At 63.1% G+C, this 115343-nt stretch carries 96 protein-coding genes, 2 tRNA genes and 6 pseudogenes (1 of these 104 running past the window's edge); 50 read left to right on the top strand and 54 right to left on the bottom strand.

Annotation, left to right across the window (positions count from 1 at the left end; translation table 11 throughout):
• Together A7A09_RS14870 and A7A09_RS14865 are read right to left on the bottom strand one after the other, a co-directional pair.
• Positions 1-829: the 5' portion of a Ppx/GppA phosphatase family protein gene (locus A7A09_RS14870; RefSeq protein WP_106692129.1), read on the bottom strand. It extends 293 nt beyond the left edge of the window; 829 of the gene's 1122 nt are visible here — the first part of the coding sequence; the start codon lies at positions 827-829; its stop codon lies beyond the left edge, outside the window.
• 132 nt (positions 830-961) lie between these two features.
• On the bottom strand, positions 962-2344 hold the full coding sequence (locus A7A09_RS14865) for an aminotransferase-like domain-containing protein (RefSeq protein WP_106692128.1): 1383 nt from the start codon (positions 2342-2344) through the stop codon (positions 962-964).
• A gap of 121 nt (positions 2345-2465) precedes the next feature.
• On the opposite strand from A7A09_RS14865, the gene A7A09_RS14860 reads away from it, so the two are divergent.
• A complete protein-coding gene (locus tag A7A09_RS14860) occupies positions 2466-3326 on the top strand; it encodes a DMT family transporter (RefSeq protein WP_106692127.1) in 861 nt (286 codons plus the stop codon).
• 9 nt (positions 3327-3335) lie between these two features.
• Here A7A09_RS14860 and A7A09_RS14855 read toward each other — a convergent pair whose 3' ends face one another.
• Positions 3336-4220: an MBL fold metallo-hydrolase gene (locus A7A09_RS14855; protein WP_106692126.1), complete on the bottom strand. Its 885-nt coding sequence runs from the start codon at positions 4218-4220 to the stop codon at positions 3336-3338.
• Between the two features lie 158 nt (positions 4221-4378).
• Between A7A09_RS14855 and A7A09_RS14850 the strand changes: the two genes are divergently transcribed.
• Positions 4379-5830: a TrkH family potassium uptake protein gene (locus A7A09_RS14850; RefSeq protein WP_106692125.1), complete on the top strand. Its 1452-nt coding sequence runs from the start codon at positions 4379-4381 to the stop codon at positions 5828-5830.
• A 138-nt stretch (positions 5831-5968) separates the two neighbouring features.
• Here the strand turns inward: A7A09_RS14850 and A7A09_RS14845 are convergent, their stop codons facing one another.
• Positions 5969-7387 carry a peptidoglycan-binding domain-containing protein gene (locus A7A09_RS14845; RefSeq protein ID WP_148043692.1) on the bottom strand — a complete coding sequence of 473 codons (1419 nt, stop codon included), beginning with the start codon at positions 7385-7387 and terminating at the stop codon, positions 5969-5971.
• Positions 7388-7494: 107 nt separating this feature from the next.
• Between A7A09_RS14845 and A7A09_RS14840 the strand changes: the two are divergent.
• The 6 genes and pseudogenes from A7A09_RS14840 to A7A09_RS14815 all read left to right on the top strand — a co-directional run bounded on the left by A7A09_RS14840 (position 7495) and on the right by A7A09_RS14815 (position 15061).
• Positions 7495-8417: pseudogene (locus A7A09_RS14840) on the top strand (glycine--tRNA ligase subunit alpha).
• Positions 8414-8887 (top strand): DUF6446 family protein, encoded by a 474-nt coding sequence (locus A7A09_RS14835; RefSeq protein WP_106692123.1) that lies wholly within the window; start codon positions 8414-8416, stop codon positions 8885-8887. Before A7A09_RS14840 ends, A7A09_RS14835 begins: the two are co-directional and overlap by 4 nt.
• Positions 8887-11061: a glycine--tRNA ligase subunit beta gene (gene glyS / locus A7A09_RS14830; RefSeq protein WP_106692122.1), complete on the top strand. Its 2175-nt coding sequence runs from the start codon at positions 8887-8889 to the stop codon at positions 11059-11061. The genes A7A09_RS14835 and glyS overlap by 1 nt, the downstream gene beginning before the upstream one ends.
• A gap of 114 nt (positions 11062-11175) precedes the next feature.
• The gene (gene purQ, locus A7A09_RS14825) at positions 11176-11844 is read left to right on the top strand and encodes a phosphoribosylformylglycinamidine synthase subunit PurQ (RefSeq protein WP_106692121.1); all 669 of its coding nucleotides are present in this window, start codon (positions 11176-11178) and stop codon (positions 11842-11844) included.
• 161 nt (positions 11845-12005) lie between these two features.
• Entirely contained in the window at positions 12006-13715 is a 1710-nt protein-coding gene (locus tag A7A09_RS14820) for a sensor histidine kinase (RefSeq protein WP_106692120.1), read from the top strand.
• A 20-nt stretch (positions 13716-13735) separates the two neighbouring features.
• Positions 13736-15061 (top strand): sigma-54-dependent transcriptional regulator, encoded by a 1326-nt coding sequence (locus tag A7A09_RS14815; RefSeq protein WP_106692119.1) that lies wholly within the window; start codon positions 13736-13738, stop codon positions 15059-15061.
• A 70-nt stretch (positions 15062-15131) separates the two neighbouring features.
• Here A7A09_RS14815 and A7A09_RS14810 read toward each other — a convergent pair whose 3' ends face one another.
• Positions 15132-16040 (bottom strand): DMT family transporter, encoded by a 909-nt coding sequence (locus A7A09_RS14810; protein ID WP_245999380.1) that lies wholly within the window; start codon positions 16038-16040, stop codon positions 15132-15134.
• Positions 16041-16081: 41 nt separating this feature from the next.
• Positions 16082-16675 carry a LysE/ArgO family amino acid transporter gene (locus tag A7A09_RS14805; protein ID WP_106692118.1) on the bottom strand — a complete coding sequence of 198 codons (594 nt, stop codon included), beginning with the start codon at positions 16673-16675 and terminating at the stop codon, positions 16082-16084.
• 82 nt (positions 16676-16757) lie between these two features.
• On the opposite strand from A7A09_RS14805, the gene A7A09_RS14800 reads away from it, so the two are divergent.
• The 3 genes from A7A09_RS14800 to A7A09_RS14790 all read left to right on the top strand — a co-directional run bounded on the left by A7A09_RS14800 (position 16758) and on the right by A7A09_RS14790 (position 20484).
• Entirely contained in the window at positions 16758-17624 is an 867-nt protein-coding gene (locus A7A09_RS14800) for a LysR family transcriptional regulator ArgP (protein ID WP_106692117.1), read from the top strand.
• 445 nt (positions 17625-18069) lie between these two features.
• Positions 18070-19185, top strand: coding sequence for a hypothetical protein (locus A7A09_RS14795; protein ID WP_106692116.1), 1116 nt, complete (start codon positions 18070-18072; stop codon positions 19183-19185).
• A gap of 105 nt (positions 19186-19290) precedes the next feature.
• Positions 19291-20484, top strand: coding sequence for a polysaccharide pyruvyl transferase family protein (locus A7A09_RS14790; protein WP_106692115.1), 1194 nt, complete (start codon positions 19291-19293; stop codon positions 20482-20484).
• Positions 20485-20756: 272 nt separating this feature from the next.
• Here A7A09_RS14790 and A7A09_RS14785 read toward each other — a convergent pair.
• The 3 genes and pseudogenes from A7A09_RS14785 to tig form a co-directional block, all read right to left on the bottom strand.
• A tRNA-Gly gene (locus tag A7A09_RS14785) sits at positions 20757-20830 on the bottom strand.
• 46 nt (positions 20831-20876) lie between these two features.
• Positions 20877-21299 (bottom strand): DUF1489 family protein, encoded by a 423-nt coding sequence (locus A7A09_RS14780; protein WP_106692114.1) that lies wholly within the window; start codon positions 21297-21299, stop codon positions 20877-20879.
• Between the two features lie 128 nt (positions 21300-21427).
• Positions 21428-22761, bottom strand: a pseudogene (tig, locus tag A7A09_RS14775) (trigger factor).
• 251 nt (positions 22762-23012) lie between these two features.
• On the opposite strand from tig, the gene A7A09_RS14770 reads away from it, so the two are divergent.
• On the top strand, positions 23013-23768 hold the full coding sequence (locus tag A7A09_RS14770) for a sulfite exporter TauE/SafE family protein (RefSeq protein ID WP_106692213.1): 756 nt from the start codon (positions 23013-23015) through the stop codon (positions 23766-23768).
• A gap of 2 nt (positions 23769-23770) precedes the next feature.
• On the top strand, positions 23771-24118 hold the full coding sequence (locus A7A09_RS14765) for a RidA family protein (RefSeq protein WP_106692113.1): 348 nt from the start codon (positions 23771-23773) through the stop codon (positions 24116-24118).
• Here A7A09_RS14765 and lpxB read toward each other — a convergent pair.
• From lpxB to A7A09_RS14725, 8 genes and pseudogenes are all read right to left on the bottom strand, one after another.
• Entirely contained in the window at positions 24102-25256 is a 1155-nt protein-coding gene (lpxB, locus tag A7A09_RS14760) for a lipid-A-disaccharide synthase (protein WP_106692112.1), read from the bottom strand. The genes A7A09_RS14765 and lpxB overlap by 17 nt on opposite strands.
• A 73-nt stretch (positions 25257-25329) precedes the next feature.
• Positions 25330-26139, bottom strand: a complete 810-nt coding sequence (locus tag A7A09_RS14755) for an LpxI family protein (RefSeq protein ID WP_106692111.1) — start codon at positions 26137-26139, stop codon at positions 25330-25332.
• On the bottom strand, positions 26136-26921 hold the full coding sequence (gene lpxA / locus A7A09_RS14750) for an acyl-ACP--UDP-N-acetylglucosamine O-acyltransferase (protein WP_106692110.1): 786 nt from the start codon (positions 26919-26921) through the stop codon (positions 26136-26138). Before lpxA ends, A7A09_RS14755 begins: the two co-directional genes overlap by 4 nt.
• Entirely contained in the window at positions 26914-27393 is a 480-nt protein-coding gene (gene fabZ, locus A7A09_RS14745; RefSeq protein WP_106692109.1) for a 3-hydroxyacyl-ACP dehydratase FabZ, read from the bottom strand. Before fabZ ends, lpxA begins: the two co-directional genes overlap by 8 nt.
• Before the next feature lie 59 nt (positions 27394-27452).
• Positions 27453-29578: pseudogene (locus tag A7A09_RS14740) on the bottom strand (hypothetical protein).
• Positions 29575-32329 (bottom strand): annotated as a pseudogene (locus A7A09_RS14735) (DUF4159 domain-containing protein). Before A7A09_RS14735 ends, A7A09_RS14740 begins: the two co-directional pseudogenes overlap by 4 nt.
• Complete coding sequence (locus tag A7A09_RS14730; RefSeq protein WP_245999379.1) at positions 32329-33198, bottom strand: DUF58 domain-containing protein; 870 nt, start codon at positions 33196-33198, stop codon at positions 32329-32331. The pseudogene A7A09_RS14735 and the gene A7A09_RS14730 overlap by 1 nt, the downstream one beginning before the upstream one ends.
• Before the next feature lie 7 nt (positions 33199-33205).
• Positions 33206-34213, bottom strand: a complete 1008-nt coding sequence (locus tag A7A09_RS14725) for an AAA family ATPase (protein ID WP_106692108.1) — start codon at positions 34211-34213, stop codon at positions 33206-33208.
• Positions 34214-34277: 64 nt separating this feature from the next.
• On the opposite strand from A7A09_RS14725, the gene A7A09_RS14720 reads away from it, so the two are divergent.
• Both A7A09_RS14720 and A7A09_RS14715 read left to right on the top strand, forming a co-directional pair.
• The gene (locus tag A7A09_RS14720) at positions 34278-34826 is read left to right on the top strand and encodes a DUF1285 domain-containing protein (protein WP_106692107.1); all 549 of its coding nucleotides are present in this window, start codon (positions 34278-34280) and stop codon (positions 34824-34826) included.
• 6 nt (positions 34827-34832) lie between these two features.
• Positions 34833-35588 (top strand): hydroxypyruvate isomerase family protein, encoded by a 756-nt coding sequence (locus tag A7A09_RS14715; protein WP_106692106.1) that lies wholly within the window; start codon positions 34833-34835, stop codon positions 35586-35588.
• Between the two features lie 444 nt (positions 35589-36032).
• On the opposite strand, the gene A7A09_RS20580 is transcribed toward A7A09_RS14715, so the two are convergent.
• Positions 36033-36686 (bottom strand): hypothetical protein, encoded by a 654-nt coding sequence (locus tag A7A09_RS20580; protein ID WP_148043691.1) that lies wholly within the window; start codon positions 36684-36686, stop codon positions 36033-36035.
• Positions 36687-36924: 238 nt separating this feature from the next.
• Between A7A09_RS20580 and A7A09_RS14705 the strand changes: the two genes are divergently transcribed.
• The 4 genes from A7A09_RS14705 to metK all read left to right on the top strand — a co-directional run bounded on the left by A7A09_RS14705 (position 36925) and on the right by metK (position 41968).
• A complete protein-coding gene (locus A7A09_RS14705) occupies positions 36925-37164 on the top strand; it encodes a PA2433 domain-containing protein (RefSeq protein WP_106692104.1) in 240 nt (79 codons plus the stop codon).
• 261 nt (positions 37165-37425) lie between these two features.
• The gene (typA, locus tag A7A09_RS14700) at positions 37426-39246 is read left to right on the top strand and encodes a translational GTPase TypA (RefSeq protein WP_106692103.1); all 1821 of its coding nucleotides are present in this window, start codon (positions 37426-37428) and stop codon (positions 39244-39246) included.
• Positions 39247-39379: 133 nt separating this feature from the next.
• Positions 39380-40786: an adenosylhomocysteinase gene (ahcY, locus tag A7A09_RS14695; protein ID WP_106692102.1), complete on the top strand. Its 1407-nt coding sequence runs from the start codon at positions 39380-39382 to the stop codon at positions 40784-40786.
• A gap of 3 nt (positions 40787-40789) precedes the next feature.
• Positions 40790-41968 (top strand): methionine adenosyltransferase, encoded by a 1179-nt coding sequence (gene metK, locus A7A09_RS14690; RefSeq protein ID WP_106692101.1) that lies wholly within the window; start codon positions 40790-40792, stop codon positions 41966-41968.
• Between the two features lie 113 nt (positions 41969-42081).
• Here the strand turns inward: metK and A7A09_RS14685 are convergent, their stop codons facing one another.
• On the bottom strand, positions 42082-42546 hold the full coding sequence (locus A7A09_RS14685; protein ID WP_106692100.1) for a type II toxin-antitoxin system RatA family toxin: 465 nt from the start codon (positions 42544-42546) through the stop codon (positions 42082-42084).
• 69 nt (positions 42547-42615) lie between these two features.
• Between A7A09_RS14685 and A7A09_RS14680 the strand changes: the two genes are divergently transcribed.
• Positions 42616-42801, top strand: coding sequence for a hypothetical protein (locus A7A09_RS14680; RefSeq protein ID WP_106692099.1), 186 nt, complete (start codon positions 42616-42618; stop codon positions 42799-42801).
• Positions 42802-42822: 21 nt separating this feature from the next.
• On the opposite strand, the gene ypfJ is transcribed toward A7A09_RS14680, so the two are convergent.
• A complete protein-coding gene (ypfJ, locus tag A7A09_RS14675; protein ID WP_106692098.1) occupies positions 42823-43674 on the bottom strand; it encodes a KPN_02809 family neutral zinc metallopeptidase in 852 nt (283 codons plus the stop codon).
• A gap of 121 nt (positions 43675-43795) precedes the next feature.
• On the opposite strand from ypfJ, the gene A7A09_RS14670 reads away from it, so the two are divergent.
• From A7A09_RS14670 to A7A09_RS14655, 4 genes are all read left to right on the top strand, one after another.
• Positions 43796-44374 (top strand): YqaA family protein, encoded by a 579-nt coding sequence (locus A7A09_RS14670; protein ID WP_106692097.1) that lies wholly within the window; start codon positions 43796-43798, stop codon positions 44372-44374.
• Entirely contained in the window at positions 44371-44838 is a 468-nt protein-coding gene (locus tag A7A09_RS14665) for a disulfide bond formation protein B (protein ID WP_106692096.1), read from the top strand. Before A7A09_RS14670 ends, A7A09_RS14665 begins: the two co-directional genes overlap by 4 nt.
• Positions 44839-45052: 214 nt before the next feature.
• The gene (gene gyrA / locus A7A09_RS14660; protein ID WP_106692211.1) at positions 45053-47749 is read left to right on the top strand and encodes a DNA gyrase subunit A; all 2697 of its coding nucleotides are present in this window, start codon (positions 45053-45055) and stop codon (positions 47747-47749) included.
• Positions 47750-47812: 63 nt separating this feature from the next.
• On the top strand, positions 47813-48910 hold the full coding sequence (locus tag A7A09_RS14655) for an AI-2E family transporter (RefSeq protein WP_245999378.1): 1098 nt from the start codon (positions 47813-47815) through the stop codon (positions 48908-48910).
• Positions 48911-49018: 108 nt separating this feature from the next.
• On the opposite strand, the gene A7A09_RS14650 is transcribed toward A7A09_RS14655, so the two are convergent.
• Positions 49019-49447, bottom strand: coding sequence for a MerR family transcriptional regulator (locus A7A09_RS14650; protein ID WP_106692095.1), 429 nt, complete (start codon positions 49445-49447; stop codon positions 49019-49021).
• Between the two features lie 205 nt (positions 49448-49652).
• Here A7A09_RS14650 and A7A09_RS14645 point away from each other — a divergent pair, with 205 nt between their 5' ends.
• Positions 49653-51896 (top strand): heavy metal translocating P-type ATPase, encoded by a 2244-nt coding sequence (locus tag A7A09_RS14645; protein ID WP_245999377.1) that lies wholly within the window; start codon positions 49653-49655, stop codon positions 51894-51896.
• Between the two features lie 374 nt (positions 51897-52270).
• Positions 52271-53422: a Hint domain-containing protein gene (locus A7A09_RS14640; protein ID WP_245999376.1), complete on the top strand. Its 1152-nt coding sequence runs from the start codon at positions 52271-52273 to the stop codon at positions 53420-53422.
• Between the two features lie 108 nt (positions 53423-53530).
• Here the strand turns inward: A7A09_RS14640 and A7A09_RS14635 are convergent, their stop codons facing one another.
• A complete protein-coding gene (locus A7A09_RS14635; protein ID WP_106692207.1) occupies positions 53531-55018 on the bottom strand; it encodes an MORN repeat-containing protein in 1488 nt (495 codons plus the stop codon).
• Between the two features lie 122 nt (positions 55019-55140).
• On the opposite strand from A7A09_RS14635, the gene A7A09_RS14630 reads away from it, so the two are divergent.
• Positions 55141-56799, top strand: a complete 1659-nt coding sequence (locus tag A7A09_RS14630; protein WP_106692206.1) for an NAD+ synthase — start codon at positions 55141-55143, stop codon at positions 56797-56799.
• A gap of 286 nt (positions 56800-57085) precedes the next feature.
• On the opposite strand, the gene A7A09_RS14625 is transcribed toward A7A09_RS14630, so the two are convergent.
• Genes A7A09_RS14625 through A7A09_RS14600 form a run of 6 tightly spaced genes read right to left on the bottom strand, consistent with a single transcriptional unit; the run spans position 57086 to position 61416 of the window.
• Entirely contained in the window at positions 57086-57274 is a 189-nt protein-coding gene (locus A7A09_RS14625) for a hypothetical protein (RefSeq protein WP_106692094.1), read from the bottom strand.
• A gap of 12 nt (positions 57275-57286) precedes the next feature.
• Complete coding sequence (locus A7A09_RS14620; protein ID WP_106692093.1) at positions 57287-57613, bottom strand: DUF2190 family protein; 327 nt, start codon at positions 57611-57613, stop codon at positions 57287-57289.
• Positions 57610-57831, bottom strand: a complete 222-nt coding sequence (locus A7A09_RS14615) for a phage head-tail joining protein (RefSeq protein WP_106692092.1) — start codon at positions 57829-57831, stop codon at positions 57610-57612. The genes A7A09_RS14620 and A7A09_RS14615 overlap by 4 nt, the downstream gene beginning before the upstream one ends.
• Positions 57831-59534: a phage major capsid protein gene (locus A7A09_RS14610; protein ID WP_106692091.1), complete on the bottom strand. Its 1704-nt coding sequence runs from the start codon at positions 59532-59534 to the stop codon at positions 57831-57833. The genes A7A09_RS14615 and A7A09_RS14610 overlap by 1 nt, the downstream gene beginning before the upstream one ends.
• The gene (locus A7A09_RS14605) at positions 59531-60850 is read right to left on the bottom strand and encodes a phage portal protein (protein ID WP_106692090.1); all 1320 of its coding nucleotides are present in this window, start codon (positions 60848-60850) and stop codon (positions 59531-59533) included. Before A7A09_RS14605 ends, A7A09_RS14610 begins: the two co-directional genes overlap by 4 nt.
• A gap of 5 nt (positions 60851-60855) precedes the next feature.
• Positions 60856-61416: a hypothetical protein gene (locus A7A09_RS14600; protein WP_106692089.1), complete on the bottom strand. Its 561-nt coding sequence runs from the start codon at positions 61414-61416 to the stop codon at positions 60856-60858.
• Positions 61417-62116: 700 nt separating this feature from the next.
• Between A7A09_RS14600 and A7A09_RS20575 the strand changes: the two genes are divergently transcribed.
• Positions 62117-62587, top strand: a complete 471-nt coding sequence (locus tag A7A09_RS20575) for a hypothetical protein (RefSeq protein ID WP_148043690.1) — start codon at positions 62117-62119, stop codon at positions 62585-62587.
• A gap of 64 nt (positions 62588-62651) precedes the next feature.
• Here the strand turns inward: A7A09_RS20575 and A7A09_RS14590 are convergent, their stop codons facing one another.
• The 6 genes from A7A09_RS14590 to A7A09_RS14565 form a co-directional block, all read right to left on the bottom strand.
• Positions 62652-64439, bottom strand: a complete 1788-nt coding sequence (locus A7A09_RS14590) for a phage terminase large subunit family protein (protein ID WP_106692087.1) — start codon at positions 64437-64439, stop codon at positions 62652-62654.
• A complete protein-coding gene (locus A7A09_RS14585; protein ID WP_148043689.1) occupies positions 64429-65013 on the bottom strand; it encodes a hypothetical protein in 585 nt (194 codons plus the stop codon). Before A7A09_RS14585 ends, A7A09_RS14590 begins: the two co-directional genes overlap by 11 nt.
• 4 nt (positions 65014-65017) lie before the next feature.
• Positions 65018-65341 (bottom strand): hypothetical protein, encoded by a 324-nt coding sequence (locus tag A7A09_RS14580; RefSeq protein ID WP_106692085.1) that lies wholly within the window; start codon positions 65339-65341, stop codon positions 65018-65020.
• Positions 65338-67644 carry a bifunctional DNA primase/polymerase gene (locus tag A7A09_RS14575; protein WP_106692084.1) on the bottom strand — a complete coding sequence of 769 codons (2307 nt, stop codon included), beginning with the start codon at positions 67642-67644 and terminating at the stop codon, positions 65338-65340. The genes A7A09_RS14580 and A7A09_RS14575 overlap by 4 nt, the downstream gene beginning before the upstream one ends.
• A gap of 189 nt (positions 67645-67833) precedes the next feature.
• Positions 67834-69033, bottom strand: coding sequence for a tyrosine-type recombinase/integrase (locus A7A09_RS14570; protein WP_106692083.1), 1200 nt, complete (start codon positions 69031-69033; stop codon positions 67834-67836).
• Positions 69034-69218: 185 nt separating this feature from the next.
• Positions 69219-69303 (bottom strand) — tRNA-Leu (locus A7A09_RS14565).
• A 235-nt stretch (positions 69304-69538) separates the two neighbouring features.
• On the opposite strand from A7A09_RS14565, the gene A7A09_RS14560 reads away from it, so the two are divergent.
• The 14 genes from A7A09_RS14560 (at position 69539) to uxuA (ending at position 87196) form a co-directional block, all read left to right on the top strand.
• Positions 69539-70525, top strand: coding sequence for a complex I NDUFA9 subunit family protein (locus A7A09_RS14560; RefSeq protein ID WP_106692205.1), 987 nt, complete (start codon positions 69539-69541; stop codon positions 70523-70525).
• Positions 70525-71328 (top strand): undecaprenyl-diphosphate phosphatase, encoded by an 804-nt coding sequence (locus A7A09_RS14555; protein WP_106692082.1) that lies wholly within the window; start codon positions 70525-70527, stop codon positions 71326-71328. Before A7A09_RS14560 ends, A7A09_RS14555 begins: the two co-directional genes overlap by 1 nt.
• A 153-nt stretch (positions 71329-71481) precedes the next feature.
• The gene (locus A7A09_RS14550; RefSeq protein WP_106692081.1) at positions 71482-72966 is read left to right on the top strand and encodes an NAD(P)-dependent oxidoreductase; all 1485 of its coding nucleotides are present in this window, start codon (positions 71482-71484) and stop codon (positions 72964-72966) included.
• A gap of 10 nt (positions 72967-72976) precedes the next feature.
• Positions 72977-73741: a hypothetical protein gene (locus tag A7A09_RS14545; RefSeq protein ID WP_148043688.1), complete on the top strand. Its 765-nt coding sequence runs from the start codon at positions 72977-72979 to the stop codon at positions 73739-73741.
• Entirely contained in the window at positions 73738-78276 is a 4539-nt protein-coding gene (gltB, locus tag A7A09_RS14540) for a glutamate synthase large subunit (protein ID WP_106692079.1), read from the top strand. The genes A7A09_RS14545 and gltB overlap by 4 nt, the downstream gene beginning before the upstream one ends.
• 104 nt (positions 78277-78380) lie before the next feature.
• Complete coding sequence (gene mtgA, locus A7A09_RS14535; protein WP_106692078.1) at positions 78381-79106, top strand: monofunctional biosynthetic peptidoglycan transglycosylase; 726 nt, start codon at positions 78381-78383, stop codon at positions 79104-79106.
• A gap of 82 nt (positions 79107-79188) precedes the next feature.
• Positions 79189-79875 carry an FtsZ-binding protein FzlA gene (gene fzlA, locus A7A09_RS14530; RefSeq protein ID WP_106692077.1) on the top strand — a complete coding sequence of 229 codons (687 nt, stop codon included), beginning with the start codon at positions 79189-79191 and terminating at the stop codon, positions 79873-79875.
• A gap of 79 nt (positions 79876-79954) precedes the next feature.
• The gene (gene queG / locus A7A09_RS14525; RefSeq protein ID WP_436277802.1) at positions 79955-80980 is read left to right on the top strand and encodes a tRNA epoxyqueuosine(34) reductase QueG; all 1026 of its coding nucleotides are present in this window, start codon (positions 79955-79957) and stop codon (positions 80978-80980) included.
• A gap of 282 nt (positions 80981-81262) precedes the next feature.
• A complete protein-coding gene (locus tag A7A09_RS14515; protein WP_211341142.1) occupies positions 81263-81943 on the top strand; it encodes a GntR family transcriptional regulator in 681 nt (226 codons plus the stop codon).
• Between the two features lie 14 nt (positions 81944-81957).
• Entirely contained in the window at positions 81958-82944 is a 987-nt protein-coding gene (locus A7A09_RS14510) for a TRAP transporter substrate-binding protein (protein WP_245999385.1), read from the top strand.
• Positions 82945-83031: 87 nt separating this feature from the next.
• Complete coding sequence (locus A7A09_RS14505) at positions 83032-83535, top strand: TRAP transporter small permease (RefSeq protein WP_106692073.1); 504 nt, start codon at positions 83032-83034, stop codon at positions 83533-83535.
• Positions 83532-84806 (top strand): TRAP transporter large permease, encoded by a 1275-nt coding sequence (locus A7A09_RS14500; RefSeq protein WP_106692072.1) that lies wholly within the window; start codon positions 83532-83534, stop codon positions 84804-84806. Before A7A09_RS14505 ends, A7A09_RS14500 begins: the two co-directional genes overlap by 4 nt.
• Positions 84807-84810: 4 nt before the next feature.
• Positions 84811-85851, top strand: coding sequence for an L-idonate 5-dehydrogenase (locus A7A09_RS14495; RefSeq protein WP_106692071.1), 1041 nt, complete (start codon positions 84811-84813; stop codon positions 85849-85851).
• Between the two features lie 136 nt (positions 85852-85987).
• Entirely contained in the window at positions 85988-87196 is a 1209-nt protein-coding gene (gene uxuA, locus A7A09_RS14490; RefSeq protein WP_106692070.1) for a mannonate dehydratase, read from the top strand.
• Positions 87197-87221: 25 nt separating this feature from the next.
• Here the strand turns inward: uxuA and A7A09_RS14485 are convergent, their stop codons facing one another.
• The 6 genes from A7A09_RS14485 to A7A09_RS14465 all read right to left on the bottom strand — a co-directional run bounded on the left by A7A09_RS14485 (position 87222) and on the right by A7A09_RS14465 (position 92493).
• A complete protein-coding gene (locus A7A09_RS14485; protein ID WP_106692069.1) occupies positions 87222-88070 on the bottom strand; it encodes a DeoR/GlpR family DNA-binding transcription regulator in 849 nt (282 codons plus the stop codon).
• Positions 88071-88168: 98 nt separating this feature from the next.
• On the bottom strand, positions 88169-89116 hold the full coding sequence (locus tag A7A09_RS14480) for a D-ribose ABC transporter substrate-binding protein (RefSeq protein WP_106692068.1): 948 nt from the start codon (positions 89114-89116) through the stop codon (positions 88169-88171).
• A gap of 95 nt (positions 89117-89211) precedes the next feature.
• On the bottom strand, positions 89212-89970 hold the full coding sequence (locus tag A7A09_RS14475) for an ABC transporter permease (RefSeq protein ID WP_245999374.1): 759 nt from the start codon (positions 89968-89970) through the stop codon (positions 89212-89214).
• Entirely contained in the window at positions 89967-90254 is a 288-nt protein-coding gene (locus A7A09_RS21600; RefSeq protein ID WP_245999373.1) for an ABC transporter permease, read from the bottom strand. Before A7A09_RS21600 ends, A7A09_RS14475 begins: the two co-directional genes overlap by 4 nt.
• Positions 90255-90280: 26 nt before the next feature.
• Positions 90281-91825 carry a sugar ABC transporter ATP-binding protein gene (locus tag A7A09_RS14470; RefSeq protein ID WP_106692067.1) on the bottom strand — a complete coding sequence of 515 codons (1545 nt, stop codon included), beginning with the start codon at positions 91823-91825 and terminating at the stop codon, positions 90281-90283.
• Complete coding sequence (locus tag A7A09_RS14465; protein ID WP_106692066.1) at positions 91822-92493, bottom strand: DUF2291 family protein; 672 nt, start codon at positions 92491-92493, stop codon at positions 91822-91824. The genes A7A09_RS14470 and A7A09_RS14465 overlap by 4 nt, the downstream gene beginning before the upstream one ends.
• A gap of 512 nt (positions 92494-93005) precedes the next feature.
• On the opposite strand from A7A09_RS14465, the gene A7A09_RS14460 reads away from it, so the two are divergent.
• The 4 genes from A7A09_RS14460 (at position 93006) to A7A09_RS14445 (ending at position 98219) form a co-directional block, all read left to right on the top strand.
• The gene (locus tag A7A09_RS14460) at positions 93006-94568 is read left to right on the top strand and encodes an FGGY-family carbohydrate kinase (protein ID WP_245999372.1); all 1563 of its coding nucleotides are present in this window, start codon (positions 93006-93008) and stop codon (positions 94566-94568) included.
• A gap of 13 nt (positions 94569-94581) precedes the next feature.
• Positions 94582-96099 (top strand): glycerol-3-phosphate dehydrogenase, encoded by a 1518-nt coding sequence (locus A7A09_RS14455; RefSeq protein ID WP_106692065.1) that lies wholly within the window; start codon positions 94582-94584, stop codon positions 96097-96099.
• Between the two features lie 225 nt (positions 96100-96324).
• Positions 96325-97257 (top strand): sugar phosphate isomerase/epimerase family protein, encoded by a 933-nt coding sequence (locus A7A09_RS14450; protein WP_106692064.1) that lies wholly within the window; start codon positions 96325-96327, stop codon positions 97255-97257.
• Between the two features lie 20 nt (positions 97258-97277).
• On the top strand, positions 97278-98219 hold the full coding sequence (locus A7A09_RS14445) for a sugar-binding transcriptional regulator (protein WP_106692063.1): 942 nt from the start codon (positions 97278-97280) through the stop codon (positions 98217-98219).
• A gap of 387 nt (positions 98220-98606) precedes the next feature.
• On the opposite strand, the gene fba is transcribed toward A7A09_RS14445, so the two are convergent.
• From fba to A7A09_RS14400, 10 genes and pseudogenes are all read right to left on the bottom strand, one after another.
• Positions 98607-99641 carry a class II fructose-bisphosphate aldolase gene (gene fba / locus A7A09_RS14440; protein ID WP_106692062.1) on the bottom strand — a complete coding sequence of 345 codons (1035 nt, stop codon included), beginning with the start codon at positions 99639-99641 and terminating at the stop codon, positions 98607-98609.
• A 178-nt stretch (positions 99642-99819) separates the two neighbouring features.
• Entirely contained in the window at positions 99820-100791 is a 972-nt protein-coding gene (locus tag A7A09_RS14435; RefSeq protein ID WP_245999370.1) for a class 1 fructose-bisphosphatase, read from the bottom strand.
• Between the two features lie 12 nt (positions 100792-100803).
• Positions 100804-101265 carry a D-erythrulose-4-phosphate isomerase gene (derI, locus tag A7A09_RS14430; protein WP_106692202.1) on the bottom strand — a complete coding sequence of 154 codons (462 nt, stop codon included), beginning with the start codon at positions 101263-101265 and terminating at the stop codon, positions 100804-100806.
• 11 nt (positions 101266-101276) lie between these two features.
• Entirely contained in the window at positions 101277-102038 is a 762-nt protein-coding gene (locus A7A09_RS14425; RefSeq protein WP_106692061.1) for a triose-phosphate isomerase, read from the bottom strand.
• Between the two features lie 21 nt (positions 102039-102059).
• Positions 102060-102806 (bottom strand): DeoR/GlpR family DNA-binding transcription regulator, encoded by a 747-nt coding sequence (locus A7A09_RS14420; protein WP_106692201.1) that lies wholly within the window; start codon positions 102804-102806, stop codon positions 102060-102062.
• Between the two features lie 233 nt (positions 102807-103039).
• Positions 103040-106125, bottom strand: a pseudogene (locus tag A7A09_RS14415) (efflux RND transporter permease subunit).
• Positions 106122-106421 (bottom strand): permuted SH3 domain-containing protein, encoded by a 300-nt coding sequence (locus A7A09_RS22255; RefSeq protein WP_494546228.1) that lies wholly within the window; start codon positions 106419-106421, stop codon positions 106122-106124. Before A7A09_RS22255 ends, A7A09_RS14415 begins: the two are co-directional and overlap by 4 nt.
• Before the next feature lie 25 nt (positions 106422-106446).
• Positions 106447-107226: pseudogene (locus A7A09_RS14410) on the bottom strand (efflux RND transporter periplasmic adaptor subunit); the annotation flags it as partial.
• 176 nt (positions 107227-107402) lie between these two features.
• On the bottom strand, positions 107403-108233 hold the full coding sequence (locus A7A09_RS14405) for a 2-dehydro-3-deoxygalactonokinase (RefSeq protein ID WP_106692059.1): 831 nt from the start codon (positions 108231-108233) through the stop codon (positions 107403-107405).
• A gap of 51 nt (positions 108234-108284) precedes the next feature.
• The gene (locus A7A09_RS14400) at positions 108285-108575 is read right to left on the bottom strand and encodes a DUF2218 domain-containing protein (protein ID WP_106692058.1); all 291 of its coding nucleotides are present in this window, start codon (positions 108573-108575) and stop codon (positions 108285-108287) included.
• 233 nt (positions 108576-108808) lie between these two features.
• Here A7A09_RS14400 and A7A09_RS14395 point away from each other — a divergent pair, with 233 nt between their 5' ends.
• Together A7A09_RS14395 and dtd are read left to right on the top strand one after the other, a co-directional pair.
• The gene (locus tag A7A09_RS14395) at positions 108809-109033 is read left to right on the top strand and encodes a hypothetical protein (protein WP_211341141.1); all 225 of its coding nucleotides are present in this window, start codon (positions 108809-108811) and stop codon (positions 109031-109033) included.
• Positions 109030-109479, top strand: a complete 450-nt coding sequence (dtd, locus tag A7A09_RS14390) for a D-aminoacyl-tRNA deacylase (protein ID WP_106692057.1) — start codon at positions 109030-109032, stop codon at positions 109477-109479. Before A7A09_RS14395 ends, dtd begins: the two co-directional genes overlap by 4 nt.
• 22 nt (positions 109480-109501) lie before the next feature.
• Here dtd and A7A09_RS14385 read toward each other — a convergent pair whose 3' ends face one another.
• The 4 genes from A7A09_RS14385 to A7A09_RS14370 are packed head-to-tail and all read right to left on the bottom strand — an operon-like array spanning position 109502 to position 111922.
• Positions 109502-110443 (bottom strand): energy transducer TonB family protein, encoded by a 942-nt coding sequence (locus tag A7A09_RS14385; protein WP_106692056.1) that lies wholly within the window; start codon positions 110441-110443, stop codon positions 109502-109504.
• Position 110444: 1 nt separating this feature from the next.
• Complete coding sequence (locus tag A7A09_RS14380) at positions 110445-110843, bottom strand: biopolymer transporter ExbD (RefSeq protein ID WP_106692055.1); 399 nt, start codon at positions 110841-110843, stop codon at positions 110445-110447.
• A gap of 3 nt (positions 110844-110846) precedes the next feature.
• Positions 110847-111242, bottom strand: coding sequence for an ExbD/TolR family protein (locus A7A09_RS14375; protein WP_106692054.1), 396 nt, complete (start codon positions 111240-111242; stop codon positions 110847-110849).
• Complete coding sequence (locus A7A09_RS14370) at positions 111239-111922, bottom strand: MotA/TolQ/ExbB proton channel family protein (protein ID WP_245999369.1); 684 nt, start codon at positions 111920-111922, stop codon at positions 111239-111241. The genes A7A09_RS14375 and A7A09_RS14370 overlap by 4 nt, the downstream gene beginning before the upstream one ends.
• A gap of 363 nt (positions 111923-112285) precedes the next feature.
• On the opposite strand from A7A09_RS14370, the gene cobA reads away from it, so the two are divergent.
• Both cobA and A7A09_RS14360 read left to right on the top strand, forming a co-directional pair.
• A complete protein-coding gene (gene cobA, locus A7A09_RS14365) occupies positions 112286-113062 on the top strand; it encodes a uroporphyrinogen-III C-methyltransferase (protein WP_106692053.1) in 777 nt (258 codons plus the stop codon).
• A gap of 121 nt (positions 113063-113183) precedes the next feature.
• The coding region (locus A7A09_RS14360; RefSeq protein ID WP_106692052.1) for a calcium-binding protein at positions 113184-115343 on the top strand (2160 nt) is incomplete at its 3' end.

The raw sequence follows: 115343 nt of genomic DNA, 5'->3' as shown, positions 1-115343 counted from the left end.
GCAGCTTGAGATGGCTTGCCGCGACCGTGGTGACGGTGCCCGAGGTGCCGATGATCTGGAACCCCTCGTCGGGCGAGCCGTCCGCATAGGGCGCGAAATCGGCCAGAAGTTCCTCGAAATACCAGCTCATCAGCGCGAAACGGCCCTGGTCGTCCTCGACATCGGCGAACATGTCGCGCAGCGTCGCCACCCCAAGGGGCACGCTGATCCAGTCGACCACCCGCGCCCCGCCCGGCTGCGGATTGCCGAAACCGTCGCTCAGCCGCATGATCGCGCGCGGACGCTCGCGCGGCTCGACATCCTCCAGGTCGATCCAGACCAGCTCGGTCGAGCCGCCGCCGATATCGACGACCAGAAGCGTCTCGGTCTTGTGGCTGACCAGCGGGGCGCAGGAGATCACCGCCAGCCGCGCCTCTTCCTCTGCATCGATGATCTCGAGCGGCAGACCGGTCTCGCGGCGGATATTGCGCATGAAATCGCGGCTGTTCCGCGCCCGGCGGCAGGCCTCTGTCGCGACCAGCCGCATGCTTTTGACATTGTGCTGTTCCAGCTTGCGGCGGCAGACATGCAATGCGTGGATGGTACGTGCCATCGAACTCCGGGACAGGCGCCCCGAAGCCTCCAGCCCCAATCCAAGCTGCACGGGCTTGGAGAAGCTGTCCACGACCTGAAACTGACTGCCGCGCGGTCGCGCAATCAGCATCCGGCACGAATTTGTCCCGAGATCGAGCGCCGCATAAAGCGCGCCCTCCTCGGTCTGGCGGGTGACGGACGGCTCAACCGTATTTTTCGGGAACGCGCCCCCACCCGCGGGACGCCTGGGCGCCATGATCACGCCCTCCGATCTCAACTTGGTTTCAAGGTAGCCTGCGGAGGGGGCGCGTTCAAGGGCGCGGTGAGGATTAAAATCGCCTTTCGAGCATGCCTGCGCGATGCCACCGAGATAGCCGGAATCGGCATGTCAAGCCGCCGCCCGCATGGCGCGATCAAGGATGTCATAGATCCCCGGATCACCCATCTGGCCGACATTGAAACGCATATATGACGTCATCGCCTGCGAGGGGCTGAAGACATTCCCCGGCGCCAGGACGACATTCTCGGACAGAGCCGCGCGTGCCATCGCCGCCCCGTCCGTGCCTTCGGGCAGCGCGCACCACAGGTAGAAACCACCGCGAGGCATGAGCCAGGGGATAATCCCCATCCCGCTCAGCCGTGCGCCGGTCAAGCGCCGGAGCCGTGCAAGACGCGCCCGAAGCGCCTCCATATGCTTGCGATATCCGCCATCGCTCAGCGCGTGATGCAGAATCTCCGCTGCCAGCGGGCTCGGACCGCCGAAATTGGTGGCCACCTGCAGATCGATCAGCGCCTCGATCCAGTCGGGCCGCGCCGCGACGTAGCCGCAGCGGACCGAGGCCGAGAGCGTCTTGGAGAAACTGCCGATCCGGATCACCCGGTCCAGCCCGTCCATCGCCGCCAGCCGTGGGGAAGGATCGGGCTCGAATTCGGCAAAGATATCGTCCTCGATCACGATCAGGTCATGCGCGGCGGCAAGGGTCAGCAGGCGATGCGCGACCTGCGCCGAGATCGTCGCCCCCGTCGGGTTATGCAGTGCCGAATTGGTGATGTAGAGGCGCGGCTTGTGCCGGGCCAGTGCCGCTTCGAAATGCTCCATATCCGGTCCCTGCGGTGTATAGGGCACGCCGATGATCTCGACCCGATGCGCCCGGAACAGCGCCTGGAAGTTGAAATAGCAGGGATCATCGACCAGCACCTTGTCGCCCGGTGAAAGCAGCAGACGACAGACGAGATCGATCGCGTTCGACCCCGAGGCGGTCAGCAGGATACGATCCGGCCCGGCCTCGATCCCCTGATCCGCAAGCTGCCGCGACAGCAGACGGCGCAGCTTCACCTCGCTGCGGGTGCCGCCGTAATAGGCCAGCAGCCCGTCATCCGCCCGCCCCGCAGCACGGATCGCGCGCCTGAGCGAATCCACGGGCATCCAGTCGGCGGGCAACCATCCGCAACCCGGCTTGGGTGCGTCCTCACCGGCATCCAGCGACTGGCGCGAGACCCAGAGCGGATCGATCTCGCGTTCCAGTCTTGGTCCCAGTTCGGACAGGGCGACGGGCCGGTTGCGGTGAGCAGCAAAGAAGCCCGAGCGGCGGCGCGCGAAGATCACCCCCTCGGCGGCAAGCCGGTCATAAGCCTCGACCACGGTCGAGGGCGAAACCCCCATCGCCGCCGCAAAGCCGCGGATCGAGGGCAGTTTTTCCCCCGGCGCGACCGCGCCGCCGTCGATCCTGCGGCGGATCGCCTGCATGACCTGTTCTGTCCGGTTCTTCATCTGTCACTCATTTGTATTGGTTAATGTATCAATACAGATTGTCATAATTGTATTGGTTTGTATCTGTCTTCACCAGCCCTGTCCTCTTATCCACGTGCCATGACATGAAAGGAGCAGCGGGATGCAGGGCATGACGGCGGGATGGGGCAGCGGATTTCTGGGAATGCTGATTTTCAGCGGCTCGCTGCCGGCAACGCGGGTCGCGGTCGAGGGGTTCAGCCCGCTCTTTCTGACATCGGCCCGCGCCGTGCTGGCGGCCTGCATCGCGATCATGCTGCTGAAACTGCTGCGCGAAAGCCGGCCGGAGCGCGGCGACATGATGTCGCTGGCGATCGTCGCGCTTGGCGTCGTGGTAGGCTTTCCACTGCTGACCGCGATGGCGCTGCAATATGTCACCGCCGCGCATTCCATCGTCTTCATCGGCCTCTTGCCACTGGCCACCGCGATCTTCGGGACCCTGCGCGGCGGCGAACGCCCGGCCCCTCTGTTCTGGCTGTTTTCCTGCCTCGGCAGCCTGCTGGTCGCCGGATATGCTCTGATCCAGAACAGTGACGCGCAGTTCACCGGTGATCTGCTGATGATCGCGGCCATCCTCGCCTGCGGTTTCGGCTATGCGGAAGGCGCGACCTTGTCGCGGCGGCTCGGAGGCTGGCAGGTGATCTGTTGGGCGCTGGTTCTCTCGCTTCCGGTGATGGCGGCGCTGGCATGGGCTGTCTGGCCCGCCAGCCTGAGCGGGATCGGCCCCGCGCAATGGATCGGGCTGGGCTATGTGTCGGTGTTTTCCATGCTGGTCGGCTTCGTCTTCTGGTATCGTGGGTTGGCGATCGGCGGCATTGCCGGGGTTGGCCAGCTGCAATTGCTGCAGCCCTTCTTCGGGCTGATGCTGGCATGGCTGCTGCTGCATGAACCCGTGGCGCCATCGATGATCGGGATCACGCTGCTCGTGGTGCTTTGCGTGGCCGGGGCCAAGCGCTTTGCCTGACCCCGCCCCCTACAGCCCGTTGACCGGAACCTTGAGCATCGGGCGGCCGTCCTTGTCGGTCGGCACCTCGCCCGCCCGCATGTTCACCTGCAGCGAGGGGATGATCAGTCGAGGCATCGCCAGTTGCGCATCGCGCTCGGTGCGGAAGCGGATGAACTCTTCGCGGCTTCGCCCGCCACCGACATGGATATTATGCGCCTTCTCCTCGGCCACGGTGGTCTCCCACCGGATGTCGCGCCCGTTCGGGCCGTAATCGTGGCACATGAACAGCCGCATCTCGTCGGGCAATGCCAGCACCTTCTGGATACTGTCGTAAAGCACGCCCGCATCGCCGCCGGGGAAATCCGCACGGGCCGAGCCGCCATCGGGCATGAACAACGTATCGCCCACGAAGGCCGCATCGCCCATGATATGGGTCATGCAGGCGGGCGTATGGCCGGGTGTGTGGATGGCAAAGCAGGGCATTTCGCCGATCTTGTAGCGGTCGCCATCCTCGAACAGATGATCGAACTGGCTGCCATCGCGCTGGAACTCGGTCCCTTCGTTGAAGATCTTGCCGAAGACATCCTGCACCACCATGATACCCGCGCCGATGCCGATCCTGCCGCCCAAGCGGTCCTGGATATAAGGCGCTGCTGAAAGATGGTCGGCATGGACATGGGTTTCGATGATCCATTCCAGGCGCAAGCCGCGGCGGCTGATCTCGTCGATCAGCATATCGGCGTGCTCATAGGTGATCCGGCCCGCCGCGTAATCGATATCCATGACCGAATCGATGATCGCACAGGCATCCGAGGCGGGATCCTTCACGATGTAGCTGATCGTGTTCGTTGCGCGGTCGAAATGGCCGCGGACATCCGGCCTGATGGACATCGTCACGGGATGGGCTGCCATATTTCCTCCGTGGAATATGCGGTCACGCTACCGGGACGATTATAGCCGCTCCGATATAGATATACATCCCCTGGCGGCACCGGGTTCCGGATCGGAGCGGCGCCTCCCAGGGGTTTTCAGCGCTTGACGCTCCGCGTCCCGCACGGCAAGCAAACGACATGATGGATATCCGCCCGGTCGCTCACCCGCTTGGAAAGGTCATTGTCGTGCTGGGCGCATCGATGGCCCTGCCGATGGTGGCCGATTGGTGGGTCGGAAATGACCATTGGGAAGTCTTCCTGCAATCCGGCGTCATCACCGTCGTTGCGGGACTGCTGGTCACGTTCGCATCGCGCGGCGATTACCGCTCGCTCAACATCCAACAGGCGTTCCTGATCACCTCGGGTCTCTGGGCCGTGCTGCCGGTCTTCGGCGCCCTGCCCTTCATCATCGGTCAGCCATATGCAGGCTTCACCGATGCCTATTTCGAGGCGATGTCAGGCGTGACCACCACCGGCACCACCGTTTTTCCCGAACTGGACGGCCTGCCGCGCGGCACACATCTGTGGCGCGGAATCCTGCAATGGATCGGCGGGTTGGGGATCGTCGTCGTCGCCATGGTGTTCCTGCCGGTGATGAAGGTCGGCGGCATGCAGTTCTTCCGGTCCGAAGGCTTCGACACATTGGGGAAAATCCTGCCCCGTGCAGGCGAGATCGCAGCCGAGATGACCCGCTTCTACGTCCTGCTGACGATTGCCGCGGCACTGACTTATATCCTGCTGGGACTGAACGGATATGACGCGATCATGCATTCCCTGTCGACCGTCTCCACCGGCGGCTTTTCCAGCTATGATGCGAGTTTCGGAGCGTTTCTCGGGCCGCCCGAATGGGCCGCGTCGGTTTTCATGATCCTCGCCTCGATTCCCTTCATCCGCATGGTCCAGGTCATGCGCGGCGATTTCCCCCCCATCTGGCAGGACAGCCAGATCCGCGCCTATCTGCGCTGGATTTTCTATGCATGCACCATCATCGTCCTTTACCGGCTGCTGGTGATGCATCAGGGCGATCATCCGGGTGAGCTGATCCGCGAGACCGTCTTCAATACCATCTCGACATTTTCCGGCACCGGCTATGCCTCGACGGACATGGTTGCCTGGGGGCATCTGCCGCTGGCGCTGCTGATCGTGGTCGGGCTGATCGGCGGCTGCACCGGTTCGACCGGCTGTTCGGTCAAGATCTTCCGCTACCTGGTGCTGTTCCAGGCGGTCCGCGCGCAAATCCGGCGGCTGCATTCGCCGCATCGCGTCTATCCGCTGCGCTATGACGGGCGCCCCCTCGACCAGGAGGTGATCGATTCGGTGATGGCCTTCTTCACGCTGTTCATGCTGACATTCGGACTGCTGATCGTCGGGCTTTCGCTGACCGGACTGCACACGAAAACCGCGCTGACCGCCGCATGGACGGCCATCGCCAATATCGGCCCGGCATGGGGACCCGAGATCAGCGCGAACGGCTCGATCGTCGACTTTCCGGCCAGCGCCAAATGGATGATGATCCTCGGCATGTTCCTGGGACGGCTCGAACTTGTCTCGGTGCTCGTGCTGCTGCTGCCGAAATTCTGGCGGTCCTGAACGGCGCGCCTTCTTCTTCACTCCAATATCCCCGGGGGTCCGGGGGCAGGCAGCCCCCGGCGATCGCGGGACGTGAATTTCCAGCGCGTAGCCGATGGGGTGATGCCCCGGTGGTTTTCCGCCCGCCCCGACAGGTTCTCAGGGCTGTCCGGTTACGTTTTCCGCCGCATCGGTTTCGGACCCAGGTGCAACCGGGTCATCCTGTGCCGGAGCGTGCCGGGTCAGGCTGTCGCTCATCTCTGCGGCAAGGCGGGTCTGGTTCGCGGGATCATTCGCGGGCCAGATCAGCACGAAGCCCTCGGCCCGCCCGTCGCGCACCCAGCCCTCGGCCCGGCCATGGTGATCGGCATTCTTGCCTTCCAGCAGGACATGTCCCTTTTCGATCACCCGCTTGGGTTGCGGCACCCAGCCAAGAGCGGTGACCAGCCCGGACAGATCGACAAGCTCCTGCTGCCCGCCCGGCTGGCTGAACAGGATCAGCGCCGCCCCGGAATCGTTCTTCGGCGCATAGATCGACAGCGCCCTTTCGGTGCGGTCGAATTGCAGCTTGTCCATCGGCGCCGTCAGGCTGAGCCCGGTATGCTCGTCCTCCAGCACCGTCAGCCCCAACTCGTCGCGCCACGCCGCGCGCCGTTCGATCAGCTTGCGCATGGCGGTGCCGGGATCGGGGGAAAGCCGCTGACCGGTGATCTCGGCATTGATGGCGGCGCGGGTCTGGGGACCGGCCTTGCCGTCGATCCCGCCCTCGTAAAGCCCGGCCCAACGCAGCGCCTTCTGCACCTCGTCCATCGGCGGCATCTCTTGCGCTTCGCCCGGTGCTGGCAGATCGGGGGCTTCACCCGGCATCACCTCTTCGCCCATCTCCGCCGCATCCGAGGTAAAGGCGTCACCCGGCATCAGGTCGGCCTGCTTGAAGGCGGCCAGCCATGCAAGGGCAGTGTCCTCCTCCAGCGGGCCAAGCGCTACGCCGTACCAGTCGCCCGGCAAATGCCACAGCCCCGCGCCGGGGAAATTCTCGCGCCACTCAGCCAGCGCCTCCTCGGCCTCGGCCTGAGTGCGCAGGGATTGCAGCCGGATATAAGTGCCCGGCGCTGCCGCGGCGGGTTCGGCAACGGGTTCGGGTGCGTTGTCGGGCTGCCCTCCGGTCATCACCGGGTTGACCTGCAGGTTTTCGGGGACCGTTGCCGCAGCCCCATCGTCTTGCGCCGGTTCGGCATCGTCGGAAGGCGTGGCAGCAACCGGCGTAAATTCCACACCGCTTCCCGGCTCGGCCACGAAACTGTCGGCCGGCACCTCTCCGGCGGCGCGCAGCTCGGCCAGCCGTGTCTCGGCCTCTTCCGGTGACAGCGGACCCAGGGCGATCCCGATCCAGCCGCCGCTCAGCGGGAATGTCACCACGTCGTCGAATTTCCGGCTCCAACCCGCTGCCGCCTCGTTCGCCGCGGCCTCGCCACGCTTGGCCTCGATCCGTATCACCGCATCCTGTGCGAAGCCCGCGACCGGCAAACCCGCCGTCAGAACCCCCACAGCCAGAACCGTCTTCATCATGTGCCGCATACCGGCCTCCTTTGCGGGCCGCTGCCCGACCCTTTATTGACCCTGCCCCAAGCCACGCCTAGAAGGCGCGGGACGCTTTGCACGATCTATGCAAAAAGGACGCCCCGATGACCAGCCCCAACCGCCCCCGCAGCTTTCAGGAGGTCATTCTCCGCCTTCAGAATTACTGGGCCGGACAGGGCTGCGCGATCCTGCAACCCTATGACATGGAGGTGGGTGCGGGCACCTTCCATCCCGCGACCACCCTGCGCGCCCTTGGATCAAGGCCATGGGCGGCGGCCTATGTCCAGCCATCGCGCCGCCCGACCGATGGCCGCTATGGCGAGAATCCGAACCGGTTGCAGCACTATTATCAATATCAGGTGATCATCAAACCCAGCCCCGCGAATTTGCAGGAACTTTACCTGGGCAGCCTGCGCGCCATCGGCCTCGATCCGATGACCCACGATGTCCGTTTCGTCGAGGATGACTGGGAAAGCCCCACGCTTGGCGCATGGGGACTGGGATGGGAGGTCTGGTGCGATGGCATGGAAGTCAGCCAGTTCACCTATTTCCAGCAGGTCGGCGGGCATGATTGCCGACCCGTCTCGGGCGAGCTGACCTATGGGCTGGAGCGGCTGGCAATGTATGTGCTGGGCGTCGAGCATGTGATGGACATGCCCTTCAACGACCCCGACGCCGCCATTCCGCTGAGTTATGGCGATATCTTCCTTCAGACCGAACAGGAATATTCGCGCTGGAACTTCGACCAGGCCGACACGGACACGCTGTTCCGGCATTTCGAGGATGCCGAGGCCGAATGCGCCCGTATCCTCGGTGCGGACGAGACAGACAGCGCCGGGCGCGTATCCCGATGGCGCATCCGGCCTATGACCAATGCATCAAGGCCAGCCATGTCTTCAACCTGCTGGACGCGCGCGGGGTGATCTCGGTCACCGAGCGGCAGGCCTATATCGGCCGTGTCCGGGCGCTGGCCAAGGCATGCGCCGACCTGTTCGTGACCACCGAGGCAGCGGGAGCGCAGGCGTGAACGGCAAGATCGTCGGCCTTGCCCTGATCCTGTCCGCCGCCGTTGCGGGGGGCGGGATCTGGTATGCGCAGGAATATGGTTTCTACGACGAGATCGCGCCGGACAGCCCGGCAGCCGCAGTGCAGATCAGGACCGATGCGGGGGCTCAGGACCTTCAGATCGCCGATTTCAAGGGTATCGACGCCGACAGCTCACCGATCCGCTGGCGCGCATGTTTCCGCATCGAGGGCGATTTCCCCGATGCCACCTCCTTCGAAGGTGCCACCCCGCTGGTCGGCCCGCGCTGGTTCGATTGCTTCGATGCCGAACAGATCGGCGCGGATCTCGAATCCGGCGCTGCCCGTGCCGTCCTGAGCCAGTCCGAAGTTCAACCGGATGTGGACCGCGTGCTGGCGATCTATCCCGATGGCCGCGCCTATGGCTGGCACCAATATAACGACAAGACCCCGGAACGCGGAGTGATGGACTGATGCCCGACCTTCTCATCGAGCTTTTCTCGGAGGAAATCCCCGCCCGGATGCAATCCCGCGCCCGTGCGGACCTGAAACGCCTGATCACCGACGGGCTGGTCGAAGGCGGTCTGACCTATGCCTCGGCGGGTGCGTTCAGCACCCCGCGCCGGTTGGTCCTGACCGTCGAGGGGCTGACCGCCCACAGCCCCACCACCCGCGAAGAGCGCAAGGGCCCGCGCGTGGACGCACCCGAAAAGGCGCTGGAAGGGTTCCTGCGTGGTGCTGGCCTGACCCGCGATCAACTGGAGAAGCGCGACGACAAGAAGGGGCAGGTCTGGTTCGCCACCATCGAGAAGCCGGGCCGCCCCGCAGCCGTGATCGTGGCCGAGGTGCTGGAAACCGCCATCCGCAGTTTTCCATGGCCGAAATCCATGCGTTGGGGCGGCGGATCGCTGCGTTGGGTGCGTCCGCTACATTCGATCCTGTGCATCCTGACCGATGAAACCGGCACATCCGTGGTGCCACTGACCGTCGAGGGTATCGCGGCGGGCGACACGACACGCGGCCACCGCTTCATGTCGCCCGAGCCCTTCGCCGTCACGGGGTTCGAGGATTATGCCGCGAAACTGCGCCGCGCCCGGGTCATGCTGGACCACGACGAACGCGAAGCCGCGATCCGGCAGGAGGCCGGCAGCCTCGCCTTCGCGCGTGGCTGGGAGATCGTGTCGGATGACGGGCTGATGTCCGAGGTCGCCGGGCTGGTCGAATGGCCGGTGCCGCTGATGGGGGTGATCGAGGAACGTTTCCTCGACCTGCCGCCCGAGGTGCTGCAGACCTCGATGAAGGAGCATCAGAAATTCTTCTCGGCCCGCAATCCAAAGACCGGACGGATCGAGGGTTTCGTCACCGTCGCCAATATCGAGACCAGTGATGACGGCGCGACGATCCTCGCCGGGAACCAGCGCGTGCTGGCAGCCCGACTGTCGGATGCCGCCTTCTTCTGGGAAAACGACCTGCGCGACGCGAAAGCGGGCATGGAGGATTGGGCCGAAGGGTTGAAATCCGTGACCTTCCACCGGCAGTTGGGCTCTCAGGCGGATCGGATTGAGCGCATCGCCGCGCTTTCGCGTGAGATTGCGCCCTTGGTCGGGGCCGATCCAGATCAGGCGGAACAGGCGGCGCGTTTGGCCAAGCTGGATTTACGCTCGGCCATGGTCGGCGAGTTCCCCGAATTGCAGGGCATCATGGGCAGGTATTACGCCAAGGCCGCGGGTCATGCCGATGCGGTGGCCGATGCCGTGCGGGATCACTATTCGCCCCTCGGGCCGTCCGACGCGGTGCCCTCGGCCCCGGTCTCGGTCGCCGTGGCGCTGGCCGACAAGATCGACATGCTGACCGGGTTCTGGGCCATCGACGAGAAGCCGACCGGATCGAAGGATCCCTTCGCGCTCAGGCGGGCAGCGTTGGGGGTGATCCGGCTGGTGCTGTCGAATGGCGTTCGTATAGCACTCAACACTCTTGCAGTAACGATTTTCGTCGCCAGAGAATCTATGAGCAAAGCGGGCCACGACAATTTTGATGCGGCATTGATGAGTATCCAGCTCACCAGCGGGCTGAATGAAGCAGAAGGAAGAGCTACAGGCTCCGAAGTTGCAAACCAGCGCGCCGCCGACCTCCTCGCCTTCCTCCATGACCGTCTCAAGGTCCATCTGCGCGACCAGGGCATTCGTCACGACATCATCGACGCGGTGCTGGCGCAGCCTGGCAATGACGATCTGGTGCAGGTGGTGAACCGTGCCACCGCGCTGAACGAGATGCTGAAGACAGAGGACGGGCAGAACCTGACGCAGGGACTGAAACGTGCCGGAAACATCCTTGCCCAGGCCGAGGACAAGGACGGCGTCGAATACAGTTTCGGTGCCGATCAGAAATTTGCGGAATCCGACGAGGAACGCGCGCTGTTCAAGGCGCTCGACACGGCGGAACCGGCGATCAAGGGCGCCATCGAGGCAGAGGATTTCCCCGCCGCCATGACCGCCATCGCCGGGCTGCGCGCGCCCATCGACGCGTTCTTCGAGGCGGTGCAGGTCAATACCGACAACCAGATCGTCCGGCGCAACCGGCTCAACCTGCTTTCCCGCATCCGCGAGGCTGGCCGCCAGATCGCCGATTTCACCCGGATCGAGGGCTGAGCGCCTCTGCGCCCTGCCCTCGCCCTCGTGAATGAGGGCGAGGGGCGCGACGGCCTCTTTCCTTGACGCTCGGGTTGCGCTAAACCATTGCCATCCCTCACAGGAGCCCTGCCCATGAAAGCCGCCGTCATCACCTTTCCGGGATCGAATTGCGACCGCGACCTTGCCGTTGCACTTGAGCAGGCCGGGGCCGGGGTGACACGGGTCTGGCACAAGGACAGTGCGCTTCCCGAGGGCACCGATCTGGTCGCCGTGCCGGGCGGGTTTTCCTATGGCGACTACCTGCGCTGCGGTGCGATTGCCGCGCATTCGCCCATCGCGCGAAGCCTGCGCGAGCACGCGGACAAGGGCGGTTACGTGCTGGGGATCTGCAACGGTTTCCAGGTGCTGACCGAACTGGGCCTGCTGCCCGGCGCGCTGATGCGCAACCAGGGGCTGACCTTCCTGTGCAAGCCCGCCGTGCTGGAGGTCGCCACCACCGACAGCGCCTATACTTCCGGCTATTCGGCGGGTCAGCGGATCACCATTCCCGTCGCCCATCACGACGGCAACTACCAGATCGGCGGGGATGGACTGGCGCAATTGCGGGACGAGGACCGGATCGCCTTCACCTATGCGCCGGCGATCAACGGCTCGGTCGCGGATATTGCCGGCATCCTGTCGGTCAATCGCCGGGTCCTGGGCATGATGCCGCATCCCGAACGCGCCGCTGACGCGACATTGGGGGGCTCGGACGGCAAGCCCCTGTTCAGGGGTCTGGTCGAGGCGCTGGCCTACGCCTGACTTGAGCGCTGCCCGATCTGGCCCTAGATTGCGTAAGTTACGCAAATTTGGCGAAAGTACGGTCCTTGACCGAGAAACATGACATCGCGACGGCCAAGTCGAACAGGTCGCGCCGCGGATTACCTCCGGCGGCCAGCCCATGGTGGCTGCGCAGCGCGATCATGACCATCGTACTGACAGCCGCGGTCTCAATCTGGGCCACCAATGCATGGCTGACGGAACGGTTCTCCGAAAACACCCAGGTGCGGGCCGAATTGCGGCTGGCGCTTTATACCGGCAACCTGATCTCAGAATTGCAGCGTACCGCCGTCGTGCCGCAACTGCTGGCCCGCGACCCGGAATTGATCGGATCGCTGACCAGCAACGATTTTTCCAGCACATCGGCCCGGCTGATCGCCGCCCAGAAAGAGATCGGCGCGGTCTCGATTCGCCTGCTCGACGCGTCGGGCCGGACCGTCGGATCGACGGACCGCTACCAGATCGGCACCAACAATTCGCTCGCCCCCTATTATGTCGAGGCGCTGCGTTCGCGCGACACCGTTTTCACGGTCTCGAACGAAACCGGCGGAGGCGCCTATGAATTCACCTATTCCCGTGCTGTCGTCACCGAGAACAAGACCATGGGCGTCATCGTCGTCGCGGCCGACCTGACGCGGCTGGAACAATCCTGGGCCGGCATTTCGGATGCGGTGGCCGTCACCGACAGTTCCGGCAGTATCATCCTGTCGACGGAGCCGCGCTGGCGGGGACTGACCATGCCCGAGGCCCTGTCGGTGCGCTCTGCCCCCTCGGCGATCCAGCGGGCCTTCCAGGTCACCACCGACTGGACCACCGCCCCCGCCGATGCCTATGTCAAGGGCCGTGCGGTGATGCGGACCGAAAGCCGGATCCCGTTTCGCGGCTGGAAGATGATCGGCTTCACCACCTATTCCTCGATCCGTGAGCGCGTGAACGCGGTTCTGGCTCTTGAAATCATGGGCTTTGCGATCCTGCTGGCGGCCAGTTTCTATATCCTGTCGCGCCGGGCCCGGATGCAATCGGTGGCTTATATGCGGGAATCTGCGGATTTGCGGGTGTTGAATGCCCGCCTGACCCGCGAGATCGCCGAACGCGAACGGGTGCAGAAAGAGCTGCGAGTGGCCGAGCAAACCGTCCAGCAAAGCTCGAAGCTGGCGGCGCTTGGTGAAATGTCGGCGGGCGTGAGTCACGAGCTCAACCAGCCGCTGGCGGCGATGAAGACCTATCTGGCCGGTGCCCGCTTGCTGTTGCAGCGCGGCCGCCCCGAAGAGGCGCTTTCCAGCTTTCAGCGTATCAACGACCTGATCGACCGCATGGGCACGATCACGCGGCAACTCAAATCCTATGCCCGCAAGGGCGGAGAAGCGGTCGAGCCGGTCGACCTGCGGGAAGCGGTCGGTTCCGCCCTGACGATGATGGAGCCGCAATTGCGCGAGCGCCCGATCCAGGTGCGCCGCAACCTGCCCCGCGACAAGGTGATGGTCATGGCCGACCGGATCCGCCTTGAACAAGTCATCATCAACCTGCTGCGCAATGCCGTCGATGCCGTCAAGGACCGGCGCGACGGCCGGATCGATATCGAGGTGAGCCGGGGCGCTCACGCCTATGTGTCCGTCAGCGATAACGGTCCGGGTGTCGCTGACCTGGAAAAACTGTTTGAACCCTTCTGGACAACAAAGAAACCCGGAGAGGGAACCGGATTGGGTCTGGCGATTTCTTCGTCTATCGTGGCGGATTTCGGAGGTCGTCTGACCGCCCATAATGAAACCGAAGGTGGTGGAGCGGTGTTTCAGGTTGAGTTGCCCTTGAATCGGCCCGAAGAGGAGCCGGACGAGGCGCTTGCTGCCGAATGAAATACAAGAGAGGATGCCTGATGTCCCGCAAACTGAAGATTGCGATCGTTGACGACGAGCCCGACATGCGGGAGTCGATCAGCCAATGGCTGGTTCTGTCGGGTTTCGAGACCGAATCCTTCGCCAGCGCCGAGGATGCACTGAAAGTCGTGGGGCCGGACTGGCCGGGGATCATCGTGTCGGATATCCGCATGCCCGGGATGGACGGAATCGCTTTTCTCAAGCGCCTGATGAGCATGGATTCGGCCTTGCCGGTCATCCTGATCACCGGTCATGGCGATGTGCCGATGGCGGTCGAGGCGATGCGCTTGGGCGCCATGGATTTCATGGAAAAGCCCTTCAACCCCGACAGGATGACCACGCTGGCCAAGAAGGCCACGCAAGCCCGGCGCATGACGCTGGACAACCGCGCCCTGCGCCGCGATCTCTCGGACGGCCAGCAGGTCATGTCCAAGCTGATCGGCTCCAGCCCGGTGATGGAACGCCTGCGCGAGGACATCCTCGATCTCGGGCAGGCGGACGGCCATGTGCTGATCGACGGCGAAACCGGCACCGGCAAAACCCTGGTCGCCCATGCGCTGCATGCCGTGGGACCGCGTGCGACGAAGAAATTCGTGCCCATCTCCTGCGCCGCATATAATGACGAGGCCCTGTCCGCGCGGCTGTTCGGTCCGGTGGATGACGGGCTTCCCTCGGTCGAGGAGGCGCGTGGCGGCACCCTGTGCCTCGAAGATGTCGAGGCCCTGTCGGAACCGTTGCAGGCGCGGCTTCTGGCTTTCATCAGCGATCAGGGCCCGCCCGCCGAGACACGCATCATCGCCATCTCGAATGCCCGGGGCGAAGGCCGCAAGGCCGAGGATTCGCTACGCCCCGACCTGTTCTATCGCCTCTCGGCGCTGAATATCACCCTGCCGCCGCTGCGCGCCCGGGGCGAGGATATCCTGACGCTTTTCAACCGGATGACAGAACAGTTCTCGGAAGAATATGGCTGCGAGGCCCCGCAGGTCGGCGCACAGGAGGCCGCGCAGCTTCTGCAAGCGCCATGGCCCGGCAATATCCGCCAGCTCATCAACGTGGCCGAGCGGGCGGTGCTGCAGAACCGGCGCGGCTCGGGCAGTATCGCATCGCTGTTGATGGCGGATGGCGAAGACAACCAGCAGGCCACGACGACCGAGGGCAAACCCCTCAAGGAATATGTCGAGAGCTTCGAGCGGATGCTGATCGACAATACCATGCGCCGCCACAAGGGCAGCATCGCCAATGTCATGGACGAGCTGTGCCTGCCGCGGCGAACCTTGAACGAGAAAATGGCCAAATACGGGCTGCAGCGCAGCGACTACCTGTAACGGCTTCGCAGGAAAGCCGGGGCGATCCGCGCGCCCCGGGCGCGCGGCCGGATCGACGCAATCCTGCCGGTTATGCCTTGGTCACATCGACTGGCGGTGTCTTGGTCGCGGCCCGCTTCCGGGCCTCGCGCCAGGTGATATAGGTGATCGCGCCGATCATCAGCCCGCCACCCAGGATGACCCAGCCATCCAGCGGCTCGTGAAAGACCAGCACGCCCAGCAGGCTGGCCCAGATCAGTTGCAGGAAGGTCACCGGCTGCGTCACGGTCAGCGGCGCGGCTGCGAAAGCCCGGGTCATGGTGTAATGCCCCAATGTCGCGAATACCGCGACCAGCCCCAGCCAGCCGATCTGCGCAATGCTTGGTGGGACCCAGACCGCATAGGCCAACGGCGCCAGTCCGACAGAAACCGTGAGCGACATCATCGCCACGACAACCGCCGCAGGCACCCTGTCGGATAGCTGCTTGGCCAGCAGATAGGATATGCCGAATGCCACCGCGGCCCCGAGTTGCGACAGGTGCCCCGGATCGAGTTCCCGTATCCCCGGCCGCAGTACGATCAGCGCACCAAGCAGCGCGACGAAAATCGCGGCAATCCGACGCGCAGCCAGCTTTTCACCAAGAAACAGCGCCGCGCCGACAGTGACCATGATCGGGTTGAGAAAGCCGATCGCGGTGACCTCTGCCACGGTGATCCGCGACATCGCATAGAACCAGCCGATCACCGCCATCACATGCAGCACCCCGCGCAAGCCGAACAGCCGCCAGACCGGCGCGGGAAAGCCGCGTCGCAGCGCCGGCAGCAGCACCGGTAGCAGGAAACCCGTTCCGAAAAGAAAGCGGATGAAGGCCGCCTGCGGAGCGGGCACCGCGCCTTCCAGACCACGAACGATGCCGTTGACGGCCACGAAACACAGCCCGGTCACCAGCATCCAGCCGATGCCGATCAGGTCGCGCCGCGTATCGAGTTCGATTTGCATATCATGCAATCACACGCTTTCGCGGGCGGTTGCAAGCCCTCTCAGCCGATCATCAGCCGAAGCGCAATGACCCACATCACGCAACCCACCCCGGCCTCCAGCCATTGCCAGGCCCGGGGGCGCGCGAAAACCGGCGCCAGCAGCCTTGCTCCATAGCCCAGGGCAAAGAAGAACAGGAACGAGCCGGTGATCGCTCCGGCGGCGAATCCGGTGCGATCCGGCCATTGCGCCGACACGGCGCCAAGCAGAACCACCGTATCCAGCCAGACATGCGGATTGAGCCAGGTCAGCGCCGCGATCGCCGCCAATGTCGTGACCAGCCCGTTGCTGCGCCCCTCGGGCCGCAGGGCTTCGCCCCCGGCCAGCGCCGCGCGGAAGGATTTCAGCCCGTACCACAGCAGGAACGCGACCCCGCCCCACCGCATCGCCTCCATCAGCCAGGGCAGGCGCGCGCCCGCCGCCGCCATGCCGCCGACACCCGCAGCGATCAGGATCGCATCCGACAATGCGCAAAACAGGCATACGGCCAGGACATGCCGCCGCATCAGCCCCTGTTTCAGCACGAACGCATTCTGCGCCCCGATAGCGAGGATCAGCGACAGTCCGGTGCCCAGACCGGCAAGATAAGACATCATGGCAAACTCCTTCAGGCTTGCTGATGCCAAGCCAGGGTGTTTAAGTAAAATGAATATATCTTATCTTGATTAAGTAAAACTGATGCTGGACTATCCCGCCCTCCAGGCGCTTGCCGAGATCATCCGCCGCGGTTCTTTCGAGGCCGCCGCCCATGCCCTGGCGATCACGCCCTCGGCGATTTCGCAGCGCATCCGAAACCTGGAGGATCGCAGCGGCGCAGTGCTGATCGACCGGGGGCCGCCCGTGCAGGGGACCGAGGCCGGGCTGCGCCTTGCCGCCCATCTTGACCAGGTGCGGCTGCTGGAAAGCACGCTCGCGGGCAGTTATCGCCCCTCACAGCCGCCGGTCATCCGCATCGCGATGAACGCCGACAGTCTCGCCACCTGGGCGATGACACCGCTGACCGCTGCGCCCGGGCTGATCGACCTGGTCATCGACGACCAGGATCACGCGCTGGACTGGCTGCGCAACGGCCGGGTTGTCGCCGCACTGACCAGCGACAGCCGCCCGGTCACCGGCTGCGACAGCATTCCGCTTGGCCGCATGCGTTACCGCGCCACCGCCACCCCGGAATTCGCCGCGCGTCATTTCCCCGATGGTGCCGATGCGGAAAGCCTCTCGCGCGCGCCGGTTCTCAATTTCAACAGCAAGGACAGCCTGCAGGATCGCTGGATCAGGGAAATGACCGGCCGCCGTATCGCCCAGCCCTTGCAGCGGATCCCCTCGTCGCAGGCCTTTGCCGAAGCCACCCGGCTCGGCCTTGGCTGGGGCATGAATCCCGAGGCGATGATCGCCGAGGACCTTGCCACGGGCCGCCTGATCGATCTCGCCCCGGATCGGCCCCTGGACGTCCCGCTCTACTGGCAGATCGCCCGCATTTCCGCTGCCGCCATCGAACCGCTTACCCAAGCCATGAAGAACGCGGCGCGAATATCCCTGCTGTCGTGATGGCGTTCCGATTGCCCGCCCGCCAACCGAGCCAGGCTGGTCGCTTGCAGGGATACGGGTACATTGTGACCGCGCGACCAGTGTTGCTATGCGGTGTCATTGTTCCGGATAGACGTAGTTCCAGCAGTAGCGACATCGCAAAAGCACGAGGGTTGACAAACAACAAGCAAAGCTTAGCTTGCCTGCGGCAAACAGCACGGCGAACCATCGCTGACCCCAACACCCTTCGCTGAGGAAGAAAGTACCGGGAAAACAGTGACATGAAGATGTCCGCATATATGTGACAACATCGAACCCGCCTTCGAGCTTGGTGTAAATCCGGAAATCGGGCGCGTCCAAAGGTCCACATTGTTTCGATGCGAGACGTTCTCATGAAGAGATGGAAAGCTTATAGCAATCATGCTGCGCAACCCTCTACAATATGAAGTGACAAAAGGAAACTGAATTGAAATTAGTCATATTCATCGGTCACTTCAAAACTGGCTCCACTTCCATACAAAGCTTCTTGTCCAGCAATTACTTGCGCCTGTTGCGTGCAGGAATCTTGTATCCATCCGTGGAGTCCAAGGGAATTTCTCGAAACCTGAGGGCGGCGGTCTCGGGCAAGGACATACCAACCCTTGGCGAAAGCCTGAATATAATCGAGCCTCATAACGCGCTGGCGCTTCGACTTAAGAACGAAGAAGATAAACACGGTATCCCTCCATATTATCCGGCGCTGCCGAGTGGCTTTCAGATGCTCGAGATGATCGAAAATCAGATCTCGGACCTGAACCCACATTCCGCCATAATCTGCTCCGAGGTGTTTGCGCTTCTCGGATTGACGGAGCAGCGGAAGAGCATCGAACGCCTCGCTGCACGTTTCGGGCGCCATGACGTCACAATATACTGCAACTTACGCCGCCCGGATGATTACATATCATCCTGGCACAGGCAAAGATTGAAATTCGGAGCGAAGCTTGACCGGCTCCACGATGGTGCGCTCGATCAGTATCTTGACAGCGCACATTTCCAGCAAGCCAAAATGATCGACGGATGGGTGAAAGATCATTTTTCCAACGCCAGATTGATCATTCGAAATTATGATGACGTAATGTCAGCTGGTGGAGCGGTAAAAGATTTCATCAACAATTCGGAGATAATATTCCCCAAGAATATAACCCTTCCGGAGAATCAGAACCCTTCGATTCCCTGCGCATTTGCAGAATTGGGCCGGCGCTGTTTACACGATCTGCCGCGTGAAGAGGCCAGGAGATTGGTCAGTTGGCTCTCATCGGCCAAGGCACGGCAAACGATCCCCCATGTTCCCGACAGTCAAGTCGAAATGTTCGGGCCGAAATATCGAGAGGTCTTATTGAATAATTTCCGTCCTGTAGCGGAAAGCCTCAATGAAATGACACAGACATATCCGTTTTACCAGGAAGTCGAGGATTTCGGCCGCTGCCGCCCTGTTCCAGAGATTGAGGCAGCAAATGAAGCACTTCCCAAACTCGTTCGTATCGCCAAGTTGCAAGGCTTGCCCGAAACGGTCCTGGAATGGCTGAACGACTGGAAATTCTAAGTAAATCAAATGAGATCAGATCCCTCGACCTCCAGATCGACATGGGGCAATCAACATCTTTCGGCATGAAAGACTTGATATGAAAGCAAGGAAAGCAGGAAAATAATGAGAATTCTCTTTCATGGACCGGGCACCTCATCTCATCTACCAGAGATACGGCTGCCGGGGACATCGGGCTTAACGCATGCTGTTACAGATACCATGGCGGGGCTGCGCAGCACGCATTCACTTACGAGCAATCGAGGAAATCTCATTCATGGTGAGGCTCCCTCTCGAATCTTCGCCTGCAATCGCCGTCAATCCGCTTTCGCGAATCTCGGGGCCCTGCACCGTCAGTTTGGCAGTCGGATAGGAGAAGTTCTATCGCAACGCTTTGACCTATTGGTGCTTTCCGCCGCCAATTTCATATCAGCCAAGAAGGAACTGGTGAGACTTCGCGATGCGTTAAACGCTATCGGGAATTCTGTACCATTTATCGTGCTGGGCGCCGGACTACAGGGTCAGCCCATACTTTCTGAGATGCACCCATCAGTTCAGGAAATTCTTGATATTTACAATCGCCGCGCCTTGATTTTTGGCGTTCGAGGTCTTGAAACTGAGGCATGGCTGCATGGGAATGGATTTACGAACAGCCGGGCATTGGGCTGCCCGAGCATGTTCGTCTTTCCATCCTCGATCATGTCAATAGATGGCGAGGATGCTATCGAAAAGGGAAAACAGGCAAACCTTATAACAGCGGGATATCTGACAGTCAAAGGCGGTCGAAATTACAACCGGGGGGTAAAGCTCGCCAGGGCCATGCGGGATCTCCGCGGCTCCTATGTTTTTCAGGATGAATTTTTTGCATATGCAGATTTTTTCAAAAAGCACGGTTCCTTCGATGATGCCACATGCACCGGGAATCGGGAACTTCTGAACGACTTGCTCACCAGAGAGATCGGAATACCTGTCGATCTTCAAAACTACTATTACTTCTCGGAAACTTCCGCTTGGCGGCAAGCCGCCCGGATGCATGACGCATATATCGGGGATCGCTTTCACGGCGGCATAGCCTCATTGCAAGCCGGCCGCCCGGGAATCTTCCTTTGCCATGACAACAGAGTTGCGGAAATGACCGATTTTTACGACCTTCCCCGGTTAACGACAGACGAGCTGATTTCCGAAGGTGTGGAGAACACCTTCAAGAAACACTTAAACAAGAGTGCCATCCACCGGCAAAAAGAAACATATTTGAAACGATTGAATGATTTCAAGGAATATATGAGCAAACACAATATCCAGCTCCTGATCCCCAGCTGATACCGGCCTTCCCTCTTCGCGATTCGGGCACGAGCTGAATTGTCTGCCGGGAAATGCACCCGCTGGTGTATTCTGCTCCTATCCTTCTTGAAATGCGGTCGGATTGACGGAAGAATGTGGGGCGGTGCCTGGGAAATCCATCCCAAGCATCGCCTCCGGGCTACGCCCACGGGCACGGCTTGCCGGCAGACTACCCACCGCACACCGAACTTCATCGACAGCACAAGCATCACGCTATCGCTGCCCAGTTTGCCGACATGATCTGGAAGAACTGGAGCGGGTGAAGGGAATCGAACCCTCGTCGTAAGCTTGGGAAGCTTCTGCTCTACCATTGAGCTACACCCGCATGGCACCCGCTTAGCCGCAGCCCGCAATGGCGTCAAGACATCGCGTCACACAAGCCCCATCTCGGCCAATGCCGCAGCCACGGCAGGGGGCAGCGCCTCTTCCGAGCGACGGCCGGCAGGAAGGTCGGCGGGTGCATCCGCTGCCTTCAGGTAACGCCAGCCCTGAAAGGGGCGGCGCGGCACGGCGTTCACGCGGACCAGGTCGCGATCCAGGATCAATGCGCAACGGCGAATACCATCCTCGCCGATCCGTTCATCCATCCGCAACAATCTTTGCCTTGCCAGCATGACCCCCTTGAAGACCCAGTAAAGGGAACCGCCATCCAGCAATTCCTTTTCCCGCGTGGGCCACATGCGGGTGACATGCACCGCGGGATCGTCGCCATAGCGCGATTGCTGCCAGCGGAGCAGTTCTTCCGGCCCCTCGGAGCCGACACAGAGTTTCATGAGGTGAACGGTGGCGGTCATGGGATCAAGGATAATCGCCAGGCTGCCGGGCGGCAAGAAGCGGACGACCGGAACCGCCCGGTCCGAACATGAAAAAAGCCGCGATCTGACCGATCGCGGCTTTTGTCATCGGGTGGTGGGTGTACCGATTACAATTCGTCCAGCGCCTCGACGGCCTTTTCCAGCTCTTCCTTGGTGATCTGCTTCTCGGTCACCTCGGCATTTTCCGCGATGTGATCGACGACCTTGTCTTCAAAGATCGGCGCGCGGAGTTGCTGCTGAGCTGCCTGGTTCTGCTGGATGAACTCGAAGAAGGCGCGCTCCTGACCAGGATATTGGCGCGCGGCCTGCATCACGGCCTGGGTCATTTCCTGGTCGCTCACCGTCACCTCGGCCTTCTGGCCGATCTCGGCCAGCAACAGGCCAAGACGCACCCGGCGTTCCGCCAGTTTCTTGTGCTCGTCGGTAGGTTCGATCTCGCCGTGATCGTGGCCATGCTCTTCGGGATGCTCCTCATGCCACAACTGGTGCGCGATCTGGTTCGCCTCCGCCTCGACCAGCGATTCGGGCAGCTCGAATTTCACCTGCTCGTCCAGTTGATCCAGCAGGCCGCGCTTCATGATCGCACGTGCGGCACCGGCATATTCCTGTTCGAGCCGTTCGGAGATCTGCTTCTTCAGCGCCTCCAGATCGTCCGCACCGAATTTCTTGGCCAGCTCATCATCGATCTCGGCCGGCTTGGGCGCTTTCACGGCCTTGACCTTGCACTCGAAGACGGCATCCTTGCCGGCCAGATGCTCGGCACCGTATTCCTCGGGGAACTTCACCTCGACCTTGAGATCCTCATCGACCTTGGCACCGACGAGCTGTTCCTCGAAGCCGGGAATGAAGCTGTTGGAGCCCAGGACCAGCGGATAATCCTCGGCCGAGCCACCCTCGAAGCTTCGCCATCGACAAAGCCCTTGAAGTCGATGACCACCTGGTCGCCATCCTTGGCCTTGCTGCCCTTGCGGCGGTCGTCGAAATTCTGCGCCGATTTCGCCAGGTTCTCCAGCGCCTCGTTGATCGCGGCCTCCTCGGCGGGAACCGACAGACGCTCCAGCGACAGCTTGCCCAGATCGACCTCGGGGATCTCGGGCAGGGCCTCGTAAGAGACGTTCACGACGACGTCGTCGCCCTCTTTCCAGCCTTCGCCATTTTCCATCTCGACCTTGGGCTGGGCGGCGGGACGATCGCCCGATTTCTCCAGGTGATCGCGCAGCGCGCCGTCGATCGCCTCCTGCATCGCATCGCCCATGACGCGCGGACCGAACTGCTTCTTCAGCATCGGCAGCGGCACCTTGCCCTTGCGGAAGCCCTTCATCTCGATCTCGGGCTGCGCTTCTTTCAGCTTGGCATCGACCGTGGCAGCCAGATCCGCCGCGGGCAGCGTAAACTGATAGCCGCGCTTCAGACCTTCGTTCTGGGTTTCCTTGACCTGCATCATCGTCCTCATAGCAAGAAGGGCCACCGGTGAGGCGGCGGCCTGAAAATTTCAGCCCTTCTAGTCGTCGGGGCGAAGCTCTGCAAGCGGATTACGGCCGGAAAGACGATGCGGGCCCCCTTCCCTTCCGTGACATTTCGCCGTTGCATCTACGGCCGGTTCCGCGCAAGAGCAATCAGATTGTCATGACTGCACTTCGCCGAGATCCGGGCCCGGGAACCAGCGTCGTCGCCGCCTACAGGATGGTTCGGATGCCGGATTTCGCCTTGTTGTTCCTTGCCGGGATCGTCGCCGGCATCATGAATGCAGTTGCGGGCGGCGGCACCTTCGTCTCCTTTCCCGCGCTGGTCTTTACCGGTGTGCCGCCGGTGATCGCCAATGCCACCTCCACCGTTGCCGCCCTGCCCGGCTACCTGGCTGCGACGATCGGCTTTCGCCGCGATCTTGCCGCGTTGACGGATGCGCCGCTGAAAAAGCTTTCGCTCTGGACGGTGATCGGCGGGGCCGCCGGTTCCGCGCTGCTGCTGCTCAGTTCGAATCGGGCCTTCGCGTTGCTGGTGCCGTTCCTGCTCCTGCTGGCGACGGTCGTGTTCTACTGGTCCGAACCTGTCCGCCAGATTGCCGCACGCTGGCGCTCCGTGGTTGTTCCCTTCGGCCTGGGCACCCTGCTGCCGGTGGCCATCTATGGCGGTTATTTCAACGGCGGGCTGGGCATCATCCTGCTGGCGCTGTTCGCGATGTGGGGCATGAGCGACCTGCACCAGATGAACGGGCTGAAAAGCTGGCTCAGCTTTGCCTTGTCGCTGATGGCCTTTGCGATTTTCGCCTTTGCGGGCAAGATAGTCTGGGGGCCGGCGGCGATCATGTCGGCCGGCACGATCATGGGCGGTTATGCCGGTCCCGCGATTTCGCGGCGCATCCCCCGGCGGGTGTTGCGGCTGCTGATCGCCGCAGTGGGCTTTGGCATGAGCGCGATATTTTTCTGGCGTCTTATCAAAGGAGTATAAAGATGACCGACATCAAGCGTATCGAATGCGGCCAGCGGATGAGCCAGGCCGTAGTGGCGAATGGCACCGTCTGGCTGGCCGGCCAGGTGGCCGAACCGGGCAAATCCGTGACCGAACAGACAAGCGCCATCCTGGCACAGATCGAAACATTGCTGAAAAAGGCCGGCACCGACAAGACGCGGATCACCGCCGCCCAGATCTGGCTCGCGAACATGGCGGATTTCGCCGAGATGAACGCAGTCTGGGATGCATGGGTGCCCCAGGGCCATGCCCCCACGCGCGCCGCTGGCGAATCGAAGCTGGCAACCCCGGACTACAAGGTCGAGATCATCGTCACCGCAGTGCTCTGACCGCTTCCAGGACCGAGCGCGCCGCGCGCAGGCCCGGCGCCTCTCCTCCCTTGCCGAGACGCTCCATCGTCAGGTCCATCGCATCGAGCTGCGCCTTGCGCGCGGTCATGTCCTCGAGCGCGGTCTGCAATGCCAGGGCCATGGGACCCGGCTGGCATTCCCGGCCCAGGAATTCCGGCACGGTGCGGGTTTCGCTGACCAGGTTGACCAGCGTCACGGTATCGGTCCGCAGCATCATGCCGACGATCAGGCGGCTGATCGGCGCCATGTCATATCCGATCACCATTGGCGTCCGGTTCGCCGCCAGTTCCAGACTGACCGTGCCAGAGGCCGCCAGCGCAAGATCGGCCGCGGCGAAGGCCGCCCGCTTCTCCGCCTCATCCTCGACCACGATCGGCACGGTCGGCCAGCGGCGGGCCATGTCGCGCACCATATGCGCCACACCGGGAACGGTGGGCAGCACGACGCGGATCTCCGGCACCCGGTCACGCAGCCGGATCAACGCCTCGTCGAAACGCCCGGCCAGCCGCCCGACCTCGGATTTGCGCGAACCGGGCAGGCACAGCACGACCGGCGCATCCGTGGTGATACCATGGTTCGCACGGAACCGTCCGGCCTCCTCCGGGCCGCCCACTTCCAGGCCCGCGACCGGATGGCCGACGAAATCGCAGCTCATCCCGGCCTCCCGCATATAGGGTGGCTCAAAGGGCAGCAGGGCCAGCACGTGATCGATCACCTGCGCCATCTTCTTCGCCCGCCCTGACCGCCAGGCCCAGACCGAGGGCGCGACATAATGGATCGTGCGCAGATAAGGCGCCATCCCGCGCGCCGCCCGAGCGACCCGCAGGCAGAAATCGGGGCTGTCGATGGTGATGAGCGCATCCGGCGCCGCCTCGGCCACCGCCGCCGCAGTCTCGGCGATCCGGCGCTTGAGGTTGCGGTATTGCGGCAGCACCTCCCAGATGCCCATCAGGCTCAGCTCGTCCATCGGGAAACGGCTGGCCAGCCCCTCGGCTGCCATCGCCGCACCGCCGATGCCGACAAACTCGACACCGGGCACAAGCTCTTTCAGCCCGGCCATCAACGCCGCGCCAAGCTGATCACCCGAAGGCTCGCCCGCGATCAGAAAGAACCTCATGTCGTCCTTTCACTTGCTGCACTGCGTTATGGATATTTGAATGAAGAAGAAGACTCCAACCCTTCTTCTTCATCTAAATATCCGAATCTTCCCTCGCCCACAGGAACAACCCCGCCTCATCGGCACGCCGGATCGCCTCTTTCCGGTCAAGCAGGATCACCCCGCCCGCCTGCCATGCGATTCCCGCCAACCCCGCCGAGGCGGCTTGCGAAACGCTGTCGGGGCCGAGCGTCGGCAGATCGACACGGCGGTCCTGGCTTGGCTTCGGCGCCTTGTAGAACACACCCCGAGCGCCGTTCGGATTGGGCCGCAGCCCGGCATGAGCGGCTGCGAATTCCAGCATCGCCCCGGTTCCGGGCAGGGTCTCGATGGCGAGACACAATCCCTGCGCCACCACGACACCCTGCCCGATATCGAAAGGCCCTAGCCCCGACAGGATATTGGCAGCCTGGGCGGAATCGCGCCGGTCAAGATCGGAAGGGGTGCCGGTCAGCACTCCCGCAGGGGGAAGCAGATCGGGGATGATCTCTTCGATGCCGCAGATTTCCAGCCCATGCTCCTCGAAGACATCCAGCACTTCGCGCAGTGCCGCATCGTCCCCGGACTGCATCGCCGTCAGGATGCGGGGCACCAGTTGCGCGGTGCGCGGATCGAAGGCCTCGGGTTCGAGCCGCGGGCGGCGAATCGCCCCGGCGAAGACCACCTTTTGCACTCCTTGCCCGATCAGCTCGTCGAGAAAGGGAACCAGCCGTTCCAGCCGGAAAGGCGTGGCCGGCAGATCCGGCGCGAAGCCTTCCAGCGCGTAGACCAGCGGATCTTCGAGTGCGGCGATGACGGCAGGGGCAAGCGCGCCCTGCCCGGCGATAACTGCGGTACGGGTCATGATTTCATCGTCAGGAATGAGCGCTCGGACGGAGCGAGGATAAAGTCGAGCACGTCCCGCTCCAGCGACGTGGCATCGTTCTCGGCACGGGCGCGGGCAGTGTCGCGGAACGAGCCCTGTCCCAATGCGCCCAGCAGGTCGCGCAGCGCGGCGATATCCGTGCGGCTGGCGCCCCGCCGTTTGAGACCAACGAGGTTCAGCCCGTCCAGGTGACCGCGCGGACCCTGGACCAGACCATGGGGAATGACATCCGCCGTGACCATCGTCACCGCGCCGATCATCGCCCCGCGGCCGATGCGGACGAATTGATGCACGCCCGACAATCCACCGACGATCACGTCATCCTCGAGCACGCAATGCCCCGCCACCGAGGCATTGTTGACCAGGATGACCCGGTTCCCGATGCGGCAATCATGGGCGACATGCGCGCCTGCCATGAACAGCCCGTCATCGCCGATGACCGTCACGCCGCCGCCGCCTTCGGTCCCCGGATTCATGGTGACATATTCGCGGATACGGTTGCGCGCGCCGATCTCCAGCCGCGCCCGCTCGCCCCGGAACTTCAGATCCTGCGGGATCTCCCCGACAGAGGCGAAGGGGAAGACCACCGTTTCCGTGCCGATCGAGGTCTCGCCCGTTACCACGACATGGGATTTCAGCACCACCCCATCCGCCAGCCGGACCTGTGGGCCGACCACGCAGAACGGGCCGATCTCGACCCCCGCGCCGATCTCTGCGCCGGGCTCGATAACCGCGGAGGGGTGGATTCTCGTTTCAGCCATCGGCTTTAGCATCCATCATGGCAGTGAACTCGGCCTGTGCGCAAAGCTGGCCCTCGACCATCGCGCGGCCCTCGAATTTCCAGATCTTGCCGCCGCCGCGCTTGGCCGTGACATGCATTTCAAGGACATCGCCCGGCACCACCATGCGGCGGAACTTGCATTTGTCGATGGCCATGAAATAGGTCAGCATCGGCTGATCGATGATATTCATGCTGATCCCCACCACCACTGCCGAAGTCTGCGCCATCGCCTCGACGATGGTCACGCCGGGCATGATCGGCTGATCGGGGAAATGGCCCTGGAAATGCGGCTCGTTGCAGGTGACGTTCTTGATGCCCACGCCGCCCTGGTGGGGGACGATGTCACGCACCTTGTCAATGAACAGGAACGGGTAGCGATGCGGAATGATCCGCTTGATGAGGCCGAGATCGGCTTCGGTATAGGGTGCGGGGTTGCGCTTTTCATCGGCCATGAGCGTTCCTTGCGGCAATTTTTCTTCGGGTTATCAACGAGCCCATGCGTTGGCAAGCTTCAGCCGGACCCGTCACCGGCCCGCCCCTTCATCGGCGCGCCGCCACCTGCCCGGCCCTCGGTCAGCCATCCCGCCAGGATCAACCCCGAAATCAGTATCAGCCACACCCAACCCGGAAGCAACGGCGTTCGTTCCAATCCGGTGACAGTCGCCGCCTCTCGCGGGGTGACGGCGATCCAGTCGCGGGCCACGCCCCGGCCATGCGCAGGCCGTCCCGGCGCGACCGTCCGCAGATCGGGAACCCCATCCGACAGCCGCGACACCGCCCCGCCGGTCGCCTCGGTCAATGGCGACAGCGCCTCGTCACTGGCCACGGTCTGCTCGAATTCGCGCGGCGCGGCGGGACCGAGCGCCAGAACCCGGCGCAGATCGCCATCCCGCAGCCGGTAGAGCCCCGGTCCCGGGGCCGTCCAGCCGGCCGTGAACCGGCCCGGCCCGTCCTCTTGCAGCGCAAGCTCCTCGGTCTCGCCATCCGGATGGGTGATCCGCACCGGTCCGGCACGATCCTGCATGGTCCTCCGGGTGAAGCGCACATCAAGGCCCGAGACATCGGCCCGCAGCGCCTCCTCTTCCAGTTCCGGCTCCTTCATCGACCAATGCGCGATGCGGCGCAGCATCTCGAGCTGCGGCCCTCCGCCCTCGAAACCGCGCCCCCAGAGCCAGACCTGATCCGAGGTAAGCATGGCCACGCGCCCCTCTCCGACCCGGTCCATGATAAGCAACGGCAGGTCGTCGGCGCCGGTCATCACGACTTCGGCTTCGGGATTCGGCCGCACCTCGGCCATGCGCAGCCAGCGGCCCCAGCTTTCACCGCCCTCTTCCCCCGGTGCGCCGGGCAGACCGGATGTCACCGGATGACGCCGCCCGGCTTCGGTGAGGGTGGGCGTGAAGGGCTGGTCGATCACCCGGCCCGTCGGACGCGCTGGCAGGACCGTCCCCAGGGGCGACAGGTTCAGGCTTTCGACACTGGCCATTTCCGGCCCCGCCGCCACAAGGATCGCGCCGCCGTTTTCCACGTAGCGGGCAATGTTGCGGAAATAATCTGGCGGCAGGATGCCCCGGACGCGGTAGCGATCGAAGATGATCAGGTCGAAATCATCGATCCGTTCCAGGAACAACTCGCGCGTGGGAAAGGCGATCAGCGACAATTCGTCCACCGGCACCCCGTCGGACTTGTCGGGCGGGCGCAGGATGGTGAAATGGATCAGGTCCACCGCCGCGTCCGATTTCAACAGGTTGCGCCAGGTGCGTTCACCCGCATGAGGCTCGCCCGAGACCAGCAGGACGCGCAGCCGGTCACGCACGCCGTTGATGCTGAGCGCGGCGGTATTGTTGCGGTCCGTCAACTCGCCGCCCTCGGGCGCGTCGAAGCCGATCTGCACGACATTCTGCCCGGCATGGGTCAGCGTCACCGGCAGTTCCAGCGAGCTGTCCATCGGCACGGCAAAGACCTGCTCATCCTCGCCATCGATGCTGATACGCAGATTGACCGAGCCGGTGCGCGCCTCCGGCGGCACCTCGCCCTGATCCTCGATGCGCAGGCGGATAGTCACCTGCTGATCGATCAGGCCGAAGGCCGGGGCCTCCTCGATCACCAGGCGGCGGTCCCAATCCTGCGGCCGCCCGGTCAGCAGCGCGTGAAACGGCGCGGGCAGATCGGAAGGCAGCATGGCCGGATCGTGGATCCGGCCATCAGTGACGGCGATCACCCCGGCCAGCCGTCCTTCAGGTTCCGCCGCGACCGCACGGGCCATGGCAGTGGCCAGAAGCGTGCCATCGGCATCGTCGCCTACCGTCACCCGCCGCAATTCGGTATTCGGCAGGGCGGAAATCTGCTGGCCAAGCCGATCCACGGCGGCATCGGTCTGCTCGCCGCGCGCGGCAGTCCCTGGCTGGCGCTGCGGTCATCCAGCAGGATCACGATGTCCGACAGCCCCGCCCGGCTGCCCATCTCCAGCGCCGGCCCGGCAAGCGCCATGGCCGCCGCCAGCCCCGCCAATCCCCGCCATGCCCAGCCACGCAGCCCGCGCCACAGCGCGAAGCCCGCGACCAGAACCGCAAGCCCCGCCAGCGCGGCGATGGCCCACCATGGCAATGCCGGGTCGAAACGCAGCGCGGTGGTCATGGGGCAAGCTCCTCTTCCACGCGCAGGCGATCGAGCAGGGCGGGCACATGCACCTGGTCGGATTTATAGTTCCCCGTAAGCACATACATGATCAGGTTGATGCCGAATCTATAGGCCATCTCGCGCTGGCGCTCGCCCTCCCAGCCTCCGCCGATGGGAAAGCTGGGATAGCCGTTGTCATCGATTGCCCAGGCCTCGGCCCAGCTATTGCCACCGATCACCACCGGGCTGACCCCGTCATTGAGCTGCCGGAACGGCACGCCCTCGCGCGCCTCGGCCCCGACCGGCGGCGCCTCGACCCAGACCGAGCGGCCCTGCCAGCGGCCCGGGAAATCCTCCAGCAGGTAGAAACTGCGGGACAAGACGTGATCCTCGGGAACCGGCGCGAGCGGCGGGATCTCCAGCGGCGAAGCCAGTATCCGCAACGATTCCGACATATCGGGGCCGCCCACACCGGCAATATCCCCGTCGCGAGTGTCGAACAGGATCATGCCCCCTGACCGCAGGTAATGGTTCAGCCGCAGATAGGCCTGCGGGGATGGCATCGGCTGGTCCCCGGTCACCGGCCAATAGAGAAAGCTCAGCACCGAAAGGTCGTCATGGTCCAGGTCTATTCCGATCGGTTCTCCCGGTTCGACCGAGGTCCGCTGCCGCAGGGCTTGCGACAATCCGCGCAATCCCTCGTATGAGGTCTGGTCCACCTCCTCGTCCCCGGTCTCGACATAGGCAAGCGCCACCTCATCCGCGGCGCGGGTCAATTCCGGGTCGAGCACCGGCTCCTGCGCGGTCGCGCGCGTTCCGGAAAGACCGGACAGCGCGATCAGCAGGACCGCCGCGACCCGCGCACCACGCGCCAGGGCCGCTGATCCCAACGCATCCAGAGCCAGAATCAGCGCGGCTGCGGCCAGAAGGAAACCCCCGAGGCTTCGCTCTGAGCCCTCGGAACGGTTTTCAAGAACGGCACCGGGCCAGTCCGCCATGGTGAAATCACCGCCCGCATTCAGCGCAATCCGCCGTTCCCCGGCGGCATAGATGCCCGCCGGACGATCCGGGCCCGGCCCTTCCGCAAGATCCTCGGCGGGCACCGGCGCCAGGTCCTCGGCTGGATGGGCCCGGCCAAATCCGTCCAGCACGGTCTCGGGCGTCCAGAACGGATGCTCGCGATCATCCGCCTGTCGCTCCGCCGGACTGGTGCGGGCGGTGGCGACCAGCCGCTCCAGCATCCGCACGAACAGGCCCGAAAGCGGCAGGTTCGACCATTCGGCATTGGCGGTGACATGGAACAGCACCACCTGTCCCTGACCGAACCCGTCGCGGGTGACCAGCGGGGTATTGTCGCTCAGCGAGGCAAGGCTGCGCTCGGAGAGTTCGGGAGAGGCTGCGCCATCAACTGCGCCCGGACGGTGACATCCTCCGGCACCGCCAGCCCGGCAAAGGGTCCGTCGGTATCGAAAGGCTCCAGCCCGCGCGGCTCGCCCCAGCTCAGTGCCCCGCCGATATCGCGCCCACCCTGCCGCAATGTCACCGGCAGGAGCGGCTCGTCCACCAGCCCCTCATATCCCGCCATGCGCGGCCCGGCGAAGCGGATCAGAAGCCCCCCCGCATCTACCCATTCGGCAAGTTCGCCGATCTCGGCCATATCGACCTGATCGGCGAGGATGATCACGTCGGGTGCACTATCCAGCACATCGCCCAAACCCCCTTCGGCCAAGTCACTGGTGGGCGCCAGGGCGCGGCGCAGATAGTAAAGCGGCGACAATAGCCGCTGCCCCTCGGCATGGGCATCCGCGTCGCCGACCAGCCCGACCTTGCGCCGCTTGACGCGATCATCGGCGAGCACCACGGCCCCGGCATGCGCCTCGCCCTCGACCTGGAAACGGGTGACGCGGTTGCGCAGCTCGGGCGGCAGATCGATGGCGGTGGGGCGGGTCGTCACCCCGGCCTCGGTCGCCGCATCGCCGGGGGCAAGACGCGCCAGCTCCCGCTCGATCCCCTGCGGATCCGGTCCGATGGCGAGTATCCCGGGTGCCGCGTCATCCGACGATATCAGCGTCAGCGACGGCGTATCGCCGCCATGCAGGCTGAGCGCACGCACCGGGCCGGCGGGCGGCACGACCGTGACCGTCCCCCGGCTGGTCAGCGCCGCCAGCCATTCGGCGCGGTTCGGATGATCCAGGCCATCCGCAAGCCACAGCGTCGAAAGCGACCCGTCTGGCAGTTCGGACAGCGCGGCTTCGGGATCATCTGGCAGCGCCGTTTCCCACGAGACCGGTTGCGCCGCACGCAGCCGGGCCAGCAACCTGTCGGCGGGGGCAAAGACCAGCGGCTTTGGACCGGTCCGCCCATCGGCCAGCAGCAGGGCGGCCGGGCGACCATCAGAGGCCGCTTCGGTCAAGGCCCGCTCGGCGCGGGTCTGGCGGCCGGCCCAATCGGGCGCAGCGGCCCAGCCCGCATCCATCACCACCAGCAGCGGCCCATCCGTGCCAGCACGCGGGACCGGTTTCCAGACCGGCCCGGCAAAGGCAAGGATCAGCGCCGCCACGGCCAGCAACCGCAACAACAGCAGCCACCAGGGCGTGCGGCGCGCGACCGGCGTCTTGTCGGCCAGTCCCAGCAGCAGGGCGACTCCCGGAAACGCCACCTGCCGCGGCGCGGGCGGCACGGCGCGCAGGATCAGCACAGGACCGGCAGCGCAACCAGCGCCGACAGCACCCAGGGAACCGCGAAACCGATGGGACCAAGTATCAGCATCAGCCCTCCAGCACCTGGTAAAGCCAGCTCAGCGCGAGTGCGGGGGCATGGTCGGTGGTATGATGGCCGAAACGCCAGCCCGCGCCCTCGGCCTGCGCCCGCAGCCAGTCGCGGCGCCCTGCCAGGCGCGCCTGATAGGCCTCGCGCAGTCCGGCAGCATCTCGGCTGTCATGGCGGACCGCCCCCGAGAGCGAGCGGAACAGCACAGCGCCCGAATAGGGGAAATTCTCCTCGTTCGGATCCAGCACCTGCATCAGCACGCCCCGGACATCGAGCGCCGCGGCGCGGGTCAACAGGGCTTCGAGCCAGGACGGATCGGTCAGGAAATCCGAAATGATCACCAGGTGCTGGTTCGGGCGCAATGCCTCGGGCGATGGCGCATCCTCGTCTCCCTTCGCCGGTGCCGCGCGGATCAGTCCCTCGGCCAGCCTTTCGGCCTGCATCCGTCCCGACCGGGCTGGCTGGCCAAGCAGCCCGACCCGTTCGCCACCACGCAACAGCACCATTGCCAGCGCCAGCGCCAGCAATTGCGCGCGCGCGCCCTTGTTGGGCCGGTGCGGCGCGCCGGCATAGGCCATCCCCTGCCCGCCCGAGACCCATAGAGCGACCGTCTGCGCCGTCTGCGCCTCGCGGTCGCGGACGAATTGCGAATCCGAGCGGGCCGAGCGGCGCCAGTCGATGCTGCGTGCCGTATCGCCATGGGTCGCGGGGCGGTACTGCCAGAAATCCTCGCCCGGACCGGCCCGGCGCAGGCCATGCGCACCGGGTGCGACCATCGCCGCCAGGCGCTCGGCCGACAGGATCAGGCCGGGCAGATGGGCGCTGGCAGCCTGTGCTTGTGCGCGAAGTTCCGTGGTGGTCAGTGCCAAAGCCGCCTCATGCCGCCTGACTGGAATTCAGCCGCTGCCCGACAAGCCGGTCGATCACACCATCGACGCTCTCGCCCCGGGCACGGGCCGCGAAGGACAGCGCCATGCGGTGGCGCAGCACCGGTGGAGCCATCGCCTCGACATCCTCCAACGTAGGGGCGAAACGGCCATTCAGCACCGCCCGCGCCCGCGTCACCAGCATCAGCGCCTGCGCCGCGCGTGGCCCCGCCCCCCAGATAAGCGTATCCGCGATGCCGCCTTCCGCTTCCGGTGCACCGGGACGGCTGGCGCGGACCAGATCGAGAATCGCCTCGACCACGGCCTCGCCCACCGGCATCTGCCGTATCAGCCGCTGCGCCGCGATCAGCCCCTCGGCGTCGAAGGCCGCATGCGCGGTGCCTTCATCGGTTCCCGTCGTGGCCAGCAGGATGTCGCGTTCGGTGTCACGGTCGGGATAATCCACGTCGATCTGCAACAGGAACCGGTCAAGCTGCGCCTCGGGCAGCGGATAGGTTCCCTCCTGCTCGATCGGGTTCTGGGTCGCCAGCACGTGGAACGGCCGCCCGAGCGGGCGATGCTGACCGCTGACCGTCACCTCGCGCTCCTGCATCGCCTGCAACAGCGCCGATTGCGTGCGGGGCGAGGCGCGGTTGATCTCGTCGGCCATCAGAAGCTGGGTGAAGACCGGGCCCTCGATGAAACGGAAGGCCCGGCTGCCATCGGTGAGCACGTCCAGCACTTCCGAGCCCAGGATATCGGCGGGCATCAGGTCAGGCGTGAACTGCACCCGCTGGTTGTCCAGCCCCAGCACCGTGGCCAGCGTGTCCACCAGCATCGTCTTGCCCAGCCCCGGCTGGCCGACCAGAAGCGCGTGGCCGCCCGACAGGATCGCCGCCAGAACCTGCTCGACCACCGCGTGCTGACCGACGAAGCGCCGCTCGATACTGCTGCGTGCCTCGGCAAGGCGCTGCCCGAGCGCCTCGACCTCCTGCACCAGAATTTCATCCGAAGTCATGACAATGCCCTTCTGCTGCTCTAGACCGGAGCATAGGGAAGTCATCAAGGGGCGACCATATCGAATGCCGGATCAGTCTGACAATAATGTGAGCGCCGAGGGAATTGCCGCCGCAGCCAGCAAGGCGGCCCGAAAAGGCGGATTGCCGCCAGTGCATCTGTGGAACCCGCCATTCTGCGGCGATCTGGACATGGAGATCCGCGCCGACGGAACCTGGTTCTACGAGGGCACACCGATCGGGCGGCCGGCGATGGTGCGGCTGTTCTCGACCGTGCTGAAGCGCGAGGATGACAGGTTCTTCCTTGTCACGCCGGTCGAAAAGGTGGGGATTCGCGTCGAGGATGCCCCTTTCATCGCCATCGATGCCGATATCGCTTCGGACCGGATCACCTTCACCACCAATGTCGGTGACGAGGTAACCGCCGATGCCGATCATCCGATCATCATCCGGGGCGACAAGGCCGAACCGCGGCCCTATGTCCATATCCGTGCGGGACTCGAGGCGCTGATCGATCGCAAGACCTTCTACCGGCTGGCCGCTGCCGCCGAGGATGGGCCGGACGGGCGTGCGGGCATCCGCTCGGACGGGCAGTTCTTCGCACTCGAGATCTGACGCCCGATGCCGCGTTTCGCCGCCAATCTCACCATGCTTTTCACCGAGATCCCCATGGAGGAACGCTTCGCCGCTGCCGCCGGGGCGGGCTTTGCGGGGGTCGAGATCCTGTTCCCCTATGACATTCCCGCCGCCACGCTGTCGCGCAAGGCCGTCGCGGCGGGTCTGGAGATCGTGCTGATCAATACCCCACCCCCGAACTGGGCGGGCGGACCACGGGGATTCGCCGCGGTGCCGGGGCTCGAAGAGCGCTTTCGCTACGATTTCGACCGGGCCTTGCGCTTCGCCCGGTCACTGCGGTCGCGGCATATCCATGTCATGGCCGGCACCACCGGGGATGCCGCCGCACGCGCCATATTCATCCGCAACCTGGCCTGGGCCGCCAAGCGCGCGCCGCATGCCAGCCTGACCATCGAGGTCATCAATCCGACCGACAAGCCCGGCTATTTCCTGGCGGATTTCGAACTGGCGGCGGAAATCATCGCAGAGCTCGGCGCACCGAATCTGGGGTTGCAATTCGACGCCTATCACGCCCAAGCCATCACCGGCGACGCGATCGGGGCCTGGCGTGAATATGCCCCGATCATCAGGCATATCCAGATCGCGGGCTATCCCGGCCGCCACGAGCCCACCGGCGGCGAGATCGACTATCCGGCATTCTTCGCGGCGCTGGACGCCTCGGGATATCGCGGTTGGGTCAGCGCGGAATACAATCCCGAGCACCTGACCGAGAACGGGCTGGACTGGCTGCCCGGCGGCTAGACCGCGCGGCGGAACCGGATCGTCTTCCACCGGTTATCCTCTGGAGAACACGGCGAAAGCGGTTATTCACATATGGCAACAGAAGGAATCGAGCCATGAATTCCATCATCTATATCATCGGCCTCGTGGTCGTGGTGCTGTTCATCCTGTCCTTTCTCGGGCTGCGCTGACCCGAGGCGGCGAGGCATCCGTAGGCACTGCTCGGAGGGCAGCGCGCAATGGCCGCGAATGCCGGTCATGTGCAACGCTCGCCGCGAGGCCTGACCGGCATTTGCCGAGGCAACCCATCGCACGAAGCGTACACAAGACGTGAAACCGGCGTTGCGCCCGAGGCGGGAATGTCACGAGCGTGGGGACGGGGCGGGTGGTATCCGGTTGTGTTGGGGATGTCGGCTATGCGGACGAAGCTGTCGACTTTACCCCTTAGCTGTAGCGGCCAATCTTTTACGGACAGTTATTGCTGGCTTCGGCGGTGACGGAGTCGTCCGTCGGGGGACCCGCCATAAAATGCACTTCCAATGACCAATCAGCAGAAGCAAGTCTAGGGGAGGGGATCAGTAGACTGATCGAGGATTTTCGATTACATTCCAGAAGCATACGGGTATCATCATCTTCAGTACCTAAAAGTGGGACGATATTTGGATCGTGCTCGAATTCGTAGGCTAGCTCGCTTAACTGCTGTCTAATGGTCTCGTCTGGCAAGGGACGGATGTCGTCCCAGATATTGCCGACGTTAATTTCACCGCCAATCCAGGAGAATGCGCCAGTCGATGTATCGATAGACCTAATCCGGCATATCTTGTTCGCATAAGGAAGAGTTTCAGATATTGTTTCTTCAAAACTAGTATAGATGTATAATGGATATGAAGAGTTTAAGTAGAATGAATCCAATCGGTTCTGGGTCTCGAAGTTCTCAAGAATTGGTTTCCAAGGTTCGGGGAGCAAATTTTCTCCATCGATGTCAGCAGCCCACTGACGACAATCCGACAACGCGTTCGACAGTGCTTTCTCCGCTGGTTGGGCGGTCAGGAAGTGGGCGGGCAAAACGCTAAAGAGAGCGACGAATGTAGTCAGCATTCGAAAATTATGGAAGCTCATAGCCGCTGATCCTGTCCCGTTTTGTTACATCCAACTTGAACGATGTGGTGGGGCAAGGCAATAACCGCAAAGGACTCAAACCAGCCACCCTCCCGATCAACTGGCCCACTCCCACCTGACCGGCAATGACGCGGAAAGTGGCCGTTATCGAGACATCGCCCGTTGCACTGTCTCGATAACGGACTCCTGTGCTATAGTTTCGCCACTGTCCCACAACGTGAGAAAAGGAGACAACGCCATGAAACGCCTGAGCCTCGCCCTGGCCTTCGCCGCTTTCGCCGCCAGTCCCGCCCTCGCCTTCCAATGCCCGGCGGATATGAGCCAGATCGACGCCGCGCTGGAAACCGCCTCGCTCTCGGAAGCCGATCTCGCGAAGGTGCAGGAACTGCGCGACCTCGGAGAGGCCGAGCATGATGCCGGCAACCACCAGGCCGCGGTCGATGCACTGGCCGAAGCGAAGGAAATCCTCGGTCTCTGAACGATACCTGCTGACGAGCGGGGAACGGCATCCGGCGACAGATCGAGGAAGGTAGCCAGTCCCTCTGCCCAGGGGCTGGTCAGCCGTATCGCGCCCGGGGGCATCGCATGTCCCGGTTCCGGGTCGCGATCTGGTGCCGGATCGCCGCGTAACGGCCCGAACCGGCCCGAACCGGCCCGCCTTCCCCTCTCCGGATCACTTTCGGCTGGCTTTTCCTCCGCCGCTCGGCTAGGGCAGCGGCGCAAACCGGAAGGCTACCCAATGGATACCCGCAATATCGCCATCATCGCCCATGTCGACCACGGCAAGACCACGCTGGTCGACCAGTTGCTGAAGCAATCGGGGTCCTTCCGAGAGAACCAGGCCGTGGCCGAGCGCGCCATGGACAGCAACGATATCGAGCGCGAGCGCGGCATCACCATTCTCGCCAAGGCCACCTCGGTGGAATGGAAGGGCACGCGGATCAATATCGTCGACACACCGGGCCACGCCGATTTCGGCGGCGAGGTGGAGCGCATCCTGTCGATGGTCGATGGCGTCTGCCTGCTGGTCGATGCCGCCGAGGGCCCGATGCCGCAGACGAAATTCGTCACGTCCAAGGCGCTGGCGCTCGGGCTGCGTCCCATCGTGGTGCTGAACAAGGTCGACAAGCCCGCCGCCGAGCCCGACGACGCGCTGAACGATGTCTTCGACCTCTTCGCCAATCTGGGCGCCAGCGACGAGCAGCTCGATTTCCCGCATCTCTACGCCTCGGGCATCGGGGGCTGGGCGGACGAGTCGCTGGACGGGCCGCGCCAGGACATGACCGCGCTGTTCGACATGATCCTGCGTCATGTCGAGGCGCCGAAACAGGTCGGACGGGCAGATGAGCCATTCCGGATGCTGGCGACGACTCTTGGCGCCGACCCCTTCCTTGGCCGGTTGCTGACCGGGCGGGTCGAATCTGGCCGCGCGAAGGCGGGCGATACGCTGAAGGCGCTGAGCCGCGATGGCCAGCGCATCGAGCAGTTCCGGATTTCCAAGGTCCTGGCCTTCCGCGGGCTGACGCAACAGCCCATCGAAGAAGCCGTGGCGGGCGATATCGTCACGCTGGCGGGCATGGCGCGTGCAACCGTCGCGGATACGCTCTGTGCCCCCGAGGTCGAGACCGCCCTGCCCTCGCAGCCCATCGATCCGCCCACGATCAGCGTCACCTTCGGCATCAATGACAGCCCGCTGGCCGGGCGTGACGGCAAGAAGGTGCAATCGCGCGTGATCCGCGAACGGCTCATGAAAGAGGCCGAATCCAATGTCGCCATCCGCGTCGAGGACACGCCGGGCGGCGAGGCTTTCGTCGTCTCGGGCCGGGGCGAATTGCAGATGGGCGTGCTGATCGAGAACATGCGCCGCGAGGGGTTCGAACTGTCGATCAGCCGCCCCCGGGTGATCTTCCGCGAAGAGGACGGCCAGCGGCTGGAACCGGTCGAGGAAGTCATCATCGATGTCGATGACGACTATACCGGCGCGGTGATCGAGAAGCTGACCGGCGACCGCAAGGGCGAAATGGTCGACATGCGCCCGGCAGGCCATGGCAAGACCCGGATCGTCGCCCATGTGCCCTCGCGCGGGCTGATCGGCTATCACGGCGAATTCATGACCGATACGCGTGGAAACGGCGTGCTGAACCGGATTTTCCACGGCTGGACCCCCTACAAGGGCTCGATCCAGGGCCGCCGCCAGGGCGTGCTGATCTCGATGGAGGACGGGGTTTCCGTCGCCTATGCGCTGTGGAACCTGGAAGAGCGCGGCAAGATGTTCATCGGCGCGCAGGAGCAGGTCTACCAGGGCATGATCATCGGCGAGCATTCGCGCGACAACGACCTTGAGGTGAACCCGCTCAAGGGCAAGAAGCTGACCAATGTTCGGGCCTCGGGCACGGATGACGCGGTGCGGCTCACCCCGCCCCTGCGGCTGTCGCTGGAAGAGGCCATCGCCTATATCAATGACGACGAGTTGGTCGAGGTGACGCCCAAGAGCATCCGGCTGCGCAAGCGCTGGCTCGATCCGCATGAGCGCAAGCGGCAGGCGCGCAGCGACGGATGAACGGGCAGCCGCTTTCGCGCATTGCGGCTTTTCGCGACGAATGTATCAACTTGTAGCCAAAGCGGCATTCCGCTCGGGCTTGTGATGCGCTATGCCGCTTGCAACCCATGCATGACGAGAAGGCAGGATTCCCGTGACCGATCACATCATCAAGGACATCTCTCTGGCTGATTACGGCCGCAAGGAACTGGACATCGCCGAAACCGAGATGCCGGGGCTGATGGCCCTGCGGGCGGAATATGGCGAGGCGAAGCCGCTGAAGGGTGCACGGATCGCGGGTTCGCTGCACATGACCGTGCAGACCGCCGTGCTGATCGAGACGCTGACCGCGCTTGGCGCCGAGGTAAGGTGGGCGTCCTGCAATATTTATTCGACGCAGGATCACGCCGCGGCGGCGATTGCCGCGACCGGCGTGCCGGTCTTTGCCATCAAGGGCGAAACGCTGGAGGAATACTGGTCCTATACCGACCGGATCTTCCAGTTCTCCGCCAGTGATGAGGATGGGGGCACGGCGAACATGATCCTGGACGATGGCGGGGATGCGACGCTCTACATCCTGCTGGGCGCGCGGGTAGAGGCGGGCGAAACCGACCTGATCGCCACCCCGACCAGCGAAGAGGAAGAGGCGCTGTTTGCCCAGATCCGGAAGCGGCTGGTGGAAAGCCCCGGCTGGTTCACCGCTCAGCGCGATGCGATCAAGGGCGTCAGCGAGGAAACCACGACCGGCGTGCATCGCCTCTATGACCTGCACAAGAAGGGCCTGCTGCCCTTCCCGGCGATCAACGTCAATGACAGCGTCACCAAGTCGAAATTCGACAACAAGTATGGCTGCAAGGAAAGCCTTGTCGACGGCATCCGCCGCGCCACCGACGTGATGATGGCGGGCAAGGTGGCGGTCGTCTGCGGTTATGGCGATGTCGGCAAGGGCTCGGCGGCCTCGCTGGCCGGCGCCGGTGCACGGGTGAAGGTGACCGAGGTCGATCCGATCTGCGCATTGCAGGCGGCGATGGACGGGTTCGAGGTGGTGACGCTGGAGGATGTGGCAGGTAGCGCCGATATCTTCATCACCACCACCGGCAACCGCGACGTGATCCGCATCGAGCATATGCGCGAGATGAAGGACATGGCCATCGTCGGCAATATCGGCCATTTCGACAACGAGATTCAGGTCGCCAATCTCAAGAACCACAAATGGACCAATATCAAGGACCAGGTGGACATGATCGAGATGCCCTCGGGCAACCGGATCATCCTGCTGTCGCAGGGGCGGCTGCTGAACCTGGGTAATGCGACCGGGCATCCCTCCTTCGTGATGTCGGCCAGCTTCACCAACCAGGTGCTGGCGCAGATCGAATTGTGGAGCGAGGGCGGCGACTATAAGCCCGGCGTCTATATCCTGCCCAAGCATCTGGATGAAAAGGTCGCAAGGCTGCATCTGGACAAGATCGGGGCAAAGCTGACACAACTGTCCCGCGAGCAGGCCGAATATATCGGCGTCACCCCCGAAGGTCCCTTCAAATCAGATCATTACCGGTATTGAAACATGAGTGAATATTCTCTGTTCACCTCGGAATCCGTTTCCGAGGGCCATCCCGACAAGATCGCCGACCAGATCTCGGACGCCATCCTCGACGCCATCATGGCCGAGGACCCGCGCGCCCGCGTCGCCTGCGAGACGATGGTGAAAACCGGCGTCGCGATCATCTCGGGCGAGATCACCACCAGCGCATGGGTGGATCTGGAATCGATCGTGCGCGAGGTCATCAACGATATCGGCTATGACTCCTCGGATGTCGGTTTCGACGGCGCGACATGCTCGGTCATCAATATCATCGGCAAGCAATCGCCCGAGATCAACCAGGGCGTCGACCGCGAAAAGCTCGAGGAGCAGGGCGCGGGCGACCAGGGGCTGATGTTCGGCTATGCCTCGGACGAGACCGACGTGCTGATGCCCGCCCCGATCACCTATGCGCATCGTCTGGTCGAGCGGCAGTCCAAGGTTCGCCGCAATGGCATCCTGCCATGGCTGCGCCCGGATGCGAAATCGCAGGTAACGCTGCGCTACGATGCGGATGGGCGCCCCGAGGGCATCGACGCGGTCGTGTTGTCGACGCAGCATAACCCCGATATCGGGCTTGCCGATCTGCGCGAGGCGGTGATCGAGGAAATCATCAGGCCGGTCCTGCCCGCCGAATGGCTGTCGAAAGAGACGAAATATTTCATCAACCCGACCGGGAAATTCGTGATCGGCGGGCCGGTGGGCGATTGCGGGTTGACCGGACGCAAGATCATCGTTGACAGCTATGGCGGCATGGCCCGTCATGGCGGCGGGGCCTTTTCCGGCAAGGATCCGTCCAAGGTGGATCGCTCGGCGGCCTATGCGGGACGATGGGTCGCCAAGAATATCGTGGCGGCGGGGCTGGCCAGGCGCTGTGAATTGCAGGTGAGCTATGCCATCGGCGAGGCGCAGCCGACCTCGATCTCGCTGAACACCTTCGGCACCGAGACCGTTCCGCATGACAGGATCGTTGCCGCCGTGCGCGACGTGTTCGACCTGCGCCCCTTCGCGATCATCCGCGACCTGGACCTGCTGCATCCGATCTATCGCCCGACTTCCAGTTACGGGCATTTCGGACGCGATCCCTACACGCTGAACGGCGCAATTGCCTTCAGTTGGGAAAAGACCGACCGGGCCGAGGCACTGAAGGCGGCGGTCAGCTGATTCTGCCGCGTGGCGCGGGGCCTTTCCGGGGCCCTGCCCCGCCACCGTTCCGGCGACTCCCCGGGATGTTTGCATGAAGAAGAAGGGCCGCACATTCGGCGGCGGCCCGGAACTCAGCCGTAAAGCGTGCGGGCGCGGTCTTCGAACGCCTTGACGATTCGGGACATGGCCTCGTGAAAGACAACGCCGATCAGCCGTTGCAGGATGGCGTTGCGGAATTCGAAATCCACGAAGAACTCGACCCGGCTGCCGCCTCCGGGGCGATCCATGAATGTCCAGCCGCTGCGCATATGCTTGAAAGGGCCGTCCAGGTATTCGGTGTCGATCTTCAGGCTCCCGGTGCCGGGATCGGCAGGCCATAACACCACCCTGCTGCCGAACCGTTCACGGAAGACCTTGAAGCTGATGACAAGATCGGCGGCGATTTCCTCTGCCCCGTCGGGGCGGGTCCGGCGCGAGCGGATGCGGGCCGCGCTGTTCCATGGCAGGAATAGCGGATAGCTTTCCACATCGGCCACGAGGTCGAACATCTGGCGGGCGGTATAGGGGAGGTCGCGATTGTCCTGATGATGCGGCAAGGAGAACTCTTGGGTTTCGGCGGATCGGGTTGTTTGCTAGTCCAAGGGCAGTAACAGGATAATTGGGCGATGAACAACCTGGTCTGGCTTCTCCGGGCATCGAAATGGGCGCGCCACCCGCCAACTGCGCGGATGGTCAAGCTGGTCCTGGCCGTTGTCGCCATCGTCATTGCCATCGTCGCACTGGAAAAGCTGGGCTGGTGGCCCGAATGGGCGATGATGGAGCGGGGCCGCGGAGTTCGTCTGCCGCGCTGAAACGGTTCCCTGCCGCCTGCGCTACAGCCCGGCCTCGGCGAATGAGTCGCATTGCGCCATCTGGCCCGAGCGGAACCCCCGCATCAGCCATTCCTGCCGCTGCGCCGCGCTGCCATGGGTGAAGCTGTCAGGCATCGGCGTGCGCCCCGCGTTGGACTGGATCACGTCATCGCCGACGGCTTCGGCGGCCCCCATCGCCTCGGCCAGGTCGCCCTCTTCCAGCGTGCCGAAACGCTCTTGCGCATGGCGCGCCCAGATCCCGGCATAGCAATCGGCCTGCAACTCGGTCAGCACCGACAGCGCATTCGAATCCGCCTGGCTGACGCGGCTGCGCATGGAATTCACCTCCCCCAGGATGCCGGTCAGGTTCTGGACGTGGTGGCCGATCTCATGCGCGATCACGTAGGCGGCGGCGAAATCGCCCCCGGCCCCCATCCGCTGTGCCATCAGGTCGAAGAAATCGGTATCCAGATAGACCTTGCGGTCTCCGGGGCAATAGAACGGGCCCATCGCCGCCGAGGCGCCACCGCATGCGGATTGCACCGCGCCGCTGAACAGCACCAGCGTCGGTTCAACATAGTCCATGCCCGCCTGCTCGGGCAGGGCTGCTCCCCAGACCTCCTCGGTATCGGCCAGAACGACCGAGACGAATTCGCCGTATTGCTGATCGGCCTCGCTGAGCGGGGCGCCCTGCTGCCGCGAAGGCTGCCCCTGGTCCAGCCCCTGGACGAGGGGCGTGATGTCGATGCCGAAGAAATAGCCGACCGCCAGAACCGCCAGCATGCCCACCACACCGACGCCTCCGGCGCGCGTGCGGCGCATGCCACGCCGATCCTCGATATTGCCGCTGCCGCGTCTGCCCCGCCATCTCATAGCTCTGCCTCACCCGGTTTGATCCTGACTCGGGATCATCGCCGCAGCGCAATGCATTCGCAAGTGACTTGACGACCCGATCCCCTGCGGTCAAGTCAGGATCCGGAACGAAGGGGACCGCATGCTGCGCAAGTTATATGACTGGACGATGGGGCTTGCGGCGCATCGGCACGCGATACCCGCCCTGTTCGGGGTCAGTTTCATCGAAAGCTCGGTCTTTCCGATCCCGCCGGATGTGCTGATGATCCCGATGGTGCTGGCGCGCAAGGCACGGGCCTTCGTCATCGCAGCCGTGGCGACGCTCGGTTCGGTGCTGGGCGGCCTGCTGGGATACTGGATCGGCGCGGCGCTGATGGACAGCGCCGGTCAATGGGTATTGACCGCCTATGGCAAGGAAGAGGCCTATCACCAGCTTGCCGCCCGCTTTGCCGAATATGGCGGATGGGCGGTGCTGTTCGCCGCGTTGACGCCCTTTCCCTTCAAGGTCATCACGATCTTTTCAGGCGCCGTGGGTTTCCCTTTGCCGCTATTCGTGCTGACTGCGATCATCGGTCGCGCGGGCCGGTTCTTTGTCGTCGCCGCGCTTCTGTGGCGGTTCGGACCGCCCATCCGCGATTTCATCGAACGGCGGTTGGGACTGGTCTTCACCGTCTTCATGGTCTGCCTCGTCGGAGGCTTTGTCGCACTGAGGTATCTATGAACGCAACTCGGTTGGCTCTTCTCGCCGGAGGCGGATCGGCGGCATTGCTGCTGGCGGCACTGGGGTTCCAGGCGGCGGGCTATGCGCCTTGCGAATTGTGCATCCTGCAACGCTGGCCGCATCTGGCCGCGGTGATCGTCGCCGGATTGATCCTGTTGACAGGGCGGGTCAGGACGCTGGCCCTGCTGGGAATGGCCGTGGCCGGAGTGGCGATGGGGCTGGCCCTCTATCACAGCGGGGTCGAGATGGCCTGGTGGCCCGGCCCCTCGCATTGCTCGGGCGGGATCGGCGATATCGCCAACATGTCGGCCAAGGACCTGATGGCAAAGCTGCAGAAAGCCCCGGTGGTGCGCTGCGACGAGGTCACATGGCGTTTTCTCGGCCTGTCCATGGCAAGCTGGAACGCGGTGTTTTCGGCCTGTCTTGCCGTGGTCTGGGGAATGGCCGCGCGCCGGGCCCGCTGAAAGCCCGGGCAAGCCACGCCAGGCGAGACGACCGCACCAGGTTTATTGGCGAATCCCCGCAAAACCCGGGGTGCGAGATTGCTCCCACCGACCGTGTCCGCTATACCGAAACTCAACAAGATGTTGAGGAATTCACGTGGCCGACACTCCTGAAGACGATCTGCCGGAAACCCCGGAAACAGGCGACGAAAACAGCAGCAGCCCCCGCCAGGTCATGGCGCATGATGGGCCGCTGATCGACATCTCGTCCGAGATGCGGACCTCATATCTCGACTATGCCATGTCGGTCATCGTCAGCCGGGCGATCCCCGATCTGCGCGACGGGCTGAAACCGGTTCACCGCCGCATCCTTTATGCGATGAACGAGACCGGCAACAGCCATGACAAGCCCTATCGCAAATCGGCCCGGCCGATCGGCGACGTGATGGGTAAATACCACCCGCATGGCGACAGCGCGATCTATGACGCCTTGGTTCGGATGGCACAGAGTTTCTCGATGTCGCTGCCACTGCTGGACGGACAGGGCAATTTTGGCTCGATGGATGGCGATCCCCCGGCGGCGATGCGTTACACCGAAGTGCGCATGGACAAGCCGGCCAATTACCTGCTGATGGATATAGACAAGGACACGGTCGATTTCCAGGACAATTACGACGGCAAGGATCGTGAACCGACGGTTCTGCCCGCGCGTTTCCCGAACATGCTGGTCAATGGTGCGGGCGGTATCGCCGTCGGCATGGCCACCAATATCCCGCCGCATAACCTGGGCGAGATCGTGGATGCGACATTGGCACTGATCGAGAATCCCGACCTGCCGACCGAACGCATCCTCGAGATCGTTCCCGGCCCGGATTTCCCGACCGGCGCCCTGATCCTGGGCCGCTCGGGCGCGCGCAAGGCCTATCTGGAGGGGCGCGGCAGCGTCATCATCCGCGCCAAGACCCATATCGAGGAACCGCGCAAGGATCGTTATGCCATCGTGCTGGATGAGATCCCCTATCAGGTGAACAAATCCAACCTGATCGAACGCATCGCCGATCTGGCCAAGGAAAAGCGGATCGAGGGGATCTCCAACGTCCAGGACGAATCCGACCGTTCCGGCGTGCGCGTGGTGATCGAGCTGAAACGGGACGCGACCCCCGATGTGGTTCTGAACCAGCTGTTCCGCTTTACCCCCATGCAGACCCATTTCGGCTGCAATATGCTGGCCCTGAACGGCGGCCGTCCCGAGCAGCTTACGCTACGGGATTTCCTGACTTATTTCATTGCCTTCCGCGAAGAAGTTGTCGCACGGCGCACGGCCTATGAACTGCGCAAGGCGCGCGAGCGCAGCCATATCCTTTGCGGGCTGGCCGTGGCGGTCAGCAATGTCGATGAGGTGGTGGCGACGATCCGTTCCTCGGCCGATGCGGCAGAGGCGCGCGCGCGGCTGATGGAGCGGCGCTGGCCCGCCCATGACATCGCCGAATACCTGCGGCTGATCGACGACCCGCTGCATCCCATCAACGAGGACGGGACCTACAACCTGTCGGAGACGCAGGCCCGCGCCATCCTGGACCTGCGGCTGCAGCGGTTGACGCAGATCGGCGTCAAGGAAGTCACCGACGAGTTGCAGGAACTGGCCGATTCGATCCGCGAATACCTGGCGATCCTCGCCTCGCGCGAACGGATCCTCGGCATCATCAGCGACGAGCTGCGCGAGGTGAAGGAGCTCTTCGCCGTGCCGCGCCGCACCGAGATCACCGAATGGTCCGGCGACATGCTGGACGAGGACTTGATCGAGCGCGAGGACATGGTCGTCACCATCACCTCGGGCGGCTATATCAAGCGTACCGCGCTGGCCGAGTTCCGGGCGCAGCGCCGCGGCGGCAAGGGTCTGTCGGGGATGGCGACCAAGGAAGACGACGTGGTGACCACGCTGTTTGTCGCCAATACCCACACGGAACTGCTGTTCTTCACCACCGACGGCATGGTCTACCGGCTCAAGACCTGGCGCCTGCCGCTTGGCGGACGGACCGCCAAGGGCAAGGCGATCGTCAATATCCTTCCCATCGATCCGGGCGTTTCCATCGCCGCGCTGATGCCGGTGGATGCGCCGGAAAGCGAATGGGACAGGTACCAGGTCGTCTTTGCCACCTCGCAGGGGGATGTGCGCCGCAACGCCCTGTCGGATTTCGCCAATGTCCGCTCGAACGGCAAGATCGCGATGAAACTGCCAGAAGGCGTCAGCCTTGTCGCCGCGCGCATGGCGACCGAAGAGGACGACGTGATGATGGTCACCTCCGGGGGCCGGGCGATCCGCTTTTCCACCACGGCGGTGCGGGTCTTCAAGGGCCGCGATTCGACCGGGGTGCGCGGCATCAGGCTGGCCAAGGGCGACAGTGTCGTCAGCATGTCGGTGATCCGGCATTTCGAGGCCGATCCGGCCGAACGCGCCGCCTATCTCAAGATGCGCCGCGCCGTGGCCGGAGCGCTGGATGACGGGGCCGAGGCCGATGAGGACGAGGACACCGTCGAGGAAGGCAGCATCACGCAGGAACGCTATGCCGAGATGTCGGCGGCCGAGGACCTGATCCTGACCATCACCGCCAAGGGCGCGGGCAAGATCAGTTCTTCGCACGATTATTCGGTGCGCGGGCGCGGCGGCCAGGGCGTCATGGCGATGGACAAGGCGATGCGCGGCGGCCCGCTGGTCGCCAGTTTCCCGGTCGAGCCGGATGACCAGATCATGCTGGCGACCTCGACCGGCCAGTCGATCCGGGTGCCGGTCGAGGGGATCAGCTTCCGTTCGCGCTCGGCAGGCGGTGTGCGGGTCTTCAACACCGCGAGTGGCGAGGTGGTCGTGTCGGTCGCCCGTGTCGCCGAGCAAGGCGATGCCGAATCCGAAGACAGCGGCGAGGCTGAAGAATAGGAACCCGGCGGGACCACGAATCCGCCGGAGACGGTTTGATGTCATAAATAACGAGGAAACGGGGTGGATCATTCTAGCGAGCGCGTATTGCGGGAACGGCTCCAGACGGGGTTCCTGGGCATCATCGCATTCGGGCTGATCCTGTTCATGTTGGTGCAGGCACGTTTCATCCTGATCTCATTGGCCATCGCCATCATCCTGTTCTCGCTGACCACCGATGCGATCTTTGCCATTTGCTCGCGCCTGAAGGTGCCCAACTGGATGGGCACGATGCTTGCGCTGATCGGCATCGTGCTGGGGGTTCTCTGGGTCTCGACCACGGTCGTTGCCCAGATAAACCAGGTCGTCCAGACCGCTGTCGTCTATGTCGAACAGGCGCAGGCCGCCCTGCCGACGCTGACGCAATGGCTGGGCCCGGATGTGCAGGACCGCCTGCTGACCGCGATCTCGAATTTCAATATCACCGGCTGGATCCGATCGCTTGCCGGTCAGGCGACCGGCGTCCTGCAGGGCAGCGTCCTGGTGATCCTGTTCGTCGGCTTCATGTTTGCCGAGCAGGTCTGGTTCCCCGTCAAGGTCGAACGCCTGACCGGCGACCCGCAGAAGGCGTTGCAGGTCCGGCGGATCATTTCCTCGATCATGCACAGGGTGAACCGCTACCTGGTGGTCAAGACGGCGGTCAGCACCGTGACGGCGGTGGCCGTCTGGCTGATCTTCACGCTGGCAGAGGTCGGCCTTGCCGGGCCGATCGCGTTGCTGACCTTCGTGCTGAACTTCATCCCCTCGGTCGGCTCGATCATCGCCACGGCCATCGCGGCGGTGCTGGCCTTCGTTCTCAGTGGCGATACCACCGTGACGATGATCATCGCCGCGGCCTGCACCCTGGTGCAATTCACCATCGGTAATGTGCTGGACCCGATGCTGCTTGGCCAGACATTGCGGCTGTCGAGCTTCGGGATCATCCTCAGCCTTGCCTTCTGGGGCGCGGTCTGGGGAATTCCCGGCATGTTCCTGGCGGTCCCGATCATGGTCGCACTGATGATCGTCTGTGCGCATATCCCGTGGCTGCGCCCGGTTGCGGTGCTGCTGTCACGCGAAGGACTGCCCGATGACGGCAGCAGCGACGATGACAAGACCGCCCCCCCTACACTTGTGGCCTGATCGCTTTCTTGCTCCGGGCGGCGGGTAAGCGCATTGCAAGATCACCTGACCTGCATGCGTCCGTTGCCTTTGGATCGAACGCCGACAGCTACCTGTCATCCCGGGTTGTCACGCCGGGGTGCCGTCATGATCGGCAAGGCATTCGCCATGATCGCGCAACACTTCGAGCACCCGGCAATCCGCCACCGAACCACCGGCACAATCGGCAATCATGCGCCTCAGTTCGGTCCGTAGCGCTTCCAGGCGGACAATACGGGCCTCGACCTGCTTTAGCTGCTTTTTCGCGATGGAATCGACATGGGCGCAGGAATGGTCGGGCGTGTCGGACAGATCGAGAAGCTCCCGGATGGCATCGAGGGCAAATCCCAATTGCCGCGCATGACGAATAAAGGCGAGCCGGTCGAGATCCGCGTCATTGTAGCGGCGCTGCCCGCCCTCGGTTCGGCCCGGCACCGGCATCAGGTCGATCTGTTCATAATAACGGATCGTCTGCACATTGGTCCCGGTGCGTTTCGCGAGGGTTCCGATCGTCAGCATGGCGCCTCCTGATGCTACAGCCCTTGTAGCTTTCCAGCCGGATTCCCGCAACCAACCGACGGTGAGACCCTGCCGGCGGCCCGGGGTCACGGGAACGTGTGGCATTCCCGGAAAGCGGCGAATTTTTCCGGTTACCCTCTTGAAGCTATAGTCGCTGTAGCTCCTATCTTCCTTGCGATCGGAAACGAATCGGCGGAATCACGATATGGAAAATGACGGCACGATCATCGAGGAATGGCGCGTAACGGGCATGGATTGCGGCTCTTGCGCCGCCAAGATCCGTGCTGCGCTCGAACGCTTGCCTGGCGTGTCAGAGGTGGATGTGGCCCTGATGGCCGAACGCCTGCGCCTGCGCCGCGACGGCTCCCGCATATCGCGGGATGAGGTCGAGAAAGCCGTACGAGGGCTGGGCTTCGGGCTTTCGCCGAAAGGCGCTTTCGAACCTGAAACTTCCCCGCGTGGCTTTGTCCTGCCGGTCGATGCCTATCCCGGCAATGCGCATATCCCGCCGCAGAAGGCCCCCGGACAAAGGCAGGACCCCGCATGGTATCGGACCCGCAAGGGCCGGATGCTGATTGGCACCGGCCTGCTTCTGGCCGCGGCATGGCTGGTGGAACTGACTGTCGGCGGACTGGCGGCGCAATGGGCATTCACCCTTGCCACGCTGATCGGCCTTGCCCCGATCACGAAACGGGCGGTGATCCTGGCACGGGCAGGGATGCCATTCACCATCGAAATGCTCATGAGCATCGCCGCGCTCGGTGCGCTTGCGATCGATGCGGCGGGCGAGGCGGCACTGGTTGTCTTTCTCTTCGCCATGGGCGAGATGCTGGAAAGCCTCGCCGCCGACAAGGCCCGGAACGGCATTCGCGCGCTCTCCGGGCTGGTGCCGAGATCCGCCCGCCTCGTGACCGGCAACCGCATCCGCGAGGTGCCCGCCGCCACGCTCTCTGTCGGCCAGGTCGTGCAGGTCCGCCCCGGCGACCGCGTGCCCGCCGATGGCACGGTGGTCGCAGGCACATCCGGTGTCGATGAAAGCCCTGTCACCGGGGAAAGCGTGCCGCGCCTGAAAGAGCCCGGAGCCGAGGTTTTCGCCGGGTCGGTGAATGGCGAGGCCGAATTGCGGCTGCGCGTCACGCGTGCCGCCGAGGACAACACCATCGCCCGGATCATCCGCCTGGTGGAAGAGGCCGAGACGGCCCGGCCCCCCACGGAGCGCTTCATCACCCGCTTCAGCCGCTGGTATATGCCCGCCGTGGTCGGCGTGGCGGTGCTGGTCGCCATCCTGCCGCCCCTGATTGCCGGTGCGGATTGGGAGATCTGGATCTACCGCGCACTCGCATTGCTGCTGATCGGCTGCCCCTGCGCATTGGTGATCTCGGTCCCGGCCTCCATCGCTTCGGCGCTTTCAGCCGGGGCGCGGCAGGGATTGCTGATAAAAGGCGGCGCGGTGATCGAGGCGGCGGCAAGGACCAGCATCGTGGCCTTCGACAAGACCGGCACCCTGACAGAAGGGCGGCCGCGAGTGACCGATATACTGCCCGTTTCCGGCACGGCAGAGGATCTGTTGCGCATGGCTGCGGCGGTCGAGACCGGGGCGAGCCATCCGCTTGGCCAGGCCATCCTTGCCCGCGCCGAGGAGGCCGGGTTGAACTGGCCCGAAAGCACCCATGCCGGCGCGATTCCCGGCAAGGGCGCTTTCGCCATGATGGAAGGGACGCGTTGGACCGTCGGCGCCCCGCGTCTTGCCGCCGAATCGGGCGTGCTGACCGGTGAGAGCGCCGCACGGACCGAAAAGTTCGAGGCAGAGGGCAAGACAGTGGTCGCAGTCTTCTCCCCGGATCGCCTTCTGGGCCTGCTGGCGCTGCGGGACGAGCCGCGCGAGGACGCGGCGCAGGCCGTGGCCGCCCTGGATGATTTGGGCGTCGCCGCAATCATGCTGACCGGCGACAACGCCCTGACCGGGGCCGCCATCGCCGGACAGATCGGCATCGATCACCGCGCGGAGCTCTTGCCCGAGGACAAGGTGGCCGTGCTGCGCGGCCTCACCGATCGGCACCGGGTGATGATGATCGGCGACGGCATAAACGACGCACCCGCCCTGGCCACCGCGCATGTCGGCATCGCCATGGGTTCGGGCACCGATGTGGCTCTTGAAACCGCGGATGGCGCGCTGCTGCGCAACCGGCTGATGGATGTGGTCGCGCAGCTTCGCCTCGCCCGCGCGACCATGACCAATATCCGGCAGAATCTCGCCATAGCGCTTGGTCTCAAGGCGGTGTTCCTCGTCACGACCGTGCTGGGCGTCACCGGCCTCTGGATTGCGATTCTCGCGGATACCGGGGCCACCGTGCTCGTGACCCTGAACGCGCTTCGCCTTTTGGGTTATGGCCCGGTGCGGATACCCCGCGCCCCGGAAAGGCGGCTGAGCGTGCAACCGGGGGAATGATTTCCATGCTTGAAGGGGCTGTCCGTGGATTCCATCGGTGCAGGGACGCAACGCGCCGCGACAGTTCCCTCTCTTTCGGCACTGGAAGCGGCGGATCCAGCCTGACACCGACGAGACCGGCCTCCGCCTGTTTCCGAAAACCGGTGAGGGACCTGTTCTCGCCGATTCGAGGTGAGGTGAGGAGCTTGGCAGCGATCGAAATTGGGAACGGGGCGCTGCACTCGAAATAATCTCCGGAACTGTTCCGAATCCGGAACAGTTCTTCCGACTTTCAGGTCATAGCGGTGTGGCCCAGCACGACAACTCGTGCTTCATTAACCATGTTATGAAATAGTTCGACCCTCCGCTTGGATAGAGGGTGTTACTGAGTTATCGTGGAGTTTTTCGAAGTGGCTACTATTACTGGTTACTATAGTTTTTATGTTATCGATCCTGCATATGTGGATTTTCAAACCGATGGGTATTATGGATCGCAGCCTTATGGTAGTGTCCGGATCACCGATTTCTCCAAGTTTCAGGAAGTAAGAATCGAAGACGTCAGCGATGCAAGTGGGGATAATTTTGCCCATCTTGATGCTTACGGCTACAATAGTAATCTGTACTATTCAGAATATGACCAGGTATTATATGAATCCTTTGACGGTATTCCTGCAGGGTCGGATATTTATCTGGAGGAACTCTGGTATATGCAAGACAGTGTCGGACATCCTCTAGATACCAATCCAACCGGCGGAGAGTTTGTCAAACTGTCAATTGGCGGCAGAACCTACTATACCTTTAATAATGTGTATGACTGGGAGGTTTCATCATATGAAGATGCTGGTGTGTGGCAGAATGAAGATACCGAATTCCCCCCTGCATATACTGGCTTGTGGGACGCAAGCAGTTTCACCCCCACTCCCGATCCCATCCCCTGCTTCACCTCCGGCACCCTGATCGAAACCAACCAAGGCAACAAACCCGTCGAGGAACTCCAGCCCGGGGACATGATCGCCACCCTCGATGACGGCTATCAGCCCATCCGCTGGATCGGCTCGACCAGACGCGATGCCGTCGATCTGGCCCATAACCCGAAGCTGCGCCCGATCCGTATCCCTGCGGGTGCGCTCGGGAACGGCTTGCCCAAGCGGGATCTGATGGTCAGCCGTCAGCACCGGGTCCTGGTCCGCTCGAAGATCGCGCAGCGCATGTTCGGCGCCGAGGAAATCCTGATCCCCGCCAGCAAGCTGGTCGGGATGAACGGGAGCGAGATCGCCGGGGATGTCGAGGATGTGACCTATTTCCACATCTTGTTCGACAAGCACCAGGTGATCTTTTCCGAGGACGCGCCGACCGAAAGCCTGTTCACCGGCCCGGTCGCGCTGCAAAGCGTGCCGCCCGAGGCAAGGAAAGAGATCGAGACGCTCTTTCCGCAGATCACCGAGCCGGATTTCATGGCCGAGTCTGCACGGTTGATCCCTGCGAAAGGTTCCGAAGTCAAGAAACTCGTCGCGCGGCATTTGAAACACGCAAAGCCCATGCTGTGATCCCTCGCCACGGATCGGGGCGGCGGAAAATGCCGACATTGACAGGGGCGGGATGCAAATCCCGCCCCTTCGTACAGGCGTCGTCAGAATGAGCGCATCTGCTCGGGATTACCCACCCTCGGCCGGAGCCTCCTCGGGCAGGCTCGGTGCCTCGGCCTCGCCGTCATTCTGCGCGCCCTCTTCGGCGGGCGCTTCGGAATCGGCATCGATCAGACGATCTTCCTGCCATTCACCCGAGGCCACCTTTCCCGTCGCATAGCGCATCAGGCCCTGACCCTGCCGCTTGCCTGCCACGAAATGCCCTTCGTAGCGGTCGCCATTGACATAGGTGGCAACGCCCTTGCCGTCGATCTCACCCTCTTTCCAGCCGCCCTCGTAGACGAAGCCGTCGGGTGTGGTCAGCTTGCCCTGCCCTTCGCGCAACCCGTTGACGAAACTGCCGGTGTAAACCGTGCCATCGGGATAGGTCGCCTGTCCTTCGCCATGGCGCTGTCCGTCCCGCCATGCGCCGGTATAGACATAGCCATCGGGATAGGACATCCGGCCCTGCCCGTGATTCCGGGCATTCCTGAAACCGCCTTCATAGACCATGCCATTGGCATAGCTGGCCTTTCCGTCTCCCTCGATCACGCCTTCCAGCCACTGGCCCTCATAGGTCGAGCCGTCCGGATAGGTGATCTTGCCGGTTCCGTCCGGGCGATCCTCCTTCATCTGGCCCCCGTAGACCGAACCGTCGGGATAGGTGATCTCTCCCCTGCCCTCCATCCGGCCCTCGACCCATTGCCCCGCATAAACATATCCGTCGGTGCCGGTGAATGTCCCCTGCCCGTGCCGACGGTCATTCACGAACTGGCCGTCATAGACCTCGCCATTCACATAGGTCGCGATCCCCCGCCCTTCGCGCTTGCCCTGCCGCATCTCGCCTTCGTAACGGTCACCCGAGGGCTGCACGAGAACGCCGCTGCCCGACATCTGGCCGGCCGCCCAAATGCCGTCATAGGTCATTCCGTCGGGCATGCTGAGCTTGCCCTTGCCCGCCGGCTGACCGGCCAGCATCCCGCCTTCATAGACGGCACCGTCGGGATAGGTGATCTTGCCCGTCCCTTCCTTGATATTGGCGTTCCACTCACCCTCGTAGCGATAGCCATTGGGTCGGGTCATCACGCCCTTGCCCTGGTGCAGCCCCTTGACGAACTGCCCCTTGTAGACGCTTCCATCGGCGTAATGCGCCTCGCCTTCGCCGGTAATCTCACCGGCGATCCAGTCGCCCTCATAGGTGCTGCCGTCGGTATAGGTGATCTTGCCCTTGCCGTCCGGCTTGCCCTTGGCGAAATGCCCGGCATAGACCGAGCCGTTGGGAAACACGGCCTCGCCCTGTCCCAGGATCTCGCCATCGACCCAATCGCCCTCGTATTTGTAGCCATTGGGCAGCGTGTAACTGCCCTGCCCATGCTGGCGGCCATTGCGGAACGTGCCCTCATAGACGCCGCCGTCGTCATATTGCTTGGTAATGACCTGCGCATCCGCCGCAACCGCCGCCATCGCCAGCATCAACGCGAATGCGCCCGCTTTCGTCGCTGTCCGTTTCGCCGCCATCATCGCCCTTGCCCCTGACTTTTGCCCCATGGTCTACCCCAAGCACCCGCCGCGCGCAAAGCCCGACTTTTCCTTTCCGCCGCCTTCCCCTATCACGGGACCGAGATAACAGGGGCATGACCATGACCGACCGTTTCCGCCTGACCATCGGCCAGTTGAACGCCACCGTGGGCGATCTGCCCGGCAACGCCGCCAAGGCCCGCGAGGCATGGGCCACGGCGAAGGAAGCCGGAGCAGACATGTTGGCCCTGCCCGAGATGTTCATCACCGGCTACCAGACGCAGGACCTGGTGCTGAAACCCGCCTTCACCGAGCAGGCCATGGCCGCGATCCAGGAGGTCGGTGCGGCATGTGCGGACGGCCCCGCGATCGGCATCGGTGGTCCGTGGCGCGATGGGGACAAGCTGTATAACGCCTATTGGATCTTCAAGGATGGCAAGCTGGTCGCCCGCGTCCTCAAGCACCACCTGCCCTTCAAGCAGCTTTTCGACGAGTTGCGCCTGTTCGACAGCGGCCCGATCAGCGGCCCCTACCCGGTCGGTGCGGCGCGCATCGGCTCTCCGATCTGCGAAGATAGCTGGTATCCGGATGTGGCCGAAACATTGGCCGAGACCGGCGCCGAGATCCTGATCGTGCCGAATGGCTCGCCCTATCACCGCGAAAAGCTTGACTTGCGGATGGGACACATGGTCGGGCGGGTTGTCGAGACCGGGCTGCCGCTGGTCTATGTCAACCTTGTCGGCGGTCAGGACGACCAGCTTTACGACGGCGCCAGCTTCGTGCTGAATCCGGGCGGCAGGAAGGTCGTGCAGCTTCCCGCCTTCGAGGAAGTCATCGCGCATGTCGATTTCACCCGAGGCGAGGACGGCTGGCGGGCCGAACCCGGCGAGTTGGCCCCGCAGCCCGACGCGTGGGAGCAGGATTATCACGCGATGATGCTGGGCCTGCGCGAATATCTGTGCAAATCCGGCTTTTCCAGGATGGTTCTTGGCCTGTCGGGCGGCATCGATTCGGCCCTGGTCGCCACGATCGCCACTGACGCCATCGGCCCCGAGAATGTCCGCTGCGTCATGCTGCCCTCGGAATATACCTCGCAAGCCAGCCTCGACGATGCCGCCGATTGCGCCGGACGGTTGGGCACACGGCTGGATACCGTCAGGATAGATGCTGCCCGCGATGCCGTCGAAGGCGCACTGGCACATCTGATGGAGGGCACAAGCCCCGACACGACCGAGGAAAACATCCAGTCCCGCCTGCGCGGGGTGATGCTGATGGCGCTGTCGAACAAGTTCGGCGAGATGCTGCTGACCACCGGCAACAAATCCGAGGTCGCGGTGGGCTATGCGACGATCTATGGCGACATGGCGGGCGGCTACAACCCGATCAAGGATCTCTACAAGACCCGCGTCTTCGAGACCTGCCGCTGGCGCAACGCCAATCACCGCCCGTGGATGAAGGGCCCCGAGGGCGAGGTGATTCCACCGCAGATCATTTCGAAGCCGCCTTCGGCCGAGCTGCGCCCCGATCAGAAGGACGAGGACTCGCTGCCTCCCTACGAGGTTCTGGACGCGATTCTCGAAGGGCTGGTCGAAAAGGATCTGGCGCTCAAGGACCTGGTCGAACAGGGTTTCGACGCCGAAACCGTGCGCCATGTCGAGAAACTGCTCTATATCAGCGAGTGGAAACGCTATCAGGCCGCCCCCGGCCCGCGCATCTCGACCAGGGCCTTCTGGCTGGATCGCCGCTATCCGCTGGTCAATCGCTGGCGCGACGAGCTGTAGGGGAGATCCGGATAGGCGCCGCCGCTCTGTGCACGCGGCGGCGTTTCCGCGACATGCGCAACAAAAAACCGCGTCCAGACAACAGTCTGAAAACGCGGTTTTTTATTTGGTGCCCCCAGGAGAGGCATCACAAATGCAATAGAATCAAGCCGATTGAGCATGGCGATACCATGCCCGATACCATGCTAGAGCAGTTTCCACAGGGATTCGAGTCCAAAATTCAGGTGATAATATAACGAAAAGAGCCGCCCCGAAGGACGGCTCTTTAGATCATGCGCGAGGTGAATCAGGCGGTGCCGTTGGCTTTCTTCCGATTGGCTTCGGCCTGTTTGATTTCGGCCTCGGTCGCAGCGCGCGCCGCATTGAGATGATCAAACTGGCGGGCCTGTGCCGGGCTTGCGTCGAAAACCGAGCCCTTGGTGATCAGCACATCGTCGGGCATGATGATGTCTGTTTTCGCGAGCATCTTTGCCATTGTCGGATCTCCTTATCCGGGCAGCCTGACGGCTACGGTTCCAGTTGCTGCGGGGGCATCGGCGATGGCGTAACCGATGGCGGTATTCCCGGTTGATACGACAGTGGCGAGACCCGCCGTCGCATCCCAGAATAATGCCTCGCCGGTCTGGACGTCATCAGCCGAGACCTTCGGCAGTTCCCAGCAGCCGGTCACGGTCACGTCAACGGGTGCGCCTGACGCTGCATCCCCCTGAGCGATGCCGACGATATCGCCGACGATCACGACATCATCGGATGCGACGGCGGCGGGCGCGGTGATGGTCAGGGTATGACCTGGTTGCAGATATGTAGTGCTCATGGTTCTAGACCTTTCGTCATGATGGGTTTGATGCGATTGGACCGCCCCGAGGTCAGGGCGGCAATCTCGGCGTCAAGCGCGGCGATCGCGCGTTCGATCTCCGATTGGCTGCGGTAATGGACCTGCTCGCCATTCTGATCGGTCAGGCTGCGGATTCCCGAGTAACGGGTTTCCAACAGCCGTTCCCGATAGGCTTGCAGTTCGGCCAGGGTCGCCATTATCCCGTGACCTTCACAGCGCCGCGCCATCCGGCGAAGCCTGCGCCCACGTCCATCCAGCAACGGAAACTGATTCCTAATGTGGACCAGGTTTCTTGCCTCTGGACCTGCGGGCCGGGGGCGGCAGCAAGATGGCCGAGATTGAAGACGGCAGCGCGGGCAGGATCGGCAAACAAAAACCAGTCGTCTGTCTCGATCCTCGGGTCGATCAGCAGTTGAAACTTGCCTGCAAAGACGTTCGCATCTGCCGTTGTGTTGGCGTAGATCGTGGCCAACACTTGTTCCAGATCAGTCTCACGGCTCGGGCCAGCGACGATATACTTGGGCGATACCGAGATAGGCGTGATGCCGTCCAGATTCTTTTGCTGACGCATGATCAGCCGCGCCGCTGCCAGATCGGCAACCAGATCGGCAGTGCCGGTATGGACGTTATTCCGGCTCGCATCGAACAACGGAGTCCCATCGCTCAGGGTATCGGTGCCAAGCAACTGATCGGCGCAGAGGTCGGCTTCCGTCGCGGCTGCACTTTCACCAAGCTGGCTTGTAGTATCGGCCAGGATATTGAGCGAATCGTTGATAATGAGGGTACGGCTGCAATCCCAGCGGCGGGCGAACGTCCTGAGTTGCAGCGGCTCGGCCTCTTCCGCACGGCTTGTTGCGGTTATCTCTCCGTGCTCCGTTAAGGGCTCCAAGCGGCCAAGCCCTCCGGCCCGAACGGTGCTGGCGACCTTGAAGTCGGACAGGCTGCGGCGCTTGAACAAGACCTTGAGCGGGGACTCTGCCACCCGGTAAGCCTGTCCCACGCTCATGTTGGCGACATTGGCGACAATCGCCGGGAAGTCTGACGTTCCGGCAACCGATCGGTGCAACACCTCATCAACCGACATGCCGCGATGACTGACGCCAGCACGGGACAGCGAGTCTTTCGCCAGATCCATGAGCGACATATTCGCGTAGTCGCGGGATGCCTCGGGGATCTCCGTGCCGCTCATCCGGGCATAGACACCAGCGGCGGCGCGGCTGACGATCGCCTGTGGATCGTCATGGCTGCGGGTGACGCGGATGGTCGGAGTCTGTCGGGTCAGCATCGCCTCTAGGGCTGCGCTGCGCACCTCATCATCGGTCACGGCTTCCTCGGTGAGATCCTGCCCCCAGTCGTCAGGCAGTTTGCAGCGTTCGCGCAGATCATCAATCAGCGCCTCGCGGGTTTCGATATCATAGGGCATGGTTGTTTCGCTCCTCTTGCGGGCGTTTGGATCGGCAGGGATGGGAGTCAAGCTGATCTCCATCACCCTGAAGCTGGAAACGGTCACGACGCGGTTGCCGTCAGCGTCCCGCGTTTCACTCGATCGGCTGACCGTGTAACCGACAGAGAATGTGGACAGGGTGCCGTCAGCTATGCGCTGCCGGATAGGCTCGGCATCGTCGGCGGTCGTCAGGCGGATGTCGGCAAGCAACTGGTCTTCCTCCACCCGGATATTGCTTGCCGTGCCGATCGTCTCGCGGGCGCTCGTGCGGTGATCCAACTGGACCGGCAACGGATCGGTTGCAGCTTGTGCGCCATGAGGGTTGAGAACTTCCAGCAGCGGCCCACGGCGGTCTCGGCGCTGAACCGGGAAGGGCGTTGCGATGACAGCCGTAAATGTCAGCGGATCGGCAGTTGCAGCCAGTGTTGCCGCGCGAAAGAATACTGTGGTCGTCATGCTTCGGATTCCTTTTTCGGTGCGCCGAAGGTCAGACCCAGGGCGGCTTCCCGTTCGCGATCGGCTTGGATCTCGGCGTCCAGTTCCTCGACGGAATAGCCCAGGGCGCTGACTATCTGCCTGCGGCTCGCCAAGCCGTGTTTAAGCATCTGGATCGAGGCGTTGGCGTCTTTCATCGGATCAACCCAAGGTTGTGCAGGCGGGATATGCTCGACGCTAAACAAGTCGTCATCGATCGGGATATTGTGTTCCAATGCCGCCATAGTCGCGACACGGCGCCAGACCGGATCGAGCATTTGCGGCGCGAGGATCTGAAATTGGAAACGCTCTATGCGCTGCCTGTACGCCACGAGCGCAGCGCGCAAGCTGGAATAGTTCGCCTGTCCGACATCCGCCGAAATGAGCCAATCGGGCACGCCCACCCCTGCCGCGACACGGCGCGTCATGTGCTTCAGGAACTCTCCTGATTGCTGACTCTGTTGTGGCGAGATGGTGGTGATTTTCAAGTTTCCGGGAAGTTTGATAATCTCACCGGGCGCGAGTCCTTCCCCATCGGCAAGGGGGTCTTTGCCGTCCTGTTGCAGTTCATCCGTCACGATGACGGACAGGAGCGCGGCCATGCGGTTCTGCATCAGGAGTGAATCTTCCAGCCCGTCGAGTGACGCCAGCGTCAACAGGACAGGAGCCAAGGATGACACGCCCCGGACCTGTCCCGGCCCGCGAGGTTCCATCACATGGATCACCTGATCGGCGGGAACGCGGATAGGGGGGTGATATGCCGCATTCATCGCATCCGGGCGCTGCGGGTGGATATGGTATGCTACCGCCTGCCCATCGTCACCGAGTTCCACCCCGGCGACGATCTGATCGGTCGCGATGTCGGCCAATTGCTCAGGAGGCAAGTGCAACAGCTTGTCACCGCGCCACAGCAGGAGGCTTTCACCGTCAATCCGCTCGGCTCGGGCAACCTGGCTTTGGATCGCGTAATAATCCCCTCGGGCCGATGCGTCGGCATGTCGCGCCCATCGCTGGAAATAGGCGTCGAGGGTGGCGCGGGTCTCGGGGTCGGGGTGCTGACTGGTCGGCCTGATACCTGGTCCGATCACGCTGTCGCACCATGCGCCGATCGCGGCGGCGGTCAAGCTGTTATTCTCGGCGGCATGCCGGGCGCGGCTGCGGATCGATGGGCCAGCCGCCACGGTCTCCGGGCCATAGCTGGAAAAGCGCTTCCGGCCAGCGTCAAACCGGCTCATGCTCGGGGTCGCCGCCTCATAGCTGCGCTTTGTCGTGCCTAATAGGTTTCGCAACCAGCCCATACCGATCAATCCTCGGCCAAGATGTCGAGGACCGGCTTGCAGTGGAGCGTGACGGGGATCAGGTCGCTTTTCTCGATACGGTATGTAGCGCCGTAAGCGTCCGTCCGTTCAAACTCCTCCTCCAGCCCAAGGCTTGCGAGTGAGCCCATCCGCGAATGAGTGCCCGGCCAGCGCCCGGAGTCGTCGCCCAGATGTACCACGTCGAAACGGACGAAAACCGGCGCGCCCGAACGGATTGCTGCAAGATGATCCTCGAAAGCCGGGGTGCCGCAGGCATGGATCTCGCCGCGCGGGCCGAAGGTGCGTAGTTGCCCGAGCATTGCCGCAATCACGTCCTGACTGGTTCCCGCGAGGCTCATGCTGATCGCGGTGACGGCGGCGCAAATATCGCCCTCGGCGTATTTGGTCTCTCGCCCCTGCGAACGCGGCAAGCGGGTAAAGATCAAGCCACGGTCGCGCATGGTCCTGGCGCGGCTATAAAGCCGTTCGTGCTCGTCGGTGCTCATGCCGCGCGCCGTGGCAAGGGCGTCGGTGATCTCGCGGAGGGTTGCGGTGCGCTCAGTCATCTGTGGATTCCTCGTCAGGGTGCATGTCAGTCACGGCGCTTATACAGCCTGCGTCAATCTGAAGCAAGTATCTTGCGTCAATCAGAAGCAAGTGCTACAAGGGCGGTGTCCAGATGTTGAGAACCATGGGCAGGGGCGGCTGCGGTCGGCCCTGCCACGAAATCCTGATGGACAGGTCAGGACGCCCCATCCCGGCAACCTCGCGGGATGGGGCAATTTACAAAAGGCACCCTGGCAAGGATTCCCCGATGCCCGCAAAAATCGACAGGAGATTCGCCCGCCGCTTCCCCAACAGGGGATTCTGGCTCAGGCCAGCGAGCGCGGAAGAGCGGAAGATCCAATTTCGGGGGCGGTCAGAACCGGGCTGGCACCCATGCATGGCGATCATGCGAGGGGTCGGAAAACACGCTGACAAATTCCATTCGCTGCCGTTCTATTCCAGCACCCCGGACCTGGCCGACATTGGCGAGGAGGAGTCGGGAATGACTGCAGCCCATGTGCGGGACAGCCTAAGTGACGGGGGATTGCCTTTCGTCACGATCAACAGAATGTAGCCTGTCCAGCGCCACGCCGCTATCGGCTATGATGCGCTGTTGCTCGCACGCTGGCGAGGATTGACAGATACTCACTTGACGGTCGGCAAGTTTTCGCTCACGCTGTCGTTATCTAACCGAAGGGGGACAATTTGTTTAGGTTCTTAATGCCAATTGCCCTTGCGGCATCTACCTTTATTATTGCTTCATGCAGTAATGAGGCAGGCACAATTTCAGACGTTCATACTGGAGTTACTGCAGGGCATTCAAAGTTTTATCCGGCTGCAGGTGGGTTACTTTATAATCTAAACGCCACAACAATCGTAGCAGAGAAGAATGGCGAAATCCGTTACGCCGTTGGGACAAGGTATCTATCAACTGGTTTAGGATGGGCATTTTTCAGAGAAGCTTGGTCATTCGGGAACAAATTGCCTTATCAAGTTACAGGTGAGCACGTTTCTGGTTGCGGCGGCGGTAGCTGTAGTATGACTGAAGAAGGCCTCATTCAGCTTACAAAGCAACAATTCGAGTCCGCCGCAAAAACTGGTTTTGAGTTTAAATTACAGGGAAGAAACCGTTCTGTAGTTGGAAAGTTACCGGCGAGTGCATTTCAAGAAGCGCTTGCACAAAACCGCTAATTATTAAATTCGCCCTCGTATCAGTAAACTTGGCTTAATTTCGCTCGGCATTTGTTTTGGCGCGTTATCCCCCCTGCATCCAGCGGGATTTGATCCTCCGGGGGGCGGGTGCTGGCGCGGCCTGTGATGCCAGTTCTTCCGCCCTCCGATCAAGATCGATATTCAACAGCGATCGGGCTGCGACCGCATATGTGCAAGTATCGATCGGCTCATTTCTCTGGCGCACCTTGTGCCACTCCAACACTTTGAATCCCTTGTTAAATCGGGTGCGCAGCCGTTCCGCCGTGAAACCGTCGAACCACTCCTCCGACAACGAGTCACTGAACCGGAAACTGCCACCCTGGACCATGCCCATAATGCGCTGTTTGATCGGGTCGGTGCCGACAAGCTGCAGCCTGATCGTTTTATCTCCGGCAGCCTTACCCAAGCTGACAGGCGGGCGTTTCCATCCGCTGACGCCCATGCAGGGGAATATCCGCTTGGCGGCATATCCCCGCGTTGCGTTGTAGACCTCCTGTGTCGCAAATCCGGCATCGGTCAGGGCAGCGTCATAGCGTAGCGTTCCCCCATTCGGGTGCGGGAAGGACCGAGCCAGCAGGTCGTGTACATCGCGCCAGAGGTCATCGCCATACGGATCGCCCCAGATCACAGAATGCTCAAGGACAAGCGCCCGCCCGTCAGCGGTCCAGCCAAGGGTGGATATCTCGGCGCGATCGGCCTGCAGGTCGGTGCCTGCGGTTAAAATGATAACTTCCGGGGGGATGCGACCGTCCAGCCCGATCGGCTCCACTGTGTCGATGAGGTCGCCGGGTTCGAGGCCGTCTGACCCGTCGCGCCACACGCGCCCCTCTAGCTGGTTCGTCCAGACCTTCAGCAGATTCGGGTTGGTTTTGGCGGCGACGAATTGCGCGGCGATAGACCCCCATGACTCAAGGGCTGAACCACCGATCGCGTTAATGCGGTAAGAGTGATGCCCAATCACCTCGGGGCGGGTCACAACCCACTTGCCACGGTCCAGCATCTTCGGCCTGTCTGCTTCTTGCGTAATTGCGCCACAAGCCGGGCAACAGAAATACGCCTCCTCGGGCTTGCCAGTCGGCCACTGGATCATTGACCATTCCAATTCCTGATAGGTGCCGCAATGGAGGCATGGCAGGTGCCACTGGCGGCAATCCCCCTCCTCATAGGCTCGGGCAATCCGGCTGGTCGCCTCGTCTATAGGGGTGGATGCCATCACCACCTTGGACCGCGAGCCGAAGGAAGCCACCCTGCGCAATGCAATCGCCACGGGATCGCCTTCCCCGTCATCACCGCCTGCGGACACTTCCAGCCCGTCAACCTCGTCCATCCAGAGCACGCGAGCCGCACGAGCCCTCAAATTTTTCCCGCTGGCGCCTGACACGATCGACAACCGGCCTCCGGCGTAATGTCGCGTCAGCATCGTATCCCGACCGCTGACATTCTCAGTCAAGGCGCCGCGCAAGGCCGGGGATGCGTTAAAGGTCGGCTCGATCATATCCGTCAGCAGCATCCTGCACAGAGACTCGGAGGGAAGCACCACAAGCTGCAGGGCGGGATCGTTCAGGGCGTAATGGGCGAGCCCCGCGACCATCAGTTGCGTTGCGCCGATTCTCGAACTCTTCAGGATGCTGACCCTGCCCACGCGATTGTTGCCGATCGAACGGGCCACTTCCCGTTGCCACGGCATCAGGACCATGCGCCCAGGCTCGGCGCTGACCGTCTGCGGAATCCGAACGTGCTTCTCGGTCCAGTCGGCAAGGTCCAGTTGCGGCGGGGGGCGCAAGGCGGCGTAAACATCGGCGCGTAGGGTGCGGAAGGTCTCAGCGTGCATTGTCCAACTCCGTCAAGGCAAGGCGCAATTCCTCTTCAAGCAAGGCGGCGGTGTCACGGTCCAGCCCGGTGCGGGCGGATACGCGAGGACCGATATTGAGAATCTGACTGCGCAAGTTGACCGCAAGGTCGGTCCATTCCCGGCGCACATCATCAATCGGAATCAATTCGCCGCGCTCGCGAGCAACCCGTGCCTCCTCCCTGTCGGCCTTGGCGCGTGTCAGGCGCAGCACCTCGGCTTTCTGATCGCTGGATTCTGACGGTTGTTTCCCGGCCCGTGATGCGCCTTCCCGCAACCTGGCGCAGTAGTTCTTGATCGATGCGCGAGTGTCGTAAAAGCCGCGACGGGATCGGACCACGACTCCATCCTGCGCAAGCACTCTGACGCGATTTCCCGTGATGCCCAGAATTTGCGCCAGCGTGCCCTCTTTCACTTCATGCGGGAACGCTTCGGACGAGTCGCTAGAGCCAGCCAGCGGGGCAGGATTCGGGATCTCCGGCGAAGAATCTCGACTATTCCCACCCAACAGGTCGTCGTGATCGTCGTTCTCGGGCTGGGATCGATTTAAATCCATGTTGTTACACCATAAAATTTTTCATTTTGGAAAGTGGACCCACACGGTTCAGCGCCCCCAAGTCGGGCGTGTCGGCCTCGGAAGGACCCGAAAGATCGCGAGAAATCGATGCGTGACCCATGTGACCCGTGACCCATGTGGTTTTGATGTAGCCCTGCGCGCGAGTGTGCGTGTGCGTGCGCGCGCGCATGTGCGTGTATGAGTCTCTTTTTAAACGGGTCACATGGGTCACATGGGTCACGGCCTTGAAACCAAAAGAAAATCGGTGACCCATGTTGATATCCGTGACCCGAGTCACATGGGTCACGCCTGATAGAACGCCCATCATGCCTGGTTGCCTTTCGATATGATGCTATCCAAGACCTTGCGGCAGTCCTCGGGGGATTTAAGCAGGTAATACCATTCGCGATCATCGCGCGGGCCTTCCTTGAAGCGTCGCTTGGCGAGGAATGGCGCTATTTGCTTGCCGAACGCCTTTTCGCTTGTTTGCTGCGTACGATAGCGATTGCCGGGCTTGCTGGCCCATCCCTCGAATGCATCACGCAATCGGTCAGTCTCGATGGGTTCACCTCGCCACAACAAGGCTCTGTCGGCTGCAACGATTCCCTCAGCCTCAATGCAATCAGCCATCCACGCTTGGACGCCCCTGAGCCCCTCGGCGATGGTGTCCAGCAAGGCTTCGGTAGCTGGTGGCTGATGATGCCACCCCGTCAAGTCGTAGTGCATGAGGAGGTGCATTAGGGCGCTCGGACCATCGCCGTTCATCTCGCGCACAAGCGCATCGAAATATGCTGAATTGCCCTTTTGCTCATCCGACACTTCAGAGATGAAATAACGCCTTTCGCCCGAGGTGGCGTTTACCGGGCGGAACTCGTTCGATGTGATCCAGAGCCGATGGAACGACTCCACGGAATAGACTGGCGCATGCTTTTCATTGATCGTCTGCTTATTGGCGGTGATCAGGTTCTTGACCCGCGAGTCTGCCCCGTGGTCTCCATGAAAGAATGCCTCTTCCAGATGGATGAAAAGCTTGTTTGCAATCGCGCCATTGAAATGCCCCCATACGGATTCCTGATCGGCAGTATTCAGATAGGCGGACTCATGCATGAGCCGGGATAGATAGGATGCCACAATATCTTTCCCCGCCCCTTTCTCGCCTCGCAGGACAATGGCAGATCGCGGCTTTTCGGCGGGGCGCTGGACCATGTGCGCCATCCAGCAGAGTATCCATTCATAATGCCCCCGATGACCGTTGCAGATGACGTTGCGCAAATGGTCCAGGAATAGATGGCACGATGCCGACTCTTTCGGCTCAATGGCCCATCCGCGCCACAGGTTATAAGCAGCAACCGGGGCTCGGCCATCGGGGCGGAAAACAACGCCGCCGGGATATTCCTGCCTGCCGCTCCATTCCAGCCACGCCTCGGCCAAGGTGCGCTTCCCGTGGCGGCGGTTCTGATAGCGCAACTTCAGGTCGGCAGGATTACCGAATGCAACCCGGTCGCCTTCAATCGTCATGATCGCAGTCTTGCCGCCAAGACTCACGACAGCATGGTGATCATTCAATACGACGCGGGGATCTTGCTTGCCCTTGGGCTCTACATCCGGCCCGCCTAGCAATTCCCATGTGTCGCAATCTAGATCCGGCTTTTCCTCGCGCTGTTCCGGCTCGCCTTGATCCTCGAAAACGTCCGTATGGTCATGCATCCCCGGCAACATGACAGGTTTCTTCAACCCATCTCGCCATGCGCGTTCGATCTTGCCGCGCTCCTTACGCTCGTCAAAAGGCTCGGGCCATTTCCGGCAGGCTGCAAGCAGGGCATCCATCGCCTGCTCTTGTGTCAGCGCCTTGTGGGCTCCTGCGCCCCCTGCCCATAGTGCAGCAGCGTTCAGGGTGCCGTGGCGCTCGCCTAATGGCGTTGCCGCCAGGTTCGACGCCAGCTTGCGCAAATGATCAGCAGCCCATTCGCGCTGTTCCTCGTCGGCCTCCTGCGCCTCGACTGAGGGGTAGTCCTGCTTGTCCTCGGGCACCAGTTCATCGGGGAAGCGGGGCAGTGCGACCGATCCAAGCGGCGCCCCCTCGGGCACATATTGCTTGCCTTCAATCGTCGCATAGGGGGCAATGACAAGCCCGCCGCTGTTGCAACGGGTATCCAGCCCCGGCCCGACTTCGCCAACCCAGTTTTTCACCCGGTCATCGGGGCCCTCAAAGAAGAGATGATAACCGCCGCTCTTGGTCCGCGTCCGGCTTGGCGACAAGGCGGCGAGGTCACCGAAACCTTTCCCCCGGAGAGTCGCTATCCCGTCATTACCGTGTTTCACGTCAACATCCAGCACAACCTTGTTGTCGCAGAGCAATGCCGGGATCGCGTCGGGATACTTATCCCACCATCCGTTGATCACCTCGGCGCTGGTCGTCGCGCCTCTCTGCCATCCCTCGAAAGGCTTTCTACCGTCACCATCCCCCCAATCGCGCAGGAACAGCACGCGGTGCCCGCGCTCGGCCCAATGAAGCGCCGCATCTCGGTTATTGGTGGGAATCCGCAGCGGGACAACATTGGTGCCCCCTAGCAGATCGAGGGATTCAGCGTCGAGACGGTATTGCGAGTCACTCGCAGGTATGTTAGTCATGGTTCACACTTTCTATGAAGAGCGTCTCACATGGGCCGGAAACCCGAGACGCTCTTTTTCTTTGCGTTACGGCGCCCCAATCAATCAACATCTAGTTGACTAACTAGGGACACCACCACATATAGTTGAATGTGCCATAGAAATGGGCGCCGAGTCCACGGCGCCCATTCGATCGAATATCAGATATACTTATAGGATATCGTCAAACTCGCCAGGCGGGCTGATGAAGTCCGCCCACGCCTGCAACAGTTTCCGGCGCTGGCCCAAGTAGAGAGCATGATTATATGCGCTCCTCACCGATCCATCGACATGCGCCAGGCACATCTCGATCCAGTCGCGGTTCCAGCCGGACTCGTTACTCCATGTCGAGAACGACGACCTGAATCCATGCGTGGTTGCGCGCGAGTGATGCCCGGAGCGGTAGAGAGTATACAACATCGTATTTTCACTGATCGGTTTTTTCATCCCGGCTTGCTGGCTCAGGAAAACGAATCGCTGATGACCTGTCAGGGGCTTCAACTCTTTCAGCACCTGCACCGCCTGCCGGGATAGCGGCACCAAGTGATCGCGCCGCATCTTCATTTTCGGGCCCGCAATGCGCCACAACGGTTCCTTGCCGTCCAGATCCTCGAACTCGGACCATTCGGCAAATCTCAGTTCTGACGTTCTCACAACCGTGAAGATCACCAAGCGCATTGCCGCGACCGTCACAGGGTCAACGCGGTATCCGTCAAGGCTCTTCAGAAAGTCGCCAATCTGATCGGCAGGCATGGCGGCGCGGTGCTGGACCTTGGGCTTGGGCGCCAAGGCGCTACCAATATCTCGGGATGGATCGAACGGGATTAGGTTCTCGGCCACTGCGAATCGGAAGGCAGCCCCCATAATCTGATGAATGCGCCTGCCGGTCTCGATAGCGCCACGCTCCTCTATCTTGCGGATGCAGGCCAGCACGTCAGCAGGCGTGATGCTCGCAACAGGCTTGCCCCCTATCTCCGGGAAGCAATCCCGCACCATGCGGTTGCGCATCCGGTTGTAGTAGCTGGATGCCCACTGATCCTTGTTCAGCTTGAACCATCGGGTTGCGACAGATTGGAAGGTCTCGCCCTCGGGGTCAGATGGACCTCCATCAGCCTTTTTTGCCGCGTTCGGATCGATGCCATCCCGCAACAGGTCTTTCGCCTTCGCCAGTTCCTGGCGGGCATTATAGAGATTGACCTCGGGATAGCTGCCAAAGCTGGCAGTCTTCTGCTTGCCTTGGAAACTGTAATTCAGGCGCCAGTGTTTCCCGCCTGAAGGGGTCACTTGCAGGTAGAGCCCATCCCTATCCCCTTTGCGGTAAGCTTTCGCTTGGGGTTTCAGGGCGCGTATTTGTTGTTCAGTCAAAGCCACAGCCGAATCTCCGATTCAGGGGCATGGTATTTTTCGCCTCTCGCATCATGGTATCGGAAAGCCAGAAATACCATGATCATGCGTAGAATCTCAGCGAATTTGCACCACGCCCGACCAAGTGAAATCCCCGAAACCCTTGTTTTTGTGGGTTTCGGGGGATTTTAGATCGGCTGTAATCGAAGACTTGGTGCCCAGGAGAGGACTCGAACCTCCACGCCTTGCGGCACACGGACCTGAACCGTGCGCGTCTACCAATTCCGCCACCTGGGCAGGTGGTGTGAGCGGGGTAACTATAACCAGTCGGTGGGGGCGTCAATGGGATGTTCGCAAAAAAATCGCTCCCGGGATGAGATCCTCCGGGTCGCGGCCGATATGTGTCCGCATTTGCGCAAATTTTACCTGAAAATTGCGGCCCTGCGGCGTTTGACCCCGGCGGGGCGCCTTGTCGCGCGACCTCGCCTTGAGTATTGAGGCTATGACGCGGCACGAAGGAGGCGAGAAGCCCATGGCGAAACTGGTCACGATCTTTGGCGGCTCGGGGTTTCTTGGGCGTCAGGTGGCACGTCTGATGGCCAAGCGCGGCTGGCGGGTGCGGATTGCCGTGCGCCGCCCGAACGAGGCGCTGTTCACGCGCACCTATGGCGCGGTGGGCCAGGTCGTTCCGGTACTTTGCAATATCCGTGACGAGGAATCGGTCCGGGCGGCCATGTCCGGTGCCGATGCCGTCGTCAACTGCGTGAATATCACGTCGAAACAAGGGAAAAGCACCTTCAAATCGATTTTCGAGGACGGCGCCCGGAACATCGCGCGCCTGTCGCAAGAGATGGGAATCGCGCAGGTCGTGCATATCTCGGGTCTTGGCGTGGATGCCGCTTCGTCCAGCAAATATGTCGCCGCGAAAGCACGGGGCGAAGCCGCTGTGATCGAGAACCGTCCCGACGCGGTCGTCCTGCGGCCTTCGGTGCTCTTCGGGACCGGCGATAGCTTTTACAACCGCTTCGCGAGCCTGGCACGATTCGGCCCGATCATGCCGGTGATCGGCAGCCGCACCCGGATGCAACCCGCTCACGTGGACGACGTGGCATTGGCCGCAGTCATCGCCGCCGAGGGGCAAGTCGCATCCGGCATCTATGAACTGGGTGGTCCCGACATGCTGACCGTCCGCGAAATCGTGGAACAGGTGTTGAAGGTGACCTATCGCCGCCGGCTGGTGCTGAACATGCCGTTCTGGCTTGCTCGCATCGGCGCGGGCATATTGGACGCGGCCCAATACCTGACCGGCGGGCTGTTCACCAACAGGCTTCTGAACGGCGATCAGCTTGCATTGCTGCGGCAGGACAATATCGTCGGCGAGGATGCCCGGGGATTTGCCGCATTCGGGATCCAGCCAAGCGCCCCCGAGGCCGTCATCGAGGATTATCTCTGGCGCTTCCGCCCATCGGGTCAATATGACGATATCAAGCAATCGGCCAAGAACCTGCGCATCTCCTGATGGAGCCCAATACCATCATCGCCGTTGTCCTCGGCATTCTCGAGGGCCTGACCGAGTTCATCCCGGTCTCTTCCACGGGACATGTCCTGCTGGCCGGTCATTTCATGGGATTCGTCTCGCCCGGCCGGGCATTCGAGGTCGTCATCCAGCTTGGCGCGGTCCTCGCGATCCTGGCGGTCTATGCCGAACGCCTGTGGCAGATTTTTTCCACGGCGCCACGCGACCCGCAATCGCGGCGCTTCATCGCCGCGGTGCTGCTGGCCTTCATGCCCGCAGTGGTGCTTGGCGTCCTGGCCCATGACGTCATCAAGACGATCCTGTTCGAAACCCCGGTGCTGATTGCAACCATGCTGGTCCTGGGTGGGATCGTGATCCTGTATGTGGATCGGTGGGCGACGAACCCGGCCTATCACCGGGCCGAGGATTTCCCCCTGGCGATGGCCTTCAAGATCGGCGTCATCCAGTGCCTGGCGATGATACCCGGCGTGTCGCGATCGGGCGCCACCATTGTCGGGGCATTGCTGCTGGGCGCAGACAAGCGCTCGGCGGCGGAATTCTCGTTCTTCCTCTCGATACCGACGATGCTCGGGGCCTTTGCCTATGATCTCTACAAGAATCGCGATGTGCTGGACGGGGCGGCATTGGGGAATATCGCCATCGGCTTCGTTTGCGCCATGATCACGGCGATCTTCGTGGTGCGCTGGCTGCTGGGTTATGTCTCGAAGCAAGGATACGCGCTGTTCGGCTGGTGGCGAATCATTATCGGCAGCCTTGTTTTATTGGCTCTCGCGGCAGGTATGTAAGCATAACTGACCTAAATTGAGCCATTTCCAAAGATTTTTTCTCTTGCAGCATCAGGAAATCACCATTTAGGTCAGTATTGCTGACTTTTCATTCGCCTCGCCTTGCCTTATCCGGATTGCGGGAGTTCCTGACATTCGGAAGGTTGCGCAGCCATGGCCACGCAGAAAATGCTTAAATTCGTATCCACTCCGCGCGAGATGCCGGAAAAACGCAGCGCCGCCGAGCGCAGCGAGGACTTCCACGAGATTTACCGCGAATACGCCGGGCAAAAGGCGGCGGAACAGGCTGGCCGCTGCAGCCAGTGCGGCGTGCCCTATTGCCAGACGCATTGCCCGCTGCACAACAATATCCCCGACTGGCTGCGCCTGACCGCCGAAGGCCGCCTGAAAGAGGCCTACGAAGTCAGCCAATCGACCAATACATTCCCCGAGATCTGCGGCCGCATCTGTCCGCAGGACCGTTTGTGCGAAGGCAATTGCGTGATCGAGCAATCCGGCCACGGCACCGTCACCATCGGCGCGGTCGAGAAATATATCACCGACAGCGCATGGGAGAATGGCTGGGTCCAGCCGGTCTCGCCCCGTCAGGAACGCGCCGAAAGCGTCGGGATCATCGGCGCCGGGCCGGGTGGCCTGGCGGCGGCGGATGCGCTGCGCCGGATGGGGTTCCAGGTCACCGTCTATGACCGCCATGACCGCGCGGGCGGATTGCTGACCTATGGCATTCCCGGCTTCAAGCTGGAGAAGGACATCGTCCTGCGCCGCAACAAGCTGCTGGAGGATGGCGGCGTCGAATTCGTGCTGAACTGCAATGTCGGCGAGGATATCAGCTTCGACGCGATCCGGGGCAAGCATGACGCGGTGCTGATCGCCACCGGTGTCTACAAGACCCGCGACCTGGATATCGACAATGCGGATGCCGGCGGCGTGGTGCGCGCCATCGACTATCTGACCGCCTCGAACAGGGTCGATTTCGGCGATGACGTGCCCGATTTCGACGATGGCGAGCTGGATGCCAAGGGCAAGCGCGTCGTCGTCATCGGCGGCGGCGATACCGCCATGGACTGCGTGCGCACCGCGATCCGCCAGGGCGCGCAATCGGTCAAATGCCTCTATCGCCGCGACCGCTCGAACATGCCGGGCTCTCAGCGCGAGGTTCAGAACGCCGAAGAGGAGGGCGTGGAATTCGTCTGGCTCTCGGCCCCCGGCGCCTTCACCGGCCATGTGACCGGAGAGGCCGCCACCGCGCAGGAACGCGATGTCGATGGCGTTTCGCAAGTCGGGGGCGTCCGCGTCCAGAAGATGCGGCTTGGCGCGCCCGATGTTACAGGCCGTCAATCCCCGGAATTGATCGAAGGGGCCGATTACGATGAGCCCGCCGAACTGGTCATCAAGGCGCTTGGCTTCGAGCCCGAGGAACTGCCGCAGCTCTGGGGCGTCGATGGGCTGGAGGTCACCCGTTGGGGCACGATCAAGGCCGATTTCCAGACGCATCGCACCTCTATCCCCGGGGTCTACGCGGTCGGGGATATCGTCCGCGGGGCCAGCCTGGTGGTCTGGGCGATCCGGGACGGGCGCGAGGCTGCCGAATCGATCTCGAACTTCCTGACCGGCGACGCGCGCGTCGCCGCTGAATGAGGCCGTGAGAATGAGACACAAAGCCTGCATCCACCCCCGGCAAGACTCGCGGATCACCCTGCAAGGGCCGGGAATACTGTCCGTTCTGGCATGGGCTGCGGCATTACCGTTTACCGCCCTGCCCAGCCATGCCGGCACCTTCACGCCGCCACAGGGCTGCAAGCTCGAAGTGACGGTGCAAAATCGCGGCTGCACGGTCAGCCAGATCTATCGTTGCGGCACGGATCCGGATGGGCATCAGCGCAGCGCGATCTTCAACGAGGACGGGCCGACCCATATCTCGCGGATCGATTCCGAAACGCGCTGGATCGAAAGCCGCAATCCCAATTCCGGCATCGAGGACCGGCTGGTCGATGAGGCCAGGGACCACGCCAGTTTCAGCACCCTGATCGAGACCGGCCATGATGATTTCGACTTCTGGACCGAGTCCAATACCGGGGAACGGCTGCATCATGTCGGCCATGACGAACTGACCGGAGAGACCGTCACCGTCGATGGAATCAAGCTGGAAAAGACGCGGTTCGAACTGACCACCACCGATGTCAATGGCGAGGTGCTGATCGAACGATCGGGCCAGCAATTCATCAACCGCGCGATGGGCCGCTTTTTCGGCGGCCAGGAGACACAGAGCGACTGGACCGGGCTTCGGCAGGAAACGAATGACAGCCCCGTCCTGTTCAATTTCCCGGGCGAGAAGGGCTTCGGTGAAACAACCCCGCAATTCGACTGCGGCCAGATAGTGGCGCAGCTCCCTGACGAAAGGGCCCAGCTATGAGCAAGGATTGGCAAGCAGAGGAACAGGCCCGCCGCGACTGGATGGCCGAGAACAGCCTTTACCGGCAAGAGGACGAGCATTCCTCTTGCGGCGTCGGGCTGGTGGTCAGCATCGATGGCAAGGCCAGCCGCCAGGTGGTGCAGAACGGCATCGACGCGCTCAAGGCGGTCTGGCACCGCGGTGCGGTGGATGCCGATGGCAAGACCGGCGACGGTGCGGGCATCCATGTGCAGATCCCGGTCCCCTTCTTTTACGACCAGGTCCGCCGCACCGGGCATGAGCCCGACAATGACAAGCTGATCGCCGTCGGACAGGTCTTCCTTCCGCGCACCAATTTCGCGGCGCAGGAGGCATGCCGGACCATCGTGGAATCCGAGGTTCTGCGGATGGGGCACTATATCTATGGCTGGCGGCACGTGCCCGTGAATACCGCCGTGCTGGGCGACAAGGCCAACGCCACCCGCCCCGAGATCGAACAGATCCTGATCCGCTGCGAGAAGGATATCGATCACGTCCAGTTCGAGCGCGAACTCTACATCATCCGCCGCCGGATAGAGAAGGCCGCGGTAGCGGCGCAGGTGCCCGAGCTTTACTTCTGCTCGCTCTCCTGCCGGTCGATCATCTACAAGGGCATGATGCTGGCCGAGCAGGTCGCGGAGTTCTATCCCGATCTCAAGGACGAGCGCTTCGAGTCCTCCTTCGCGATCTATCACCAGCGCTATTCGACCAACACCTTCCCGCAATGGTGGCTGGCCCAGCCCTTCCGCATGCTGGCCCATAACGGCGAGATCAACACGCTGAAAGGCAATGTCAACTGGCTGCGCAGCCACGAGATCCGCATGGCCTCGAACGCCTTTGGCGAGATGGCCGAGGATATCAAGCCGATCGTGGCCGCCGGATCGTCGGACTCGGCGGCGCTGGACGCGGTCTTCGAGGTGATGGTCCGTTCTGGCCGTTCCGCGCCGATGACAAAGACCATGCTGGTCCCGGAAAGCTGGTCCAAGGCGACCACCGACATGCCGCAGCCATGGGCCGACATGTATGCCTATTGCAATGCCGTGATGGAGCCCTGGGACGGTCCCGCCGCGCTGGCCATGACCGACGGCCGTTGGGTCTGCGGCGGGCTGGACCGCAACGGGCTGCGGCCGATGCGCTATGTCGTGACCGGCGACAACCTGCTGATCGCGGGCTCCGAGGTCGGCATGGTGCCGATCAACGAGGCCAATGTCCGCGAAAAGGGCGCGCTCGGTCCGGGACAGATGATCGCGGTCGATATGTGGGAGGGCAAGCTCTACCACGATACCGAGATCAAGGACCGGCTGGCCGGCAGCCAGCCCTTTGGCGAATGGATCGAAAAGGTCGTCGATCTGAACGACATCATGCGCGAATTGCCCGAAATGCATCGCTATTCCGGCGACGAGCTGCGCCGCCGTCAGATCGCCGCCGGCTTCACCATGGAAGAGCTGGAACATGTGCTCTCGCCCATGGCCGAGGACGGCAAGGAGGCGCTGGCCTCGATGGGCGACGACACTCCGCCCGCCGTCCTGTCGAACCAGTATCGGCCGATGAGCCATTTCTTCCGGCAGAATTTCAGCCAGGTGACGAACCCGCCCATCGACAGCCTGCGTGAAACGCGGGTGATGAGCCTCAAGACCCGGTTCGGCAATCTCAAGAACGTGCTGGATGAAAGCTCGTCGCAGACCGAGATCCTGATCCTCGAAAGCCCGTTCATCGCCAATAACGAATATGCCGAGCTGTGCCGGATGTTCGGCGATGCCGTCACCTATATCGACTGCAGCTTCGCCGACGGTGCCGGGCAGGACGCGCTTGGCGAGGGGCTGGCCCGGATCCGGGCCGAGGCCGAGGACGCGGTGCGTTCCGGCGCGGGCCATCTGGTGCTGACGGATGAGCACCAGGGGCCGGACCGGATCGGCATGCCGATGATCCTTGCCACCAGCGCGGTGCATTCATGGCTGACGCGCAAGGGGTTGCGCACCTTCTGCTCAATCAATGTCCGTTCCGCCGAATGCATCGATCCGCATTATTTCGCGGTGCTGATCAGTGCCGGGGCAACCACGGTGAACCCCTATCTCGCGCAGGATTCGATCAATGACCGGATCGAACGTGGCCTGCTGGAAGACAGCCTGATCGACAATATGCGCCGTTACCGCGACGCCATCGATGCCGGGCTGCTCAAGATCATGGCCAAGATGGGAATCTCGGTTCTGTCGTCATATCGCGGCGGGCTGAATTTCGAGGCCGTGGGCCTGTCCCGCGCCATGGTGGCCGAGTATTTCCCCGGCATGCATAGCCGGATCAGCGGCATCGGGCTGCACGGGCTGCAGGCCAAGCTGGAGGACATCCATCACAAGGGCTGGCATGCCGACAATGTCGAATTGCTGCCGGTGGGCGGATTCTACAAGCTGCGCCGCTCGGGCGAGAAACATGCCTGGGAAGCCAATACGATGAAGATGTTGCAGATGGCCTGCGAAAAGGCCTCTTACGACATCTGGAAACAGTTCAGCGCGGCGATGCGGGCCAATCCGCCGATCCATATCCGCGATTTGCTGGACATGAAGCCGCTCGGCAAGCCGGTACCCATCGAAGAGGTCGAATCGATCACCTCGATCCGCAAGCGCTTCGTGACGCCGGGGATGTCCCTGGGCGCACTGTCGCCCGAGGCGCATATGACGCTGAACATCGCCATGAACCGGATCGGCGCGAAGTCCGATTCCGGTGAGGGTGGCGAGGATCCGGCGCATAGCCATCCGCTGTCCAATGGCGACAATCCCTGCGCCAAGATCAAGCAGGTCGCCTCGGGCCGCTTCGGCGTCACCGCCGAATACCTGAACGCCTGCGAAGAGCTGGAGATCAAGGTCGCCCAGGGCGCCAAGCCCGGCGAGGGCGGGCAGTTGCCGGGCATGAAGGTCACCAAGCTGATCGCCCGGCTGCGGCACTCGACGCCCGGCGTGACGCTGATCTCGCCGCCGCCGCATCACGACATCTATTCGATCGAGGATCTGGCGCAGCTCATCTATGACCTGAAACAGATCAACCCGCGTGCCAAGATCACCGTCAAGCTGGTGGCCTCCAGCGGCGTCGGCACGATTGCTGCGGGCGTGGCCAAGGCCAAGGCCGACGTGATCCTGATCTCGGGCCATAACGGCGGCACCGGAGCCAGTCCGGCGACCTCGATCAAATTCGCCGGCCTGCCTTGGGAGATGGGTCTGACCGAGGCGCACCAGGTTCTTGCCATGAACCGTCTGCGCGAACGCGTGACACTGCGCACCGATGGCGGCTTGCGCACCGGGCGCGACATCGTCATGGCGGCGATGATGGGGGCCGAGGAATACGGTATCGGCACCGCCGCCCTGATCGCCATGGGCTGCATCATGGTGCGCCAGTGCCAGTCGAACACCTGCCCGGTCGGCGTCTGCACGCAGGACGAGAAACTGCGCGCCATGTTCACCGGCAGCGCCGACAAGGTGGTGAACCTGATCACCTTCTATGCGCAGGAGGTGCGCGAGATCCTGGCCTCCATCGGGGCGCGCAGCCTCGACGAGGTGATCGGCCGTGCCGATCTGTTGACACAGGTCAGCCGTGGCGCCGCGCATCTGGATGATCTGGACCTCAATCCGCTCCTGATCACCGTCGATGGCTGGGACAAGATCGTCTATGATCGCAGCAAACCGCGCAACGCGGTGATGGACACGCTGGACGCGGAAATCATCCGCGATGCCGAGCGGTTCTTCTCGGATGGCGAGAAGATGCAGCTCTCCTATGCCGTGCGTAACACGCTGCGGACCATCGGCACGCGGACATCCAGCATGATCGTGCAGAAATTCGGTATGCGCAACGATCTGCAGCCCGATCACCTGACGGTCCGGCTGACCGGCAGCGCCGGACAATCCCTTGGCGCATTCGCCGCTCCGGGCTTGAAGCTGGAGGTTTCGGGCGATGCCAATGACTATGTCGGCAAGGGGTTGTCGGGCGGCACCATCACCGTGCGTCCGCCGATGATCTCGCCGCTGACCGCCGCCAACAATACCATCATCGGCAACACGGTCCTTTACGGCGCCACCGACGGCTATCTCTTCGCCGCCGGCCGTGCCGGGGAACGTTTTGCCGTCCGCAACAGCGGCGCGACAGTGGTGATCGAGGGCTGCGGCAGCAATGGCTGCGAATACATGACCGGTGGCATCGCGGTGATCCTTGGCCGGATCGGCGCGAATTTCGGCGCGGGCATGACCGGCGGCATGGCCTATCTCTATGATCCCGAAGGGTTTGCGCGCGATTATATCAACCCGGAAACGCTGGTGATGTGCCCGGTCACGCAGGATCACTGGGAGACCGAGCTGAAGGCCCTGATCGAGCGTCACCACAGGGAAACCATGTCGCGCAGGGCCGAGGACATCCTGCAGGACTGGGATCGCGAGAAGGTGAATTTCCTGCAGGTCTGCCCGAAAGAGATGCTGCCGCATCTGCCTCATCCGATCGAGGCGGTCGATGACGCCAGCGCGGTTCCGGCGGAGTAACCCGGCGATTGCACGAGTTCCGAATGCGGCCTTTTCCGGGCCGCATTCGTCATTCCAAAAGCAGATGCTTGACTGCGCGGCAAGGAGCATGACAAAGCCCGATCATGATCCTGCGCCTGTTATTCAGAACCCCTGCGCCAGAACCCGCCCGGAAAGGCGCCAAGCCCGTGCGCTGGCGGCCGCTGCGCCGCCTGGCCATCTGGTTGCGCTGGTTTCTCTTGCGCGTCTTCCTGCTGATGATGGTGCTGGTGGCCTTCTATGGCCTGGTGAATCCGCCGACGACATGGACCATCATCGCCGAGTCGCGCAACCATCCCATCAAGCCTCGCGAATGGGCGGATATCGGGGATATCGCCCCGGTCATGCGCCGTTCGGTCGTGGCGGCGGAGGATGCCAATTTCTGCCGGCACTGGGGTTTCGACATGACCGAGATCCGGAAGGTGGTCGCCTCCGGCAGCTCGCATGGCGCCTCGACCATCAGCCAGCAAACCGCGAAGAACGTGTTCCTGTGGCAAAACCGAAGCTGGACGCGGAAATTGCTGGAGGCGGTGTTCACACCGCTTGTCGAAGCGCTCTGGTCCAAGCAGCGGATCCTTGAGGTTTACCTGAACGTGGCGGAGTTCGGACCGGGCATTTTCGGTGTGGGGGCGGCCGCCCGCGAATATTACGGCACCACACCTGACAAGCTGACCCCGGTGCAGGCGGCAAGGCTGGCCGCGATCCTGCCCGCGCCCAAATCCCGCAGCCCGCATCAGGCATCGCGCCGCTCACGCTCGATCGCCGATGGAGCGGCCACGATCGCGCGGGACGGAAGGGCCGGCTGCCTGTGAGCAGCAACCCATCAGGTTGAAACAACATTGCCGCCGCCGTATCAATATGAACGCCCGGCAACGAAGAGGCCCAGAGCAGTCAATGAACAACAACACCCAGACCACGCGCCTTTACCACTCGATGCTGTCACCCTTCTGCCGCAAGGTGCGGCTGGTTCTGGCCGAGAAGAAGATCGAGGTCGAACTGGTCGAGGAACGGTATTGGGAAAGCCCTCCCGACCTGAAACGCCGCAACCCGGCGGGCAAGCTGCCGGTCTTACGCTATCGCGGCAACATGCTGGCCGAAAGCCAGGCCATCGTCGAATATCTGGACGAAACCGTGCCGAACCCGCCCCTGATGCCGCAAACCCCGATGGAGCGGCACGAGGTGCGAAGGCTTTGCGCCTGGTTCGACGACAAGTTCAATGCCGAGGTCACGCGCCCGATCATGGAGGAGCGTGTGTGGAAAAAGATCATGCGCTCGGGCTATCCCGACAGCCGGGTGGTCAAGGACGGGCTCAGGGCGATCAAGGAACATATCGACTACCTTGCCAGCCTTCTTGAAGCCCGCCGCTGGCTGGCAGGTAACACCCTGTCGCTGGCCGATTTCACCGCTGCGGCGCATTTCTCTTGCCTGGACTACATCTCCGACGTGGATTGGGACCGGTCCGAGATGGTGCGGGACTGGTACGCGACGATCAAGTCACGCCCGGCTTTCCGTCCGGTCCTGGCCGATCAGGTTCCCGGGATACATCCGGCCCCGCATTATGCCGAGCTGGACTTCGGATAGGACGGGCGGGCGCGGCGCGCGTCCCGCGACGGCCGGGGGCCAGCCCCCGGACCCCCGAGGTATTTTCACAAAGAAGAAGATCAAGGCTGCCCTGGCTCTTGAGGCCGAGGCCGTCGGCTTTGCCGGGATGCGGATTACAACCCCGGACGCGGCGCCGGAAATTGCTCGGCGATTACAGTCGTTTCTTGAAGCGGACAGGCATGGACAGATGAGCTGGATGGCCGAGCGCACGCATTGGCGCGGCAATCCGGCGGCGCTCTGGCCCGAGGCGCGTTCGGTGATCATGCTGGCCGAACTTTACACGCCAGACCATGATCCGCTGGCGGTTCTGGCACAGCCGGATCGCGCGGCAATCAGCGTCTATGCGCAGGGGCGGGACTATCACGACCTGGTCAAGAAGCGGCTCAAACGCTTGGGACGCTGGCTGCTGGAGCAGGAACCGGGCCATGAAATCAAGGTTTTCGTCGATACCGCCCCGGTGATGGAGAAACCGCTGGCAGAGGCGGCGGGCCTGGGATGGCAGGGCAAGCATACCAATCTGCTGTCGCGGGAACTGGGAAGCTGGTTCTTCCTGGGTGCCATCTTCACCACGCAGGAACTGCCACCGGACGAGCCGGAGAGGGAGCATTGCGGGTCCTGCCGCGCCTGCCTGGACATCTGTCCGACAAAGGCATTTCCTGCGCCATTTCAACTGGATGCGCGAAGATGCATCTCTTACCTGACGATCGAGCACAAGGGGCCGGTCGATCCCGAATTGCGGGAATTGATGGGTAACCGGATCTATGGTTGCGACGATTGCCTTGCCGTCTGTCCCTGGAACAAGTTCGCGCAGACGGGAACCGAGATGCGATATCGCGGTATCGTCGATGCGCCGCCACTGGAGGAACTCGCCATTCTGGACGATGCCGGGTTCCGGGCCCGGTTTTCCGGCAGTCCGATCAAGCGGATCGGGCGTGATCGATTTGTCCGTAACGTCCTTTATGCGATAGGAAATTCCGGAGAGCCGAGATTGGCGGAAGCCGCAAGGCCGCTCGTGAACGACCCTGATGAGGCGGTTGCGGATGCCGCCCGTTGGGCCTTGCTCCGGCTGGCACGGCAACCGTAATCCGGGCGACAATCCGAACAAGGTGATCTCCTGCAGGAATCCGACACAACGGATACGCGCGTTGCGCGACGTTTCCCCCGCATTCGGGCGGAAGAAGAAATGCCCCCTGAACCGACACCTCAAGATCAGTATGAAAAACATACTGGAGCCGATTGTGATCGGACCGACGCTCCCTTTCTTGTTCATGCAGGTCACCCCGGCCATCGCGGGCACAAGTCCCGTCGCCATGGCAATTGACTTGTATGGAAGTATGGTATAGTAGCTCTCGACAGGAGGATCACCGTGGACCAGTTCAATATCGTCACATCGGGAAATTCGACTGCGCAGCAGGTCTATGCCTGGCTGCATGGCCGTATTCTTCGCGGTGAGCTGGAACCCGGCGCGCGTCTCAGCGAAACCGAAATCGCGGGGCAAGCAGGCGTCAGCCGTCAGCCGGTGCGCGAAGCCTTCATCCGCCTGACCGCCACGGGGCTGGCCGAAGTGCGCCCGCAGCGCGGCACCTTCATCGGCCGGATCTCGGTCAAGGCCGTGCTTTCGGCGCGCCTGATCCGCGAGGCGGTGGAAAGCGACCTGATCCGCATGGTCTCGGCCAATCTCGATGATGCGCTGCTGACCCGGCTGGACGAGCAGCTTGCCGCGCAGCGAGAGGCCAGCGAGCGGCAGGATGTCGAAGCCTTCATCACGCTGGACGACCGGTTCCATCACAGCCTTGCCGTCGCGGCGGGGCATGGCGATGTCTGGGACGTGCTGGAGGGGCTGAAATCCCAGATGAACCGGCTGCGGCACATCACCGCGCGGGTCTTTGACCACCAGAAGCTGATCGAGCAGCACGGGGCCATCGTGCAGGCGCTGCGCGAGGGCAACGCGGATGCCGCGGAACAGGCGATGCGCCTGCATCTGCGCCAAGTGCTGAACGACCTGCCCGAGATCGCCCGCAGCAAACCCGAATTCTTCACGAAATGAAATCAGGAGGAACCATCGTGAAACTGAACCGCCGTCAATTCACCGCGCTGGCCGGGGCCAGCCTGCTGACCACGCCTGCGATCCGCGCCCATGCCGCCGATGTGACCATCAAGCTGGGCCACCTGGCGAACGAGGAAAACAGCTGGCACAAGGCCTCGCTGAAATTCGGCGAGGAAGTCGCCAGGCTGACCGATGGCCGCGTCGAGGTCCAGGTTTTCCCCAATGAATCGCTTGGCAAGGAGATCGACCTGATCAACGGCATGCAGCTTGGCACCGCCGACATGACGATCACCGGCGAGAGCCTGCAAAACTGGTCACCGATGGCGGCGCTGCTGGCGGTTCCCTATGCCTATCTGACGCTGGAGCAGATGGACGAGGTCGCGGCAGGCGATATCGGCACGCAGATCAAGGAGGAGATCCTTGCCAAGGCTCAGATCCGCCCCATCGCCTATTTCGCGCGCGGGCCACGCAACCTGACCTCGAACCGTGAGGTGATGACGCCCGAGGATCTGAACGGGCTGAAGCTGCGGGTGCCGAATGTGCCGCTTTTCGTGAAAACGTGGGAAGCACTTGGCGCGCAGCCGACGCCGATGGCTTTCAGCGAAGTCTTCACCTCGCTGCAGAACGGCACGATCGACGCGCAGGAAAACCCGCTGGCGCTGATCGAGTCGGCGAATTTCAACGAGGTGCAGAAATTCGTGAACAAGACCGAGCATGTGCGGTCATGGATTTACCTGACCATCTCGGAGATGACATGGGGCCGCCTGTCCGCCGAGGACCAGGAGGCCGTGACGCAGGCCGCCGAGACCGCGCAGCAATATGAGCGCGAGCTGTTCCTGGCCGACGAGGATCGTCTGACCAAGGCCTTGCAGGACAAGGGCATGACATTCGTGGAGAGCGACAAGGCGGCATTCGCGGCGCAGGCGAAGGACGCCGTGCTGGCCAATGTCGGCGACGAGATCAAGCCGGTGGTCGAAGAGCTATTCGCCGCCCAGGGCTGATCCTGCGGGCGGCCGGTATCGGAGCCGGCCGCCTCGATATATTTCCAAGCTTGATGATCCGAAGCCAAGATTAACCGTGGAGGAAGCATGACCGTCTTGATCCGCTGGATGCGGGCGTTTTTGCGATTGGGCACCGGGATCTCCTTCATGGTGCTGATCACCGCCGTCACCGTGCAGGTGGTCGGGCGCGGCTTTGTCGGCGCCTCACCGGTCTGGACCGAGGAACTGACCCGTTTTGCCCTGCTCTACCTCGCGGGCTTCGGGACCGGGCTGGCGCTGCTGACGGGCGATCTGGTCAATGTCGACCTGGTCAGCGAGAGCCTGCCGGGACGTCTGCCATGGGTCTCACGGCTTGTTTCGGCGGGGCTGGTCCTGGCCTTCTGCCTGCTGTTGATCGGGCCCGCCATGCATTTCACCCGGATCGGTGCGATGCAGACCTCCCCCGCCATGGCACTGCCGATGAATTACGCGCATGGCAGCGTGCTGTTGCTTTTGGCGGTGCTGGCACTGGCGGCCTTGCTGCGCGGCATGGGCATGCTGACCGGCGCAAGCGATGGCCGTCCCGAGAACCTGATGGGAGAGATCGAATGAGTCTGGCGATCCTTGGACTGACATTCCTTCTTGGACTTGTAATCGGTCTGCCGGTGGCGATCACACTCGGACTGTCCTCGGCGGCATATCTGCTGTGGAACGGCATGCCTTTGGTGGTGATTCCGCAAAAGATGTATGCGGGAATGGACAGTTTCGTATTGCTTTGCATTCCGGGCTTCATCCTTGCGGGCAACCTGATGAATAGCGGCGGCATCACCGGGCGGATCATCCGCTTCGCGCAGGCGATGGTGGGCTGGGTGCGCGGCGGATTGGCGCAGACCAATGTCGCCTCGTCGATGCTGTTCGGCGGCATTTCCGGCACGGCGGTGGCGGATGCGGCCTCGATCGGGGGAATGATGATCCCCGGCATGAAGAAGGCGGGCTATCCGGCGGATTTCTCGGCCGCGGTGACGGCGGCCTCCTCGACCGTCGGGCCGATCATTCCGCCATCGGTGCCGATGATCATCGTGGGCTCGCTGGCCGGGATCTCGGTCGGCAAGATGTTCATCGCCGGGGCGGTTCCAGGCTTGATGCTGGGGCTGGCGATGATGATAACCACCTATATCATCGCGCGCCGCCGGAATTTCCCACGCCAGGCATGGCGGGGATGGGGCGAATTGGGACTCTCGTTCCTCGGCGCATTCTGGGCATTGGCGATGACCGCGCTCATCGTGGGCGGGATGCTGTCGGGCTATGTCACGCCGACCGAGACCGCCGTCGTCGCCTCGATCTATGCCGTCATCGTCGGCGCCTTCATCTATCGCGAATTGCCGCTGGCCCGCGTGCCGGGAATCCTGATCGACAGCGCGGTGAGTTCGGCGGGGATCCTGGCGCTGGTGGGCACGGCCAATGTCTTTGGCTGGATCCTGGTCAGCGAGCAGATCCCGCAGATGATCGCGAACGGGGTGCTGTCGGTGACCGACAACCGGATCCTGGTGATCCTGCTGATCAATGTCGTGCTGCTGGTCGTCGGCATGTTCATGGAGACCATCGCCGCGCTCATCATCCTCTTCGTGCCGCTGATGACGCTGGCGCAGGGCGTCGGGGTCGAGCCGCTGCATTTCGCGGTTTTCGCGGTGCTGAACCTGATGATCGGGCTGACCACGCCTCCGGTCGGGGTCTGCATGTTCGTCTGCGCCAATATCGCACGGCTGCCGCTTGCCCCGGTGATCCGGGCGCTGGTACCTTACCTGATTACCAATATCCTCGTGCTGCTGCTGGTGTCCTATATCCCGGCGATCAGCACCTGGCTGCCCTCCCTGATGGATTGATGACATGACCGATATCGCCTGCCGCCTTCATACCGCCCATGACCTGCGCATCGAGGACCTGCCCGCGCCCGAAGCAGCGCCGGGCATGGCCGTGATCCGCGTTCAGCGCGGGGGTATCTGCGGATCGGACCTGCACTATTACCACGATGGCGGTTTCGGTCCCGTCCGGGTGCGCGAGCCGATCATCCTGGGCCACGAGGCCGCCGGCGTGGTCGAGGCCGCACCTGCGGACTCGGCGCTCAAACCCGGACAGCTTGTCGCGCTGTCTCCATCGCGCCCCTGCGGGGAATGCGCGTTCTGCATGGCCGGACAGGAACGGCATTGCCTGGAGATGCGCTTCAACGGTTCGGCCATGCGCCTGCCGCATGAAAACGGGCTGTTCCGCACCCGGCTGGCCCATCCCGTGGCGCAATGCCTGCCCCTGCCCGATTACGTCGAGGCTGAAGCCGCAGCCGGAGCGGAACCTCTGGCGGTCTGCCTGCACGCGCTCTCCATGGCGCCTTCGCTGGAGGGGCAGCGCGTGTTGATCACCGGCGCCGGACCGATCGGAGCGATCTGCACCGCGCTGGCACATCTGCACGGTGCGGCAGAGATCATCGTGACCGATGTGCAGGATTTCACATTGGGGATCGCCGAAGAAATGGGAGCCGACCGGGTGGTGAACGTGGCGCGGGACCCTGACGGGCTGTCCGATTACGCGACAGGCAAGGGCCGGATCGACGTGGTTCTGGAATGTTCCGCCAATCAGCATGCCATCGCGCAGGCGATCGGCGTCACCCGCCCGCAAGGCAGCATGGTGCAGATCGGTGTCGGCGGGACAACGCCGCTGCCGCTCAACCTGATCGTGGGCAAGGAGCTGCGCTTTTTCGGCACCCATCGTTTCGACAGGGAATTCGCCGAGGCCGTCCGCATGATCGCCCTTGGAGAGATCGACCTGTCGCCGATGGTGACGCAGGTGCTGCCCGCGCGCGAGGCGGTGCGGGCCTTCGACCTGGCCGGTGATCGGGCACAGGCGGTCAAGGTGCAACTGGATTTCGCGACGTGAGATGGCCGGGGGGTTGTCTGCCCCGTCGCCGGTGGTTCTTGAACCAGTGGCGCACCAGCCGGCACCCCCGAGGATATTTGCATGAAGAAGAAGAGCGGATCCCGGGATAGCGATTCGCTGTATTCAGGAGAATGAGATGAGACATGTTTGGCGGTGGTTCGGGCCGAAGGATCGGGTATCCATCGATGACATGATGCAGGCCGGGGTGCAGGGCGTGGTGACCGCGCTGCATCACCTTCCCAGTGGCGCGCCCTGGACACCCGAAGAGATCGCCCGACGGCAAGCACAGATCGCCGCGATGAGGGACGGCACGCCATCGGGCCTGAAATGGGAGGTGGTCGAGAGCCTGCCGGTCAGCGAGGCGATCAAGACGCAAAGCGGCGACTGGCGCGCGCATGTCGAGAACTGGATTGCCTCGATGCGGAACCTGAAGGCGGCGGGCATCGAGGTTATCTGTTATAATTTCATGCCGGTGCTGGACTGGACCCGCACCGACCTGGCATGGCGCAGGCCCAATGGCGCGACCTGCATGCGTTTCGATTTCACCGATTTCGCGGCTTTCGACATCCATATCCTCAAGCGCGCAGGCGCCGCCGAGGATTTCCCCGAGGGTATACGCGACGAGGCCGCTCGCCGTTTTGCCGCCATGGACGAGGCGCGGCGCGAGCAATTGGCCGGGAATGTCGTATTCGGCCTGCCGGGCGCGGCGGAGAATTTCAGCCTGGAGGATGTGCGTGATCTTCTGGACAGCTATGCCCCCGTAACCGATGCGGTGCTACGCCGGAATTTCCACGATTTCCTCGAACAGGTCGCCCCCGTCGCGCAAGAGATCGGGGTGCGGCTGTGCTGCCATCCCGACGATCCGCCCTTCGGCCTGCTGGGCCTGCCCCGTATCATGTCCACCGAGGCCGATTACGCCGAGCGCCTTGCCGCCGTCGATCTGCCCGCGAACGGGATCACGCTGTGCTCGGGTTCCCTGGGCGCGCGGCCCGACAACGACCTGCCGGGCATGATGGAGCGCTTTGGCGCGCGTGTGCATTTCCTGCATCTGCGCAATGTCCGGCGCGACGGCGATGCGATCCGCGGCTCTTTCTTCGAGGACGAGCATCTGGGCGGGCAGACTGACATGGTGGCGCTGGTCGCCTCGGTCCTGCGCGAGGAGGAACGGCGGCGCAAGGCGGGTCGCGCGGATGCGGCGATCCCGATGCGGCCCGATCACGGGCAGGACATCCTTGACGATATCGGACGTGGGGGGCAGCCGGGCTATCCAGCTATCGGGCGGCTCAAGGGGCTGGCCGAGTTGCGCGGGGTCGAGGCGGCACTGACCCATCAGGGAAGCGCCTGACACGGGCCTTATCGAACGCGGCGGATCATCCGGCGCGTTCAGGGCTGGCCACCAGCACCTCGATGCCGCGCGATTTCATCCGTTCGATCAACGCCGGGGGCGTGCCGTCATCGACGATGACCAGATCGAATTTTTCCAGTGGCTCCATGGCATGGAGGGCGCGGCGCTCGAATTTCGTGTGATCGGCCAGCAGCACGCGCTTGGCGGCGCTGTCGAACATGGCGCGCTTGGTCTCGACCATGTCCGGGCTTTGATGGAAAACCATTCCATCGGTGATCGCGGACATGGACAGAAAGACCAGGTCGGCCCGCAGGCGGCGGATCTCGGCGGTGGTGCCGGGACCCATGAAGGCGTTGCACCAGTTGTGGAACTGCCCGCCCAGCCCCAGCAGGGTAAGATCGCGGATATCCTTGAGCGCGTTCATCAGGGCGATGGAATTGGTGATCGCCGTCAGCGGCACCTTGGCGGCCAGATGCGGGACCATGCGGAACACGGTGGTGGAATCGTCGAAGAACACTGCCTGCCCCGGCTCGATGATCCGGGCGGCTTCAGCGGCGATGGCGGATTTCTCGGCGGCCTGCCTCGTGTCTCGATAGGCGTCGCTGGCTTCGATCAGGCTGGTGGGGGCGGCCGAGACGATGCCGCGCGTCTTGCGCAAGAGCCCCCGGCTGGCAAGATCGTCCAGGTCGCGATGGGCGGTCATCAGGCTGATGCCGAAACGCTCGGTCAGGTCCTCGATCCGCATCGTGCCCTCGGCCATGACCGCCTCGGCGATCATCTGGCGGCGGGCGATCTGGCGGGCCTGGCGGCTGTCACTGGGCAGGTCATCGGCAATGAGCCGGTCTATCGGGGCCTGATCCGGGCTGTCTGCCATGTGTCTTTCTCCTGCCCGTCATCCGGTGGCGATGCCAGCACAGGATAGCCTGACCCGCCGGAAGGGAAAGGGGCACGGCTAACCGCGCCCCCTGCCCGTCACTGCTCAAGCACGAAGGGCGAGGTCATCTGATCGACATTGTCGGCGGTGATCAGGATGCAGTCGAAAAGCTGTTTTTCCATCTCGACACCGGTTTCACCGTTCTTGATGAAATTGTCGGCCTGCCGGACCGCCTCTTCGGAAAAGACCGCGACGGGCTGCAGGACGGTATATTGCATCTCACCGGCCTTGACCGCCTCGACCGCATCGGGGGAGCCGTCGAAACCGCCGACCTTGACCTGATCCAGCTTGCCCGCCTCTTTCAGCGCGGCGATGGCGCCAAGCGCCATCTCGTCATTGCCCGAGATCACCCCGATGATGCCGGGATTGGCCTGCAGCATGGATTGCATCTTCTGATAGCCTTGGGTGCGGTCCCAGTTGGCGACCTCCTGATCGGCCTTTTCCAGGTCGGGATACTGGGTCAGAACCGTCTCGAAACCGTTCGAGCGGGTCGCGGCGTTGTTGTCCGAGGGTGCGCCGAACAGCTCGACATAGGGGCCGCTGTCGCCGACCGCCTCGACCCAGGCCTGCGCGCCAAGCGCCGCGCCCTGCGCGTTGTTCGAGACAAGCTGCGCCTTGGCCAGACCTTCCTGGTTGATCTCGGCATTGACGAGGAAGACCGGGATGCCCGCATCGACAGCCTTCTTGACCGCACCGACCGAGCCGTCGGCATTGGCCGGATCGAGGATGATCGCCGCCGACTGGTTGGTGATGGCGGTGTCGATCAGGGTGCTTTCGGTATTGGTATCGCCCTTATGCGCGGCGACATTGGCCGTGTAGCCCAGTTCTTCGGCGGTGGCCTTTGCGACCTCGCCCTCGGTGAACCAATAGGGGTTCGCCGGATCGTTGACGATAATCGTCATCAGTCCTTCGGCCCATGCCGAGCCCGCCATCAGCGGCAGGCTTGCGGTGGCGGCCAGCATCAGGCGGCGCGTCATCTTCATCATTGTCTCTCTCCCTTCGGGTTGGTGGTTCTGCCGTTTTACCGGACAGGGGGTGGCGCCCGGCCTTGTCATTGTCCGGGCGGTGATGTTCGGGAACGTCAGCTCTTGCGGGTGCCGCGTCCGTATTGCAGCGAGTTCATCAGCACGGCCAAGACGATCACGGCGCCGGTAAAGACAGTCTGCCAATAGGAGGACACGCCGATGATCACGAGCCCGTCCGACAGGAAACCGATGACGAAGGCCCCCAGCATGGTGCCGCGCACGGTTCCGCGTCCGCCGGTCAGGGCCGCGCCGCCGATCACCACGGCGGCGATGGCCGTCAATTCATAGGTGGTGCCTGCGGTGGGTCCGGCAGAGGTCAACTGCGAGGACAGGACCAGCCCCGCAATGGCCGACAGGATACCCGACAGCGTATAGACGGTGATCTTGACCCGGCGGGTCGGCACGCCGGACAATTCGGCGGCGCGCTCATTGCCGCCCGAGGCATAGAGCCAGCGCCCGAATGACGAGCGCGACAGCATCAGACCGGCGATGATCGCCATCGCTGCCAGCACCAGCACCGAGATCGGGATCCCCGCGATGCGGTTGAAACCCAGCCAGCTGAAGCCGGTATTGCCCAGCTCAGACCGTCCCGACAGGTTGTTATAGGTGAGGCCATTGGTCATCAGCAGCGCGATGCCGCGTGCCACATACATCACGCCAAGCGTGGCGACGAAGGCCGGAACCCTGAAGATCGAGATCAGCACGCCGTTCACCGCGCCCACCAGCGCGCCCAGCACGCAGGTCAGCACGACCACGGCCCAGACCGGCGGATAGAGGATCACGCCCAGGGCCTGCAATTCGATCCCCTGCATCATCGCGCCCGCACTGCGCCCGCCAACGCAAGGATCGAGCCCACCGACAGGTCGATGCCGCCATTCAGGATCACCAGCAGCATGCCGATGGAAAGCAATCCATAGATCGCCACATGGCTGGACATGATCAGGAAGTTGCCAAGGGTGAAATAATTCGGCGACATGAACGAAAACACCGCGATGATCAGGATCAGCGCGAAGAAGGCGCGCCCCTCCAGCAGCAGGCGGCCGATATTGAATTTCTTCGCCTGTCCGTCCGAGGCGCGGGTGATGGTGGTATCCGACATGGGTTGTTCCCTCTCGCTCTCGTCCTTCAGGCGGCCACGGACTCGCCCGAGGCGGCCATGATCTCTTCCTTGGTGACGGTGGAATCGAATTCGGCCGAGACATGGCCCTTGTGCATGACAATGATCCGATGCGCGACCGACAGGCATTCGCCGACCTCCGAGGTCGAATAGAGCACCGCAAGCCCCTGTTTCGCCCCTTCGGCCAGAAGCCTGAATACCTCGGCCTTGGCGCCGATATCGATGCCGCGCGACGGTTCGTCCAGCATGATGACGCGGGGTTTCGTGGCCAGTATCTTGCCGATCACCACCTTCTGCTGGTTGCCCCCTGACAAAGAGCCGATGGGCGCATCGGGGCCATCGGTCTTGACGGTCACCTCGCGGATACTGTCCCCGATCAGCGCCCTCTCGGCGCGGGTCTGCGTGAACAGCCCCCGGGTAAAGCTACGGATAGAGGCCAGCGACAGGTTCTGCCCGACGCTCATGGTCTGCACGAGTCCGTCGCGTTGTCGATCCTCGGGCACCAGTGCAAGGCCGCGCGCGATCCGCTCGCCGATGGAGAGATGCGATACCTCGCGGCCTTCCAGCACGATCTCGCCGCCGGTAGCCTTCAGCCGCCCGGCGATGGCCTCCAGCAATTCGGTGCGCCCTGCCCCCATCAGGCCATAGATGCAGACGATCTCGCCCGCGCGGACATCCAAGGACATCCCGTCCACCAGATCGACGCCAGAAGCATCCGGGACCGACAGGTTGCGGATCGACAATGCGGTCTCGCCCATGTCGTGACCTTCGGGCGGCGAGCCAAGGTCGTAGTTTTCGCCCACCATGTTGCGGACGATCCATTCCAGATCGATCTCGGCACGTGGCGCATAGGCGGTCATGTTTCCGTCGCGCAGCACCACCGCGTGATCGGTGATGGTCAGCGCCTCTTCAAGGTGATGCGAGATATAGACGATCGACACGCCCTTCGCGGTCAGGTCGCGGATCACCTTGAACAAAACCTCCACCTCGCTGGCCGAAAGCGCCGAGGTCGGCTCGTCCATGATCAGGATGCGGCTGTTGACCGACAGCGCGCGGGCGATCTCAACGATCTGCTGCTGGCCAAGGCGCAGTTCCTCGACCGGGGTCAGCGGGTCGATATCCTCTTCGAGATCTTCCATCAGCTTGCGGGTCTGCCGTTCCTCCTCGGCGAAATCGACGCCGGTGGCGGTCCTGATCTCGCGCCCCATGAAGATATTGTCGCGCACCGTCATGTTGGGGGCCAGCGACAGTTCCTGGTGGATGATCGAGATGCCGCGGTCGCGGGCATCGGCGGCATTGTTGAAACTGACGGGTTGCCCATCGAGGATGATCTCGCCGGATGTCGGCTGGATCACGCCTGAAAGCACCTTCATCAGTGTCGACTTGCCGGCGCCATTCTCGCCGAACAGGGTCGTGACCTGGCCACGGTGAATGTCGAAATTCACGCCTTTCAGCGCGTGGACATTGCCATAGGACTTGGCGACATTGCGGGCGGCAAGCACGACTTCCCGCAGGTCCGGTTGCGCGTCGGGGATGGGGGGCTCAGAGCTCATTTCACCTCCAGCGCGACAGGGGTGATCATCCAGTTCGCAGGGTTGATCAGCCGGAATGCACCGGTGACGGTAATGGTCTTGCCCGGCAGGCTGGCCGTATCTATCCCGTCCAGAACAGAGGCCTTCATGGCGCGGTTGATGGCAGAGCCCGCATCCTGGTATTCGATCTGGTTCTTGAACTGGCCAAAGGCGATATCGCCCGGCGCGTCGCGCAGCTCGGTGCCGTTGATGGCGGGGCCGGTCTGGACGCGGAGGGTGATTTCTTCGGGCACGCCCTCGGCGGTCAGCGTATAGACGCCGGACTTGCCCTCGCCCACGACGCCCGTCACCGTGACGGGCATGATCGCGCCGGTCGAGGCCGGGGTGCCGTATTCTTCGGCGGCGGCATCCTTGTCGGCCAATACGGCAGGGGCCAACGTCGCGGCGTCAACGGCCTTTCCCTGTACGAATGCCTGAATGCGCGGGAACTCTCCCTCTCCATAACTGTCCGGAGAGAAGGCCTGCTGGCGGGCATCGGATTCGGAGCCGATCTGCACGACGGTGGTGTCCAGCGCGATGCCGGCTGCCACGGCAGCCGCGAGCACGCCTCCGATGATCAGCCCGCGCCGCGAGGGTGCCGGTGCTTTCGGCGCGGGGGTGGAGGAAGTCGGGGCGGTGCTCTGGGTCATGATGCGGCCTCGGGTTGAGTGAGGATGGTCGGGGCGCTACGGGCGCGAACCGGGCTGGCACGGGATATTCCTGGCAATTGCATGACGTCCTCCCCACAAGCCGGATACGGCGCCCTCCCCGGCGCGAATGATTGGCGCTTATGATATAACAATGATATTATCTCAGTCAACAAAGATAAATGATTCGCGGAAACTTCCGTGCAAACCCCCAGAACATCAGCCATGATTTGGCCGGAAACAGAACGGGAAGATCGCGAAACATCCCCCGAAATCGGCAATCTATATATAGAATATTGCATCCTCCGCCTCCAGATCGGAAGAGGTACCTGCTCATTCGAATCGCAGCGCACCCCTCCACAAGATAAGCGTACATGAAATTATTTTCGCAGTCCGTAAAAAAATACATTCACTGTGGGATAATTATGATATATAAGCGACCCCATGTATCGGGCCTCCATATCCCGGCAAGGGCGCGATGGACGGCAGGGACACCGATTCGACGGAGGTGAATCATGCAAGGCGCTGACATCCTGATCGGCATCGACGCGGGAACCTCGGTCATCAAGGCCGTGGGCTTCGACCTGCATGGACAGCAGCTCGCGGCGGCATCGGTGCCGAATCGCTACGCGACGGGACCGGATGGTTCTGCCACGCAAAATCTTGACCAGACATGGGAGGATTGCGCCGCCGCGCTGCGACAGCTTGGCGAACGGATCGGCAATCTCGCCTCCCGCACCGCCGCATTGTCGGTGACCGCCCAAGGGGATGGCACATGGCTGGTGGGCCGGGACGGACCGGTCGGCGATGCATGGATCTGGCTGGACGCCCGGGCCGCGCCTACGGTTGAGCGCCTGGCAAGCAGCCCTGCCAACCGCGCCCGTTTCGAGGCCACCGGAACCGGGCTGAACACTTGCCAGCAAGGCAGCCAGATGGCACATATGGACATCCATGCGCCCGAATTGCTGGACAAGTCCGAGGTCGCGCTGCATTGCAAGGACTGGCTTTACCTGAACCTGACCGGCATCCGGGCGACCGACCCGTCGGAAGCCAGCTTCACCTTCGGCAATTTCCGCAATCGCCGATATGACGACACCGTCATCGACGCGCTTGGCCTGACCCATCGCCGCAATCTGCTGCCCGAGATCGTCGATGGCAGCCAGATCACCCACCCACTGACGGCAGAGGCTGCCGCCCGGACCGGGCTGCGCGCGGGAACGCCCGTCAGCCTTGGCTATGTGGACATGGTCATGACCGCGCTTGGCGCCGGGGTTCATGGCGGAGCGGGCGACGTGGCCTGTTCGACCGTGGGTTCGACCGGAGTGCATCTGCGGGCAGTGACGGCCCCGGATGTGCATCTGAACGCCGAAGGCACCGGCTATGTGATCTGCCTGCCCATCCCCGGTATCGTCTCGCAGGTCCAGACCAACATGGCGGCAACGCTGAATCTTGACTGGGTGCTGGGGATGGCCGCCGGGATCATGTCGGATATGGGCCATTCGGTCAGCCATCGCGACCTTGTCGATCATATCGAGGGCTGGCTGGCCACCAGCCGGCCCGGCCAGATCGTCTATCACCCCTATATCTCGGACGCCGGAGAGCGCGGCCCCTTCGTCAACGCCGATGCGCGCGCGGGCTTTGTCGGGCTTGCGCAGCATCACCGCTATCCCGACCTGCTGCGCGCCGTGGCCGAGGGGCTGGGGATGGCCATGCGCGACTGCTATGCCGCGATGGGGCCCCTGCCCTCGGAACTGCGCCTGACCGGAGGGGCGGCGCGATCCAGGGGGCTGCGCGGCATCCTGTCGGCCTCGCTGGACGCGCCGGTGCGCGTCTCTGATCGCGACGAGGCGGGCGCGGCCGGGGCGGCGATGATGGCCGCGGTGGCGATCGGCGCTATCCCGACATGGAGGCCTGTATCGGCGAATGGGTCACGCCGCTTCTGGGCGAGGCCGAGGCGCCCGACCCCGATCTCGTGGCCGCCTATGCGCGGCTCTTCCCCGCATTCACCGCATCGCGGCAGGCGCTGCCCCCGGCATGGGACGCATTGGCACGTGTCCGCGCGGCACAGACGCCTTTGACAAGGAGACTGACATGACGACCGGCAACGAGATGATCGATCTTTTCGTGATCGGCGGCGGGATAAATGGCGCGGGCATGGCCCGTGATGCCGCAGGCCGGGGGTTGAAGGTCGTGCTGTGCGAAAAGGGCGATCTCGCCGAGGGCACTTCATCGCGCTCGGGCAAGCTGGTGCATGGCGGGCTGCGCTATCTTGAATATTACGAGTTCCGGCTGGTCCGCGAAGCCCTGATCGAGCGCGAGGTGTTGATGCGCTCTGCCCCGCATATCATCTGGCCGATGCGCTTCGTGCTGCCCCACAGCCCGCAGGACCGCCCGGCATGGCTGGTCCGGCTTGGGCTGTTCCTTTACGACAACCTGGGCGGGCGCAGGAAGCTGCCCGGCACCCGCACGCTGGATCTGCGCCGCGACCCCGAGGGCGCGCCCCTGCTGGATCGATATGTCAAGGGCTTCGAATATTCCGATTGCTGGGTGGACGATGCCCGCCTTGTCGTGCTGAACGCCGTCGATGCAGCCGAGAAAGGCGCCGAGATCCTGACCCGCAGCCCCTGCATCTCGGCCCGGCGCGAGGATGGCGCATGGACGGTGCAGACCCGCAGCGAGATCACCGGCGAAACCCGCGGCTTCCGCGCCCGCTGCGTGGTGAATTGTGCCGGTCCCTGGGTCAGCGACGTCATCGGGCGCGTGGCCGGTGCGAATTCCAGCCGCAATGTCCGGCTGGTCAAGGGCAGCCATATCATCGTGCCGAAATTCTGGCAGGGCAGTAACGCCTATCTCGTCCAGAACCACGACAAGCGGGTGATCTTCATCAACCCCTACGAGGGCGACAAGGCGCTGATCGGCACAACCGATATCGCCTATGAGGGCCGGGCCGAGGATGTGCAGGCCGACGAGTCCGAGATTGAATACCTGCTGGCCGCCGTGAACCGCTATTTCAAGGAAAAGCTGCGCCGTTCGGACGTTCTGGAAACATTTTCCGGGGTGCGTCCCCTGTTCGACGACGGGCAGGGCAATCCTTCGGCGGTGACGCGCGATTATGTCTTTGATCTCGACCGGAATGGCGGTGCTCCGCTTCTGAACGTGTTCGGCGGCAAGATCACCACTTTCCGCGAATTGGCGGAACGCGGCATGCATCGGCTGAAAGAGGTTTTCCCGGATATGGGACCGGACTGGACCGAAACTGCCCCGCTACCGGGCGGAGAGATCGCCAATGCGGATTATGAAAGCTATGCCAACCTGTTGCGGGAACTGCATCCATGGATGCCGCGCAAGCTGGTGCATCATTACGGGCGGCTCTACGGCGCGCGCACCAAGGAGGTGGTCGCGGGCGCGCTGAGCCTTGACGATCTTGGCCGGCATTTCGGCGGCCAGCTTTACGAGGCCGAGGCGCGCTACCTGACCCGCAAGGAATGGGCGCTGACCGCCGAGGATATCCTCTGGCGGCGGACCAAGCATTACCTGCATCTGAACAAGGCCGAACGCGCGGCATTCACCGAATGGTTCGACAACGCAGGTCTCGCGGATGCCGCGTAGATCGCCATTCACCGCATGTGGAGCCGCGCAGCGCCCGTCCGTCGGATGGGCGGCAGAGGTTTGTGGCCTTCGCTTCATGGTGCAATCCCGACCAAGGCTGGAACCGCTGTCCGACGGCATCAAAGCGCCCATCCGGTGGGGCGGACGGGCGCTGCGCGGCGGCCCTTCGGGCCTTGATTCCGCGCAAGATTACCACTCACCTCGATACACTGCCGGGAAAACAGCATGCCCCTGACCCTGTCGCTGAACACCAACCCGCTGGTCAATCGCTTTGCCGAGCCGGATGACCTGATCGATACCGTCGCCCACGATCTGCGCATCCGCGACCTGCAGCTCACGCATGAATTCGTCAACCCGTCATGGCCCGCCCCGGTGATCCGCCGCCTGACCCGACAGATGGGCCGGGCGCTTGACCGCACCGGGGTCCGCGTGACCAGCGGCATGACCGGACCCTATGGGCGACTCAATCATTTCGGTCATCCCGACCACGACGTGCGGCGCTATTACGTGGATTGGTTCAAGGGTTTCGCCGATATCATCGCGGATCTTGGCGGGCATTCCGTCGGCACGCAATTCGCGATCTTCACCTATCGCGATTACGACGATCCGGCACAGCGCGAGGAACTGATCCAGATCGCCATCGATTGCTGGGCCGAGGTGGCGGAACATGCCAAGGCTGCGGGGCTCGATTATGTCTTCTGGGAACCCATGAGCATCGGCCGCGAATTCGGAGAGACCATCGCCGCGAGCATGGCCCTGCAGGACCGGCTGAGCGCCGCCGGGATGGCCGTGCCGATGTGGATGATGGCTGATATCGATCATGGCGATGTGACCAGCGACAATCCCGACGATTACGACCCCTATGCCTGGGCACGGGCGGTGCCGCGCCTGTCCCCGATCATCCATATAAAGCAATCGCTGCTGGACAAGGGCGGGCATCGCCCCTTCACTGCCGAATTCAACGCCAGGGGCAATATCCAGCCCGAGCCGCTGCTGCGGGCCTTCGCCGAGGGCGGGGCGGCGGATAACGAGATCTGCCTTGAACTGAGCTTCAAGGAGCGCGAGCCCAATGACCGCGAGGTGATCGGGCAGATCGCCGAAAGCGTGGCCTTCTGGGCGCCGCATATCGACAGCGGCGCGGACAAGCTGAACATATAGCCAGGGGAAAGGCCTCCGTCATGTCCAGGATCGATCCCGAAGAAAGCCTCGCGACCCGGGCCGCATGGCTGCATTACGTGGGCGGGCTGACGCAGGCGGCGGTGGCCAAGCGGCTTGGGCTAACCTCGGTCAAGACGCATCGGTTGATCGCGCGGGCGGTGGCGGATGGCGTGGTGAAGGTCTCGATCGATGGCGAGATCGTCGAATGCGCCATGCTGGAGGACCAGCTAAGCGACCGTTATCACCTGAATTACTGCGAGGTCGCACCGGATTTGGGAGAGGCCGGGCTGCCGTTGCGGGCACTTGGATTGGCCGGGGCGGGCTTTTTGCGCCGCGAGATCGAGCGTGGCGAGCACGAGGTGATCGGCCTCGGCCATGGGCGGACCCTGGCGGCAGCGGTGCATCAATTGCCGCGCTTCGACGGTTCCGGCATGCGTTTCGTGTCTCTTCTGGGTGGGCTGACCCGGCATTACGCGGCCAATCCGCATGACGTGATGCACAGCCTTGCCTACAAGACCGGCGCGCAGGCGCATGTGCTGCCGGTGCCATTCTTCGCCAATTCCGAGAAGGACCGGGAGATCCTGCTGGCCCAGCCCGGCGTGCGCGAGATCTTCGAGCTGTCCAATGGCGCGGCGCTGAAATTCGCAGGCATCGGCACGGCGGATGCGGGGGCGCAGCTCGTCGCTTCGGGAATGATCGAACCCCATGAGATCGCAGAGATAAACTCGGTCGGAGCGGTTGGCGAGATGCTCGGGCATTTCTTTGACGCGAAGGGCCGGGTTCTGAAAACCACGCTGAGCCTGCGCACGCTTTCCGCCGGGCTGGAGGGCCCGAAAGGCAGTCGGATCGTGGCCATTGCGGGCGGGCAGGAAAAGGTGCCAGCGATCCGGGCGGTGCTGAACAGTGGCCGCCTCTCGGGGCTGATCACGGATGAGGTGACGGCCCGCGCATTGATGGAATGAACCTTTCCGGATGTCACGCAGCGGGTTCCGACGCGGTGTGATCCGTCAAGAGCCGGTGATTTCTCTCTTACGGAGGGCTTGCTATAGCCTGGCCACCTGAAAATGGTCATGCTTTCCGTATTCGCACCATCCATTCGCAATAAAGCCGGGCAGTGCCCAACCGCGGGTGGGCATCCCGGCACCTGTGCTGCGCGGTTTATGCTGCAATCCCGGACAAAGCTGAAACTACAGGATAACGTCAGCAAAGCGCCCGCCCATGGGGGCGGTCGGGCGCTGCCCGGCGGGCCTGCGGCCCTTGATTCCGGGCTGGTCAGGCTGCCCGACCAGATGCCTCTTTTCCAGGCCGCCAAGCCATATCGAAGCAACGCAAGAATATCGTGGAAAAGCTCAGTACCGCCGCGCCATTGCCGCCAACGGCAGGGGACGAATGCGTGAGGCATGGCCGGCTGCGCCAAAGGCCTCGAACCGGGCCTTGCAGACCTCTGCCATCATCGCAATCGCCGGTTTGAGATATTTGCGGGGATCGAACTCGGACGGGTCCTCGGCCAATGTCTTGCGGATCGCGGCGGTCATGGCCAGCCGGTTGTCCGTGTCGATATTCACCTTGCGCACGCCTGACCTGATGCCCCGCTGGATTTCCTCGACCGGGACACCCCATGTTGGACGGATATCGCCGCCATGGTCATTGATGATGCGCTGCAAATCCTCGGGGACCGAGGACGAGCCATGCATGACCAGATGCGTATTCGGCAAGCGGCGATGGATCTCCTCGATCACATGCATGGCGAGGATGTCACCATCGGGTTGGCGGGTGAACTTGTAGGCGCCGTGGCTGGTGCCCATCGCCACCGCCAAGGCATCGACCCCGGTATCCGTCACGAAACGCTCTGCCTCGGCGGGATCGGTCAGAAGCTGGTCCTCCTCCAGCTTTTCGGTGGCGCCGTGGCCGTCCTCTTGGTCGCCCATGCCGGTTTCCAGGCTGCCCAGCACGCCCAGCTCCCCCTCGACCGAAACGCCGCAGGCATGGGCCATCCGCACCACCTCGGCGGTGATGCCGGAATTATAGGCGTAATCGGCGGGGGTCGATCCGTCTTCGCGCAATGAGCCGTCCATCATCACGCTTGTAAAGCCGTTCTGGATCGCGGTGGCGCAGGTCGCCAGGTTGTTGCCGTGATCCAGGTGCATGCAGACCGGAATATCGGGGAAGGCACGGGCAAAGCCCTCGATCAGACCGGCCAGCACCAGGTCATTGGCATAGGCGCGCGCGCCCCGGCTGGCCTGCAGGATGACCGGCGAGTCGGTGGCCTGAGCGGCGTTCATCACCGCCAGTCCCTGTTCCATGTTATTGATATTGAAGGCTGGAACCGCATAGCCATGCTCGGCTGCGTGATTGAGAAGCTGGCGAAGGGTGATCATGGCCATTGGGTTTATCCTTGAAACATGAAGAGGGTTCTTCGGAGCGAAGCCGGGTTTGCGGCCAAACCGGGGGCCAGCCCCGTCGCCGGCTGGTTCTCGAACCAGTGGCGGACCAACCGGCGACCCCCGGGATATTTGCATGAAGAAGAAGAGAGGCAGGCAATGTCAGGGCCATTCCCAAGGGTTAGCGCGAGAGATATGAGAGGATGGTTTCGACCTCTTCGCGGCCGCCGAAGATCAGCGGGCTCATGCCGTGATGGCTGTCGGGGAGACGGTCGAGAACCGGACCCTGCCCGTCCGAGGCCAGACCGCCCGCCTGTTCGATCAGGAAGGCGATGGGGGTGCATTCATAGATCAGCCGCAACCGGCCGTTCCGATAGCCCGGGCGATGATCGGCGGGATAGAGGAAGGCGCCGCCTTGCAGCAGGATGCGGTGCAATTCGCCGACAGCGGCGGCCAGCCAGCGCATGTTGTAGTCCCGTCCGAGCGGGCCGTCTTTCCCCGCCCGGACATCACGCAGCCATGCCTGCAAGCCTTCGGGCCAGTGACGCTCGTTCGAGGCGTTATAGGCCAGCACCGGGGCGGAGGGTTTCAGCGTCACGCCTTCTCGCGCTATGCGGAAGCCGCCCATCTCGGCATCGAAAGTGGCGATGCTGACACCCTCGCCCAGTGAGAAACCGATATCGACGGAATGGCCGAAAGAGGCATAGCCGGCAGCGACTGCCGCCCGTCCGGGGCGCATGAAACCCTCTGGCGCGGCGGGCAGGATGCTGAACAGCATGCCCAATGGCGCACCGATGCCGATGCTGCCCGAGCCGTCGATGGGATCCATCGCGACGTCATAGGCGCCCTCGGGGTTCAGCAGCGCGACATCCTCGGCCTCTTCGGACAGGACCTGCCGCACGCCCGCCGCGCGCAGGGCGGCAACGACGTGCTCATGGGCGGCGACATCCAGCGCCTTCTGCCGGTCGCCGCTGTCATTGGTGCCGACGATGGCATCGGGATCGCCATGCAGCCTGCCCGCCGCGAGGCGTGCCGCAAGCGACGGCAGGGCGCGAAAGATCGCCAGGGCGATGGCGCCGGGGCCGTCACCCGGCAGCACCTCTTCCAGCGGGCGGCCTCGTGCGGGACCGTCATCGGGCAGTTTCAGCATCATGACATCATCCGATCAGGCCTTGTTATATTTCGCATCGACCTGATCGATGGCGTTCACATTGCCCGCAGAGCGGCCATTCGCGTCGAAATTCATGGTTTCAGTCAGCCATGCATCGGCGATGGTCTTGGCCAGCTCGGTCCCGATCACTCGCGCACCCATGGTGATGATCTGCGCATTGTTCGACAGAGCCGCACGGGTGGCGGAATAGCTGTCATGGGTCAGCGCGGCACGGATGCCGGGCACCTTGTTGGCCGAGATGCAGACCCCGATGCCGGTGCCGCAGACCAGGATGGCGCGGTCATAGGTGCCGGCCAGAACCTCGCTCGCCACGCGGTCCGAAAGATTGGCATAGAAGGCGTCCGGCCCCGCATCGGTGCGCGAGATCTCGGCCACCTCGTGACGGTCCTTCAGGTGGTCGGCCAAAAGCTTGGCCAGCCCTTCGCCCGCGCTGTCGCCTGCGATTGCCAGTTTCATGTCGCTCTCCTTCACAATTTGGCGGCGCAACGGGCGAGGATGTCGAGATAGCCTTCGACCTTCCACGCCGAGCGCCCGATGAACAGCCCGTCGATATGCGGGCAGGTGATCAGTTCTTGGCAATTTCCCGGATTGACCGAGCCGCCATAGAGGCAGGGGATACGCCGCCCCAGCATATCCTGCGCCACGGCGATGATCTCGGCCTGCCTTGCATCGGCATAATCCGATGTCGCCGGAATGCCGTTTTCCCCGATGGCCCAGACAGGCTCATAGGCCAGCAGGATTCCGGCAGTTTTCTGGTCCCCGGACAGTTTCCCGAGTGCCTCCCGGACCTGCGCCTCCAGCACCTGCTGCGCCCTGCCCGCCTCGCGTTCCTCCAGTGTTTCGCCAATGCAGATCAGCGGGATCAGGTTATGACGGATGGCGGCCTCGGTCTTCAGGCCGACCGTCTCGTCGGTCTCGCCGAAATGCTTGCGGCGCTCAGAGTGGCCGAGTTCGACGATATCCAACCCGCAATCGGTCAGCATCAAGGGCGAGACCTCGCCCGTCCATGCGCCCTCATCGGCCCAATGCATGTTCTGCGCGCCGACCTTGACGCTGGTATCCGCCAGCATCGCCTTGACCTCTCGGATAGCGGTGAAGGGCGGGATGACAAAGCGCTGGATGCGAAGATCACGGCTGCCATCGGCTGCGGCCAGCGCTGTGGCAAAGCTGCGCGCCTCGGCCAGTGTCTTGTTCATCTTCCAACTGGTGCCGATCCAGAAATCCGTCATGTCGTCAGTCCTTGGCAATGGTCAGCTTGATCCCCGCCCGGTCGATCGCGGCGCGATCCTGTGATGCGGGGTCGCATCGGTGATAATCGAGTCGAATTCCGCCAGATCGGCCAGCACATGCAGGGCAGAACGCCCGAAGCGGCGGTGATTGACCAGCAGCACGCTGCGCCCGGCGGCAGAGATCATGGCGCGCTTGGCCCGCATTGCGGCATCGTCCATGTGAAATGCCTGCAACCCCGCGAGTGCCGGGGTCGAGATGAAGGCCAGATCGGCGCGCAACCGCGACAGCGCCGCCTCGGTCACGACGCCGAAGAAGCCGTTGAACTTGGCGCTGAACACCCCGCCAAGCGCGATCAGGGTGACGCGCGGCACATCCTTGAGCCGGTCGATCACGGCGGCATTGTTGGTGATCACCGTCAGCGGCGCCTTGTCGGGCAGGCAGGCGCCCAGCAGGGCCGCCATGGAGCCGTCATTGACCATCACGGTCATGCCGGGCTCGACCAGTTCGAGCGCCGCTCGCGCCATGCGGGTCTTGGCATCGGCATCCTGCAATTCGCGGATGCGGAAATCGCTTTCGAATTGCGTCCCCGTCTCGATGGTCGCGCCGCCACGCACCTTGCGCAACAACCCGGCCTGTTCCAGATCGTCGAGATCGCGGTGAATGGTCATCTTCGACACCGCGAAACGGCCAGCCAGATCGTCGAGATCGACGGCCCGCGCCTCGATCAGAAGATCCATGATCGCCTGCCTGCGCTCATCCCGCTTCACGTCGCATCCTTTCAACCGATTCCGGTTCGACGCGATGGTATTATAACAGCCACTCACGTATATCAACATAATTTATGTGATTTTGTGATTTTAAAATGTGACAATTTTGTTGCGACGGGAATCGCCCGAGCACAGCGAATGCAAATAGCCGCCCATTCCCCTGCATTGGCACAAGGGGCGACGGCACATCCGAGGGGCAGCAAGCAAGGGGAAACCGGGTCGCGAATCCCGCGCTATTCTGCCGGCAGCGAGACCGGTTTTCCCTCGCCTTCGGCTTGTTCGTCGGGGTTGCGGCGCAGGTTCTCGATCAGCACATAGATGACCGGGGTCAGAAGCAGGGTCAGAACGAAGGCCAGGCTAAGGCCGCCCACGATCACCGCACCGATGGCGCGGCGGCTTTCGGCCCCCGCGCCCGAGGCAAGCGCCAGCGGCACCGCGCCCAGGACCGTGGCAATGGTGGTCATCATGACCGGACGCAGCCGGGTGACCGCACCTTCGCGGGCGGCATCGGGAATCGAGCGGCCTTCGGCCCGCAACTGGTTCGCGAATTCGACGATCAGGATGCCGTTCTTGGCCATGATCCCGATGAGCAGGATCATCCCCACCTGCGAAAAGATATTCACCGAGGCGCCGGTGATCAGCAGCGTAACCGCCGCCCCACCCAACCCAAGCGGCACGGTCAGCATGATCGCAGGGGCGAGCGAAAGCTTTCGAATTGTGCGGCAAGCACCAGGAAGACGATCGCCAATGCCATCGCGAAGACCATGGCGAGCCCGCCCGAGGATTCCAGGTAATCCGCCGCCTGTCCCTGCCAGGCCAATGTCGCCCCGACCGGCAATTCCCCGACCGCGTCCCGCACCGCCTCCATCGCGGTCGCGAGATCGGTTCCTTCGTTCAGATCAGCCTCCATCTCGACCGAGATGAGCCGGTCATAGCGATTGATCTCGGGGGCGGTCGCGCCGGTCCGGATCGACGCGAAGGCCGAGAGCGGGATCAGGTCTCCACGATCGTTGCGCAACAGCACCGACAACATGTCCTCGACGGAATCGCGATCCTCCGGGGCGGCCTGCAGCACGACGGGATATTGGCGGCCATCCGTGCTGTATTCGCCGACGCTGCGCGAGGCGAAGAGAACCTGCAGGGTCTGGGCGATCGTATCGGAGGAAAGACCCAGGTCCTGCGCGCGGGCCCGGTCTATCGACAGGGTCGCGCCCGGCTGGTTGGCCGAGTAATTCACCTCGACCGCAGCCAGCCCCGGATAATCCTCCAGCGAACTCGCCAATTGACCGGCCCAATCCACCCCGCGCTCGATATCCGGGGCACCCAGCATCCAGCGGACACTTCCCTGCGCACCACCTATGCCCAGCCCTCCCGATGGGCGGACGAATGTGGCCACTTCGGTGACCTGTTCAAGCTGGGGCCGCAATTCCGAGATCACGTCCTCGACGCTGCGCGAACGCTGATCCCAAGGGCTGAGCGTGACGAACAGGATCGCCCGGCGCAACTCTCCCCAGGTTCCGACGATGGCGGTCACATTGTCGACGATGCCATCCTCGCGCATTGGCTCCAGCATCGCCTCGATCCGTCTCGTGGCAGCGTCGGTATAGGCGAGGTTCGAGCCTTGCGGGGCCGAGACATAGATGCGGAACTGCCCGCGATCCTCGTCCGGCGTCAATTGCCGTGGCAGATGCTGATAGATCGCGAAGGCGGAGGCGACGGCAAAGGCGCAGATGGCAAGGATCGGCACGGGCCGGGCGATCATCCGGCCAAGCAACGCGCCGTAGCCCTTTTCCAGCCAGTGAATGAGCCGGTCGACGCCACGGGTCAGCAGGCCCGGCCGATCCTCGCGCGGCAGGACCCTGGATGCCAGCACCGGGGATATCGTCAAGGCGACGAAGCCCGAAACCGCCACGGCAACGGCCAGAACGATGCCGAACTCTGCGAAAAGCTGGCCGATCTGCCCCTCCATGAAACTGATCGGCAGGAAGACCGCGATCAGGACGGCGGTGGTCGCGATCACCGCGAAACTGACCTGCCCCGCACCGCGCCGGGCAGCTTCGGCCCGGCTTTCGCCCATCCTGCGGTGGCGCTGGATATTCTCCAGCACGACGATGGCGTCATCCACGACCAGCCCGATGGCCAGGATCAGCGCGAAAAGCGTCAGGATATTGATCGAAAAGCCCAGCAGCATCATCGCAAGCCCGGCCCCGAAGGCCGAGATCGGGATCGTCACGACCGGCACCAGTGACAGCCGCGCCGATCCCAGGAACAGGAATATGACCGCCGTGACCAGCAACACCGCCTCGGTGAACACCTTGACCACCTGCCGTATCGAGCTTTCGATGAACACCGCTTCGTCAGAGGTGATCCCAAGCTCCATGCCTTCGGGCAAGGTCGGGCGGATACGCTCCAACTCGGCGCGGACGGCATTCGAGATGGAGACCGTGTTGGCCTGCGCCTGAGGCTGGACCCCCATGCCGAGGGCGGTCGCCCCGTTGGTGCGGAAATTCGACTCGGTCTGCTGCGCGCCCTGATCGATCTTCGCGACATCCCCCAAGCGAAGGGGCCTGACCCCGCCATCGCGGACCACCATCTGCCGGAACGCGTCGGGCGAGGTGAAACGCGTCTGCGCAAGCACCTGCAATTGCCGGGCGCCGGTTTCGATCTCTCCGGCGGGCAGTTCGACATTATTGGCCTGCAGGGCGGAGATGATATCCGAGGTGGTGATCCCATGCGCCGCCATGCGCGCCTGGTCCAGCCAGATCCGCATCGACGGCGCACGCTCGCCATATATCACGGTATTGGCCACGCCCGGCAATCGCGCCAGACGGTCCTTGATATAGCGATCGGCGTAATCCGACAATTCAAGCGGGGTCATATACGGGCTGGACAGGCTGAGCCGCAGGACCGGGTCACCCTCGCTGTCATTCTTGTCGATCCGCGGCCGGTCGGCCTCGTCGGGAAGGTTGCCGACCACCCTTTCCACCGCGTTCCGGACATCGTTGGTGGCGGCATCGATATCGCGCGACGGATCGAATTCCAGCACCGTGCGCATGCGTCCGCGCTCGGATTGCGTTGACATCGAGGTCACCCCGGACACCCCGGCCAGCGCGCCCTCGATCACGGTCGCGACCTGGCTGTCCACGACATCCGGGGCGGCGCCGGTATAATTCACCCGCACCGTCACCTGCGCGGCCTCCACCTGCGGCAGTTCCCGTACCGGCAGCCGGGTCATCGCCACGGCGCCGATCAGCACGATCAGCAGGTTCAGCACCGTGACCAGGACCGGGCGGCGCAATGACAGATCGGGCAGGCTCATCCCTCGTCACCGGATGCGGCCGGGTTCCGGGCGCTGCGGCTGCGGGAGATCGCCTCGATTTCCATCCCCGGCGCGACGCGATGCAGGTTGGTCACGATGATCCGCGCATCCGCATCCAGCCCGGAGACCACCTCGACCATTCCGTCCGATTGCTGGCCGATCTCGATCTCGGCCTGCTGCGCGATACCGTCCTGGGCCAGCAGCACCAGATTCCGGTCGCCGTCGACGCTGAGCACCTGTTCGGGAATTGCGAATTGCCGGCGTTCGTCCAGAACCAGTTCCACCTGCAGGAACATCCCCCCCGTCAGCGCGGTCGTCATTGGCGATCTCGGCCCGCAAGGCGACGGACCGGGTCGCCGCATCGACCCGCGTATCGATCCGGCTGATCCTGCCCTCGAAGATCCGGCCCGGCCATGCCGCCGAACTCAGCCTGACCTGCTGACCCGTCTCCAGCCGCGACAGCAGGGTTTCCGGCACGCTGAAATCGACCTCGACCACCGAAAGGTCGTCCAGCGTGGCGATCACGGTCGAGGCGTCCACCATCTGCCCCTCGACCAGATCGGTCAGCCCGGTCACGCCCGCGAATGGCGCGCGGATATGCCGGTCCTCCAGCAGCGCGGTCGCGCGATCAAGCTCGGCCTCGGCCCGCAAGAGCGCCCCCTTGGCGCTCTGATAGGCCGCGTCCGAGGCATTGCCAGTCCTGTTCAACTGCTCCTGTCGGGCGAAGGCGGCCTGCGCTTCGGTCAATGTCGCTTCCGCGGCCTTGAGATCGGCCTGTTCGGCCCGGTCGTCCAACTCCAGCAGGACATCCCCTTTCGCAACCTCGGCCCCGGGACGGAAGGCGATACGGGTGATGCGGCCACTGGCTTCGGCCACCAGATCGACGGCCTTGCGTGCCCGCGCCGTGCCCACGGCCCGGACGGCATCCGAGAAGGTCATGGTCTCAAGCGGGATGGTTTCCACCGCAAGCGGCGCAGCCGACCTGCCGCCGGATCGTTCCGTCGCATTGGGCGAAGCAAGCAGCCGGTCGGTGACATATAGCCCACCTGCCGCCGCAGCAAGGATGACCAGCAATCCAAAGACAGCCTTGAGGGCTCGCATCTTCATCTCCTGATGGCGCAGGTGCGGGAACGCCGTCGGTCAGCCGCGCTCCGTTAGTCATGAATGAAAGCGCATTCACAGAATGCTCCCAATTCCCCCCAAGCGGCAACTGATAATCGCGTGTGCAATCATATTTGCCGATGGAAAGGGTGGGATATCAGTCCTGTATCCCCCGATCAGTGCAGCCGCCCCTCGGGAACGCTCTTCGGCAGGGATTTCCATGCCGCATGCAGCCCGGCCAGCAAGGCCGCATCTGGTTCCGGACGCTGAACCGAAACACCCTGCCGCTCAAGCGCGGCGGCGTAGAGATCGGCCAGCGGCGCGTGACCGGTCACGGCGACCATCTCACCAAGCCAATAGGGTTTTGCGTCTGCCAATTCGCAACCGATCAACAGACCGGCAAGCTGCGATGCCCCTGCCCCTGTCGCGCCGCGCAGGGCAAGCAGCCGCCCATAGGCGCGATGCGGACGGCTGAGCGCATCCTCCAGCGCCGCAATGAACGCATCGGGATCTGTGGTTGCGTCGGTCAAATCCGGGCCGCCGGAAAGCTGAGCGAGCAATTCGCCCGTCAGATAGCCCTGGAAATGGCAAATCTCGCCCGCCGAAATCCGCACCCAATGGCCTTGGCGACCGGGAAGACAGATCACCCCGTCGAATTGCGGCTCTGCCGCGAGAAGCCCGGCGATCGCCGCCGTCTGACCATGCAGCGCGGCATCGGGGGTTGCCTGGGTGACTCCTTGAGCCACCCAGATCCGGAGGGCACTGCCGGTATCGCGCGTCAGTTGAAGATTTGTCGGGGCGGGAGCGACGCTTCCCCCGGCGGGAAATTCGCCGGTCAGATCGGCCAGCAGAACTGGCAGATCGGGCCGATCCCGCAGCGCTTCGATCACCGCGGATCGCGAGCGGCAAGGAAATTCCTGCCGCGCGCGAATCTCGGCCCCCTGCATGGACCAGATACGCAGGCATGCGCCGTCATATTCGGCGGCAATCCAGTTCGCGGCGCTCATTTGGCTCTCCTTGCGCGGGAACCGCCTGTTTGCGACACCATCCCCCGACCGTCAACCGGCGGGGCTGCTCCAGTTGAGCGGTTGCGGATCCTCACGATGGGCAAAGCGCAGGAGATGGCTTTCCAGCACGCTGCGAAGCAGGTCCATGCCGCCCTCTTCCGGGGCGTCCGCGGTCAGGCGCAATCCCTCGGCAGTCGTCTCGATCTCTGCCTCGCCCATCTCGAAATGGAAGCGCGAGCGGTCATCCTGCACATCCACGCCGATCTTGTGGGCGAAATGCTTGGACATGGTGGCCAGCAATTGCGGGCCTCGGGCCGTCGGAAATTCTGCAGTCTGACGCATGGCTATCCTCTTTGCATGGTCCCGTGTCGAGCCCGAACTAAGCGTTCGGCCATTCGAGGTCAATTCCCGACTAAATTACATGGATATTTTTCGCCTATTGTAAACCACGTCGAACGGCATCGGAACCTCCCGCAGCCGCTGCATGGCCAATGCAATGGCCGCGTCTTGCCTCGCGCCCTGATCGAGGCTAGGCCCGGCGGCGAGTTCCGGAGATGACCTGAAGGGGGCGCGAGATGGAGATTTTCGACATGCTGGTCTGGGGCGGAGCCGCGCTGACGCTGTTGGGGCTTGCCGCATTGCTCTGGTGCATTGTCACCGTCATCCGCATTCGCCGGGCCAGGCTGGACGAAAACGCCTTTCGCGCGCGGATGCAGGGCATCCTGGCCGTCAACATGGGCGCGCTGGTGATCTCGGCGCTTGGGCTGATGACGGTAGTGCTGGGGATCATGCTGGGATGAGGGCACTGGTTCAGCGGGTCGGCGAAGCCTCGGTCGAGGTCGAGGGGCAGGTCATCGGCCAGGTCGGGCCGGGCCTTGTGGTGCTGGTCTGCGCGATGCGGGGCGATGACGAGATCGCCGCCGAGAAACTTGCCGCCCGCACGGCCAAGCTGCGCATATTCCGGGACGACCAGGGCCGGATGAACCGCTCGCTTGCGGATGTCTCGGGCGGGGCGCTGGTGGTCAGCCAGTTTACGCTGGCGGCAGATACAAGTAGCGGAAACCGCCCCGGTTTTTCCTCGGCAGCATCACCCGCGGACGGAGAGCGGCTCTACCTGCATTTCGCCGAGTGCCTGCGCGGGATGGGTATCCCCGTCGAAACGGGCAGCTTCGGCGCGGACATGAAGCTGCGGCTACTGAATGACGGGCCGGTGACGATCTGGCTGGACACGGCGGACCGGGCCTGACAGAGCGGCTTGAGGTGCCGAGTTATCGTCGCGGCACAGTATAGGGCTGTTTGAAGGTCTGGCTCGACAGGTTCAGCCCCGCAGGAGCGGCGGGACAACGCCTGATACGCTGTGCAACCCTGACCGCAGCCTGATCCACGGCGGAATCTCCGCTTGACCCCGCCAATCCCAGACCTTGAACAACCCCATTGCTGCCTATGGTGACGTGAAGGGTAACCTGCCCTCCGCGTCCGGTTGGCTTAACCGTGCCGGCCTTTCTTGCGAAACAGGCCTTGATCTGCTGCGCCCATTGCGACAACAAGCTTGCCCGCTGCTGCGCACTCATCCCGGCACTGCCGCCGCCTGCGGCACGTACCGAGGAATTGCCTCCGGCACCTCCCCCTTGCGTCGCAGGCTGACGTTGGGGCTGGGGCTTGGCTGCCTGTTGCTGTGGTGCGGGTTCGCGTTTCGGCTCTGCCTGCCGCTGAACCTCGCGTTTCGGTTCAGGCTTGGTCCGCGCGGGCTTGCGGTCGGGGCGCGTCGAACTATCGAGCGCCAGTTCGGACTTGATCTCGGGCGGTTCGAAACTCTGCAATTCGGGAAGTTCCGGCTTTACCAGTTCGGGCTGAGGCTCGGGCGTTTCGGGCAGGTTCGGCCTGGCGGCGCTAAGTTCCGGCGCGGCGGGGGCCTGCGGAACCTCCGGCGCCCTGTCGGGTGCCGCGTCGGGCGTGGGCTGCTCGATCTCCGGCGCGGCGATCTCCTCGGGCTCGGTCATTTCCGGCTCGGATGCGGTCTCGGGCGGGTTCTCCCATTGCTCGATCAGCTCCGACATGTCGCCGGAACCCGCCGAAACCGGCGCAGGTGGCGCCGGTAGCGCCGCCCCCATCGCGATCCGCTCGGGCAACAGCACCGCAGCCGCCGACACATGCAGCGCAACGGCGATGGTCACGAAACCGGCTATTTCCCATTTCTGCGCGGATGCCATCTCAACCTCCGCTGACGACGAGTTGGGCACCGGCGTCGCTGATCTCGCGCAGCCGTTTCAGCAATGCCGCGACCTGCGTGGCATTCACCCCCTTGTCGGCGCGGATCTCCAGCGGCGCCCCCCCTTTCCTCGCGCCGATCTCGGCCCAGATGTCATCGCCGCGGGTCTCGTTATAGGCGAGCTCACCGGCGGTCGAAACATAGAGCACGTTGCGGTCTCGTTGCTCCTCGCCATGCCGCGACGAGATCTCCGCCTCGCTTTCCGGGGGTTCTAGCTCAAATGGCGGGGACTGGGTTATCTGCGCGGTCAGCAGGAAGAAGATCAGCAGCAGGAAGACCACGTTGATCATCGGGATGATCGATTCGCCTCGCGGGCGGCGGGGGGGCATGTCGATACGCATGGCTCACTCGACCAGGATCATGTTGTTGAAACCTTCCGCGCGCAGATGGTCCATAACGCCGACCAGGCGCTGAAGATCGGCCCCGTCGCGCGGGCGCAGGATGACCGCCGCCCCTTCTTCGGGCATCAGGGCCGCCAGCGCGCGGGCAAGATCGCCTTCGGGCGTTTCGACACCGTTCAGCAAAATGCCATCAGGCGCGATATCGACAAGGCGTGGCGCGCCCTGCCACTCGCTGCCCGATCCTTCGGACCCGCCCGCGACAGGCAGGACCGCATCCATGCCGAAACGCGAGGACAGCATGAAGAAGATCAGCAGCAGGAAGACCACGTCGATCATCGGCGTCAGCGACATCTTTCGAGGATGCCGGCGCGGCCCCAGATCGAAACTGTCCTCGCTCATTCCGCCGCCTCAAGCCGCAGGGCGGGCTGCTGCGGCGCGTCAGCCTTGACGAAGATGCGCGTCGCCAGGTCTTCCAGATCGGCCTGCAACTGGTCGGCGATCGATTCGAACCAGCTGAGCGCCACACCTGCCGGAATCGCCACCGCCATGCCCGCCGCCGTGGTCAGCAGGGCCTCCCAGATGCCGCCCGCCAGGGCGGAAGGGTCGGCGCGGTTGCCCGATTCCTGCAGGACCTGGAAGGCGGTGATCATGCCCAGAACGGTGCCCAGCAGGCCCAGCAAGGGCGCGATGGTCGCGATCAGTTCCAGCGCGCGCAGCCCTTCGCGGGCGCGGTAGAGGGTCTGGCGCGCGATGCGGGCGGTTTCCTCGCGCGCAGTCTTGTCGTCGATGGCCGGATCGAGCGAGGTGCCGATCGCCGCCTGCGCGACGCGGGCACGGGCGGAGGGACGCCCCCGCACCTCTGCCATCGCCTCCCGGCGGCGGCCCTCGGCCCAGAGCGCGATGGCGCGGCGCGAATGGCTGCCGCCCCAGACCCCCAGGCGTGACAGCGAGAACAGTTTCCAAAGCACCACGGCAAGCGTGGCGACGGACAGGGACGCGATCAGCCACATCGTCCAGCCGCCATCGCGGATCATTTCCACCAGCGGCAGGGTCGAAAGTGTCGAGGAGAGTTCAGACATGGCGGGCTCCGTAGCCAAGGGAACGTGGCGCCATCGAAGCGGCAGCCGGACGCGTTTGGTCTTGTGTGGTTGTTGGGTTGCCGGTGACCGGCCCCATCGGCGAGGCACGCATGGAGGCTCCGGTATCGGTGACCGGTCCTGCCGGGGCGGGACAAGCGCTTCTCGGAATGGGCTTCACGTATCTGCTCCGGCCGGATCGGTAATGGAAAGGTTAACGACGGGACTGCGCTAATGTTTCCGACTAAACATGTCAAGTATAGAGGCGGGAGGTCCCGCCCTGCGGCGGGCGATCAAATACGTTGTCACCACATGTCCCGATGATATAGCTGGTAACCCTCATCACAGACCGGAAGGCCGCCACCCGTGACCGCCCTTGCCCAATCGACTGGTTTCGTATCTCTCGTCTCGGCGGGGCCTGGCGACCCCGAATTGCTGACGCTGAAGGCCGCACGACGAATGGCCGAGGCCGATGTGATCCTGTTCGACGACCTGGCCTCGGGCCCGGTGCTCGACCAGGCGGGACCGCAGACCGAGTTGATCGCCGTCGGCAAACGCGCGGGGCGTCCGTCCGCGCGGCAGGAACATGTGAACGCGCTATTGATCGGGCATGCCCGGCAAGGCCGCAGGGTGGTGCGGCTGAAATCCGGCGATGCGGGCATCTTCGGCCGGCTGGAGGAAGAGCTGATCGCCCTGACCGGGGCCGGGATCCCCTTCGAGATCGTCCCCGGCGTCACCTCGGCCAGCGCCGCCGCCGCCGCCGCCGGTCTACCGCTGACCCGCCGCCTGACCGCGCGCCGTCTGCAATTCGTGACCGGCGCCGATGTCACGGGCAATCTGCCCGAGGACATCAACTGGGCCGCCATCGCCGATCCCGGCGCGACGACCGTCGTGTTCATGGGCCAGCGCAGCTTTCCGAAACTGGCCGATGGATTGCACGCCCATGGCCTGCCTCCTTCGACACCCGCATTGTTCGCCGAGGCGGTCGGCCATCCGCATCAACGGCTTGTCCATACAACGATCGGTGAACTGGCCGTGATGATGCGTAATGCCGAGGTCACCCAACCGGGGCTGATCCTCTATGGTCCGCTGGCCCTCCGTGGTGAGAAGCCGCAATCCACCGACCCGGATTCGACGCCGTAACCATCTGTTTTTATTAAAATACACCATTCAAATTTGGTGCATTCACGGCACGGTTCATGGTTTGATAACCTGACCGGCGCCAATTCGATGACGTCGGCCCGCCATAACGGACTGACCGATCATGCTGACCTATCAACATGTGGGCACCTACGGTGTTACACGCACGAAATGGCTGTCCGGCATATCGGACCTCGAAATCCTGTCGATTGGTGGCCGAACGCTGCTATTCGCCACCACGGAATTCAGGGGCGGCGGCCTCAGTTCCTATACGATCCCGGCCTCCGGCGAACTGCTGCGACCGGCTGACACCCGCCCTTTCCTTCCGGAATTCACCTATCAGCAGGAACCCGATATCAGCCTGCTGAACATGAATGGCGGCACATTCATCCACCACAGCCATCTGGGAGGTGCGGAGCATCTGGGCATCCGCGTGACGGAAACCGGCAAGCTTGGGGAATTCACGCCCATCCTCGCGGGAACCGGAATCGATGCCCCGATTTCCTCCCTGGGGCAATATGACAGCCCGGCGGGGAGCTTTCTCTACCTCGCTCATCGGGACGAACTCGACATCGCGATACATGAAATGGATGCCCGGGGCCGGCCTGCCCAACCGGCGAGCCACTCGCATCTGTCAATCGATGCCCCGACAGGCAGTTCACTGGACAAGATCATCGAGACGCATGCCGGAGAGGGGCGTTTCCTGGTCGCGATTTCCGCGTTGGGCGATTTCATCTCCACCTATCGAATCAGCAATTCCGGGGAGATCGCCCATAAGGCATTGCATGTCGCCGCGATGGGAACAGGTTACGCGGTGCCCACCGATATCAAGGCGGTTCATGTCGAGGACCGCAGTTATGTCATTGTCGCCGCGGCGGGATCTTCGTCCCTGACGGTGTTCCAGCTTCTCGCCGATGGCAAGCTGAAACCCACCGACCATGTGCTTGACGAGGGATATACGGCGTTTCAAGCAGTTACCTCGCTTGAGACCGCGACCATCGATGGCCGCACCTTCGTCTTCGCCGGCGGGGTGGATGATGGCTTCAGCGTCTTCACCCTGCAGCCCGACGGGCGGCTCCTGCATCTGCGAACCCTCGCGGACAGGGATGACATGACCCTGGCGGATATCAGCGACATCGAGGCAAAGGTCATCGATGGCAAGATCGTGCTTTTCATCAGTTCGGCCACCGAAACAGGCATCACGCAACTCGTCTTCGATCCCGGCAAGATCGGCTGGACCGGTTCCACGACGACGGGTCGAGCGGTCGGAACCGCGGAAAACGACATGATACTTGGCCAACCGGGCACCACGACGATGCTTGGGGGGGAAGGTGATGACATACTCATTGCGACGAGCTCCAACGTGAAGATGTTCGGCGGATCCGGTGCGGATATCTTCGTTCCAGCCAACACTAGCGGCAGAAACTTGATCAAAGGTTTCGAACCCGGTGTGGATCATCTGGATCTGAGCCAGCTCGGCATGATCCGCAGCCTCCACCAGATAGATTTCCAACCCAGGACCGGCGGGATCAAGCTGCGGTTCCAGGATGTCACCATCGACATCATCACCAGCGACGGACGGCAACTGACCGAGGCCGATTTCTCGAACGACCTGTTCCCCATCACCCATTACAATCTACCCGAGATCGACATCACCAAGCCCCCCTTGCCTCCCCCTGTTTCGACAACCCTCGGGCAGCATGTTTTCGGCACAAGCGGCGCGGACAGGCTGACCGGCATGGGGGGTCCGGACATGCTCGTGGCCCGTGAAAGCGACGATACGCTTGCAGGGGGCAGTGGGAATGACTCCCTGCATGGGAATGACGGTCACGACCGATTGGCCGGTGATGACGGCGATGATCTCTTGCTGGGCGGTCCCGGCCTCGACCTGCTCGTGGCTGGTTTGGGAAATGACAGCGGCTTCGGCGGCCCCGACAACGACACGCTTCATGGCAATGCCGGACATGACAGCCTGATGGGCGAGAACGGCAGGGACCATCTGGACGGAGGCGCCGGGAATGACCTGCTCTCCGGTGGTCTCCACGATGATCGGCTGATCGCTGGTCCGGGGGATGATCGGCTGCTTGGCGGAGACGGTAATGACACGCTGCTCGGAATCGAGGGGCTGAACCGGCTATTCGGCATGCACGGAGATGACCGGATCGTCGGTGGCGATGACCATGACACCATCAGGGCGGGAACCGGAGATGATGCCGTTTTCGGCAAGCTCGGCAATGATTGGATCACCGGCGACGATGGGCACGACATCCTCCACGGCAATGCC

This window comes from Paracoccus methylarcula, assembly GCF_003007735.2.
Classification (GTDB): Bacteria; Pseudomonadota; Alphaproteobacteria; order Rhodobacterales; family Rhodobacteraceae; genus Paracoccus; species Paracoccus methylarcula.
Note: the sequence above shows the minus strand (reverse complement) of the source record. Positions and strands in the feature narration are given on the sequence as shown.

What these genes read in the sequence shown, in the direction of transcription:
- A7A09_RS14485 (WP_106692069.1), bottom strand. Translation starts at nt 88,070, where the DNA reads ATGGCAGACAGCCCGGATCAGGCCCCGATAGACCGGCTCATTGCCGAT.
- A7A09_RS14465 (WP_106692066.1), bottom strand. Translation starts at nt 92,493, where the DNA reads ATGACCCAGAGCACCGCCCCGACTTCCTCCACCCCCGCGCCGAAAGCA.
- A7A09_RS14800 (WP_106692117.1), top strand. Translation starts at nt 16,758, where the DNA reads ATGCTGGACTATCCCGCCCTCCAGGCGCTTGCCGAGATCATCCGCCGC.
- purQ (WP_106692121.1), top strand. Translation starts at nt 11,176, where the DNA reads ATGAAAGCCGCCGTCATCACCTTTCCGGGATCGAATTGCGACCGCGAC.
- gyrA (WP_106692211.1), top strand. Translation starts at nt 45,053, where the DNA reads ATGGCGCATGATGGGCCGCTGATCGACATCTCGTCCGAGATGCGGACC.
- fabZ (WP_106692109.1), bottom strand. Translation starts at nt 27,393, where the DNA reads ATGGCCGATGAAAAGCGCAACCCCGCACCCTATACCGAAGCCGATCTC.
- A7A09_RS14405 (WP_106692059.1), bottom strand. Translation starts at nt 108,233, where the DNA reads ATGAGCGCCGCGAACTGGATTGCCGCCGAATATGACGGCGCATGCCTG.
- A7A09_RS14425 (WP_106692061.1), bottom strand. Translation starts at nt 102,038, where the DNA reads ATGACGGATTTCTGGATCGGCACCAGTTGGAAGATGAACAAGACACTG.
- ypfJ (WP_106692098.1), bottom strand. Translation starts at nt 43,674, where the DNA reads ATGAGATGGCGGGGCAGACGCGGCAGCGGCAATATCGAGGATCGGCGT.
- A7A09_RS14585 (WP_148043689.1), bottom strand. Translation starts at nt 65,013, where the DNA reads ATGGATTTAAATCGATCCCAGCCCGAGAACGACGATCACGACGACCTG.
- A7A09_RS14850 (WP_106692125.1), top strand. Translation starts at nt 4,379, where the DNA reads ATGATGGATATCCGCCCGGTCGCTCACCCGCTTGGAAAGGTCATTGTC.
- A7A09_RS14665 (WP_106692096.1), top strand. Translation starts at nt 44,371, where the DNA reads ATGAACGCAACTCGGTTGGCTCTTCTCGCCGGAGGCGGATCGGCGGCA.
- A7A09_RS20575 (WP_148043690.1), top strand. Translation starts at nt 62,117, where the DNA reads ATGCCAATTGCCCTTGCGGCATCTACCTTTATTATTGCTTCATGCAGT.
- gltB (WP_106692079.1), top strand. Translation starts at nt 73,738, where the DNA reads ATGAGCAAGGATTGGCAAGCAGAGGAACAGGCCCGCCGCGACTGGATG.
- A7A09_RS14600 (WP_106692089.1), bottom strand. Translation starts at nt 61,416, where the DNA reads ATGACTGAGCGCACCGCAACCCTCCGCGAGATCACCGACGCCCTTGCC.
- A7A09_RS14865 (WP_106692128.1), bottom strand. Translation starts at nt 2,344, where the DNA reads ATGAAGAACCGGACAGAACAGGTCATGCAGGCGATCCGCCGCAGGATC.
- glyS (WP_106692122.1), top strand. Translation starts at nt 8,887, where the DNA reads ATGCCCGACCTTCTCATCGAGCTTTTCTCGGAGGAAATCCCCGCCCGG.
- A7A09_RS14495 (WP_106692071.1), top strand. Translation starts at nt 84,811, where the DNA reads ATGACCGATATCGCCTGCCGCCTTCATACCGCCCATGACCTGCGCATC.
- A7A09_RS14680 (WP_106692099.1), top strand. Translation starts at nt 42,616, where the DNA reads ATGAACAACCTGGTCTGGCTTCTCCGGGCATCGAAATGGGCGCGCCAC.
- A7A09_RS14455 (WP_106692065.1), top strand. Translation starts at nt 94,582, where the DNA reads ATGACGACCGGCAACGAGATGATCGATCTTTTCGTGATCGGCGGCGGG.
- A7A09_RS14610 (WP_106692091.1), bottom strand. Translation starts at nt 59,534, where the DNA reads ATGACGACCACAGTATTCTTTCGCGCGGCAACACTGGCTGCAACTGCC.
- fba (WP_106692062.1), bottom strand. Translation starts at nt 99,641, where the DNA reads ATGGCCATGATCACCCTTCGCCAGCTTCTCAATCACGCAGCCGAGCAT.
- A7A09_RS14380 (WP_106692055.1), bottom strand. Translation starts at nt 110,843, where the DNA reads ATGCGTATCGACATGCCCCCCCGCCGCCCGCGAGGCGAATCGATCATC.
- A7A09_RS14435 (WP_245999370.1), bottom strand. Translation starts at nt 100,791, where the DNA reads ATGATGCTGAAACTGCCCGATGACGGTCCCGCACGAGGCCGCCCGCTG.
- A7A09_RS14715 (WP_106692106.1), top strand. Translation starts at nt 34,833, where the DNA reads ATGCCGCGTTTCGCCGCCAATCTCACCATGCTTTTCACCGAGATCCCC.
- A7A09_RS14500 (WP_106692072.1), top strand. Translation starts at nt 83,532, where the DNA reads ATGAGTCTGGCGATCCTTGGACTGACATTCCTTCTTGGACTTGTAATC.
- A7A09_RS14625 (WP_106692094.1), bottom strand. Translation starts at nt 57,274, where the DNA reads ATGGCAAAGATGCTCGCGAAAACAGACATCATCATGCCCGACGATGTG.
- A7A09_RS14400 (WP_106692058.1), bottom strand. Translation starts at nt 108,575, where the DNA reads ATGCGTCAGACTGCAGAATTTCCGACGGCCCGAGGCCCGCAATTGCTG.
- A7A09_RS14620 (WP_106692093.1), bottom strand. Translation starts at nt 57,613, where the DNA reads ATGAGCACTACATATCTGCAACCAGGTCATACCCTGACCATCACCGCG.
- A7A09_RS14670 (WP_106692097.1), top strand. Translation starts at nt 43,796, where the DNA reads ATGCTGCGCAAGTTATATGACTGGACGATGGGGCTTGCGGCGCATCGG.
- lpxB (WP_106692112.1), bottom strand. Translation starts at nt 25,256, where the DNA reads ATGAGGTTCTTTCTGATCGCGGGCGAGCCTTCGGGTGATCAGCTTGGC.
- A7A09_RS14705 (WP_106692104.1), top strand. Translation starts at nt 36,925, where the DNA reads ATGAAACGCCTGAGCCTCGCCCTGGCCTTCGCCGCTTTCGCCGCCAGT.
- A7A09_RS14780 (WP_106692114.1), bottom strand. Translation starts at nt 21,299, where the DNA reads ATGACCGCCACCGTTCACCTCATGAAACTCTGTGTCGGCTCCGAGGGG.
- A7A09_RS14635 (WP_106692207.1), bottom strand. Translation starts at nt 55,018, where the DNA reads ATGGCGGCGAAACGGACAGCGACGAAAGCGGGCGCATTCGCGTTGATG.
- A7A09_RS14560 (WP_106692205.1), top strand. Translation starts at nt 69,539, where the DNA reads ATGGCGAAACTGGTCACGATCTTTGGCGGCTCGGGGTTTCTTGGGCGT.
- A7A09_RS14845 (WP_148043692.1), bottom strand. Translation starts at nt 7,387, where the DNA reads ATGCGGCACATGATGAAGACGGTTCTGGCTGTGGGGGTTCTGACGGCG.
- A7A09_RS14815 (WP_106692119.1), top strand. Translation starts at nt 13,736, where the DNA reads ATGTCCCGCAAACTGAAGATTGCGATCGTTGACGACGAGCCCGACATG.
- mtgA (WP_106692078.1), top strand. Translation starts at nt 78,381, where the DNA reads ATGATCCTGCGCCTGTTATTCAGAACCCCTGCGCCAGAACCCGCCCGG.
- fzlA (WP_106692077.1), top strand. Translation starts at nt 79,189, where the DNA reads ATGAACAACAACACCCAGACCACGCGCCTTTACCACTCGATGCTGTCA.
- A7A09_RS14630 (WP_106692206.1), top strand. Translation starts at nt 55,141, where the DNA reads ATGACCGACCGTTTCCGCCTGACCATCGGCCAGTTGAACGCCACCGTG.
- A7A09_RS14450 (WP_106692064.1), top strand. Translation starts at nt 96,325, where the DNA reads ATGCCCCTGACCCTGTCGCTGAACACCAACCCGCTGGTCAATCGCTTT.
- A7A09_RS14555 (WP_106692082.1), top strand. Translation starts at nt 70,525, where the DNA reads ATGGAGCCCAATACCATCATCGCCGTTGTCCTCGGCATTCTCGAGGGC.
- A7A09_RS14470 (WP_106692067.1), bottom strand. Translation starts at nt 91,825, where the DNA reads ATGAGCTCTGAGCCCCCCATCCCCGACGCGCAACCGGACCTGCGGGAA.
- A7A09_RS14755 (WP_106692111.1), bottom strand. Translation starts at nt 26,139, where the DNA reads ATGACCCGTACCGCAGTTATCGCCGGGCAGGGCGCGCTTGCCCCTGCC.
- derI (WP_106692202.1), bottom strand. Translation starts at nt 101,265, where the DNA reads ATGAAACTGGCAATCGCAGGCGACAGCGCGGGCGAAGGGCTGGCCAAG.
- A7A09_RS14545 (WP_148043688.1), top strand. Translation starts at nt 72,977, where the DNA reads ATGAGACACAAAGCCTGCATCCACCCCCGGCAAGACTCGCGGATCACC.
- A7A09_RS22255 (WP_494546228.1), bottom strand. Translation starts at nt 106,421, where the DNA reads ATGTTCCTGCAGGTGGAACTGGTTCTGGACGAACGCCGGCAATTCGCA.
- A7A09_RS14770 (WP_106692213.1), top strand. Translation starts at nt 23,013, where the DNA reads ATGCCGGATTTCGCCTTGTTGTTCCTTGCCGGGATCGTCGCCGGCATC.
- A7A09_RS14855 (WP_106692126.1), bottom strand. Translation starts at nt 4,220, where the DNA reads ATGGCAGCCCATCCCGTGACGATGTCCATCAGGCCGGATGTCCGCGGC.
- A7A09_RS14385 (WP_106692056.1), bottom strand. Translation starts at nt 110,443, where the DNA reads ATGGCATCCGCGCAGAAATGGGAAATAGCCGGTTTCGTGACCATCGCC.
- typA (WP_106692103.1), top strand. Translation starts at nt 37,426, where the DNA reads ATGGATACCCGCAATATCGCCATCATCGCCCATGTCGACCACGGCAAG.
- A7A09_RS14590 (WP_106692087.1), bottom strand. Translation starts at nt 64,439, where the DNA reads ATGCACGCTGAGACCTTCCGCACCCTACGCGCCGATGTTTACGCCGCC.
- A7A09_RS14445 (WP_106692063.1), top strand. Translation starts at nt 97,278, where the DNA reads ATGTCCAGGATCGATCCCGAAGAAAGCCTCGCGACCCGGGCCGCATGG.
- A7A09_RS14575 (WP_106692084.1), bottom strand. Translation starts at nt 67,644, where the DNA reads ATGACTAACATACCTGCGAGTGACTCGCAATACCGTCTCGACGCTGAA.
- A7A09_RS21600 (WP_245999373.1), bottom strand. Translation starts at nt 90,254, where the DNA reads ATGTCGGATACCACCATCACCCGCGCCTCGGACGGACAGGCGAAGAAA.
- A7A09_RS20580 (WP_148043691.1), bottom strand. Translation starts at nt 36,686, where the DNA reads ATGAGCTTCCATAATTTTCGAATGCTGACTACATTCGTCGCTCTCTTT.
- A7A09_RS14580 (WP_106692085.1), bottom strand. Translation starts at nt 65,341, where the DNA reads ATGATGGGCGTTCTATCAGGCGTGACCCATGTGACTCGGGTCACGGAT.
- A7A09_RS14460 (WP_245999372.1), top strand. Translation starts at nt 93,006, where the DNA reads ATGCAAGGCGCTGACATCCTGATCGGCATCGACGCGGGAACCTCGGTC.
- A7A09_RS14370 (WP_245999369.1), bottom strand. Translation starts at nt 111,922, where the DNA reads ATGTCTGAACTCTCCTCGACACTTTCGACCCTGCCGCTGGTGGAAATG.
- A7A09_RS14765 (WP_106692113.1), top strand. Translation starts at nt 23,771, where the DNA reads ATGACCGACATCAAGCGTATCGAATGCGGCCAGCGGATGAGCCAGGCC.
- A7A09_RS14375 (WP_106692054.1), bottom strand. Translation starts at nt 111,242, where the DNA reads ATGAGCGAGGACAGTTTCGATCTGGGGCCGCGCCGGCATCCTCGAAAG.
- metK (WP_106692101.1), top strand. Translation starts at nt 40,790, where the DNA reads ATGAGTGAATATTCTCTGTTCACCTCGGAATCCGTTTCCGAGGGCCAT.
- A7A09_RS14480 (WP_106692068.1), bottom strand. Translation starts at nt 89,116, where the DNA reads ATGATGAAGATGACGCGCCGCCTGATGCTGGCCGCCACCGCAAGCCTG.
- A7A09_RS14615 (WP_106692092.1), bottom strand. Translation starts at nt 57,831, where the DNA reads ATGGCGACCCTGGCCGAACTGCAAGCCTATCGGGAACGGCTGTTGGAA.
- A7A09_RS14505 (WP_106692073.1), top strand. Translation starts at nt 83,032, where the DNA reads ATGACCGTCTTGATCCGCTGGATGCGGGCGTTTTTGCGATTGGGCACC.
- A7A09_RS14820 (WP_106692120.1), top strand. Translation starts at nt 12,006, where the DNA reads ATGACCATCGTACTGACAGCCGCGGTCTCAATCTGGGCCACCAATGCA.
- A7A09_RS14805 (WP_106692118.1), bottom strand. Translation starts at nt 16,675, where the DNA reads ATGATGTCTTATCTTGCCGGTCTGGGCACCGGACTGTCGCTGATCCTC.
- A7A09_RS14395 (WP_211341141.1), top strand. Translation starts at nt 108,809, where the DNA reads ATGGAGATTTTCGACATGCTGGTCTGGGGCGGAGCCGCGCTGACGCTG.
- A7A09_RS14720 (WP_106692107.1), top strand. Translation starts at nt 34,278, where the DNA reads ATGCCGGATCAGTCTGACAATAATGTGAGCGCCGAGGGAATTGCCGCC.
- A7A09_RS14475 (WP_245999374.1), bottom strand. Translation starts at nt 89,970, where the DNA reads ATGATGCAGGGGATCGAATTGCAGGCCCTGGGCGTGATCCTCTATCCG.
- A7A09_RS14810 (WP_245999380.1), bottom strand. Translation starts at nt 16,040, where the DNA reads ATGCAAATCGAACTCGATACGCGGCGCGACCTGATCGGCATCGGCTGG.
- A7A09_RS14860 (WP_106692127.1), top strand. Translation starts at nt 2,466, where the DNA reads ATGCAGGGCATGACGGCGGGATGGGGCAGCGGATTTCTGGGAATGCTG.
- A7A09_RS14605 (WP_106692090.1), bottom strand. Translation starts at nt 60,850, where the DNA reads ATGGGCTGGTTGCGAAACCTATTAGGCACGACAAAGCGCAGCTATGAG.
- A7A09_RS14550 (WP_106692081.1), top strand. Translation starts at nt 71,482, where the DNA reads ATGGCCACGCAGAAAATGCTTAAATTCGTATCCACTCCGCGCGAGATG.
- A7A09_RS14645 (WP_245999377.1), top strand. Translation starts at nt 49,653, where the DNA reads ATGGAAAATGACGGCACGATCATCGAGGAATGGCGCGTAACGGGCATG.
- lpxA (WP_106692110.1), bottom strand. Translation starts at nt 26,921, where the DNA reads ATGGCTGAAACGAGAATCCACCCCTCCGCGGTTATCGAGCCCGGCGCA.
- A7A09_RS14650 (WP_106692095.1), bottom strand. Translation starts at nt 49,447, where the DNA reads ATGCTGACGATCGGAACCCTCGCGAAACGCACCGGGACCAATGTGCAG.
- A7A09_RS14790 (WP_106692115.1), top strand. Translation starts at nt 19,291, where the DNA reads ATGAGAATTCTCTTTCATGGACCGGGCACCTCATCTCATCTACCAGAG.
- uxuA (WP_106692070.1), top strand. Translation starts at nt 85,988, where the DNA reads ATGAGACATGTTTGGCGGTGGTTCGGGCCGAAGGATCGGGTATCCATC.
- dtd (WP_106692057.1), top strand. Translation starts at nt 109,030, where the DNA reads ATGAGGGCACTGGTTCAGCGGGTCGGCGAAGCCTCGGTCGAGGTCGAG.
- A7A09_RS14725 (WP_106692108.1), bottom strand. Translation starts at nt 34,213, where the DNA reads ATGACTTCGGATGAAATTCTGGTGCAGGAGGTCGAGGCGCTCGGGCAG.